This window comes from Mesorhizobium sp. WSM4837 (assembly GCF_055811435.1).
In genome coordinates this window covers 1-101475 of the sequence record NZ_JBVVQE010000023.1, presented here as the reverse complement: position 1 = coordinate 101475, position 101475 = coordinate 1, and the positions used below count along the sequence as shown (strand labels likewise).

Below are 101475 nucleotides of genomic sequence, written 5' to 3'. Positions count from 1 at the left end.
GCTGGGCGGGGGCTGGTTGGGCGGGCGCGGTGTCCTGCGCCATCGCTGGCGACAGCGACAGCGCCGTCAGCCCGAATGCCAGGCCAAGGCTGGCGAGCGACGCGCGGCGGAACAATAAGGACATACAATTAACTCCAATGGGGGATAGCTAGGGCGGGATGGCTTCCAGACCAGCCGGATTGTGGCGGAATTTGGCACGGTCGTCAGGGCCAGCGCGCCGTTGACATCGATTGAGCCCCCTCTTATCTGTCCAACGACTTTGCGTCCAGAACCGTTTTCCGGGCGCTTTTTGCGTTTGTCCGCGTCTCACGTGGATTTGATGGGGCCGGCCGGCACCCGTCGCAACGACTTGGAATGCTATCGAAAGGACCATTGAATGGTCAGTTTTGGCGGTCTCGCCCGTAAGGTTTTCGGCTCCTCCAACGATCGCCGGGTCAAGTCGACCCGACCGCGCGTTGAAGCGATCAACGCCATGGAAAACGAGATGCGGGCGCTCTCCGACGCCGAACTGACGGCCCGCACGGAAAAATTCCGCCAGGACGTCGCCAACGGCGCCAGTCTCGACGATCTCCTGGTGCCGGCCTTCGCCACCGTGCGCGAAGCGGCGCGCCGCGTGCTCGGCATGCGCCCGTTCGACGTGCAGCTGATCGGCGGCATGGTGCTGCACAATGGCGGCATCGCCGAGATGCGCACCGGCGAGGGCAAGACGCTGGTCGCCACCCTGCCCGTCTATCTCAACGCGCTCGCCGGCAAAGGCGTCCATGTCGTCACCGTCAATGACTATCTTGCCACACGCGACTCCGAATGGATGGGCCGCGTCTACAAATTCCTCGGCCTTACGGTCGGCGTCATCGTCCATGGCCTGTCCGACGAGGAACGCCATGCCGCCTACGCCGCCGACGTCACCTACGCCACCAACAACGAGCTCGGCTTCGACTATCTGCGCGACAACATGAAATACGAGCGCGCCCAGATGGTGCAGCGCGGCCACAGCTACGCGATCGTCGACGAGGTCGATTCCATCCTCGTCGACGAGGCGCGCACGCCGCTGATCATTTCCGGTCCGCTCGAGGACCGCTCGGAAATGTACAATACCATCGACGCCTTCATGCTGAAGCTCGAGCCGGCCGACTATGAGATCGACGAGAAGCAGAAGACCTCGATCTTTACCGAGGATGGCACCGAGAAGCTGGAAAACCTTTTGCGCGACGCCGGCCTGCTCAAGGGTGAGTCGCTCTACGACGTCGAGAACGTCGCCATCGTCCACCACGTCAACAATGCGCTCAAGGCGCACCAGCTGTTCCAGAAGGACAAGGACTACATCGTGCGCAACGGCGAGATCGTCATCATCGACGAATTCACCGGCCGCATGATGCCGGGCCGCCGCTATTCGGAAGGCCTGCACCAGGCGCTCGAGGCCAAGGAGCATGTGGCGATCCAGCCGGAGAACCAGACGCTCGCCTCCGTCACCTTCCAGAACTATTTCCGCCTCTACAAGAAGCTCGCCGGCATGACCGGCACGGCGCTGACCGAGGCCGAGGAATTCGCCAACATCTACAATCTCGACGTCACCGAGATCCCGACCAATCTGCCGGTCATCCGTATTGACGAGGACGACGAGGTCTACCGGACCGTCGAGGAGAAGTACAAGGCGATCGTCAGGGAGATCAAGGAAGCCCGCGAAAAAGGCCAGCCTACCTTGGTCGGCACCACCTCGATCGAGAAATCCGAGCTGCTGGCCGCACGCCTGCGCAAGGAAGGTTTTGCCGATTTCGAGGTGCTGAACGCCCGCCACCATGAGCGTGAGGCGGCGATCGTCGCCCAGGCGGGTAAACCCGGCGCCATTACCATTGCCACCAACATGGCCGGCCGCGGCACCGACATCCAGCTCGGCGGCAATGCCGACATGCGCATCGCCGAGGAGCTTGGCGACATGCCGGCCGGCCCCGAGCGCGACGCCAGGGAAAAGGCAATCCGCGACGACGTCGCCCGGCTGAAGGAGAAGGCGCTCGCCGCCGGCGGCCTCTACGTGCTCGCCACCGAACGCCATGAATCGCGCCGCATCGACAACCAGTTGCGCGGCCGCTCGGGCCGCCAGGGCGATCCCGGGCGCTCAAAATTCTTCCTGTCGCTGCAGGACGATCTGATGCGCATCTTCGGCTCCGAGCGCATGGACGGCATGCTGCAGAAGCTTGGCCTCAAGGAAGACGAGGCGATCATCCACCCCTGGATCAACAAGGCGCTGGAAAAGGCGCAGAAGAAGGTCGAGGCGCGCAATTTCGACATCCGCAAGAACCTGCTGAAATATGACGACGTCTCGAACGACCAGCGCAAGGTGGTGTTCGAGCAGCGCCTCGAACTGATGGACGGCGAAGGCCTGTCCGAAACCATCGCCGAGATGCGCGAGGGCGTCATCGAGGAGATCGTCGCCAAGGCCATTCCCGAAAACGCCTATGCCGAGCAGTGGAACGTCGCCGGCCTCAAGGCCGAGGTCGCCGAATTCCTCAATCTCGACCTGCCCATCGAGGACTGGGTCAAAGAAGAGGGCATTGCCGAGGACGACATCCGCGAGCGCATCAGCCAGGACGCCGAGACCGCTGCCAAGGAGCGTGCAGAGCGCTTCGGCCCCGACGTGATGGCCTATGTCGAGCGCTCCGTGGTGCTGCAGACGCTCGACCATCTGTGGCGCGAGCACATCGTCAACCTCGACCACCTGCGCTCGGTCGTCGGCTTCCGCGGCTACGCCCAGCGCGATCCGCTGCAGGAATACAAGGGCGAGGCGTTCGAGCTGTTCCAGGCGATGCTGGGCAATCTGCGCCAGGCCGTCACCGCGCAATTGATGCGCGTCGAGCTGGTCCGCCAAGCCGCCGAAGCGCCGCCGCCCGAGGCGCCCGACATGTTCGGCAGTCATCTCGACGGCACTACCGGCGAGGACGATTTTGATGGCGGCGAGACCGGCCTTCTGGTTCGCCAGGAGACCCACGCCACCGTCGCCCCCGAGAACCGCGACCCGCAAAACCCCGCCACCTGGGGCAAGGTCGGCCGCAACGAGGCCTGCCCGTGCGGGTCAGGGAAAAAGTACAAGCATTGCCACGGGGCGTTCGCGTAAGCACCCACTTCCCTTCTCCCCGTTCACGGGGAGAAGGTGCCCGAAGGGCGGATGAGGGGCGACGCCAACGCCCACGATTAGCCAATCTCCCCACCCGTGGGGGGATGGCCGGCTGGCGAGAGGGGGGCGCTGTCCCGTCGACACCGGAAATGGGCCTTCAGCTCTTATTTCTTTCCATCAGCTGGCCTGTCGTTTCGTCGCGTTCTGCCGCGAACGGTGAACATGTCACAAAGCCGGCGCCCCTCATCCGCCTGCCGGCACCTTCTCCCCGTGAACGGGGAGAAGGGAACACTCCTACCTCCCACCCAACCGTTTCTTAATGTGTTTTGACTACACCCAGACCCGAAAAGAAGCCGAGAACGGAGTGTGATCAGGGTGCGCTTTTCCGCGGCGACGACAGCCGGGCGGTTCCTGCCGCAGCGCCTTGCGCTGCGCGCAAAGCCGCTGCTTGGCCGCATCGATGCCGTGCTGTTCACCGCCGACGAGCGCGGCGAAGCCAGCCGCATGTCGCTGATCGCCTTTTCCATCCGCATCGTCAGCGCCGTCATCGCTTTCGTCAGTCAGGTGCAGATGGCGCGCTGGATGGGCTCGTTCGAGTATGGCATTTTTGTCCTTGTCTGGGTGACGATGGTGATCGTCGGCAATCTCGCCTGCCTCGGCTTCCACACCTCGATCATCCGCTTCATTCCCGAATATCGCGAGCGCAACATGCTGGCCGAACTGCGCGGCATCGTGCTGACCAGCCGCCTGTTCGTGCTGGTCGCCTCGACGGCGATCGCCGGACTGGGCGCGCTCGGCGTCTGGCTGCTCTCGCCGTTTATCGAGAACTACTATGTCGTGCCGTTCATCCTCGGCCTCATCTGCATGCCGATGATCGCCATGTCCGATCTGCTGCAGGGGCTGGCGCGGGCCAACTCGTGGGCGCTGTTTGCGCTGGCGCCGACTTATCTGGTGCGGCCGGTGCTGATCCTGGCGCTGATGGCGCTGATGCTTCTGGTCGGCTTTGCGCCCGATGCCAGGACGGCGATCTTCGCCTCGATCGCCGCCACCTATGCCACCACGCTCGGCCAGCTCATCGGCATCACTGCGCGCCTCGGCAAAAAAATCCCGGCCGGGCCGAGGAAGCTGCATTTCGCGCAATGGTTCCTCGTGTCGCTGCCGATCTTCCTGGTCGAAGGCTTCTTCTTCCTGCTCACCAATGCCGACGTGCTGATGGTCGGCGCCTATATGAATCCCAACGACGTCGCCGTCTATTTCGCCACGGTCAAGACGCTGGCGCTGGTGCATTTCGTCTATTTTGCGGTCAAGGCGGGCGTTGCCCAGCGCTACGCGCAATTCACCCATGGCGAGCCCGAAAAGCTCGCCGCCTTCGCCCGCGAAACCGTGTCGTGGACGTTCTGGCCATCGCTGTTGATGGCGCTGCTGGTGCTGGTGCTGGGCGAGCCGATGCTGAGCTTGTTCGGGCCTGAATTCGTTGCCGGCTACCCGCTGTTGTTCCTGCTGGTCTTCGGCGTCGTCGCCCGCGCCGCCGTCGGCCCCTGCGAAAGCCTGCTCACCATGAGCGGCAACCAGAATATCTGCGCCGCCGTCTACGCCATGACGCTGGCCTTCAACATCGGCCTCAATCTGGTGCTGATCCCGCTTTTCGGCCTGTGGGGCGCGGCGATGGCCACCGCCTTCGCGATGATCTTCGAAGCCGGCGCGCTGTCCTTCACGGTCTGGCGCAGGCTCGGCATCGTCATGGTCATTTTCGTAGCCGCCAAAGGAGCCGCGTGATGGCTGCCATCCCGTTGCTCGAGGAAACCAGCGGCGGCCCGGCCGGCGCCCTGGTGTCGGGCCTCGCCGGGCTCGCCCGCGAAGCCGATCCCGCCCATATCGAATTGTTGGCCAACGGCCGGCCCCAGCGCAAACTGGCAATTTACGCCGCCTCCGCCGGCTTCGACCTGGTCGAGGAACTCGACTATCTCTGCGCCCGCACGATCGAGCCCAACGTGTTCTTCAACCCGCGCTTCCTGGCACCCGCCATGCCGCGACTGGAAGACCGCGAGGTGCGGCTGGCGGTCATCCGCGACGGCGACGAATACCGCAACCGGCTGCGCTTGCTGGTGCCGTTCTCGGTGGAGCGGCCGGCGACGCCGCTCGGCGTGCGGGTGATGCGCACATGGTCGAGCCCGTTCGGGCCGATCGGCACGCCGCTGGTCGACCGCGACGATCCCGTCGGCGTCATCGAGGATTTCTTCGCGATGCTGTCGCGGCCGCATCTCAAACTGCCAAAAGTCTTCGTGCTGCCCGACATCCGGCTCGACGGCCCGGTGGCCAGCCTGCTGGCCACCGTCGCCGAGACGCGTGGCCTGACGCTGGTCACCACCGGCAAGGCCGAACGGCCGATGCTCGAAAGCGAGATCGACGGCGATGAGTATTTGAAGGCCTCGCTGCGCTCGCACCATTATCGCGAGTTCCGCCGCCTAAAACGCCGCCTCGCCGACCTGGGCAGGCTGGAGCATCAGGTGGCGCGCGGACCGGAAAACATCCGCCATGCCATCGAGCGTTTTTTGACGCTTGAGGCCGCCGGCTGGAAAGGCCGCGAGCGCACCGCCATGGCCATCGACCGCTACCGCGCCGCCTTTGCCCGCGAGGCCGTGCACCGGCTGGCCGAACGCGACCTGTGCCGCATCCATTCACTGACGCTCGATGACCGCACCATCGCTTGCCTGGTCGTCTTCGTCGAGGCCGGCGTCGCCTACACCTGGAAGACGGCCTATGACGAGACGCTCGCCGCCTATTCGCCGGGCACGCTGCTGATGATCGAGGTGACCAGGCAGCATCTCGACGATCCCAACATCATGATGACCGATTCCTGCGCCGTGCCCGACCATCCGGTGATGAGCCGGCTATGGACGGAGCGCCGGCCGATCGGCACGCTGGTCCTCGGCCTGACGCCGGACGCCGACCGCCTCGCCCGCCAGGCGGCGTCGCAGATCCACCTCTACCGCGAAACCCGCAACATGGCGCGCCTGCTGCGCAACCGGGTGAAGAGCTTGCTGGGACGGCGGTAGGGCAAAGTGCGGCTCTCCCTTCTCCACTTGTGGGAGAAGGTGGCCGCCCACGGGTCTTGCCTCCGGCAAGCCCGAGGACAGGCTCCGCGGCCGGACGAGGGGTGCTCCAGCTTGGCACGGCCGCGCTCCGTCCAGCACCCGTCTTGGCGCTGGTGGTCGGCGGCGCATCATCCAGGACCATCGCCTGGTCTACCGCGCCGCCGCGTCGCTTCGCTCCTTGCTCCGGCCTGGGAATGACGAAGGCGCAGGGGGCTTACGCTAATCACCAGCGCTGGAAATTGGCAGCTGCAGGCCGGCGGCAGCGACCGTCCACAGTCCCTTTCAGACTCAGTGGAAGAACTGTGTCGAAGGCCTAGGTCATCAGGGTTAATTCTCCCAACCAGCGGAAAGGATTAGCATCGGCGACAATCTCGGCCGCGCAACCAGCATCATTGCCGCCTCGGTCCTGCACGGCCAGAACAAAAATCTGGGAGGAATGCATGACGAAAACAATTCACTTCAGGCGTGGCAGTATTCTCGCTTTGACCGGCCTCATCGGCGCCTGCCTGACTGCGGCCGCGGGTCAGGCCGCCGAGCCCGGCAAGGTCGAGATCGATGCCCTGAAACAATCGCTTTCGAAGTACGAAGACTACAAGGCCGCCATTCGCGACCTCTACCTGTCGACGGTCGGATGCGTTTATTACAGCGGCGAAAAAGTGGCTGGAGCTATGGATTACCCGAAGGGCGCGATGGGCATTCATTTCGTCAACGTCGCGAGCGTCAGCCCGACACCAGATCCGGCGCGCCCCAATGTCCTTATCTATGAGCCGGTCGACGGCGGCTTGCGCCTGGTGGCCGTGGAATGGCTTGTTCCGCTGACGCCCGACACCAAGGAACCGCCGAAACTGTTTGGACAGACGTTCCAGGGGCCGATGGAGGGGCATTATCCGCTTATTCCGGTGGAGTTCTACCATTACGATCTTCACGTCTGGCTGTTCAAAGACAACCCACTTGGAATGTTCAGCCCGACGAACCCCGACGTGAAATGCGACAATTACGCGTTTCCGATGCCGGAGCAGCCGACCAAGATGGTGCCGGGGCCGATGTAATGGCGACTTAGTCTACGCAATGGCCCGGCCTCAATTGGGGTATCCCAGGTGCGCCTGGGATAACCTCCCACCGAGCTTTCAAGGTGTCTCGGGTAGAAAATGGTGCCCCTAGCCGGGATCGAACCAGCACTCCTTGCGGAACTCGATTTTGAGTCGAGCGCGTCTACCAATTCCGCCATAGGGGCTCAGGCCGGGCGGCCTGGATGGGCGCGGACTATACGGTTGGAGGCCTGTTCGTCAACTGGCCAATTCGGGGTGGCCAATTCCGGGCATTCGGCTTTCGCTCGGCCGCAGCCTTTCGATTTCGTGAAGCTACGGCCATTGTGCGGCGCGAAAAATCTTTCTAGACAGGCAGCGCAGCATTGAAGCGCGCCGCGTCTGGAGAGATTCATCTGGCGTGCTTTTGGGCTTGGTTTTTATGCATATTGTTGTCCCAAAGGTGCTGCGTTTTTTGGGCGACGTGCATCAGGAGTGCCGATGCTTCGCGGACTTTACGACTGGACCTTGTCGCTGGCGGCGAAGAAATCCGCCGAATGGTGGCTGGCCTTCATCGCTTTCGTCGAAAGCTCGGTATTTCTCGTGCCGGCCGACGTGCTCTATCTGCCGATGGCGCTGTCACGGCCGGATCGCGCCTATCGCTACGCGCTGGTCGCCACGCTGGCCTCCGTTCTGGGTGGCATAGCCGGCTGGTACATCGGCCACTACGCCTATGACACGGTGGCGCGGCCGATCCTTGAATTCTACGGCAAGTATGACGACTTCGAGACACTGCGCGTCTCGGCGGGCACCGGATTCATCGTCCTGATGCTGATCACCTCCGGCCTCGCCCATCTGCCGCCGATCAAGGTGGTGACGATCCTGTCCGGCGTCATCGGCACGCCTTTGCTGCTGTTCATCGTGCTGGCGATCGTGGCGCGCGGCGCCCGTTTCCTGTTCCTCGCCTGGCTGCTGCGCCGCTATGGCGAACCGATCCGCGAGTTCATCGAAAAGCGCCTCGGCATGATCGCCGGCGCTGGCGCAGCTGCCCTGATTTCGCTCTATATCGTCGTCAAATACGCGTTTTAGAGCATGATCCCGAACCGAAGGTCAGCGTAGCAAAAAAGTGGGCGCCAGCTTTCGGAAAAGATCATGCTCAACAAGAAGGCGAACGGCAGATCGATGACAGCGACCGTGAATGCCGACCCTGGACGCCAGCGCATGCGGACGGCGTTGTTCCTCGCCGCCGCCATGGCCGCCACCGTCGGCTCAGCGCTGGCCTTCCAGCATCTCGGCGGCTACATCCCCTGCAAGCTCTGCCTGGAGCAACGCACCCCCTATTACATCGGCGTGCCGCTGATGCTGCTGGCGGCGGCTGCGTCGACATTGCGCGCCCCCGCGTGGCTGACACGCGGCCTGCTGGCCGTCGGCGGCCTGCTGATGGTCTACGGCGTCTATCTCGGCGTCTATCACTCCGGTGTCGAATGGGCGTGGTGGCCGGGGCCGACCGACTGTGCAGCGGCTGCCGGTCCGGTCGATACCGGCGGCAAGGGCGTGCTCGATGCGCTCGACAGATTCGTCCCGCCCTCCTGCGACAAAGCGGCCGTGCGCATCCTTGGCCTGTCGCTGGCCGGCTGGAACGCCATCGCCAGTTTTGTCCTGGCCGTCATCGCCTTCCGCGGCGCCTTTGCCCGCGACTGAGCTGCACAGCGCAGAGTTCGTCCAGAAATTCGTCAGGCCGAAGCGCATGACGTGGGTTTCGAGAACCGAAGCGGAGCGTACTTACAGTACGTGAGCACCGGAAGCGCAGAAAGCTGCGTCAGGCGACCGGCATGGCGGATTTCTGCCGAACTCTATGGCTCCAGTTCGACATCCCAGTAGAGATAATCCATCCAGCTTTCATGCAGATGGTTGGGCGGGAACAAGCGGCCATTGTTGTGCAGGTCGTGCACCGTCGGCTGAAAAGGTTTCTGCAGCGGCCACATCTTGGCGTGCGCCGGCATCATGCCGCCCTTCCTCAGATTGCAGGGCGAGCAGGCGGCGACGACATTCTCCCACGTCGTCGCGCCGCCGCGATGGCGGGGAACGACATGGTCGAAGGTCAGATCCTCCGGCGTGCCGCAATACTGGCACTGGAAACGGTCGCGCAGGAAGACGTTGAAGCGGGTGAAGGCCGGATGCCGCGATGGCTTCACATAAGCTTTCAGGCTGACGACGCTCGGCAGCTTCATCGAGAAGGTCGGCGACGACACCGCGTGCTCGTATTCGGCGACGATGTTGACCCGCTCGAGGAACACCGCCTTGATGGCGTCCTGCCACGACCAGAGCGACAGGGGGTAATAGCTGAGCGGACGGTAATCCGCGTTCAGCACCAGTGCTGGAAGCCCATCCGGAGATACGGCAACCGTCACGTCATTGACCTCCTTGGTTCAGCGCATGACCCCGAAATCGGTTCGATTTTCGGAAGGGATCATGCGCAGCTTCAAAAAGTCCTACAGCGTCCTTTGCGCATCCAACTGGATGCGCGGCGCTGTAGCCTGTCGGCGCGGATACTGTAAGCCCGACATGACAGGGATGTGAAGCGGCTTGTCGATCAATCGCAGCGCTAAAAATGCATGATTTTCATGCTTTTTTACGGATTCAGCCAGGCGGCGCGGCGTCCCTGCCCCGGGTTTCACGATAATACGCCCAAAAAAGCCGTGATGCGACACCGCGCCACGGGCTCCATGATTCGGCGAGCTTGATCAGCGTTTTCTCGGGCGGGCGCGGGTCGATGCCGAGCGCGTGGCCGACCGCGCTCTGTAGAGCAACGTCGCGTGCCGGGAAGACGTCGGGGTGACCGGCGGCGAACAGAAGATAGACTTCCGCCGTCCACGGACCGATGCCTGACACCTTGGTCATCGCCGCGATCGCCTCCGCGGCGTCGAGCAAACAGAGATGATCGAGGTCGAGCCCATCGACCACCGCCTGGGCGACGGCGATCAGCCCGCGCTGTTTCGGCCGCGACAGTCCGGCTTCGCGAAAGATGGCTTCGTCAGCGGCAAGGATGGCTTGCGGCGTCAGCGGATCGACGAGTTTTGTCAGCCGCCCGAACATCGCGTCGGCGCTGGCGCGGGATACCTGCTGCGAGACGATGATCGAGGCAAGGCTTCTGAACCCCGGCTCGGACAGCCGAAGCGGCACCTCGCCGGCCATGCCGCGCACCTTTTCCAGGCGCGGGTCGAGCAGGCAGAGCGCGTCGAGCCCTTGCGAGACGTCGTCGAGCGTGGCGATGCGTTGCATGTCTGCTTGTTCCCGGCGCAAAGTGGCAGATGTAATCAGGCGCAAAATAGCAACTGGCGAAAGCGCCGCACAACCCGATTGCCGCCGAACGATGACACTCCTGACATTCCGCTTCGCGCCGAGCCCGAATGGCGAACTGCATCTCGGCCATGCCTATTCGGCGCTGCTCAATCAAAAGTTGGTCAGCACAACCGGCGGGCGGCTGTTGCTGCGCATCGAGGACATCGACACGACGCGCTGCACGCCGGAATTCGAGGCCGGCATTTTTCGCGACCTGGAATGGCTCGGGCTTGGCTGGGAACAACCGGTGCGCCGTCAGTCCGAACATTTTTCGGACTATCAGACGGTGCTCGATCGGCTGATCAGCGAGGAACTCGTCTACCCGGCCTTCATGAGCCGTGGCGAAATCCGCGCCTTCATTGCCGACCGCGAAAGGCGCGGCCGCGACTGGCAGCGCGACCCGGACGGGGTGCCGCTCTATCCCGCCGTCGACAAGGCGTTGACTATGAGGGAACGCCAGCGACGGATGGCCGAGAATGCGCCTTTCGCCTGGCGGCTCGACGTCGATGCTGCGATGGCGCGCGTCGGCACGGGTCTGTCATGGCTGGAATTTTCCGATGAAAGCCTTTGCACGACACGCACGATAGAAGCCCGCCCGCAGGACTGGGGCGACGTGATCGTGGCGCGCCGTGAAATCCCGACAAGCTATCATCTCGCCGTCGTCGTCGACGACGCGCTGCAGGGCATCAGCCACGTCGTGCGCGGCCAGGACCTCTATTCCGCCACCGGCGTGCAGCGCCTGCTCCAGGAGATCCTCGGCCTGCCGCAACCAAGCTACTTCCACCATCGTCTGGTCCTGGGCCCGGACGGACGAAAGCTGTCGAAGAGTTTTGCCGATACCGGCCTTGCCGCCTTGCGCGAGGCCGGCGCATCACCGGAAGACGTCCGGCGGTTGGTTGGGATTTAGTCCCAGACACGGTCGTTTTTGACAGGGCAGCGACCGGCAGCGAACGGCTCAAAATAAAAGCGCTCTGTAGCGATCCTTCGCGCCCCCCTCTGTCCTGCCGGACATCTCCCCCACTTGGGGGGAGATCGGACTTCATCACTGATTTCGCCAACCACCAACCGTGCAAAAAAGGACGCTGTCCGCGAAGCTGCCGATCTCCCCCCTTGTGGGGGAGATGTCCGGCAGGACAGAGGGGGGCGCTGTCCCTCCGCTATCAAAGGTTCTGCACCGCAGCAGCGTTTTTGATCCTCCCTGATCCAGAGCGCATCCTTCATTCGAGCCTATGGATCAACCGTTTGGTTTTGCTAGCCGGGTTGAACCGCATTACAGCAGTCCCGTACAAAACCCCTCACCGAGCACGCGGCAGCCTTTCAAAAATGCGCAGCATCAAGCGGTTCATCCCCGCCTCCTTTGTCGTCCTGTGGGCGACCGGCTTCATCGGCGCGCGTTATGCCATGCCGTGGGCCGAGCCTTTCACCTTCCTGGCCGCTCGTTTCGTGCTGGCCGCCGTGCTGTTGGCCGCCTTGATGGCAGCACTCGGCTCCAGGCGAGCGACGCGCAAGGAGGCGTTTCACGCGACCGGCGCCGGCATCCTGATGCATGGCGTCTATCTCGGCGGCGTGTTCTGGGCCATCCACAGGGGCATGCCAGCCGGGTTATCGGCCTTGATCGTCGGGCTGCAGCCGCTGATCACCGCAGTGATGGCCGGCCGATTTCTCGGCGAGGCGATCCTGCCGCGCCATTGGGCCGGCCTCACTGTCGGACTTGCCGGCGTGGTCATCGTGCTTTGGCCGAAGCTCGGAACGCTCGGCGGCGGCGTGACGGCCGAGACGCTGGCCGCCTCGCTTGTCTCGGTGCTTGGCATGAGCGCCGGCACGATCTGGCAGAAGCGCTTCGCCTCCGGCGGCGATCTCGTGGCGGCCACCACTTGGCAATATGTCGGCGGTGCATCGGTGATGGCTTTGGCCTCGCTCGCTTTCGAGACGCGAACCGTCATCGTCAATGGCGAGTTGATCTTCGCCATGGCATGGCTGGTGCTGGTGCTGTCGATCGGCGCCATCTTCCTGTTGATGGTGATGATCCGCGACGGCGAGATGTCGAAAGTCGCTTCGCTGTTCTATCTGGTCCCGGCCGTCACCGCGGTCATCGCCTGGCTGTTGTTCGGCGAACAGTTGAACTTGGTCCAGATCGTCGGCATGGCGATCGCGACGCTCGGCGTCGGGTTGGCAACCGCTCAGCCGACCAAAGCATGATCCCGAAAAGTGGGACCGGGTTTCGAAAAGATCATGCTCAAAACAAGAATCAGCCAACTCGCGCGCGTGCCTCCAGATAGCGGCTGATCGCGGCATTGAGTTCACCGCCGAGAATGAAGATCGCCGAGACCATATAGAGGAAGACGACCGCGACCATGATCGAGGCAAGGCCGGCATAGGTCGTCACATAGGACGAGAAACGGTCGAGATAGGCGGCGAAGATGGTCGACCCGATAAGCCAGGCAATCAGCGTGAAGATGATGCCCGGTATGATCGAGACGAAGCGGCGCTTGCCCGCAGGCAGCCAGTAATGCACCGCGAACAGCCCGCCGACGATGACGACCGAGGCGATGATGTAACGCCACAGCGTGATCGTTCCCATATAGGGTTTTACCCATTCGAAATTGGCCTCGGCCAGCCGCGCCAGCAACGGCGCAAACACCAGAAGCACGCTGATCGCCAGAAAACCTGCCGTGGCGATCAGCACGAAGGCGATACTCTGTACCCGGCGGTAGATGATGCCGCGCGTTTCGGAAACGCGGTAGGCGCGGTTGAGCGAGGTGCGCAGCGCCTCGATGCCGTTCGAGGCGAAGAAGGCGGCAAGCAGCACGCCATAGGTCAACAGGTCGGTGCGCTGCACGGTGAGCACGTTGAGCACCTCGCGCGCGATCGGCTCGGCGATCTGCTCGGGCCAGGTGTCGAAGACGATATGCACGGCGGTGTCGGCAAAAGCCTGTGCGCCGAGGAAGCTGGCCAGCGTCGTGGCGAAAATCAGAAAAGGGAACAGCGCCATCAGCGCCGTGATCGCCAGATGACTGGCCATCGCCCAGCCATCGTCTGCATCGAAATGGCCGAACGCGTCATAGAGCACGCGCTTGAGGGCTACGATCTTCCGCAACAAGAACCGCGTTCCCTTCGATTGTCTCGACGCCGCGAATATGGGAAGGGATTGCGGCAAATGGCAAGCCTAGGTCAAAACACGCTTCCTCCTGGAGAAGAGTTGCGCACCATCATCATCACCGGAGCTTCTTCCGGGATAGGCGCCTATTGCACCCGGGCGCTGAAGGCGGAAGGCTGGCGGGTGTTCGCGACGGCACGCAAGCCGGAGGACATCGCCGCCCTCGAGGCCGACGGCATCGAGGCTTTCTATCTGGATTATTGCGAACCGGGATCCATCGAGACGCTGGTGGCGTCGGTGCTGGAGCGGACCGGCGGACGGCTCGATGCCCTGTTCAACAACGGCGCCTACGCCCAGCCCGGCGCCGTCGAGGACCTGCCGGTCGCGGCGCTCAGGGAGCAATTCGAGGCGAATGTCTTCGGCTGGCATGATCTCACCCGCCGTGTCGTGCCGGTGATGCGGCGCCAGGGCCATGGCCGTCTTGTCCACTGCTCCTCGATCCTCGGCCTGGCGCCGCTGCCCTTTCGCGGCGCCTATTCGGCGTCGAAGCACGCGATCGAAGGGCTGATGCTGTGCATGCATCAGGAACTCCAGGGCAGCGGCATCCATGTCTCGCTGATCGAGCCGGGGCCAGTGACATCGAAGATCGCCACCAACGGCCTTGTGTGGTTTCTCAGGAATATCGACCGTGAGAATTCCGTGCACCGCCTCGCTTACGAGGCGCAGCTGCAACGGCTGCAGGCCGGCGGCAGCACGTCACGGCTGAAGCCCGGGCCGGCGGTGGTTCATGCGGCCTTGCGCCATGCGCTTCTGTCGCGGCGCCCGCGTCCGCATTATGTGGTAACGGTGCCGGCCAGGATCGGCGTTGTCCTCAAACGCATCCTGCCGGCATCAATGCTCTACCGCCTGCTTGCCAAACGCGCCTGAACGCAATCGACTGGAAACACTCTATGGCAACCGTCTTCAACATCCTCGCTGTTCTCGTCATGGTCGCCGTGGTGATCGTGCTGATCCGCGGCCTCATCAATATGATGCGCGGCGGCTCCGGCATGACCTCCAACAAGCTGATGCAGACGCGCGTGCTGCTGCAGTTCGTGGCATTGGTGCTGATCATGCTGGCGGTGTATTTCACCCGCAAGTGACGAGGTGGCGATTTCGGGAGGCAGAGCGTGGTCAAGCTCAACAAGATCTACACCCGTACCGGCGACGACGGCACCACCGGCCTTGGCACCGGTGAGCGGCGGCTGAAATCCGATCTGCGCATCGACGCCTATGGCACGGTCGACGAAGCCAATGCCTGCATCGGCATGGCCCGCATCCACACCGCGGCAACACACCCGGCGATCGACGCGATGCTCGGCCGCATCCAGAACGACCTTTTCGACCTCGGCGCCGATCTGGCGGTGCCGGATGACGGCAAGCCGCTCGGTTATGAGCCGCTGCGCATCACCGCTGTGCAGACCGACCGCGTCGAAAAGGACATCGACCTGCTCAACAAGGACCTGCAGCCGCTCAAATCCTTCGTGCTCAACGGCGGCACGCCGGCGGCGGCGGCCCTTCACCTCGCCCGCACGGTGGCGCGGCGGGCCGAGCGCATCATGGTGGCTTTGATGCAGGCCCCGGGCGAGCACGTCAGCCGCGAGGCGATAAGATACATCAACCGCGTATCGGACTTTCTGTTCGTCGCCGCACGCGTGGTCAATGACAATGGAAACGCCGACGTGCTATGGGTTCCCGGCAAGAACCGCTGAATCTGCCGAGGCGGAGGGGTCCGATGTTCATCCCGCTTTATGACACCAACCGGCTGCGCCACATCAAGCAGCAATATGTCACGATCGGCCTGATCGCGTTCAACACGCTCATCTACTTCGCCACCGCGCTTGGCGGCGAGCAATTCACCAACGCCGCTGTGCTGGGGCTCGGCTTCATCCCGTCGGTCGTCCACGACAGCGTCGAACTGGCTCCGCAGTTTGTCGTCATCCCGGAGAGCCTGAGCTACGTCACCTATTCCTTCCTGCATGCCGATATTTTCCATCTCGGCGGCAACATGCTGTTCCTGTGGGTGTTCGGCGACAATGTCGAGGACGCGCTCGGTCATATCCGCTTTCTCGCCTTCTATCTGCTCTGCGCCATCGCCGGCGCCTTCTTCCAGGGCCTGATCGCGTGGGACTCGCAGGTTCCGCTGATCGGCGCCTCAGGCGCCATTGCCGGCGTGGTCGCCGCCTATCTGATCCTCTATCCCAGGGTGAAGGTATGGGTGCTGGCCTTCGCCCGCATTCCGCTGCGTATCCCGGCCTTCATCCCGCTCATCCTGTGGATCCTGTTCCAGATCGTGATGTTCGCCGCCGGTGGCGAGGATCAGATTTCCTGGGCCTGCCATGTCGGCGGCATCATCGCCGGGGCCGTTCTGGTGCTCGTCTTGCGCAACCGCGCCGTAGCGCTGCTTGCCGGTGCGGACGAAGAGGCAGTGGTGGTCGCCGGCCAAATGCCTGTTGCCGCAGAGCCGGCGCCAGGCGAGCCGCTGCCGGCGCAGCCGGCGCCGCGCTGGGGACGGGCAAGCGCCTCCAGTCCGGACTGACCCGATTTTCCGGACTGAACCGATTTGAGTGCGGCGCGGATGATTTGGGCGCGCCCCGGATATTGACGTGCGGGGTCGCCGCAACTACGGAAGCGTTCCCACACCAATGCATGTCGCGCAAAACTGTGCAGCGGTTTTGCGATAACGGCATGCATGGAACACACATCCTGAAGCGCGTCGCGTGAGGTCGGCCAAATACGACGCGCTTTAGACGGTCGGAGACCAGAATTCCGTCCGGAATGTCGGCTTTCGACAACTCTGAAGAGGCGCACACTGCTATAGCGCGCCCGACTATCTTGAAAGAGGTGGCTATCGTGAAAGAGGTGACAGGCAAATGAAGATCCTTGTGCCCGTGAAGCGGGTTGTGGATGCGAATGTCAAGGTTCGTGTGAAGGCTGACGGTTCGGCGGTGGAACTCGCCAACGTCAAGATGGCGATGAACCCGTTCGACGAGATCGCGGTCGAAGAGGCGATCCGGCTGAAGGAGGCCGGCAAGGCGGAGGAGATCATCGTTGTCTCGATCGGGCCGCAGCAGGCGCAGGAGACCTTGCGCACCGCGCTCGCCATGGGCGCCGACCGCGCCATCCTGGTCAAGACCGACGAGCAGACCGAGCCGCTGGGTGTCGCCAAGGTGCTGAAGGGCGTGGTCGAGGCGGAAAAGCCCGGTCTCGTCATTCTCGGCAAGCAGGCGATCGACGACGATTCGAACCAGACCGGCCAGATGCTGGCCGCACTTCTGGGCTGGGCGCAAGGCACTTTTGCCTCCAAGGTCGTTATCGATGGCGACAAGGCCAAGGTGACGCGCGAGGTCGATGGCGGCCTGCAGACGGTGGAGCTGAAGATGCCGGCGATTGTCACCGCGGATCTTCGCCTCAACCAGCCGCGCTATGCCTCGCTGCCCAACATCATGAAGGCCAAGAAGAAGCCGCTCGACGAGAAATCTCCCGCCGATTACGGCGCCGACGTCAAGCCGCGGCTGAAGGTGATCAAGACCGAGGAGCCGGGCGGCCGCAAGGCGGGCGTCAAGGTCAAGAGCGTCGCCGAACTGGTCGACAAGCTCAAGAACGAAGCTGGCGTGCTGTAGGGCTGGGAAGGGACAAAAAGATGACAATTCTTCTGATTGCCGAACACGACAATGCGACGCTTTCCGACCAGACCGCCAAGGCGCTTTCGGCGGCACTGCAGATCGGCTCCGACGTGCATGTGCTGGTCGCCGGCAACGGCGCCAAACCGGCAGCGGACGCCGCCGCCAAGCTCAAGGGCGTGAGCAAGGTGCTGCTTGCCGAAGCCGACGAGCTCACCGAGCGTCTCGCCGAACCGCTGGCGGCGCTCGTCGTCGGCATGGCCGATGCCTATGACACGATCGTCGCGCCGGCGACCTCCTCGGGCAAGAATGTCGCGCCGCGCGTGGCAGCCCTGCTCGATGTCGCGCAGGTGTCGGAGATCATCGAGATTGTCTCGCCCGACACCTTCAAGCGGCCGATCTATGCCGGCAACGCCATCCAGACGGTGCAGTCGAGCGACGCCAGGAAGGTGATCACCGTGCGCACCGCCTCCTTCCAGGCTGCACCCGAGGGCGGTTCAGCCCCGGTCGAGACGGTTCAGGCAGCAGTCAATCCCGGCCTGTCGAGCTTCGTCGAGAACAGGCTTTCCGAGACCGACCGTCCGGAGCTGACTTCGGCCAGGATCATCATCTCGGGCGGCCGCGCGCTGGGCTCCTCGGAGAAGTTCCAGGAAGTCATCCTGCCGATCGCCGACAAGCTCGGCGCCGCCGTCGGCGCCTCTCGTGCCGCAGTCGATGCCGGCTATGCGCCGAACGACTGGCAGGTCGGCCAGACCGGCAAGGTGGTCGCACCCGATCTCTACATCGCCGTCGGCATCTCCGGCGCCATCCAGCATCTTGCCGGCATGAAGGATTCGAAGGTCATCGTCGCCATCAACAAGGACGAGGAGGCGCCGATCTTCCAGGTCGCCGACTACGGCCTCGTCGGCGACCTTTTCGTCATTCTGCCGGAACTGCAAAAGGCGCTTTGACGCCTTCTGCCAAAGCGTATTAAATTGTGAAGGGCGGGGTAGACGAAGTCGCCCCGCCCTTTTAGTTTGCACCGCACAAAAAGCAGGCCGCAAAGGCCATTTGACGGGATCGGTGTAATGAACAAGATCGAGACGATCGGCATCATCGGGGCGGGCCAGATGGGCGGCGGCATCGCCCATGTATCCGCGCTGGCGGGCTACAAGGTGCTGGTTTACGACATCTCGCCCGAGCGCATCGAAAAGGGCATCGCCACGATCAGCGGCAACATGGCCCGCCAGGTCGGCTCCGGCAAGCTCGAGGAAAAGCTGCGCAACGAGGCGATGGCGCGCATTTCGTCAGCACCGACCATGGCCGACCTTGCCGGTGCCGATCTGGTGATCGAGGCAGCGACCGAGGACGAGACGGTCAAGCGCAAGATCTACGCCCAGCTCTGCCCGCAGCTCAATCCGGAAGCCATCCTGGCGACGAACACCTCGTCGATCTCGATCACACGTCTCGCCGCGCAGACCGACAGGCCGGAGCGTTTCATCGGCATCCATTTCATGAATCCGGTTCCAGTGATGAAGCTGGTCGAACTGGTGCGCGGCATTGCCACCGAGGACCAAACCTTCGAAGCGGCAAAGGCCTATGTGAACCATCTCGAGAAGACGATCACCGTCTCGGAGGATTTTCCAGCCTTCATCGTCAACCGCATCCTGCTGCCGATGATCAACGAGGCGATCTACACGCTCTATGAAGGGGTCGGCTCGGTCGACGCGATCGACACCGCCATGCGGCTCGGCGCCAACCATCCGATGGGACCGCTGCAGCTTGCCGATTTCATCGGCCTCGACACCTGCCTGTCGATCATGCAGGTGTTGCATGACGGCCTGTCGGATTCGAAATACCGGCCCTGCCCGCTGCTGGTGAAATATGTCGAGGCCGGCTGGCTCGGCCGCAAGACCGGACGCGGCTTCTACGACTATCGCGGCGAGCACCCCGTTCCGACGCGCTGACCGGCGATACGAGCCAGCGCGCGCGGTCGCGCTGAGTGAAGACCATGCGGCTGTTCCGTCGACAGCTTCGTGGCCGCGGTTAGAAGACCGCATCGGGGCCGATCCTTGCCCGTTTGCTCGCCGACCGCCGAAGCTCGATTGATTTGGCTCAGACCAGCCCGGCAGAGCGTTTCACGTAGAGCATTCTGCAGCCAAGTGGAACCACTTGGCGTCGCACAAATGCGGCTAAAACTGCGCTGGCTGGGTCGCAACCAGCCGCGTGCCGGGCCGGCAACATCACGCGGAGGCGCAACGAAAGCGGCCTGTCCACGTGCTGCGGTCGACGAGGAGAGCGAAGGACTCCCCGCCATCGAACTTGCGGCTGATTATGCACGAAACAGTGCGTCAATAGTCGGCGATTCCGCTGCGTCTGGAAAAAGAATGGCTGTCCTAAGATCAGAAAAGCCAAGGTGTTTCGCCAGCACGGCTTTTATGATCGACCGCACGTCCGTTGTCGCAGCCAAGTCCGTCCCGCCATGAAGCCGATCAGACGCGAGCCCGGGCCAACGGTTGCCGATCCAACTGCCCGTGATGGCGCCGCCCATCAACAATGTCACACTGGCTGTGCCGTGGTCCGTGCCACCCTCCTGGTTGGGTAGCACCGAGCGTCCGAACTCGGTGACCGCCAGGATCACCGTTTCTCGCCAGGCTGAACCCGATGCTCGGGCAAATGAGACGAGGCCGCGCGCAAGAGCATCCAAACTGCGCGCCAGCCTTCCGGACTCCCCGCCTTGCGCAACATGCGTATCGAAGCCGGCCAATTCGAGCATCGCTACCCGCGGGCCGCCCGGTGCAGAAAGAGCCAGGGCCGCGTTGCTCGCCGCATCGATGAATTGGGCCGCATCGGAGGCCGCGCGGTACTCAAGCAACCCTTCGCTACCCTGTTCGCCAGGTGGGCATGTGCCCTCCGAGCAACGACGAGCGATGTCGAGCCGAGGATTGGCCAATGCGAGATCGCACAGAAGGTCGATTGACCGGTCAACAGATCGGGGCCGCCACACCGAACACTGCCGGCGCGACAACGCGGACGCAGCCCGGCCAAGCCATGCGGACCCGCCGTCATCGATCTCGCCATCGAACAGCGCCTTCTGGGCGGACGCGTGGGACCGGCCGACGCCCGGAACTGCCGTCGCGGGCACGATCGCGAGTTCACCGGCTGCAAAGTAAGGCATGAGTGGTGCGAGCGCGGGATGAAGCGCAAAAAGGCCGTCGAGCTTGAGCGCCTCCGCAACGCCGGAGCCTCCCAAGGGCACAGGTGTGCCGCGCACAGTTGCGAAATGCGGGTCGCCATATGGCGGCACGGCGGCAAGCGCATCAAGCCCGCCGCGAAGATAGACGAGCAACAGGCGGGGATCGGCAGAGATGCCCGAGGCGCCCGCCGCTCCTACACCGCCGAACGCGGACGCTAAGACGAGACCTTGCAGGGCTGCTCTTCGAGTCAGTTGCATCGTGGACGCTCTGAACGAGGGTCAACCGGCGTTCCCCTGGCCTTGAACCCCAGACGGTCTGCGTCGGGAATGAGTTCGTTTTGCAGCTGATAACGGTATATCGTCTGACCAGGGGGAACAAGCAGGCCGGCCAGTGCGGGGGCTGCGAAGGAAGTACCCGAACAGACGTTCTGCCTTAGGTTTCCCCCTTTGCTCTTCCACAATGAAAGCACATTGACGCTCGGTTCCGAATAAGACGCGCCGAAAGCCCCTTCACGCCACAGCTTTTCGCACCAGCCGGTATTGCCGCCGCATTTCTCTTGATCAGCATTGACAATATATTCGCTATCAGAAGCCGACACGCTGTATATCGCTCCCGTCTTGCTTCCCACCGTGACTGGTGATGTGTATGGCGCAGTATTCGCAGGGAAGTATGACTGGACCCAAGGCCCTTCATCGTCGTCCTGAGCATTGCCCGCCGCTACCACGATGCGGACCTGGCGGTCGGCAATCTGGTAAATCAACGCATCGAGCTCTTTGAGATTCTCCATCTGGCTTCCACGTTTGGTACTCTCCAGAAACTTCGCGCCCCAACTCAGGTTCAAAATGTCTCCAGCGACCGCATGGTCAAGAACATATCTGAGCGCGAGATTTGGCCCTCCGAGAATTTTCGTCTTCCTGTTTCTGAAAGCCTTCACAATTTTAAGTGGAGCGTTGGGGCTAACGCCCATCAGGCCGCGTTGATTCGAGCGCTTTCCTCCGATGATCCCTGCGACCATCGTTCCGTGCCCGACCTTATCGGTGGCTCTTCTCACCGCAGCCTGGTCCGGAGTGTTCGGGTAAACGTACACCGGCTGACACGGACTACTCGTACAATCCGCAATTTCTCTGACATTAAGAAGTCCCGCGAGAAACACATTAGCATCAACGCCGCTATCGACTATCCATACGGTTGCTGCATCGCTTGGAGCGGCCTGAGGTGGTCCAACCACCCTGCAGACGTTCTCAGGAACGACATCATAGCTGACCTGATTCATGACATCCGGCCCATCGCACGTCGCACCGTCGAATAGATCGACCTCAAAGGGGTCAGCTTCGCGGTACCCCTTTGAAATGAGCTTTTTAATTTCAGCTTCCGAGAAGGTTCCCGTGACCATGCTGATGCCCATATCAGGCATGTCGACCGCCTGCAGCTTGGCCCCACCTGAAATCGTTCTGTCTAGCGCACTGACATCGCGGTGGAACTCGTCGTTTCGAGTGATGTCAACGATGAAGGTCTTCTCGACCGCATCAATCTCGCTGAAATCCTCCTGGCCCGACGCTTCCTGTCCGATGATGCCCAGAACGACCAAGAGACTACCGAGCACGAATGCGCGAAATGGGCAAAGTATCATACCGCCCTCAAGTTATGTTACTACGCTGGGAATAACAGAATGCTCCTAACGCGGCTGCCTGTCCATTAAAACATACGACTGCATGTTGGGCTCTACTTGTGAGCCACACGAAATGCGTCTAGGCTATTTATACAGGCGACGGGAGTGGGCTATGCCCAAGGTAGCACTGAAGGACGGCCGGCAAGCGCAAGAGATCGGCGCGGCGATCATTGGGGCTTGGCTCAAGCTTTTGCCTGCTTCAGCAACCATCCTGACCATGGACGATCGAAACCCGCTAACGATCACTATTGATCGGGCGGCTTTTGCCGTTGGTAGCAATGTCAGGCTTCGGCAAGGATCCAACGCCGTTGTCGAGGGAATCCGAGTGCGCTCCACAACGGTAACGGTGCAACACTCACAAAAGTTGGTCCTAGAAGATTACGGCGGGCAGGACGTAAATTATACAGGCGACAGCCTGGAAAACGGTGAAGCCATCCCCGATGCCGCAGCTTATGCAGACTTGAAACGTGACCTCAAGATCGTGTTGGAAGATATTGTGGAGGACGGCGTGACGGTCGAAGTCCATCTGGACGGGCCTAAGTTGATCAACGTTGCGGTCCCCCGCCTTCCGGAAGACGTTCTGACTCGGGGCGACCTTATCGAGTATCTCCGCGAATATCACCGCTACGGCCAAGGCAGGCATTATCACGACGAGCTTGCCACCGCCGTTCTATTCGGCTGCCGCTAAGCCTACCTACTCCGGCAACCCTGCTTTCCGCATGCCCTTGAGCAGCAGGTTACGGTCCTCCTCCAGCCGGTAAGGTTCCTTGCTGGCGAACCGGACCGCCGAGAAGGACGGCGCGTCTTTCAGCACGACGGACACAAATGAGCCCGCCTCCGCGCTTCGCCCGAGCAGGGCATTCGCGGCAGCCAGATAGACGTTCACCCAGATCGGCATGGTCGACGAGCGGCTCAGCGCCACGACAGCCGGTTCGAAACGGTGGGTGACAAAGAGGGCAAGGCCGCGGAACGGCCAGAACCACGAAGGCTCGTAGAGAGGGTCGAGCACCTTAGCCCGTTTGAACCACTGCAATGCAGAGTCGGGCTCGCCGGAAAATGTGTAGTATGTCCCAAGATATGAGACCTGCTCGGGGTCATTCGGATTGAGTTCGAGAGTACGCGCGTAGAGCTGAGCTGCCACGTCGAAATCGCGGAGGTGGATGAGGATCCAACCCAGGATGTTGAGGCAGACAGGATCGTTGGGAGAAAGCAGGACGGCCTTCTTCGCCATCGCGTGGGCTTCATTGAGAACGGCGTCCGAAGGTCCCACGTCGCGAAACCACTCCAGTTGCTTGCAGTGGGCAAGCTTGGCGTAGGCACGTCCGTAGGTCGGATCGAGCTCAATGGCCCGCTCATACCACTGCCGGGCCTCCGCTTCCGCCGCAATATCGCCCAAGGGCAAGGCGTTGCCTTGAAGCACGCACTCGTAAGCCGCAAGGTTCGCCGGCGGTTTGCGGCGCGCTCTCTCGGCGCCTGCTGCCTTGAGGCGGCCGATGACAGTTCCGACGATCTTTCTGACCAGTCCATCCTGCACGTCGAAGATGTCCTGCTCCTCGCCGTCGTAATGCTCGGCCCACAGACAGTCCCCGGAGGCCGGGTCTACAAGCTCGCAGGACATGCGAATTCGCCGCCCCATTCGGCGGATCGCCCCTTCGATGACGAAATCCACGTCGAAATCCGCAACAAGGGTGGCGAGGGGCACATCCTTGAGCCGCTCCGACGCGTGGTGGGACGCCACCCTCAGCTGCGTAAACCGTGTCAGCTCAGTGGCGACGTCCTCGGTGAATCCATCGCTGAGATAGGGCTGCACGTCGCCTGCGCTCGTGAATGGGCGGATGAGTATCAAGGGCTTGTTCTGGCTTGCCGGCTGACCAGCCGATCTCTGCGGTAGCCCTTTCGGCTTCTGAAACAGCGAATAGACAGGTACCGGGCGCGGAATATTCTTGAGGGACTGTTCGCCTGCGTATTCATACGGCAGCCGAAGCGCGTCGCGAACTTCTTCATGGACCTTGCCGGAAAGACATATGCCGCCAGGGCCGGCGATCTGTTCCAGGCGCGAGGCTATGTTGACCCCGTCCCCAAATACGTCGCCCTCAGCATCGACTATGATATTGCCGAAATTGATGCCGATCCGGAGCAGGATTTCCCGGGCGGCCTCCCCGGATGCCTGGCTGGCAAGCTGCTCCTGGACCTCCACTGCGGACCGGACTGCCCCGACAGCGCTCGGAAATTCGGCGAGGATGCCATCGCCGGCCGTCCTCACAACCCGTCCGTCATGTCGCTTGATCGTGGGGGCGATTTCGTCGCGCAACAGGCGCCTGACTAGCGCAAAGGTGCCTTCTTCGTCGCGGGCCATGAGCGACGAATAGCCGACCACGTCCGCGGCAAGGATGGCCGCCGCACGTCGCTGCAGATTGTTGTCACCCGCTTCCATCGGTACCTTGACAGGTAAGCTTCGTTGACGTGGAGGTCCCATTAGCTGAAGCTTATCTTGCAGCAGTTTGCATCATTCTGTGATGCGTGTCAGCCTGTGCATGAGCGCCTGTACCGCAGTCAGAGGCATGAAATGGCGGGCCGAATGGAAAGTCGATAGTGCCGGACCACAATGCGCTGGAGGCAGGAGGCGGGACCTCCAGTCTGATCTACGGCCCAATTATGATCACCGATCCCACGCTCGGGTGTCCGGTCACTGTTGCGGCGGGCCGCGCCCGAGCGATACGCGAGGATGACCCAACTCCTCGGTTTGTGACGGGATGGGGCACGACCTTTGAAGAGGCGGCAGCCAGATGTCGGCACGAGGCCGACGAGACCTACTTCGCGCAGATGGCTCCAGAGGGACGCATCGTCCGGGGCCCCGCCAGCGAAATGCCCGGGCGCGTCGTCGAGCCGCCAAGGCTCATGCTTTTCAGCGAGGCGCAGTATCAGGGCCGGCTGCGCTGGAACCGGCATGCCGAGGATCACACTATGATCCCGGTCCGGTGGAAGAGATCGCGGCCGCTCGACTGGATTCAAAGCGATCCGCGCTTCAGCACCAGCGTGGCATGGCTGCCAGCCGGATTGTGCTTTCTCGGCTACCCGAACACTGGAGCGGCCGGACTTGCACTGGCCGACTCGAATGGTGTAGCCGCTGGATCGAGCCTCCAGGACGCGGCCGTGCGCGGCTTCTGCGAAGTCGTCGAGCGCGACGCAACTGCAATATGGTGGTATAATCGCTTAGCTTTGCCGCGGATCGACCTGCCGTCGCTCGGCGATGGACTGGTGTCGCAATACGCGCGTTGGCTGCAGTCACAGGATCGCAAATTGCATCTGCTGCACCTCACGCTCGACGTGCCGGTCCCCATTGTCGCTGCCATTTCTCATGACTTCAAAGGAGGTGAAGTCGCGCTCGGCTTCGCCGCCGGCCGATCTACGCTGGAGGCGGCTCGACGTGCAGTGGGCGAGCTAGCAGAGTGCGAGGCAAATCTCGCTCTGCTGAGGGCCGCCGTCTTCTCTGGGACAGCGAAATTCAGCTCGCGGGCGCTACGACTCTACCGTTGGCATCTGAAGGCCACTATTCACCAGCCGCACTTGTCTGGCGGTCCCCCAGTTCAGGCATCGTCAAACGCGTTGCAACTTGATTGGCAATCCTGTGTCGAAATGGCCTGCGTGCGGCAACTCGAGATCTTCGCGATCGACCTGACGGTTGACACCCCTCCGGTTATACGAGTGTTCGTGCCGGGACTTCGCCATACCAAGCCAAGATTCGACGGCGGAAGGCTCTATGATGTCCCTCTGCAACTGGATCTGAAGCCCGAGATAACCGTGGACCTGTCTGACGAGCCCTTTCCCTTCTGATCCACGTCGCCGGGCAGCTTCAACGGAAAGAGCTTGGAGGTTCGGCGGGGGCAGTACGGTCGGTCAGGGAACGTCAGCAACGGTCCGACTCGCTTTGACGATTGCTCTTGGCGCAGCGTGGACCTACAGGGTACGTCTGCCGTTGGGCAGTGGCGGCGGCTCGAAGGGCCGAGATTAGGCGCAATGCCGTCATGCACGGCTCCGTCTGCGAGTCGGCTTCGGGTCGAGGTTGCCGTAGAAGTTCTCCGAACGAAAGGCCGCGACGGGTCGAACTAGATCGTTCAGAATGAACGGGTTCTGACGTTAGAGCATCACGGTCTCCGATCGCAGGCTGTCGCTACCAGCGCACGAAAAGGCGCCCGCCGAGCGCGCCGAGAGCGGCGAGGATGGCAATCGCGATCGTGTACCAGGTGGCGACGAAAAGCGGCGAGTCGTCGAAGCAGTGTGCGGCATAGAAGGTTGCCGCCAGCCCGCCGGCGAGCAGGCCCGCAACGGCTCCGGCAAGCACCGGCCGCGTCGGCGCGCCATAGCGCAGCACCGCCAGGAAGACGGCAAGCGGACCGATGCCGATCAGCGGAATGAAGGTCAGGCAGATAAGCATGTTGCTGCCGACCAGCCGCCTGCCCCAGTCGGCCGCAGGCACCGAAAGGAGTTCCAGACCCACGGCTACGGCCACCAGCAGCGGTGCGGCAATCATCCAGGTCGCCGCCCTGCTCGTTGCTGCACCGGGTGTCGACAGGGCGCGGATCAAGGCGAAGGCGCTGACCGCCAGAGCCGTCGTGAACACAAACTTGGCAACGAAACGCGTCGTATACATGGCGGTGGCGATGTCGGTGCGTGGGCCGATCGCCAGCCAGAAAACCACCGCCGCGATCAGCGTAGCCGCACCTGCGCCTATCCACCAGGCCGAGCCAAGCGGCATCGCCGTGCTGCGGACATCGGCGTCGAGCGCCTTGATGAGATCGTCGGTCCTCATGTCATTCCCGCCTGAACTGTTTGGCCCGCCCGAATTGTTTGGCCCCGAACCGTTTGGCAATGGCGGCGAGACCGCGATGCAGCGACACGCGCACCGCCGTCTCGCTGATGCCGAACCTCGCTGCCGTCTCGCCGATGGAACGGCCTTCGACCGACACCGACGAAACCACCGAACGCTGCGCCGGCGGCAGGCCGTCCAGGGCCCGGGTGATGTCGCGCCCGCTGACCGTTTCGGCCTCCGGTTCGGCGAAGGTCTCTGCGATCTCGTCGATCTCGATCTCGATGCGCCGGCCGCGCCGTCGAAAGGCGTCGATCAGCTTGAAGCGCGCTATGGCGTAGACCCAGGGCAGCACAGGCAGATCCTGGCGCCAGGTATGCCGCTTCACGTGAATGGCCAGCAAGGTTTCCTGCACGACATCCTCGGGATCGACCCCGCCCTGAACGATCTTGCGCCTGATGAAGCCGCGAACCAGAGCAGCCGTCCGGCGCAGAAAGTCGGCGTAGGCCCTTTCATCTCCCGCGATCGCGGCCCGCATCAGCCGGGAAAGCTCGGCCTCGTCCTTGCCGGTCACAAGAGTTCACTCCCCGATAATTCGCGCCTCGGCGCTGATTTGTTACGTGGCCGGCGAAATAATGTCCAAGCCAAAGTAAGGAATATCACGAAGGTTTCACCTCCAGCGCCCGATTACTCAGCTCACCAATGTTGACTGCACCGATCAGGAATTGATAGTGCAGCCATGCTAAATCAAAGACCATCGAGATCGAGCGGGATGACGTCCATGAAACATGCTCTTTCCGTCCTTGCCGGAGCCACAGCACTTGCAATCAGCCTGGTCGCCAGCCCGGTTATGGCCCAGGACAGCGGCATCGTCGTCTACAATGCCCAGCATGAGAGCCTGACCAATGCCTGGGTGGAAGGTTTCACCAAGGAAACCGGCATCAAGGTAACCGTTCGCCACGGCGGCGATAGCGATTTTTCCAACCAGATCGTTGCCGAAGGCGCCGCCTCGCCGGCCGACGTGTTCCTGACGGAAAACTCACCCGCCATGGTGCTGGTCGAGTCATCAGGCCTGTTCGCGCCGGTCGACGCCGACACGCTGGCGCAGATTCCCAACGAGTACCAGCCGGCCAGCGGCAAGTGGGTGGGCATCGCCGCGCGCAGCACCGTCTTTGCTTACAACAAGACCAAGCTGACTGCCGAGCAGTTGCCCAAGTCGCTGCTTGAACTCGCCGATCCGAGCTGGAAGGGACGCTGGGCCGCTTCCCCGTCCGGCGCCGATTTCCAGGCGATCGTCAGCGCGCTTTTGCAGCTCAAGGGTGAGGCCGCAACGGCCGACTGGCTGAAGGCGATGAAGGCGAACTTCACCGCCTACAAAGGCAACAGCACGGTGATGAAGGCGGTCAATGCCGGCGAGGTCGATGGCGGCGTGATCTATCACTATTATTACTACGGCGACCAGGCCAAGACCGGCGAGAACAGCAAGAACGTCGGGCTGCACTATTTCAAGAACCAGGATCCGGGCGCCTTCGTCTCGGTTTCCGGCGGTGGCGTGCTGGCCTCCAGCAAGCACCCGAAGGAAGCCCAGGCCTTCCTGAAATGGGTGACCGGCAAGGGTGGTCAGGACGTGCTGAAGACCGGCAATTCCTTCGAATACGCGGTCGGCAAGGGCGCGCAGTCCAATCCGGCGCTGGTGCCGCTGGCCGATCTGCAGGCGCCGAAGGTCGACGCGACGACGCTGAACTCCAGGAAGGTGACCGACCTGATGACGGCAGCCGGCTTGCTTTAGTTCGCGTTCGTCCTAAAACGGCAGCCGACTGCGCTCCCGCGGGAATTCGCTTCCGCAGGAGCGCTCTGTTTTTCGAGGTGGCATTCGTCCATGACGACAAGCTGCATTTTTGGCCGTGTTTGCGGCTCTGCGAACGTTTCCGCCACCGGGCGGCAACGGCTCGGCGTCTGAGCTGATGCAGCCTGCGGCCGACCTTGCACGTTCAGGCTTGCCGACCGGCATGGAGGCTGTGCATTGGAGGCGCCGGCGGTCGATATCCTGGATTTCGCTCGCCGCCATCCTGGTCTCACTGTTCTCGCTGCTGCCGCTCGCCTTCATCATCTGGATTGCCGTGCAGACCGGCTGGGAAACCGTATCGGCATTGGTCTTCCGGCCACGTGTCGGCGAGCTCCTGGTCAACACCCTGCTTTTGGTGGTGCTGGCGGTGCCGATCTGCATTGTGCTCTCGGTGGCGCTGGCCTGGCTGACCGAACGCAGCAGCCTTCCCGGTGCCCGGCTGTGGGCCTGGCTGTCGGTGGCGCCGCTCGCCATCCCCGCCTTCGTCCACAGTTATGCCTGGATCACCCTGGTGCCGGGACTGCACGGGCTGTGGGCCGGCGTACTGGTTTCCGTCGTCGCCTATTTCCCGTTCCTCTATCTGCCGGTGGCGGCAGCCTTGCGCCGGCTCGATCCTGCTCTCGAAGATGCCGCGGCAGCCGTCGGCCTCGGGCCATGGCGCGTGTTCCGGCGGGTCGTGCTGCCGCAGCTCAGGCTCGCCGTTTGCGGCGGCTCGCTGCTGGTCGGCCTGCATCTCCTGGCCGAGTACGGCCTCTACGTGTTCATCCGCTTCGATACCTTCACCACGGCAATCGTCGACCAGTTCCAGTCGACCTTCAACGGCCCCGCCGCCAACATGCTGGCTGCGGTGCTGGTGACATGCTGTTTCGTGCTGCTCGGGATCGAAGTGCTGGTGCGCGGCGAGGAGCGCTATGCCCGCGTCGGCTCGGGCGCCGCGCGGCAGCAGCAACGCACAAGGCTCGGCCGCGCCACCATCCCCTGCCTGCTGCTGCCGGTCGTCACCACGCTGCTGGCACTCGGCGTGCCGTTCGTCACCATCGGCCGCTGGCTTGTGGCCGGCGGCGCCGATGTCTGGCGCCTCGATGAGATCGGCCTGGCGCTCGGCCAGACCCTGTTCCTGGCGCTCGCCGGCGCCCTGCTTGCCACTATCGCCGCCATGCCGATGGCGTGGATCTCGATCCGCGCGCCGGGGCCGCTGCAGCGCCTTCTGGAGGGCTGCAACTACATCGTCGGCTCGCTGCCAGGCGTCGTCGTGGCGCTGGCACTGGTCACCATCACGGTTCGCATCGCTCTGCCGCTCTATCAGACCCTGTTCACGATCCTCGTTGCCTATGCGCTGATGTTCCTGCCGCGCGCCCTGATCAGCCTGCGGGCGTCGATCGCGCAGGCGCCGGTCGAGCTCGAACGCGCCGCCGCCAGTCTCGGCCGGCCACCGCTCAGGGCGCTGTGGTCGACGACGATCCGCCTGTCGGCGCCGGGTGCCGCGGCGGGCATGGCGCTGGTGGCGCTCGGCATCATGAACGAATTGACCGCCACGCAGATGCTGGCGCCCAACGGCACCCGCACGCTGGCGATGGCGTTCTGGGCCCACAGCGGCGAGATCGACTATGCGTCCGCCGCACCTTACGCGCTCATCATGGTGGCGATGTCGCTGCCGCTGACCTGGCTGCTCTACGTTCAGTCGAAGCGGATGGCCGGGCGATGAGCTTCCTCGAACTCACCGATGTGCACAAGCACTACGGCCCGGTGGCCGCACTGGCCGGCGTCGACCTCAGTGTGGCCAGCGGCAGCCGCACGGCGATCGTCGGACCGTCCGGCTGCGGCAAGACGACCCTGCTGCGGTTGATCGCCGGCTTCGAAGCGCCGGACCAGGGTCGCATCGTGCTCGACGGCGAGGTGCTGGCCAATGGCGACGCCGCGGTGCCGGCATATCGGCGCGGCATCGGCGTGGTGGCGCAGGACGGCGCCCTGTTCCCGCATCTGAGCATCGCCGCCAATATCGGTTTCGGCATGCGGCATCACCAGGACAAGCGCAGCGAGCGTATCGCCGAGCTCGCCTATATCGTCGGGCTCGATAAGGCGATCCTGAAACGGCGGCCGCACGAGCTCTCAGGCGGCCAGCAGCAGCGTGTGGCGTTGGCCCGCGCCATGGCCATGAAGCCGCGGCTGATGCTGCTCGACGAGCCGTTCTCGGCGCTCGACACCGGCCTGCGCGCCTCGATGCGCAAGGCGGTGGCCGAGCTTCTGGAGACCGCCGGCATCACCACGATCCTGGTCACGCACGACCAGGCCGAGGCGCTGTCCTTTGCCAGCCAGGTCGCGGTGATGCGCGACGGCAAATTCTCGCAGGTCGGCACGCCGCGCGAGCTTTATCTCAAGCCGAAGGACCGGATGGTCGCCGAATTCCTCGGCGACGCCATCATCCTGCCGGCCAGGATCGCGGACGGCTTCGCCAGCTCGCCGCTCGGCCGCATCGCCGTCGACAGCACCGAGCGGCGCGATCTCGTCCGCATCATGCTGCGGCCGGAACAGGTGCTTTTGAAACGGACATCGCGCGAAGGCATGTCGGGCACGGCGGACATGCTGTTCGGCGAGGTGACGGAATCCGAATTCGCCGGCTCGATGTGCACCATCGCGGTGCGGCTCTTGAACAGTCCCGATCCGCCGGACGCAGCCGCGATCGGCAACACGCCACTGGTCCTGCGCAAGCCGGGCATGGACACACCGACGGTTGGCGAGATCGTCCGACTGACGGTGTCGGGCAAGGCGCATGTGTTTGCCTGAACGCTCGGGTAGCGCGCCGATCAGGCCGACAGGCCGGCTTCAATCGACCCGCTTGCCGGCCTGATCGAACCAGTGCAGCTTTTCGGCAATGGCCACGACACGCAACTGGTCGCCGGGCTTTGCGGTGGCGCGCCCTGAGACGCGCACGATGATACGGCTGCCGGCTGCGGCGCAGTGAAGAAAGCTTTCGGCCCCGACCGGCTCGACCGCTTCGACTGTCGCCGGCAGGACGAGCGCACCGGACAGCGCCTCCGCATTGAAGGTGACGTCGGCATCTTCAGGGCGAAACCCCAGCGTCACGGCTTGTGTTCCGGGAGCCGCAAAGCCGATCGCGGTTCCGTCAGCCAGCATCGGGCCTGAGGAACTTCCGGTCAGCGCCAGAAGATTCATCGGCGGCGCGCCGATGAAGGAAGCGACGAAGATCGACGCCGGCTTTTCGTAGATGTCGAGCGGCGCGCCCGTTTGCTCGACCCGCCCGGCGTTCATGACAACAAGGATGTCGGCCAGCGTCATCGCCTCGAGCTGGTCGTGAGTGACATAGACCGAGGTGACGCCGAGCGTGCGCTGCAGGTTCTTGATCTCGACCCGCATCTGCCCGCGCAATTTGGCATCGAGATTGCTGAGCGGCTCGTCGAACAGGAAGACTTTCGGATTGCGCACGATGGCGCGGCCCATGGCGACACGCTGGCGTTGACCGCCGGAAAGCTCGCGCGGCCGCCGGTCGAGCAGCGCCGAAAGCTCCAGCACCTTGGCGGTCGAACGCACCCTGCTGTCGATCTCGTCCTTCGGCGTGCCGCGATTGCGCAGGCCATAGGCCATGTTGTCATAGACTTTCATATGCGGGTAAAGCGCGTAGTTCTGGAACACCATGGCGATGTCGCGCTCGGTCGGGCCGATGGCGTTGACCACCTTGCCGTCGATGGCGACTGTGCCGGCGGAAATGGTCTCCAAACCGGCGATCATCCTCAGCAGCGTGGACTTGCCGCAACCGGAGGGGCCGACCAGCACGCAAAGCTCCTTGTCGGGAATGGCGATGGAAACCCCCTTCACGGCTTCGACGCCGCTCGGATAGACCTTCTTCACGTCCTTCAGATCGACGGTCGCCATCAGCTTCTCACTTTTCGGATTCGACCAGGCCGCGCACGAACCAGCGTTGCATCAGCACCACCACCAGGATCGGCGGCACGATGGCCAGCATCGCGGTGACCATGACCAGGTGCCATTCGGTATCGGCATCGGCAAAGGAAACCATCTTTCTCAACGCGATGACGATGGTGTTCATGTCGTTGCTGTTGGTGACCAACAGCGGCCAAAGATACTGCGTCCAGCCGTAGATGAAGAGGATCACGAACAGCGCCGCGATGTTGGTGCGCGACAATGGCAACAGGATATCGAAGAAGAAGCGCCATGGCCCGGCGCCGTCGACGCGCGCCGCCTCGAGCAATTCCCCCGGTATGGTCATGAAGAACTGGCGGAACAGCAGCGTCGCGGTGGCCGAGGCGATCAGCGGGATGATCAGGCCGGCATAGGTGTCGATCATGCCGAGATCGACCATCACCTTGTAGGTCGGCAGGATGCGCACCTCGACGGGAAGCATCAAGGTGATGAAGATCAGCCAGAAGAAGGTCATGCGCAGGGGAAAGCGGAAGAAAACGATCGCATAGGCCGACAAGATCGAAATGCAGATCTTTCCCACCGCAACACCGAGCGCCATGATCGTGGTGTTGAGGAGCAGTTGGCCGACGCTGACACCGCCGATGCGGCCAATGCCGCCGAACAGCGCCTCGCTGTAGTTGTTCCACAGCTGGCCGCCGGGCAAGAGCGGCAGCGGCGGCCTGAGGATGGTTTGCAGCGTGTGTGTCGAGGCAACGAACGTGTAGTAGATCGGGAAAGCCACGATCAATATGCCGAGGATAAGCACGGCATGGGCGATGAAAGTGCGGAGCGGGGACTGGCCGATCATCGCTGCCCTCAGCCGTAATGGACTTTGCGTTCCACGTAGCGGAACTGGATAGCGGTGAGCGCAATGACGATTGCCATCAGGATGACCGACTGCGCCGCCGAGTCGCCCAGGATCAGATTGACGAAGCCGTCATTGTAGACCTTGTAGACCAGCGTCTCGGTCGCCTTGCCCGGCCCGCCGCCGGTGACGGCATGAACGATGCCGAACGTATCGAACAGGGCATAGACGGTGTTGACGACCAGCAGGAAAAAGGTGGTCGGCGCGAGCAGCGGGAAGACGATGGTCCAGAAGCGCTTGGTCTCGCCGGCGCCGTCCATGGCCGCCGCCTCGATCAGCGTTTTCGGCACTGCCTGCAGACCGGCGACGAAGAACAGGAAATTGTAGCTGATCTGCTTCCAGGCAGCCGCCGACACCAGCAGGATCATGGCGTGGGTGCCGTTGAGCAGCGGGTCCCAGGCGATGCCGAGGCTTCGCAGCAAATAGGCCAACGAGCCGATTGAAGGATTGAACAGAAAAAGCCACAGCATGCCGGCAATCGCCGGCGCCACGGCATAGGGCCAAATCAACAGGGTGCGGTAGAGGCCTTTGCCGCGCACCGCCTTCTCGGCCATGACCGCAAGCAGCAGGGCCACGCACATCGCGACGATCGCGGTCGCAAGCGAGAACACCACGGTGACCTTGATCGAATTGAGGTAGGCCGGATCGGCCAGCACCTTGCGGAAATTGGCAAACCAGACAAACCTGGTCCTCAGCCCGAACGGATCCTGTCTGAGCATCGACTGGTAAAGCGCCTGACCGGCCGGCCAGTAGAAGAAAACCAGTGTTATGGCGAGTTGTGGCGCCACCAGAAGATAGGGCAGGATCTTGTTGGGAAAGACGACGCGGGGAGACAGGCTGATTTCCTTCGCTATCTCGGGGACGCCCACGCGAACTCGCGTGGGCGAATATTCAAACAGACACCAACCGAGATAAACTCGTCAGTTCTCCAGCGCTTCCTTGATTGCGGCGTTGCCGCGCGTAACCGCGTTGTCAAGCGCCTGCTGAGCGGTTTGCTGGCCGGCCAGCATCTTCTCGAACTCCTCGTTCTGGATATCGCGCACCTGCGGCAGGTTCGGCAGGCGCACGCCCTTCGAGTTGTCGGTCGGCGCCTTGCCAGTCATTTGCAGGATGGGTGTCTCACGGCCGGGGTTCTCGTCATAGAAGCCCGATTTCTTGGTCGCCTCGTAGGCAGCAAGCGTCACCGGCAGGTATCCCGACTTCTGGTGCAGATATTCCTGCACATCGGTCTTGGACAGGTAGGCGAAGAACGCCGCGACACCCTTGTATTGCTCGTCCGACTTGGCACCGAACACCCACAGGCTGGCGCCGCCCGGCGTGGTGTTCTGCGGTGCGCCCTTGGCGTCGCTGTCGTAGGGAAGCTGGCCGATGCCGTAGTTCATGCCGGACTTGACGATGTCGCCAAGGCCGCCCGACGATTCGGTGAAGATGCCGCATTCGCCGGCGAGGAATATCTGCTTGGCTTCGGAGGTGCGCCCGCCATATTTGAAGGTGCCATCCTTGGCGAGATCCGCGAGCGCCTGGAAGTGGTTGACAAAAATCGGCGCGTTGATCTTGAGTTCGACATCGCCGCCGGCCAGGCCGTTCTGCTGGGTCGCCCACGACACATCATTCCACGCCGCGAAATTCTCCAGATGGATCCAGGTCAGCCAGGTCGAGGTATAGCCACAAGGGGCGGCGCCGCTCGTCTTGATCTTCTTGGCGGCTTCCCACACCTCGTTCCAGGTCTTGGGCGGGTTGTTCACGTCGAGGCCGGCCTTCTGGAAGATGTCCTTATTGTAGTAGAGGATCGGCGAGGAGGAGTTGTAGGGGAAGGACAGCATGGTGCCGTCCGGCTTCGAATAATAGCCGACGATACCGGGCAGGTACTGGCTCTTGTCGAAGGTCATCCCGGCACCGGTCATCACCTCGGCCACCGGCTTGATCGCACCCTCGGCCGCCATCATCACGCCGGTGCCGACGTCGAACACCTGGAGGATGTCGGGCGCCTGGCCGGCGCGGAAAGCGGCGATGCCGGCGTTCAGCGTCTCCGGATAGGTGCCCTTGAACACCGGAACCAGTTCATAGTCGCTCTGGCTGGCGTTGAAATCCTTGGAGATCTTGCCGACGACCTCGGCGTTGGCGCCGGTCATGGCGTGCCACCAGCTGATCTGCGTGACGGCGAAGGCGGAGGTGGTGGAAAGCAGGGTCAAGGTGGCGGCGACACCGGCCGCGAAGCCGAAGAACTTCATGTTTCATCTCCCGTTTGTCATTGGCGAAAGGGGCACTCTCGCAAAGCCAATATGTGCCGCCCGTGACAATTGGACAACGGTTTTGTTGCGGACCGATGAACTTGATTTCCACTTAAAGTAGCGCACGCTTCCGAATAGGAGCCGGTGGAAAGGAATTGCCAAGCCGGCTTACGAACAAACCGGCAATAATCGCCGGCGCCTAAAAGCGCGTCGCACTTTGCGCGACATGCATTAGTCCGACTTGCCGAGCGCCGTCTCGACCAGCCGCTTGGCGTCCGGGCTCGACCATTCTGCCGGGCCGTTCATGTGGGCAATCAGGCAGCCTTCACCGTCGATCAGCATGGTGACCGGCAGGCCGAGCGCCAGGCCGCGTGTCTTGAGATCGTTGAACAGCGCCATCGTCGAATCGCGGTAGTAGCCGAGCGCCTTGACGCCGGTCTCCTCGAGGAACTTCTTCGGCTTGCTGTCGTCGCCGGCATCGACATTGACCGCGACGACCTCGAAGGCATCGCTGCCCATTTCGTTCTGCAGCGCGTCGAGCGCCGGCATTTCGGCGCGGCAGGGCGCGCACCATGTCGCCCACAGATTGAGCAGCACCGTCTTGCCGGCATGGTCGGCGAGCGTCATCGGCTTGCCGTCGGGGCTGTTGAAGGCAAGGCCCTTCAGCGATTGCGGCGGATCGGCCGGCAAAAGTGCTGCAACCTGGCCGGTGGCAGCCGCCGCGACCGTCTTGGCGCGGTCGGACTTGGCGGCGCAGGCGACATCGTCCTTGCTGTCGCCGACCGCGACTTGAGCGGGGGCGTTGTTGCCAGAACCGCTTTCGCTGACATATACCGCGACCGCGCCGGCCAGCACGCCTGCCACCAAAGCGGCGAGGATGAGGCGCGGGGCCGGGAAAAATCGATTGCCGTCTGCCATTTTTTAAAACTGCTCCGGAGCACGGGTTATAGCGATGAGCGACAAGAAGGCCAGCAACCAGATGTGGGGCGGACGTTTTGCCTCGGGTCCGGCCGCGATTATGGAAGCGATCAACGCGTCGATCTCGTTCGACCGCAAACTCTACGCGCAGGATATCAGAGGCTCGATCGCCCACAGCGAGATGCTGGCGCAAACCGGCATTATTTCGGCGGCCGATCAAGAAAAAATCGCTCACGGGCTGAACACGATCCTGGCAGAGATCGAAGCCGGCACGTTCGAGTTCTCGACCAGGCTGGAAGACATCCACATGAATGTCGAGGCCCGCCTTGCCGAGCTGATCGGCCCGGCTGCCGGCCGCCTGCATACCGCCCGTTCGCGCAACGACCAGGTGGCGGTCGATCTCAGGCTATGGGTCAAGGACGAGTACTTTCGCGTCGCCGAGGCGCTGAAGGGCCTGATCACGGCGTTCCTGGAGCGGGCCGAGGAGCATGCGGCAACGGTGATGCCGGGCTTCACCCACATGCAGGCGGCTCAGCCGGTAACCTTCGGCCATCACTGCATGGCCTATGTCGAGATGTTCTCGCGCGACCTGTCGCGTGTTCGCGACGCTATCGAACGGATGGACGAAAGCCCGCTCGGTGCGGCCGCGCTTGCCGGCACCAGCTTTCCGATCGACCGGCACCAGACGGCCAAGGCGCTCGGCTTCCGTGAGCCGATGCGCAATTCCCTGGACAGCGTTTCGGACCGCGATTTCGCGCTCGAGTTTTTGGGGCTGGCGGCGATCTGCGCGACGCATCTGTCGCGACTGGCCGAAGAAATCATCATCTGGTCGACGCCGCAATTCGGCTTCGTCAGGCTGTCGGACTCATTCTCCACCGGCTCCTCGATCATGCCGCAGAAAAAGAACCCCGACGCCGCCGAGCTGGTGCGCGGCAAGACCGGCCGCGTCACCGGCCATCTGGTTGGCCTGCTGACTGTCATGAAGGGCATGCCGCTGACCTACGGCAAGGACATGCAGGAAGACAAGGAATCCGTGTTCGACGCCGCCGAGACGCTCGACCTGATGCTGGCGGCGATGACCGGCATGGTGCGCGACATGACGGTGAATGCCGCCGCCATGAAGAAGGCCGCCGGGTCAGGCTATGCGACCGCGACCGATCTTGCCGACTGGCTGGTGCGTAGCCTCGGTCTGCCGTTCCGCGAAGCGCACCACTTCACCGGCCGCGCCGTAGCGCTGGCCGAAGAAAGGAAGATCGGGCTCGACAGGCTGCCGCTGGAAGACTTGCAGTCCATTCACCCCGGCATCACGACGGACGTGTTTTCGGTGCTTGCCGTGCAGAACTCGGTGAAGAGCCGCACGAGCTTCGGCGGCACCGCGCCGTCGGAAGTGAGGAAGCAGATCCGCTACTGGAAAAAGCGCATTGCCAGGGCGTGATGCCGGGGTGCAATGCCGGAAAAACTCGGCTAAAAGCGGCGGGCAAAAGTTTCGGACGGATGGATCGATGACCGCAAGCAGGATTTTGGTGACGCTGACGCTGCTGGCGGCGCTGGCAACCGTAACGGCCTGCGGTAGGAAAGCCGGGCTCGATACGCCCTATGAGGCGGCCGTGCAGGCGCGCAAGGATGCCCAAAAGGCAGAGCAGCCCGTGCCGCCGGAGCCGGAAAAACCGGTCGAGGACAAAAAGTTCATTCTCGATCCGTTGATCTAGAGCCGATGAGATCGGCCGATCTCGTCGTGCTCCAACTTCCGGAACCACTCTCGTGAACCATTTCGACTACCGCGACGGCGTGCTGCATGCCGAGGACGTGGCGATATCAGAGATCGCCGCAAGCATCGGCACGCCGTTCTATTGCTATTCGACGGCGACGCTGACCAGGCATTTCCGCGTGTTTGCGCAGGCCTTTGCCGGGCTCGACGCGCTGGTCTGCTATGCCATGAAGGCGAATTCCAACCAGGCTGTGCTAAAAATCCTGGCAAAACTCGGTGCCGGCGCCGACGTGGTCTCGGAAGGCGAACTGCGCCGCGCGCTGGCCGCCGGCATTCCGGCCAACAAGATCCTGTTTTCCGGCGTCGGCAAGACCGCGCGCGAAATGGATCTTGCACTCTCGGCCAGCATTTTGTGCTTCAACGTCGAATCCGAGCCTGAACTGGAATTGCTGTCGGCCCAAGCCGCGGCGCTGGGCAAGGTGGCGCCGATCTCGCTGCGCATCAACCCGGATGTCGATGCCAAGACCCACAAGAAGATCTCCACCGGCAGGGCCGAGAACAAGTTCGGAATTCCCTGGCAGAAGGCGCGAAAGGTCTATGCCCGCGCAGCTGAGCTGCCTGGCATCAAGGTCACCGGCATCGACACTCATATCGGCAGCCAGATCACCGAGTTGCAGCCCTTCGACGACGCCTTTGCGCTGCTGGTGGAACTGGTCGGCGTGCTGCGCGCCGACGGGCACGCCATCGAGCATATCGACCTCGGCGGCGGCCTCGGCATTCCCTACCGCGTCGACAACAGCCCGCCTCCCCTGCCGGACGCTTATGCTCAGATTGTCAAGAAGCACGTCGCCAAGCTCGGGCTGAAGGTGATGTTCGAGCCGGGCCGGCTGATATCAGGCAATGCCGGCATCCTGGTCTCGCAGGTGATCTTCGTGAAGGAGGGCGACGCCAGGAATTTCCTGGTCGTCGACGCCGCGATGAACGATCTGATCCGGCCGACGCTCTATGACGCCTTCCATGACATCAAGCCGGTGGTGCAGCAGCCGGCCGCGGCGCCGCGCATGACGGTCGACGTGGTCGGCCCGGTCTGCGAGACCGGCGATTATCTCGGCCTCGACCGCGACCTGCCGCGGCTGAAGGCCGGCGACCTGATCGCCGTCGCCACCGCCGGCGCCTATGGCGCGGTGCAGGCCGGCACCTACAACACCAGGCCGCTGGTGCCTGAAGTGCTGGTCGACGGCGACCGTTTCCATGTCGTGCGCCGGCGCCAGACCTATGACGAGCTGATCGGCCTGGATTCGCTGCCCGATTGGCTTGAATAGACCCATGATCCCGAAAAAGTGAGAACCGGTTTTCGGAAAGGATCATGGTCAAACAAGAATAGATCGTCTGCGGCGCTACAGCCGGTGCTGGAGGAGCGCCCTGGTCTCGGCGATCCTGCCTTCGTCGCGGCGATAGAACGTCCACTGCTTGATACGCTTGCTGCGCAGAAGGCCGGCCTGGGTCAGCACCCGCATATGCTCGCTGAGCGTCGCCTGGGTGATGCCAAGCTTTTCCGCAATCAGCAGCGCGCAGACGCCGTCCTCGACCAGATCGCCATCGGTCTGCGGCGGAAAATGCTCGCGCGGATCCTTCAGCCAATCGAGGATTTGCAGCCTGCGCTCGTTGGCGATCGCCTTGAAGACATCAATCTCTTGCATTTAGCCATTTTGCTAAGTTACTAAGTGATGTCAACCCTTGGGAGCAGACCATGCTGAACGGCAATAGCATCACCCGCGAACGCATCGCCGCAATGGAACCGCGCATCCGGCCCTTCGTGCGCCACACGCCGGTGCTGCGCGTCGACATGGCCGATTTCGGCCGTCCGCCTCTTGGCGTCGACCTGAAGCTCGAATGCCTGCAGCATTCCGGCTCGTTCAAGGCGCGCGGCGCGTTCACCAATCTTTTCGAGCGGCCGGTTCCCAAGGCTGGCGTCGTCGCCGCATCGGGCGGCAATCATGGTGCCGCGGTCGCCTACGCTGCCATGCGGCTCGGCCACAAGGCGACCATCTTCGTTCCCGAAGTCAGCCCGCCGGCCAAGCTCGAACGCATCCGCGGCTATGGCGCCGAGTTGGTCGTCGGTGGCGCGCGCTATGCCGAAGCGCTGGCCGCCAGCGAAGACTTTGCCGAAAGGTCCGGCGCGCTGCAGATCCATGCGTTCAACCAGGAGGAAACGCTGATCGGGCAAGGCACGCTCGGCCTTGAGATCGAGACCGACCTGCCTGAACTCGACACGCTGCTGGTCGCCGTAGGCGGCGGCGGCCTGATCGGCGGCATCGCCGCCTGGTTTGCCGGCCGCATCACGACCATCGCCGTCGAGCCGGAGGGCGCGCCGACGCTTCATCGCGCCTTCGAGGCCGGCCGGCCCGTCGATGCGCCGACTGAGGGCATCGCCGCCGATTCGCTGGCGCCGAAGCGCGTCGGCGAAATGATGTTTCCGATCGCCGAGGCCTTCGTCGAGCGTTCCATACTGGTCAGCGACGACGAGATCATCGCCGCGCAGGCGGCGCTTTGGGACCGGGTGCGAATCATCTCCGAGCCGGGCGGCGCAGCGGCCTTCGCGGCGCTCCTGTCCGGCCGCTACGTGCCGGCTGCGGGCGAGCGTGTCGCCGTGCTGGTCTGCGGCGCAAACGCCAATCCGGCTAAATTCTGACGATAGCGGGGGCAGTCCTGTTCACGTTTTAGGGAACTGCCTCGCCTTCGCCGTGTTTCTTGGTATGTTTGGAGCGACGTGCATCTAAGACTTTGAGTCCTTCGCATCCGATTTTCGGGCCGGTGCGATAGATTTGTGAGGTTCGGGTTATCCCGCCCGAACAGGAAGGGCCGATGACGCAACGACCCACCTTCACCAGCGATCGCAGCCTGGCCGGGCGCCTTGCCCTGAGCCGGCTGGCGACGCGGGTCTCGATGACGGTCGAGCGTGGTTGGCCGTTGCTGCTTCCGCTCGTCATCGTCGCCAGCCTGTTCCTCAGCGTCTCGTGGCTCGGCCTCTTCCTTTTACTGCCCGACATGGCGCGCATCGGTCTTGTGGCTGTGTTCGCCATCGCAGCCCTTGTCGCGCTCTATCCCCTGCGTTTCTTCCGGGTGCCGTCCAGTGCCGAGATCGATCGGCGCATCGAGGCGGCCAACCTATTGCTGCACAGCCCGGTGCTGGTGCAGACGGACCGGCCAAGCGGCAGGGAAAGCATTTTTTCGCAAGCGCTGTGGCGCGAGCACCAGAAACGCATGGCCGAAAAACTCGGCAACCTCGGTGGCGACCTGCCACGCACCCGGGTGCCGGAGCGCGACCCGTGGGGGCTGCGCGCCGTGGCGGCGCTTGTGTTGGTCACCGCTTTCGCCTTCTCGTTCGGGCCGTCGGGCGGCCGCATAGCAGACGGGTTCAGTGCCCACGCGGCGCGCGATGCCGTGCCGCCGCGCATCGACGCCTGGGTGACGCCGCCGGCCTACACCGGCAGGGCGCCGGTCTTCCTCACTTCACCAGCCCTCGCCAACCCGGCCCTCGCCAGCAATGGCAATCAGGCGCCGTCCACCTTCACCGTTCCGGAAGGCAGCGATGTGTCGCTGCGCGTCACCGGCGGCTCGGGCGAGGAAACGCTGAGCTATGCCGACGCCGACGGCAACGCCCGCACCATCGAGCCGGCCGGGCAGCAGGCCGACGCGGCCAAGCCGGCGGCGGCAACGCCCTCCACGGCAACGCCCTCCACGGTGCGCCAGTTCACCGGCAAGCTGACGGCCAACGGCACGCTGACACTGAACTCGGGCGGCGACGAACTCGGCAGCTGGGCCTTCGCGGTGATCCCGGACAAGCCGCCACAAATCCGCTTCGTCGGCGAGCCGAAACGCGCCGTCAACGGCTCCTTCGAACTCAACTACCAGATCGACGACGACTATGGCGCGGCCTCCGCCAAGGCGGATTTCGTATTGGCCGACCCACCGGCGCCGAATGCGCATCCGCTCTATGGCCCGCCCGAAATGCCGCTGACGCTGCCGCGCCGCGGCGTCAACGGGAATGCCGCCAAGACCACGAAGGACCTGACCGAGCATGTCTGGGCCGGCGGCGACATCAAGCTCAGGCTTGTCGCCACCGACGATGCCGGCCATACGGCAACCAGCGAAACCAGGACCCTGGTGATGCCGGAGCGGCCATTCTCCAATCCGCTGGCCAGGGCCGTGATCGAGCAGCGCCGCGCGCTGGCGCTCGACGCCAACGCCAAGAGCCGCGTGCTCGACCTGATGGATGCGATCACGCTCAGGCCCGAAGACACGTTCGACAATATGGCGCACTACCTCGCCATCATGAGCGCCCGCACCCGGCTGAAGATGGCCGAGAACGACGACAAATTGCGCGACGAAGTCGCCTATCTCTGGGAGATCGCGCTCGGCATCGAGGAAGGCAATCTTTCGGACGCCGAGCGGCGGCTGCGCCAGGCGCAGCAGGCGTTGCAGGACGCGATCAAGAACGGCGCCAGCGACGAGGAAATCGACAAGGCGATGAAGGAACTGCGCGAGGCGATGAACCAATTCTTGCAGGAATTCGCCCAGCGTGCGCAGCAGAATCCAAACGCGCCGCAGATGCAGCAGAACGGCCAGGAGCTGCGCCAGAGTGATATCGAACGGATGATGGACCAGATCGAGAATCTGGCGAAGTCCGGCGATCGCGACAGCGCGCAGCAATTGCTTTCGCAACTGCAGGACATGATGAACAACCTGCAGGCCGGACGTCAGCAGCAGGGCGGCCAGCAGAACAGCGAAATGCGCCAGCAGATGGACAAGCTCGGCGAGATCATGCGGCGCCAGCAGGAGATGATGAACGAAACCTTCCGCATGGACCAGATGCAGCGCGGCCAGCAACAGCGTGGGCAGAACCGAGACGAGCAGCTCGGCGAGAACGGCGAGCAGGGCCAAATGGGCGAACAGGGCGAGCAGCCCGGCCCAGGCGAAGACCGCGATCCGCTCGGCCGGCCGAAGCCGATGACGCCGGAGGAATTCGCCGACGCGCTGAAGCAGTTGCAGGAAGGCCAGGGCAAACTGCAAAGCGAGCTCGACCAGTTGAGAAAGGGTCTCGAAGGTATGGGGCTCGAGCCCAATGAGGGATTTGGCGAGGCCGGCAAATCCATGGGCGATGCCGAACAGGCGCTTGGCGACAGCGATGGCGATCAGGCGGTCGGCCACCAGGGCCGCGCGCTGGAGGCGTTGCGCAAGGGCGCCAAGGACATGATGAAGCAATTGCAGGCCATGCAGGGCGACGAGGGCGACGGCCAGCGCGGCGGCCGCCAGCAGAATGCCGACCGCGATCCGCTCGGCCGGCCACGCGCCACCGAGGGTCCAGATTTCGGCGATTCGGTGAAGGTGCCGGACGAGATCGACGTGCAGCGCGCCCGCCAGATCCTCGACGCGATCCGCAAGCGGCTCGGCAACGCGCTCAGCCCCGATATCGAGCGCAGCTATCTGGAGCGGCTGCTGGAGCTGAAGTAAAGCCGGCCTGCTCTAACGGTTGGTGAACGCCTCGCGGATCGCCTCTTCCATGCTGACGATGGCCTCGCCGGAAGCGTTCGGATTGCGCCGCAGCACCACGTTCGAGGAATCGATGTCGCCGAATCCATCGGCGGCGGTAAGCTCGCGGCAGCCGGCCGGGATGTTGCTGCGCGAGATCGGCGCAATCGCCAGCCCGGAGGTGACGGCAAGTCGCAGGCCGCCATTGGTATCGCTTGTATAGGCGACGCGATAGGCGAGACCACGCTGTTCCAGCGACTTTATCGCGAAATCCTTGCACCAGCCGGCGCGGTTGTAGAGCGCGATCGGCACCGGCCGCTCCTCATGCATGTGATGCAGCTCCGACGTCACCCACACGGTCGGGTCATGCATCAGCACCTCACCGCCGGAGAGGTCCTGCCATTCGAACACCACTGCCAGATCGAGCTCGCCGGCGGCGAGCGCCGCGATCTGCGCACCGGAATGCGCGTAGCGGACGGTGATGTCGACCTGAGGATGACGCTTGGCAAAGGCGCCGAGCGCGCGCGACAGGATCGCGTGGCCATATTCCTCCGGAATGCCGATGCGCACCGGTCCGCCAAGCGGCGCCGCGACCATCGATGCCGCCGTCTCGTCCAGCAGCGACACGATGCGGCGGGCGTTGACGATGAGTTCGCCGCCGCGGCGCGTCAGCGCCACACCCCGCGAGCCGCGCTCGAACAGGCTGTCGCCGACCATATCCTCGAGCTTCTTCATCTGCATCGAAACCGCCGACTGGGTACGGCCGGCCTGCACCGCAGCCTTGGTGAAATTGCCGGCGTCGGCGACCGCGACGAAGGTGCGCAGCAGATCGCTGTCGAGCGTGGGCTTCATTTGTCCGCCATAAGAAAATCTGATCGCTGGCATCATTCCAATTCGTTTGCAACATGTCAAACGGCGGATAATAGTTGCTTCACCCATTGGATATGCGGCTGCGAAATCGGCTGCGGACCAAAAAAGTCCTCACTCGTACCCGCTGCCCGAAATGGTGGCGGGTTCTTTTTGATGCAGGTCGCCCAAAAGCATGTCCTCGGGCCCGACCCTGGGCCTGACCCGAGGGTGCGAAGCGGTTTTGGGCGATGTGCATAAAACAAAGTTACGCGGGCCCGGCTCTCGGGCCGCGCACGCAAGGAGCCGTCGAACGCCATGCAGAACCGGATCGTCCTCGGCATGGCAAGCCTTTGCCTCGGCGTTCTGGTGTTCTCGCTCCAGGATCCGCTGATCAAGGCCGTATCGGGAACCTATCCGGTGACCGAGGTGATGGCGATCCGCTCGATCGTTGCCCTGCCCATTCTTCTCGTGCTGGTTCATGCCGATGTCGGGCTCAGGGCGATCTTTTCAAAGCGGTTTCGCATGTTGACGATGCGCGCCTTGATCCTGTTCACCTCCTACACGCTCTACTACCTGGCGATCGCCGCCCTGCCGCTCGCCGACGCGGTGGCGCTCTATTTCATGGCACCGCTGTTCATCATGGCGCTTGCCGGCCCCTATCTCGGCGAACGGGTAGCGGGGCAGACGCTGGTCACCGTCATGGTCGGCATGCTCGGCGTGCTGGTGATGCTGCGACCCGGCGCCGGGCTGTTCGACTGGGCGGCGCTGCTGTCGCTGGCCTCGGCGGTGCTGTACGGTTTTTCGCAGTTGATGGCCCGCAAGATCGGCGACACCGAATCATCCACGGTCATGGCGTTCTATCAAAACGGCGTCTATCTCCTGGGCGCTGCAGCGGTCGCCGGGCTGTTCTGGCTGGCAGGAATAGCTCATGCCACGCATCCGAGCCTCGAATTCCTGGTCAGGCCATGGATCTGGCCGACGTCAATCGACTTCCTGACGATGGCCGCCTGCGGCGTCGTGGCTTCGGCCGGGATGATCCTGTTGTCGCAGGCCTACCGGCTGGCGCCGGCCAACGGCGTCGCCACCTTCGAATACACCGGCATCATCTGGTCGCCGCTGTGGGGCTTCCTGTTCTTTGCCGAAGTGCCGCGATCGACCACCGTCATCGGCGCCGCCCTCATCATCGGCGCCGGTCTGTTCGCGCTCAACGCCAGCCGGCGCCGGAGCAGCGCGCCGGCAATCGCAGCGACCTGCGATCCGGCCTGACCGCGCGGAATCTTAAGCGAAACAGGCGAGCGCCTGTTCGACGCGCGCGCGGATTTCGGCCAGCGTGAACGGCTTCTGCACGACGTCCACAATGACGCCGTTCAATTCCTCGGCGCGCTCGCGCTGGTCGGCATAGCCAGTCATCAGCAAGATCTTCATCGCCGGGAAAAGCGATGCAGCCGCCTTGGCCATTTGGATGCCGTCCATCTCCGGCATCCGGATATCCGAGACGACAAGGTCGTAGCCGCCACGTGCAGCGCGGATCAGGGCAAGCCCCTGCGCGCCGTCAGCGGCGATGTCGATCATATGCCCGGCGCGTTCGAGCGCGCGAGCGGCGAGGGTGCGGACGGATTCATCGTCCTCAACGATCAGGAGCTTTGCCATAGCCGAATGTTGGCGTGGAAAAGTTGACTTTTCCTGAACCGCAACCGCATCGAAGATAAATCTAGGCGTCGCCCTTTACGACGCCGACAAACGGCAGTTCGCGAAAGGCGTGGGCCACATCCATGCCGTAGCCGACGACGAAATAGTCGGGGCAGTCGAAGCCGACATAGTCGGCGTTGAGCGTGGTCTGGCGGCGCATGCGCTTGTCGAGCAGCACGGCGATGGCGCAGCTTTTGGCGCCGCGCGACAGCATCAGGTCGCGGGTGAAGGACAGCGTCTTGCCGGATTCGAGGATGTCGTCGATCAACAGCACGTCTCGGCCGGCGACCTCATTGTCGATGTCGCGCAGCACCCTCACCTCGCCGCTGGTGGTGCCGGCGCCGTAGCTGGAGATGAAGATGAACTCGACCTCCGGCGACAGGCCGACATCGTGCATGGCGCGGATGAGGTCGGCGGCGAAGATGAACGATCCCTTCAGCACCGAAATCACCAGAAGGTCGTGATAATCGTGCCCGGCGATCTCCTTGGCGAGCTCCAGATTGCGGCGGGCGATCGCCGACGCCGAAAACAGGACCTCGATATCCTTGCCGCGCACGATTGGCATTGGCTGCCCTTCCAGAAATGATCGCCGCTAATTGGCGAAGGTGACCGAGACGGTCTTGACCCCGTTTCTAGGCATGTCGAGCCGGCTGGAAAAGCCAAATCTTTCGCCGGGCGCCAGCGAACGGTTAAATGTCGCCAGCCTATAACGGGTTGTGCGCCTGTCATTGCCGGTGACCCGGACTTCCAGCGGTGGCAATGGCGACGGGCTGGCGCCGTCATTCGCGGCCTCGCCACCGACGAACAGGACAGGTTGCGGCCCGGACGCATCGATACGCGACGTAACGCCTGAAATGGTCAGGGCAGCGCCCGCTTGTCGCGCCGCCAGAAGAAGCGGCGTCTGGCGCACCAGCGCGTGCCCGCCCGAGATCCAGAAGGCTGCAAACGCGGCACTGAGGCCGGCGATCCAGAAGATCGGCCCGCCGCGCGACGCCCGCAGCCGTTCCATCGCCGCTACCGGCTTGCGCAGCATGTCCATGCCTTTGATCGATGGCGTGGTGATCACGCGCAAAAGCGGCGGTGAAACGCCCGTGCTGGCGGTTAAACGCGGCAGCACCTCGTAGTCGGCGTCGACGATGTCACCAGGCGGATCACGCATGATGCGTTCCGGCGCAGGATTTGCGGCCGTATCGGTCATGATTTCGCCGGAAACCGGGCGCGCGGTTCGATCGTCAGCCATCGCGGCCTCAGCACTTCGCACTTGTTCGCTCTTCGTTTCTTATGCGTAAACGGAAATGGTTAACGTTTCCCCCGGAAACCCCTTGTGACGCGCCCAAAAAACCCCAAAATTAACCGCCGGTTAACCATGCCGGCCGATGGTCTTTTCTCAGAGAAGGCTGCCTCGTCGCCGCCGCAAGTTTCAGGTCGTCGAACGTGATCCGCTTCGAAAATGTCGGCCTCCGCTATGGCATGGGTCCGGAAATCCTCCGCGACATTTCCTTGCACATACCGGAGCGCTCCTTCCAGTTCCTGAGCGGCCCTTCGGGCGCCGGCAAGACGACGCTGCTGCGGCTTTTGTTCATGTCGCTCAAGCCGACGCGTGGGCTGATCACCATCTTCGGCAAAGACCGCTCGCGCATCTCGCGCGCCGAGCTGCCGCATCTGCGGCGGCGCATCGGCGTGGTGTTCCAGGACTTTCGCCTGCTCGACCACATGACGACCTATGAGAATGTGGCCTTGCCGCTGCGCGTGCGCGGGCGCGAGGAGGCCAGCTACCGCACCGATGTGACCGAGCTCTTGAAATGGGTCGGCCTTGGCGAGCGCATGCATGTGCTGCCGCCGGTGCTGTCGGGTGGCGAGAAGCAGCGCGCCGCAATCGCCAGGGCGCTGATCGAGCAGCCCGAAATCCTGCTTGCCGATGAGCCAACCGGGAATGTCGACCCGCCGCTGGCGCGACGCCTGTTGCGGCTGTTCATCGAACTCAACCGGCTGGGCACCGCCGTGGTGATCGCAACGCACGACCTCGGCCTGATGGAACAGGTCGACGCACGCCGCATGATCCTGTCCGGCGGAAGGCTGGATATCTATGACTGACCTTTCCGCTCGCCATGTCGAAGACCAACACGCTGACAGGGCTGGGACGCAGCGCGTTCAGCGCAAGATGGCGCCGATCGTGCCCGCCCAGAACATCGCCGGCCGGGCGCTGGTCCTGGTGATCGCCATCATGACATTCCTCTCCTGCCTGACCTTCGGCGCGGTGACGCTGGTGCGCGACACCGCCTCGGTCTGGGAGAACCAGATCTCACGCGAGGCGACGATCCAGATCAAGCCGATGGACGGCCTCGACATCGAGGCAGCACTTGCCCAGGCCTCGCAGATCGCCGGCGAATTCCCTGGCGTGAAGAGCGCCAGGATCGTCGACCGCGATGCCACGGCGCGGCTTTTGGAACCCTGGCTGGGTTCGGGTCTCAACATCGACGAGCTGCCGGTGCCGCGTCTGATCATCGTCACCATAGACGAGACCAACCCTCCCGATTTCGCCGCAATGCGCGCCGCGATCACGTCGAAACTGCCCAGTGCCTCGCTTGACGACCATCGCACCTGGGTCGACCGGCTGGTCGCCATGGCCCGCACCACGGTGACCATCGGCATCGCCGTGTTGGCGCTGATGCTGGCTGCAACCGTGCTGACCGTGGTGTTCGCGACGCGCGGCGCCATGGCCGGCAACGGCCACATCATCGAGGTGCTGCATTTCGTCGGCGCCGAAGCGCGCTTTATCGCGCGCGAATTCCGCCACCACTTTCTCGTCACCGGCATGAAGGGCGCCGCCGCCGGGGGTGCGGCGGCGGTGTTCGTCTTCATCGTCTTCTCGTGGTGGTCGTCGCGAAACATGGCGACGCCGCAGGCCGATCAGGCGACCGCCCTGTTCGGCAATTTCGCCATCGGTTCGGCGGGCTATCTCGGCGTTGTTCTCATGGTGCTGGTCATCGGTGCGCTGACGGCGGCAACCTCCCATGTCACCGTCGTCACCTATCTCAGCGACATCGATGTCCGCCAGCCGGACGCAGGGTGATCACGTATAGAGAATTAGCGTAACGAAATTTGTGCTTTCCGACCTACTAAACGCCGTATTTCGGAGTTATCGATAAGGACGATGGACGCGCGCGACTCGACCGGAATGGCTGGACAGTTGCCCTTGGTGATCACGCGTTCTAGCGAGCGCGTCAAGCCCCGCCGATTGGCGAGCGCGCTACGCATCTCAGCTTTCTTTCTGCTCGTGCTGGCAACGTTGTTTGCCGGCGGCTTTGGCTGGTTCGCCAGCACCGTCAGCCGTCTCGCGACGCCCGCCAATCCGGCAAGGGCCGATGCCATCATCGTGCTGACCGGCGGCCATTCGCGTCTCGACGCGGCCATGGGCCTGCTGGCGTCCGGCAAGGGCGAGCGGCTGCTGATCAGTGGCGTGCATCCTTCCGCCAGCCGCCGCCAGCTTCAGGTCGCGACCCGCGGCGACAAGGAATTGTTTTCCTGCTGCGTCGACATCGACCGTGCCGCGCTCGACACGATCGGCAATGCCGAGGAAAGTGCCAAGTGGGTGGAAGACCACGCCTATGGCACCGTGATTCTCGTCACCAACAACTATCACATGCCGCGCAGCCTGCTGGAAATGGGCCGGCTGCTGCACAAGGCCAAGCTCGAGCCCTATCCGGTGGTCAACAGCAATCTTGGCAATGGCGGCTGGCTGACCAAGCCGAGAGCCTTGCGCGTGCTGTTCACCGAATACAACAAATATCTGCTGGCGCTGGCGCGCGGCATCGTGCCGGTCAAGCCAACGCCAACCGGCATCGCGCTGGCCGAGGCTGTTGCGCCGAACTGAGCCGATCTGGAACCGGCAGCGCTATCATTCCTTGAGCGTGGCGCTTGAGACGCTGCGCAGCCGCGCGATCTCGTGTTCGAGACGTTCGATACGCTTGTCCCGCTCGGCCAGCGCCGCCGCCACATCGGCCGCTTCGAAACGCTGTGGAATGTGCTGCGGACAATTGGAATCCCAGGCCGAAACCGTGAACAGGATGATCTGCTCCGGGCGCGCCTTGTAGCCTTCCGGCATCAGCTTCGCCATCAGTTCGGCGTCCTGTTCGACGACCCGTGCGCTGCCCCAGATCTTGATGCGCTGCCGATGCGCATAGTCGATCAGGAACAGGAAAGCCCGCGGGTTGTCGTCCAGATTGCCTTGGGTGATGAATTGCTTGTTGCCGGAAAAATCGGCGAAGCCGATCGTCCGCTCGTCGAGCACCTTGAGGAAGCCGGCCGGCCCGCCGCGATGCTGGATGTAGGGCTGGCCCTCACCATTGGCCGTCGACAGGAAGACGCTGGTCTGCGCCTCGATGAAGGCGGCGAGATCGGGCGTGATATCAGCTGGCCAGCTGCCGCGCTGTTCGACGCGGGCATAGGCCTCGCGTGAGCCTTTGCGGGCCTGGATCGCCTTGACGGTTGGCGTAAAGGCGACATCGCTGGTGAAGAGGTGAGCATTCATGGAAAGCCTCCTTCAAAGGCCGAGTTCCGATAGAGAGGGATGACCGTCCGGCCGGCGGCCAAGCGGCCAATGATATTTGCGGTCGGCCTCGAGGATCGGCAGGTCGTTGATGCTGGCGATGCGCAGGCGCATCAATCCAAGCTCATCGAACTCCCAGTTCTCATTGCCGTAGCTGCGAAACCACGAGCCGCTGTGGTCGTGCCATTCATAAGCGAAACGCACGGCGATACGGTTGTCGCGGAAGGCCCAGACCTCCTTGATGAGCCGGTAGTCGCGTTCGCGACCCCATTTGCGTGTGAGGAATGTCTGGATAGCCTCGCGCCCTTGCAGGAACTCGGCCCGGTTGCGCCAGCGGCTGTCGATTGTGTAGGCAAGCGCGACCCGTGCCGGATCACGGGAGTTCCAGGCATCCTCAGCCATGCGTGCCTTCTGTGCGGCGGTCTCGGCGGTGAATGGCGGGAGCGGCGGGCGGCTTTCAGACATGGGAACTCCTTGCGACTGACTCAGGCTGCCCTGCGGGCAGAAACGACCGGAAAGTCGATTTCCGTCCTGGCGACCTCATTGACATAGTTGGTCCAGACATTGAGAGCGACATGCTGGACGATCTCGATGATCTGCGCATCGTCGTAGCCTGCGAGCCTGACGGCGCTGAGATCCTCGTCACCGATATGGCCGCGGTCGCGCGCAATCTTGGTGGCGAAACGCACGGCTGCGGCGGCCTTGGGATCGTTGGAACTGCCCGCGCGATTGGCGACCATTTCGGCATCATCAAGCTTGGCGAGATTCTTGCCGAGATAGGTGTGAGCGGAAAGGCAGTAGTTGCAGCCATTGACCTCGGCAACCGCCAGAGCAATGCGCTCGCGCGTCGGCGCGGGCAGTCGGCCTTTGGCAAGCGCTCCAGACAGGCTGAGATAGCCTTCAAGCGCAGCCGGGCTATTGGAAACAAGCCTGAAGAGGTTAGGCACGACGCCGAGTTGCTTCTCGACGGCATGTAACATCGGCTGCGACGCAGCAGGCGCGGCCTCTATGGACGCTGGTGTAGGGATACGGGGCATCGGCATTCCTTCTCGTTGATCAGCTCGCCGCCAAAACATGGCCCCTTCCATCGCTCGGATGTAGATGCCATATTTGCAACCTATCCTTCCATTTTCCGGGAGAAATATGGATCGCATCGAGGCCATGTCGCTTTTTGTCGCCGCGGCGGAGGCCGGCAGCCTTTCGGCCGCCGGACGCCGTTTCGGCATCCCGCTTGCAACGGTCAGCCGCAAGGTCTCCGACCTGGAGCGGCATCTGAAGACGCGTCTTCTGAATCGCTCGACGCGGCAGCTGACGCTGACCGACACAGGTCACGCCTACCTCGCTGCCTGCCGTCGCATTCTCGACGAGGTCGGCGAGGCCGAGCGGACTGCCGCCGGCGAATACAGCGCCCCGACAGGCGAACTGATCATCACCGCACCGATCGTCTTTGGCCGCCTGCATGTGCTGCCGGTCGTCACCGGCTTCCTCGCTGCCTACCCCGACGTGACTATTCGGCTGATGCTTGCGGACCGGATAACCCAGTTGACCGAGGAGCACATCGATCTCGCCGTCCGCATCGGCCAGCTTCCCGACTCCAGCCTTGTGGCCACCCGCATCGGCTCGATCCGGCGCGTTGTTTGCGCGAGCCCGGCCTATCTGGCCGAGCACGGCACGCCGGAGGCGCCGAAAGACCTCGCGGCACACAACTGCGTCACCTTCGAGGGGCTCACCGCTCCCGCCGCATGGACTTTTGCCACGGGCAAGACTGACCTCACCGTTCCGATCCGCTCACGACTTCGGGTCAACACCGCGGAAGCGGCGATCGATGCCGCGATTGCCGGCATCGGGTTAACAAGGGTGCTTTCCTACCAGATCGCAGCTGCAGTGCGGTCGGGCACCCTCCGCACCGTGCTGGAGGCATTCGAGCCGCAGCCATGGCCGGTCAGCCTGGTGCATGCCGGCAATGGCCTGCTGCCGGTGAAACTGCGTGCGTTTCTCGATTTCGCCGCCCCACGCCTGAAGAAACGGCTGGTGCAAGAGACGTGGCAGGCCTGACGAACGGGCCGCGGCTTCATCAAGGCGGATCGATCTCCGGCCATCGCACGGTTTCCTTTTTGCCCGCGCTTGGTGTAACCAACGCACACCTCCTCACCGGGCTCTTCCTGCATGCTTTATGTCCGCTCGCTGGCGTTCAACTTCGTCTTCTACGTCAATCTGATCGTCCAGATGATCCTCTGGACCCCGTACTATTTCCTGTCTCCGCGCCCCCGTGCCTGGTTCGTGCCGAAATTCTGGTCACACACCAGCATGTGGCTCTATGACAAGATCGCCGGCACCAAAAGCGAGATCACCGGCCAGGAAAACCTGCCCGAGGGTTCCTTCATCCTGGCGCCGAAGCACCAGTCCTTCTGGGACGCGATCGCCTTTTTCCCGTTCCTGCAGGATCCGATCTACATCCTCAAGCGGGAACTGACCTGGATCCCGTTCTTCGGCTGGTACATCCTGAAAATGCGGATGATCCCGGTCGACCGCGGCAGCCGCTCGAAGGCGCTGAAAGCGGTGGTCGCCGCGACCAGGCAGGAGCTGGCGCGCAATCCCCGCCAGCTGATCATCTACCCCGAGGGCACGCGCCGGGCGCCGGGCGACGAGCCGGCCTATAAATACGGCATCGTCGAGCTCTATACCCAGCTTGGCATTCCGGTGGTGCCGGTCGCCCATGTCGCCGGCCTCTACTGGCCGCGGCGAAAATTCCTGCGCTATCCCGGCACGATCAAGGCCCGCTTCCTGCCGCCGATCCCGGCGGGTTTGGGCAAGCAAGAATTCATGGAACGGCTGATCGGCGAGACGGAAGCCGCCTGCGACCAGCTGCTCATCGAGGCGTCCCAGGCGCCAAACCCGCCGCCAATGCCGCCAACGGCGGTAAAGCGGCTGAGGGAACTTGGCTCCGATATCCCGACCTGAACCATCTTGCTTGGTCGGCAGTATCCCCTAGGGAATCACAGCCAGCGCCGTGGTCAAAACCAGTGTTGCCGCGAACATCAGATTGATGATCCGCGACGCCAGCGGATTGCGCAGGAAGCGCGCAAACGCTGCCCCGGCGAGAAGCCACAGGACATAGATGGCGATGATCATCGAAGCGAGGACCGCCAGCTTGAGACCTGCATCGAGCTCACCAGCGGACGACGTGCCGGCAAATACGGCGGCAATCGCCACATAGGCTTTTGGGTTGGCGACGGCCAGAAGAAACCCGCCGAGGAATGTGGGACGCGCCGCGCCGCCAGTACGCGCTGCCAGAGGCGGGGCCGTTGCTATCTTGAAGGCGAGGTAGAGGATGTAGGCTGCGGATGCCACCGCCAGGAGGGGTGTGAGCGTCGGCACAGAGGCGAGCGTGGCCGTAATGCCCGTCGCCACGACCAAAAGCACGGCGACCGTACCAAGAATGATGCCCGAGGCGTAGCGGAGTGAATCGCGCGGGCCGAAGGCGGCGCCAACGGCGGTGACGCTTATCGTCGCCGGCCCCGGACTGCCCATCACGACCGCCGATGCCAGCACAAGCGCGAGCAATTTCTGCCATAGTTCCGGATGGGAAAAGACCTGTTCGGACATCTGTATACCAGTATCCAGGCGCGATGCCGGCAATGGTATGGCAGGGCACAGCAGGCGTCTTGAACGATCGTGCAGGGAGCGTTCCGGCGCAGGCCGCGCCCGGTTCTTGGCTGCTGTTTGATCAAGCCATCGCTTCGCGCTGGCGTCTAAGCACTCGCGCTGTCGAGCTCGACGATATCGTCCGGACCGAACTCCAATGATGCGGCGCGGACGAGGCTGTCTACCTGATCCAATGTCGTGGTGCTGGCGATCGGCGCGGTGACGCCGGCCCGCGCAATCACCCAGGCGAGCGCCACTTCCGCCGGCTTGGCCGCGTGACGTCCCGATACGGCGTCGAGTGCCGCCAGGATGCGCATGCCGCGCGCGTTGAGATAGTTCTTCACGTCGTCGCCACGCGCGCTTTTGCCGAGATCGGCTTGGCTGCGGTACTTGCCGCTCAAAAACCCCTTGGCGAGGCTGAAATAGGTGATGACGCCGATATCCTCGGCCATGCACAGATCGCGCAGCGGCCCATCGAAAGAGGCGCGATCGTAGAGATTATACTCCGGCTGCAGCACCGCATAGCGCGGCAGGCCCCGCAGGCTTGCCACGTCCAGCGCGGCGCGCAACTGGCCAGCATCGAGATTGGACGCGCCGACGTGGCGGATCTTGCCCTTGTCGAGCAGCTTCTGATAGGCGCCAAGCGTTTCCTCGTAAGGGGTGGCCGGGTCCGGCCAGTGCGACAGATAGAGATCGACGACATCGGTCTGCAGCCGCTTCAGCGACGCATCGATGGCCTTTTCGATATAGGCCGCGGAGAGGTCTTTCCTGCCCTGCCCCATGTCCGACCCGACCTTGGTGATCACCACAACCTTGTCGCGATTGCCGCGGCTTTTCATCCATTTGCCGATGATCGTTTCGGATTCACCGCCCTTGTTGCCGGGAACCCAGCGCGAATAGGCATCGGCGGTGTCGATGGCGTTGAGGCCGGCGCCGACGAACCGGTCGAGCAGGTCGAAAGAGGTTTTCTCGTCGGCGGTCCAGCCGAAGACGTTGCCACCCAGAACCAGCGGCGCGATGGACAGGTCGGTTTGACCGAGACGACGTTTCTGCAAGACTGATCTCCGTGGGGAATGGAAAGAAGCGGGCGAAAAGCCCCGTGACCGGCTTAACCTATGGCGGGCCGCACCAACGTCAAAGGGCCGGCCGACTTTTCCACCGACCAGCGCTTCACAAAGGCGCGATCCGTTTCGCCACCTCTTCCAGCCAATGGTCGCGGATCCCCAGCGCCTCGAGGTGCTCCAGCGTGCTGGACACGTAGTCCTCATTCTTTCCCGACTGGCCGACGGCGCCGCGAACGACGCTCGCCGCATCGGCCGCGTCGAGCGCACCGGCATATTGCTCGTGGGTACGGTCGACGACATAGGCGACAGCCTCGACCGTCTCGCCTCCGTCTGTGTCGCCCCCACCCTTGTCGGCCTCACGCGTGTCCCCCTTGTCGAGGCGAATGCTAACCATGCGCTCGAGATAGACATTGGTGACCAGTTCGCGCTCGCGCAGATAGGTGATGACCTCGTTGCGCAGATCGCCGGGGACGCGGAAAGCCAGCCCGATGCAGGAGCCGCCACGGTCGAGGCCGAGCACCAGGCCGGGCCGTTCGCGCGTTCCGCGATGCACGAAGGAGTAGACGCACAGCGAGCGGCGGTAGCCATGGAGGCGGGCCCGCCGCGTCTCGACATGCGCAAATCCCGGCCGCCAGATCAGCGAGCCGTAGCCAAAAACCCAAAAATCGCCCATATCGCCAAGCCTGGTTGCAGCACCGCACTGAAATCGGTGTTTTTTCAATCCGTCTCCGTCTACCCGATCTTGCCGGAAACGACAGTCCCCTCTGCAACACGCGCCAACGAGAGCCGCAGCATGACGTCAAATGACGAACGCCCGCCGAATTTTCTCCGCCGGCTGTTCTGGCTCGGCGTTTTCATCGTCGTGCTGTTCGGCCTCTACAGTGCCGGCTGGTTCTACCTGGCAGACAAGGTCAAGAGCGAAGCCGACATAGCGGTGGCCGAACTCAACGGCAGTGGCATCGCGGCGGACTGCGCCAATCTCACGGTCAGCGGCTACCCCTCAAGCTTCGCCGTTTCCTGCGACAGTCTGGCTTATCAGGACGACAGCAGGAACGTCGCCGCCTCGCTCGGCAGCCTCAAAGCAGTCACCCACATCACCCAGATCCTGTCGCCTGGCGCCGACCTGCGCGGGCCGCTCAGGACCTCCGTGCCGGGGATGGCGCCGCTGTGGATCGACTGGGACGATCTGCGAGCGAACGTCCAACTGTCCTGGCCCCTGCCCCGGCGCGTTTCACTGGAGGCAGAGGCTCTGTCAGCCCAGACCGATCCGGCCGATGGCACAGACCCGGTCGAGCTGTTCAGCGCTGGGACAGCGGCCGGAGAATTGCGTCCGAACGGCCAGGACATCGACTATACCGGGAGTTTTACCGACCTCGAAATCGATCCGGGCGCGATCGATGGCCGCGTGCTGCCGCCGCTCGACGGCGGCGGCGACGTGACGCTGAAGAACGGCGTGGCGCTGATCAAGACACAAACAGAGAGCCTGCGCGGCCAGGCGGTGGATATTGGCAAGCTCGATCTGTCGTCGGGGAGCGCGCACGTCACCGTTTCCGGACCGGTTTCGGTCGATGCCAACGGGCTGATCGACGCCGATTTGATGATCAAGCTCAGCGATCCGAAGGCGGTGGCGGAAATCCTCGGCAAGGCCATTCCCGAGCAGAAGAGCCAGATCAAAACCGGCTTTGCCGGGCTGGCGCTGCTTGGCAATGAACCGTCGATGCCGCTCAAGATCGTCAAGGGCAAGGTCTCGCTCGGTTTTATCCCGCTGGGCAGCATCGAGCCGGTCGATTAGGCGATGATTGCGAACCTCCAGTTCGGAAAGACCATGGCCAAACAGGAAGACCGCCCGGTGAAGCTCCTGAGTGTTGGCGCGCTGACGCTCGATACGATCCTTCGCGTCGACACGCTTCCGGCGCGTCAGGGCAAGTTCATCGCGTCCGACGGCGTCCAGATCGCCTCGGGCATGGCTTCGAGCGCGGCCTGCGCCGCACGCCGCCTCGGCGCGGAGGTATCGCTGTGGGCGAGCGCGGGAGACGACCTCGTCGGCGATCAGCTGGTCGCCGGCATTGAGGCCGAAGGCATCGATTGCAGCTTTGTCCGGCGCGTCGCCGGCGCGCGGTCGGCACTGTCGGCCATCCTGGTCGACACGCATGGCGAGCGCATTATCGTTCCGTTCTATGACAAGCTCGCCCAGGCCGACCCCGAAGCGCTCCCCAGTCAGGATCTCACCGCATTCGACGCCGTCCTGGTCGACGTGCGCTGGCCGGGCGCGGCAACTCTGGCCCTGACGGCGGCGCGCGCAATCGGCCGTCCAGCCATACTCGACGCCGACACCGCGCCACGGGCCGTGCTGGAACGACTGTTTCCGCTCGCCACGCATATCGTCGCGTCGGAGCCGGCGGCGTTCATCCTCTGCGGCGAGGAGCAAGGCACGCAAAAGGCCTGTGAAGCGCTGGCCAGGCGCACCGATGCTTTCGTAGCGGTGACCGGCGGCGCAGCGGGAAGCTGGTGGTTCGACCGCTCGGTGGCGTCGGTGCGCCATGTCGCGGCGCCAAAGATCAAGGCAGTGGATACACTTGCCGCCGGCGACGTGTTTCACGGCGCCTTTGCCGTCGGGCTGGCCGAGGCGATGCCGATCGAACGGACATTGCGGTTTGCCAGCGCCGCCGCCGCGCTCAAATGCCTGCGCTTCGGCGGCAGGCTGGGAGCGCCCGACAGGGCCGAGACACTGGCGATGATGGCGGCTCACTGGCCGGATTGAGCGCGCGGCGGCCTTCAAATCGGATGGTACCGCCGCTCTATCTTTTGCTTGAGCATCGGATTTCACCTAAAACCTGTACGGGTCCGATGCTCTATCCCTTGGCCGGATGCTCGACTGCCTGCCGGCCAAAGTCCGGCACGTCGATGTCCTGGCCGGCCTCGATGATCGAGCGGCGCACGGCGCGGGTGCGGGTGAACAGGTCGAACAGCTTTTCGCCGTCGCCCCAGCGGATCGCCCGCTGCAGCGAGGCCAGATCCTCCGAGAACCGCGCCAGCATTTCGAGGATGGCATCCTTGTTGTGCAGGCAGACGTCCCGCCACATCGTCGGGTCGGACGCGGCAAGGCGCGTGAAGTCGCGAAAGCCGGAGGCCGAATATTTTATGACCTCGGACTTGGTCACCGACTCCAGATCGTCGGCGGTGCCGACGATGTTATAGGCGATGATGTGCGGCAGGTGCGAGACGATGGCCAATGTCATGTCGTGATGCTGGGGATCCATCGTGTCGATGTTGGAGCCGCAGCGGCGCCAGAATTCCGAGAGCCTTTCCAGCGCCTCGGGATCGGTGCCGGGTAGCGGCGTGAAGATGCACCAGCGGTTTTCGAACAATTCGGCAAAGCCGGCGTCCGGACCCGATTTTTCAGTGCCGGCCAGTGGATGGCCGGGAATGAAATGCACGCCGGCAGGCACATGCGGCTGCATCTGCGCGATGACCGACGCCTTGGTCGAGCCGACATCGGTGAGAATTGCGCCCTGCTTCAGCGCCGGTGCGATTTCCTCGGCGACCTCGCCCGAAGAACCGACCGGCACCGAAACGATGACCAGGTCGGCATCGCCGACCGCCTTTTTCGCATCCGACGTGTAGAAGGAGCCGAGGCCGAGTTGTTTCGCCCGCGCCAGCGTCGTTTCGCTGCGCGTCGAGATGGCGACATGACCGGCAAGGCCTTCGCGATGGATTACGCGGGCCAGCGACGAGCCGATCAGGCCGATGCCGACCAGCGCGATCTTTTCGAACATCGGTGATGTCATGGTGTTCTAGCTTTTCAGAAATGTCGCGAGGGCGGCGACAACGCCGCGATTGGCCTCTTCGGTGCCGATGCTCATGCGCAGCGCATTCGGGAAGCCGTAGCCGGAAACGCGCCGCAATATGTAGCCGCGCGCACAGAGGTAATCGTCCGCAGCTGCCGCCGAATGTTTTTTGTCTTCGGGAAAGTGGATGAGGACGAAATTGCCGACGCTCGGCGTCACCCGCAGTCCGAGCCTGGTCAACTCCTCGCTCACCCAGGTCAGCCAGGTCTCGTTATGCGCCACGCTTCGCTCGACATGGGCACGGTCGCGGATCGCGGCAATGCCGGCCTCGATCGCCGTCGCGTTGACGTTGAAGGGACCCCGCACCCGGTTGATCGCATCGATGACATGCATCGGCGCGTACATCCAGCCGATCCGCGCGCCGCCGAGGCCGAGCTTGGAGAAGGTGCGGGTCATAACCACGTTTTCCGCACCAGCCACCAGTTCGACGCCGGCTTCATAATCGTTGCGGCGGACATATTCGGCATAGGCTGCATCAAGCACCAGAAGCACGTTTCGAGGCAGGCCGGCATGCAGGCGGCGCACCTCCTGGAACGGCAAATAGGTACCGGTCGGGTTGTTGGGATTGGCGAGGAAAATGATCCTGGTACGCGGCGTCACCGCAGCGAGGATCGCATCGACGTCGGCACGCTCATTGGTTTCCTTGACCGAGACCGGGACAGCACCTGCCGACTGGATGTAGATCTTGTAGACCATGAAGCCGTGTTCGGTGATCACAGCCTCGTCGCCGGGCGCGAGATAGGTCTGCGCAAGCAGGCCCAGAATCTCGTCGGAACCATTGGAACAGACGATGTTCGCCGGATTGAGGCCATGCACCTCGGCGATCGCCTCCCGCAGGCGCCTGGCGGTGCCGTCGGGATATATGTCGAGCTTGGCCGCAACGTCGCGCGCGGCTTCTATCGCCTTCGGCGAGGGGCCGAGCGGGTTCTCGTTCGACGACAATTTGTGGACCTTGGCAACGCCGGCCGGCGCCGTGCTTTTGCCCGGCACATAGGCTTCGATGTCCATGATCCCCGCGCGGGGCGTTGGACGTGCCTGATCCGATGCCTGGTTCATATTGCAAAAATCCGTCGAGAACGCTTCCGCTGCTCCAACGCGATGCGAATTTCAGATCCGCCACACTGGAAGCCGCCGCGGAAATACAAGCCGTGGCCTGGAATGTCGAGAGGCGGCAATGATCGGTGCGTGACTGGACGTTGACGCCGAGGCGCGCCGGTCCTAAAGAAAGGCGAAATCCCGTGGTGATTTGGCCGGTCGGCTTGCAGCCACGTTAAACAACTCGCTAAAGGGCCGTTTGCATCCTGTAACCGGCTTTGCGAAGGCAATGCCGGTTTTTTTGTTGTCCGCAGCCGGCCGGACAGTCGCATCGAGCCGAAAATCGCAATCGACTTTCGGAAAACACGATGGGTTAATGTAAGAGGATGCGATGGTCGCGCTGCGCACGAAAAGAACCAACAACGAGGCCGACGAGCCGTCGAGCCCGGTGTTGCGTTTCGGCGCCGACAAGCCGCTCAAGCTCGATGCCGGCACACTGCTGTCGCCGTTCCAGATCGCCTACAAGACCTACGGCACGCTCAACGACGCCCGCTCCAACGCCATCCTCGTCTGCCATGCGCTGACTGGCGACCAGCATGTCGCCAGCACCAATCCGGTGACCGGCAAGCCGGGCTGGTGGGAAGTGCTCATCGGCCCCGGCAAGATCATCGACACCAGCCGCTTCTTCGTCATCTGCTCGAACGTCATCGGCGGCTGCCTCGGCTCGACCGGCCCCGCCTCGACCAATCCCGCCACCGGCAAGCCGTACGGGCTCGACCTGCCGATCATCACCATCCGCGACATGGTGCGGGCGCAGTTGATGCTGGTCGACCATTTCGGCATCGAAAAACTGTTCTCGGTGCTCGGCGGCTCGATGGGCGGCATGCAGGTGCTGCAATGGGCGTCGAGCTATCCGGAGCGCGTTTTCTCGGCGCTGCCGATCGCCACCGGCGCGCGCCATTCCTCGCAGAACATCGCCTTCCATGAGGTCGGCCGGCAAGCGGTGATGGCCGATCCCGACTGGCATGGCGGCAAATATTTCGAGCAGGGCAAGCGCCCGGAAAAGGGACTGGCCGTGGCGCGCATGGCCGCTCACATCACCTATCTGTCGGAGGCGGCCCTGCACCGAAAATTTGGCCGCAACCTGCAGGACCGTGAAGCGCTCACCTTCGGTTTCGACGCCGACTTCCAGATTGAGAGCTATCTGCGCCATCAGGGCATGACCTTCGTAGACCGCTTCGACGCCAACTCCTATCTCTACATGACCCGAGCGATGGACTATTTCGACCTCGCCGCCGATCATGGCGGCCGGCTGGCCGACGCCTTTGCCGGCACCAGGACCCGTTTCTGCCTGGTCTCCTTCACCAGCGACTGGCTGTTCCCGACCGAGGAGAGCCGCTCGGTCGTTCACGCGCTGAACGCGGCCGGCGCCTCGGTGTCCTTCGTCGAGATCGAGACTGATCGCGGCCACGACGCCTTCCTGCTCGACGAGCCGGAGCTGTTCGCCGCCATCAACGGCTTCATCGCGTCGGCGGCCCGCGCCAGGGGGCTCAGCGCATGACCCCCAAAGATTACAGCCTTTTCGAACCGGCATCTTGCGCCAGGCAGCAGCGCATGACGCCTGAAGTTTGCAGGCTTTTCGGATCAAGGTCATGCGCCAGTCAAGAGGCACGATCATGAGTGTCAACCACGCCCAGCGCGTCGACCTCGAAGTCGTCGCCGATCTCATCCCGCCGCAGTCGCGGGTGCTGGACGTCGGCTCCGGCGATGGCCTGCTGCTCGAATTGCTGCAGGCGACGAAGCAGGTCGACGGCCGCGGGATGGAACTGTCGCAGCGCGGCGTCAACGAATGCGTGGCGCGCGGCCTGTCCGTCATCCAGGGCGACGCCGACAAGGACCTCAAATTCTATCCCGACAAGGGTTTTGATTTCGTCGTCCTGTCGCAGACCTTGCAGGCGACCCGCAACCCGAAGCTGGTGCTCGACGAGTTGCTCAGGATCGGCAAGCACGCCATCGTCTCCTTCCCCAATTTCGGCCACTGGCGGGTACGCCTTTCGCTGTTCGTCGAAGGGCGGATGCCGGTGACCAAGGACCTGCCCTATTCCTGGTACGACACGCCCAACATCCATTTCTGCACCATCCGCGACTTCGTCAATCTCTGCGAAGAGCTCGGCGCAACGGTGGAAAAGGCAACCGCGCTCGACGCCAATGGCCAGAAAATCGGCCTGTCGATGCCATGGTGGTTCTGGAATTTCTTTGGCCAGCAGGCGGTGTTCCTGCTGAAGCGATAACGGCGACCCGTCGCTTCGGCCAGCCGGCCCGAGTCCGGAGACATCTGGGACTGATCGCCATTCGTCGAGGTCTAGCGATCAAGTTCCGGAAAATACGGATCGGAGAAAAACCGCCGACCGCGCTCGCCTTGCAAACAGTCGACCGGTGCTGCCGCATCGACCGGGACGGATCCGGGATCGGCCCCGGGACCGGCATTAGGATCGGCAACACCGCTGACCTCGAGGACCAGCTTGCGGCGTATGGCGGTCACGAATTCCGAAGCGGCATAGACCGGCAGCACGAAGGAGCCTGGCCCGCCTGTGACGCACTCGGCATAGTATTGGTCGAGATGGCTGAAGCTGGGCGACGGGCTGAGCAGGATCGGCAGGCCATTGATGACGATGCCCTTTGCTATCGCGGCGTCGCGTGTCGTGGCGACGGGCATCCCGATATTGTTGGGGCCATCGCCTGAGATGTCGATGACGCTGCGCGTCGCGTCGAAGGCGGCTCCATCCAAAAGCTTGGCGCCGAAGGCGAGCGCACTGGAAATCGAGGTGCCGCGAAAGCTCCTGAACGGGCGCGCCTCGATCTTGCCGGCGAATACCTCGGCGCTCTCGGCATCGTCGATGACCTGCCAGGCAATGACGGCGTCGTCGCGGACGGTGCCTGCCCATTCGAAATAGGCCAGCGCAATGCGGCCGTTCACGCCCGAACGCACCGCATTGATGAAGTCGGGGTGGCGCAGCGCCTTGACATAGCCGGCGCGCTGCAGGGCGAATTCCTTTTCGTCCATCGAGTGCGAGATGTCGACCGCCAGCACCAGTTCGACGTCCACGGCAATGGTGTCGGCAGGCGCGGCCAATGGTGCTGCCTGGGCACGGGCAAGGCAGGCAAGCAGGCTGACGCAGGTCGCCCAAAAGCGCGCACCGGTTTTGGGGTAACGACAAGCATCGAAGCAAAGACTCAAAGCGTGTCGCATGAATCCAACGCCGCAGGCTTCCGAACGATGCCGGCAATCTTTCGCCGCGATCACGGCAAAATAAAGCTTACGGCCGGCTATGCCTGTTGGTGGGCTTTGGCGACGGCCGGGGGCGGTTCGATCGCGCCGGCCCTGACGCGGACTGGCTTGAGAGCCGGTCGCTCGACGTCTTTCACGATCGCCAATGAGCGCGGGAAGAATTCAATATTCTGCTGGCCACGGCCGATATTGAGGATCGCGGCGTCGGCAAGACGCGCCTCCAGCATCGACAGCACCCGCCGCAGCGTCGCGCCGTCGAACGTGTCCAAAGCCTCATCGATGATCACCCATTTCGGCTGCCGCAAGACCAGCCGGGCAAAGGCAAGCAGGCGCTGCTCGTCATCGCTCAATTCGCGCTCCCAGCGCGCCGACCGGTCGAGCGAGGATGACAGCCGCCCGAGACCGACCTCGGCAAGCACCGCCGAGATCTCGGCGTCGCTGACCGCGGCATCGGCGTGGTCGAGCACCTCGCGCAGCGTGCCGAGCGGGAAATAGGGTTTTCGGGGAACGAAGGCCGGCACCTCTCCGGCCGGCATGCCGATCCGCCCGCTTCCCCACGGCCACAGACCGGCAATGGCGCGGAAGAACAGCGTCTTGCCGGCGCGCGGATCTCCGGTGATCATGACGCGCTCGCCGGCGCGGATCTCGACATGGGGCTCGGCGAGCTTGGTGCATCCATCCCGCGACGCAATTTCGAGCTTGTCGAATGTCAGCCTGCCGTCCGGATTTTCGCCGAACTCGATGCGCCTCTCGCTGTGGTGGAGCACATCCGTTTCAGCAAGCGCGATGCGGAAATCGGCGACGCGCATCAGCGTGGCGCGCCAATCGGCGATGCCGCCGATATTGTTGATGAACCAGCGCAACGAGGAATGCACCTGGTTGAAGGCGCCGACAGCCATCATCAGCCCGCCGAAGCTGATGTCACCGGCAAAATAGACCGGCGCGGCGACGAGGATCGGCGCGACGACAGTGATCCAGCCATAGGTGTCGGTCACCCAGGAAAGATTGATCTGGGCGCTGTAGATGCGCCGCATCGCGCCCAGCACCGTGCCGAGGTCGAGCTCAAGCCGCCGTCGCGCGTCGGCCTCGCCGTGCGCAAGCGCGATGGCATCGACATTCTCGTTGACGCGGACCACCGAGGAGCGCAGCTCCGCCTCGCGCGTATAGCGGTCGCTGTTGAAGCGGATGAGCGGCCGTCCGACCAGCCAGCTCAGCCAGGAGGCGGTGCCGGCATAGAGGATTGCGGCCCACACCATGTAGCCCGGAATCGCAAGCGAATAGCCGCCGACATGGAAGACGAAGCCGGAAGACAGCGACCAAAGGACGCCGACGAACGAAACAAGCAGAATCAACGACTGCAATAGCCCTATGCCGAGACCTGACGAAAGATCGGAGAGATGCCCGGCATCCTGCTGCAGGCGCTGGTCGGGGTTGACGCCGATGGCGCCGGCGTTGGCGAGCCGGAAAGCCCGCGCCGGCCGCATCCATTCACCGATCAGATCGACGGTCAACGCCTCACGCAGCTTCAGCCGGATCGTCTGGTCGAGCCAGGTCTGGCCGACATTGAGCACCACAAGCCCGCCGGCAATGGCGGAAAACACCAGAAGCTGGTGCAGGAAACCCTGCATGTCGCGCCGAGCCAGCGCGTCGTAAAAGGGCTCGTTCCAGCGATTGAGCAGAACCTGCCCGATCGAGGTTGCCACAATGACGGCGACGATGCCGAGGCAGGCCCAGAGCAGTTGTTTGCGGATCGGCGACTTCGCCAGCGCCAGCCTGATTGTCGCCAGCTGGTCGCGCAGGCTGCTAGCTTCGACCGACGCGGCAATCGGCTTGGCGCTGGCCTCGAAATCCGGATGATCAGCCATTGATGAAGACCCTTCGCAAGCGGTGCTGAAACCGGTGAGCAAGTCGACTCAATCGGGTAGCAAACCCGCCCACGACAGATAGGTGGGAAAAAGCGTGATTCCGATCACGAAAACGTCATCGGCGGCCCGGCGACGGCGCCTTCCCGCTCGGCGATATCCGGCCGAGCCTTGTGGCGCCATGCGGCGAGAAAACCGGCACGAAGACGCGGCGAGAGGCGCGCTGGACGACCGGCACACCCTGATAGAGCCGCTTCTGCGCCTCGACGACGATGACGCCGGAAAAGATCGGCCAGAACCTGCGGCCGGCGCGCTCCAGCACATTGTGGAACCGCATCATGAAGCGTCGCCGCGATGGCGGGAAGAACAGGGCGTCGGACCAGGCCGCCGGCGTGAAATTCGCTTCGCGCAGCAATTCGGTGAGCTGGCCGCGCGAGAAAGGCCGGCCGCTGCCGAACGGCGTATGCTCGAAACGGGCCCAGACACCGCGCCGGTTGGGCACGACGATGACGACGCGGCCGGCGGGCGACAGCACCCGCCAGATTTCGTTCAGCGTCTCGCGCGGGTTCTCGGCATGTTCGAGTGAATGGACGAGCAGCATGCGGTCGATGGAGGCATCGACCAGCGGCAATTCCTCATCGAAGACCAGCGCGGTCGCGGTCGGCCCGGTGGCCGGCCAGACCACCGCGCCTTGCGTCGCCGGCATGAAGGCAAAGACACGTTCGGCATCGGTGCCGAACCGCTCCAGCCATGGCAAGGTGTAGCCGAGGCCGACCAGCCGCTCATTGGGCACGACAGCCCATATCGAGGACAACGCCATGGTGATCGAGCGTTCGGCCAATCGCCCGAGCGTGGTCGAATAAAACGAGCGAAGGTCGACGATATCGGAATGCATGCGCGGCACGCTATCTTCGATGCTGTCCAAGTTCAACAAAGGCGCCCAGTTCTACAAAGACGGATGACATCCGCGGGCAAGCGCCCTATGTCTGCGGCGACTGCTGCATCGGCCAGAAATCGGTTTCGATTTCGGAAGACACGATGCAGCAGGTAAAAAGTGTCAGAAGCGTCCTTTGTGCGTCCAACTGGACGCGCGGCGCTCTCGTGGAGAGATGCGATGCCGGTTGAAATCGAACAATTCATGTGCCGCAGCGACAATTTCGGTGTGCTGGTGCATGACCCGAAAAGCGGCCAGGCCGCGATCATCGACGCGCCCGAGGAGGCGTCGATTCTGGCCGCGATCGAGCGTACCGGCTGGACGCCGACGATGATCCTGACCACCCATCACCATGTCGACCATGTCGAGGCCAACCTGGCGCTGAAGGAGCGCTTCAAGCTGCGCATCGTCGGACCGGAAGCGGAAAAGGCAAAAATCCCCGGCATCGACGAAACCGTCGAGCAGGGTTCGGTCATCCACCTCGGCGAGGAGAGGATCGACGTGATCGCCACGCCCGGCCACACGGCGGGCCATGTCTCCTATCATCTGCCGGCGTCGAAAGTGGCGTTCACCGCCGACACGCTGTTCGCACTCGGCTGCGGCCGGCTGTTCGAATGCAAGCCGCCGGTGATGTACGATTCGTTGAAGAAGCTCGCGGCGCTTCCGGCCGAGACGGTCGTCTATTGCGGCCATGAATACACGCTTTCCAACGCCCGCTTCGCGCTGACCGTCGACCCGACCAATTCGGCATTGAAGGAGCGCGCCGCGAAAATCGAAGCGTTGCGCGCCGACGGCAAGCCGACGCTGCCGACCACGATCGGTGAGGAACTGTCGACCAATCCGTTCCTGCGCTGGCACGATCCGGCAATCCGCAAGCATCTCGGCATGGAGAACGCCTCCGACGCCGAAGTGTTCGCCGAAATACGCAAGCGCAAGGACAATTTCTGAGCACCGTTGATGGTCTGGCATCCATGAAGGTCTGAGGAAAATGACCAGTCCCGCCGAAATCATCGCGGCGCTCGGCCTGAAACCGCATCCGGAAGGCGGCTGGTATGCCGAGACCTTTCGCGATGGCGCGGATGGCGCTCGCGGCCATTCGACCGCGATCTATTTCCTTTTGGAGCAGGAGCAAGTGTCGGCCTGGCACCGCGTCAAGGACGCCGCCGAGGTCTGGCATTTCTATGCCGGCGCCCCGCTGGCACTGTCGATGCATCGGGAAAACGGGCCGGTGATCGAGCAGGTGCTCGGCACGGCATTGGCGGCGGGCGAGCGGCCGCAGATCGTTGTGCCGGCAGGCTGGTGGCAGTCGGCGCGCAGCCTGGGCGAGTGGACGCTGGCCGGCTGCACCGTGGCGCCGGGCTTCGATTTCGCCGCCTTCGAGCTGGCCGAACCAGGCTGGAGTCCTAGCCCAGCAGGAAACCCATCGTGATCGCCAGCTGGGCGGCATAATACAGCACCCAGACCGCGCGGCGCGTCCAGATACGGTGCGGCGAGATGGCGCTCAGCAGGAACTTTTCCGCGGCGACCAGCGCGTCGGACGCCATGAACAGCACGGCGCCGACGACGACCCAGAAATTGCTCAGGGTCAGCGCCGAAATGCCCATGGCAAAAATTGTCGCGATATAGACGCTGATGGGAAGGCGCAGGGCGGGGCCGACACGGCGCCAGAGCGCAAAAAGCATAGCGAGCGCCAACACGGTCATTGCCACGGCAATCGCCGCGCGCCACGGCTCGGCCGAGAGCAGCCCGACCCCCTCGCCGGAGCGCAGGAACAGCGCGCTGTAAAGCCCATGCGCCACGAGAAAACTGGCCAGCCCGCCGACAAAAGCCTTTTCACCGTCGCGCGACAGCAATGCGTCGCCGATGGCGCTGAGCGCCAGCGCCGCGATGAGCAGCCACGGACCGCCCTGCAGCGATGCCAGCACGGTGAGCATTGCCACGGCCAGCGTCTTGACCGCGGAACGCGCAAGCTTCGGCGGCATGTCGATGGTGAAGGCGTAGATCACCGCGGCGGCCAGCGAAAACAGCAGCGTCGCATTGGCGTCGGCGTCGATGCCGCCGGGAAACGGCATCACGCCCCTGCCTCGCTCGCAGCCCTCTTGCGCAAGAACAGCGATTTCGCCGCAAGCGCTGCGCCGCCGGTGATCAGCACGCAGGCGGCGAGGATGCGCAGGGACGGCTCGGCGAAGCCGGCTGATATCAGCACCAGCGTCGACAGCAGCGGCGCGGCATAGCTTGCCGCGCCCAGCACCTGGATGTTGCCGCGCTTGACGCCGATATCCCAGGCGTAGAAGGCCGCGCCCACCGGCATCAGGCCGAGGCCGAGCACGGCCAGCCACTGGCCGGCGCCGACAGGCAGCACCGTCTCTTCCAGCAGCAGATGGCAGACAAGCGCAAGCGCTGCCGTGGCCGCACAGAACCAGGTGACGATGCTGGTCGGCACCGACGGAAAGCGGCGCGACAACAGCGAATAGGACGACCACAGCACGGCGCAGACGCCGGCCATCGCATAGCCGAAGGCATAGCGCGCGTCGAAGGCAATCCCGCCGCCCTTGGTGACGATCAGAAAAGTGCCGGCAAGGCCGAGCAGTGCGCCGACGACATGGTTCCAGGCCAGCCGCTCGCCCGGCATCAGCGCCGATCCGAGCACGATGAGCAGCGGCCACAGATAGGCGATGAGGCTCGCCTCCACCGCCGGCGCGTTGCGTAGCGCAGTGAAATAGAAGAAGTGATAGCCGAACAGGCCGGCAATGCCGATCAGCCACACTTGCGGCGGTATTTTCTCGCTCCCGGCGGTGGCCGGCATGAACAGCCGCGCGACGAGCCCGACGCCAGTGCCGATCGTGAAGGTGATCGCCGAGAGCAGGAATGGCGGCACCGCGCCGGAAGCGTCCGTAAGCAGTGCCAGCAGCGCCCACATGGCGACCGCCGAGAAGCCGATCAGTGTTGCGCGCCCCATGTCCGTCTCCGGCGGCGCGCGATCGCGCCTATTCTGTCGCTTCGAACCGCTCCGCGCTGACGGTGAGGGTGCCGATTTTCGTGCCGACCGTGGCGTGGATCGGCGCATATACGCCGGTTTGGCCGACCGGTGCAAACGTCACCATGATGCGGCTGCGCTTTCTCAGGTAATCCAGGGATTTGCGGTTCTTGCGATAACCCGCCACCGGCTCAAAATCCAGCCGGCAAGTGACGGTATCGCCCTCGTAGCCGCGCACCGAGGTCGAGCCTTTCGACTCGTAGGTCAGCGTCAGATCAGCACGCATCTCGCCGTCATAGAGCTTCACCGTGCGCCCGCAGACCTTGTCGAGACTATCGGCATGGAGGACGGTGGCGGCCATCGGATCGAGCACCGAGGCGAGATGGCTGGCGGCCAGCGGTATCCATTTCTTGGAATTGCGCTTCTTCGGCGCAGGCACGACCTTGGTCGCGGTAACACTGCCGTTGGCGAACTGGATATCGATCATCGATGCCTTGTCGCCCGATTTGTAGTCGGCGCGGAACGCCTGCGGCTGCAATTGCTTGCCCAAAATCTTGCCCTTCGACGAGACCGTGCCACGCGTGTCGTCGAATATTGTGGCGAGGCCGGCGCTGGAGACGCTGCCTTCGATCGAATAGGTATCGCCTTCGTAACTGCTGGAAAAGCTTGCCTTGGCCACCGAGAAGCCGTGGACCGAAACCGTATACTCGCCCTTGAAGGATTGTTGCGTGGCGGCAGAAATTGCCGTCGGCAGCGCCACGGCGAGCGATGCAAGGAGAGCATGAGACGAACGAAGCATGGCGGGATCGATCCTCGATTTTCACAGAAGCGCGCAACTCCAGCCTGGCATCTCCTTGTGCGACCGCTTATAGACTGAATTTCGGCCTTTATGTGAAAGACGTCGTCACACCCGGGCGCAAGCCGGAGCTTGACGCATCGCCGAAATGCAACTATGGAACGCCAACTTTTTCCATAAGGCCGCCTGACCGAAACCGCGCGCCACCCGGCGCGGGTTGAATGTTTGGCCAGACCGAGAACTGAAGGTTTAGAACCATGTCCCGCACCTGCGAACTCACTGCCAAGGCAGTCATGTCCGGCAACAATGTGAGCCACGCCAATAACAAGAGCAAGCGTCGCTTCCTGCCCAATCTCGTCAATGTGACGCTGATCTCGGAAGCGCTGAACCAGAATGTGCGCCTGCGCATTTCGGCCAACGCGCTGCGTTCGGTCGAGCATCGCGGCGGCCTTGATGCGTTCCTGGCCAAGGCCGACGCCAAGGAGCTGTCGCAGCGCGCGCGGCTGCTGAAGAAGCAGATCGCCAAGAAGCTCGCCGAACAGCCGGCTGCTTAATTTTTCAGGCACCGCCTTCCAAGGAGTGTCGTCCGAACTCGGCATGACACCCCGCTGGTTCCATTACCCAGGATAAAAAAATGAGCTTTTTCTCCCGATATCTGCCCTTTGTTGCGGCCATGGCGCTTGTCGTGGTGGCGTCGAACGTCCTCGTGCAGTTCCCGCTGCAGGGTGCAGTCGGCGGCCTGTCGCTGGCCGACATTCTGACCTGGGGCGCCTTCACCTACCCGTTCTCCTTCCTGGTCACCGACCTTGCCAATCGCCGCTACGGCCCGGCTGTGGCGCGCCGGATCGTGTTTGTCGGCTTCACGGCGGCAGTGATCTGCTCGGTCGTCATCCCGCCCTTGCTGTTCCGCTACGGCCTGATCGAATTCGAAACGGCCGCCGACCGGCTGGTGCGCATTGCGGCGGCTTCCGGCACCGCGTTCCTGATCGCGCAGCTGCTCGACGTGACCGTGTTCAACCGGTTGCGCCGGCAGAGCTGGTGGCGGGCGCCGATCGTCGGCACGCTGGTCGGCTCGGTGTTCGACACCGCGGTGTTCTTCACGATCGCCTTTTCGGCGGCTTTCGCCTTCGCTGGCCCGAACGATGGCTTTGCGCTCGAAACGGCGCCGCTGATGGGCGTGCTGCCGGTCGAGGCCATGCGCTGGGTTTCATGGGCGCTCGGCGACCTCGGCGTGAAGCTAATCATAGCCGTGGTGGCGCTGATCCCCTACCGGCTGCTTGCCGCCCGCTGGAGCCAGCCGGCACTGGCGGCATAGAGCATGATCCCTAAAAGTGGGAACCGGTTTTCGGAAAAGATCATGCTCACAGGTTCTCAAGCATGATCCCATGGGTCCAACTCGATACCGCGAAAACGCCTGACGGCGGACATGAGCTGCGCCTGAAACAACGCGGCGCCGAATTCTCGATCATGCTCGGCTCGAACGAGCTGATGAACAGTCGCCTCAGCGGTTCTGAGGAAGCGCTGGCGAGGCTGTCCTGCCACAGGATTGCCGGCCGCAGGCAGCCGAAAATCCTGATCGGCGGGCTGGGCATGGGTTTCACGCTGCGCGCCGCGCTCGCCGAGCTTGGCGCCGATGCCGGCATCGTTGTCGCCGAGTTGGTGCCCACCGTGGTGGCGTGGGGGCACGGCCCGATGGCCTCGCTGTTCGGCGGCTGTCTCGACGATCCGCGCGTGACCATTCGCGAGGCGGATGTCGGGCAGATCATACGATCGGAAGCCTCGGCTTGGGATGCCATCCTGCTCGACGTCGACAATGGGCCGGAAGGGATCGTCCACAGGGCCAACGATGCTCTTTACAGTATAGCCGGGCTGATCAGCGCGAGAGCAGCGCTCAAGCCCGGCGGCGTGCTGGCGGTCTGGTCGCAGGGACCCGACAGCGGTTTTACCCGTCGGCTCAAGCAGGCGGGCTTCGCGGTCGAGGAGGCCAAGGTGCGAGCCAATGGCAAGCGCGGCGCACGCCAAATCATCTGGATCGCGACCAACGGACCCCGGCCTGCTGCAACCGGCGCCAAGCTGTAGCTTGTTATCGGCCGTCCTTTGCCGACCGCCTCTCAATCCTCGTGCAGCACAAATTCCAGATACAGATTACGCTGTAGCATCGAGTGGTTGTCGTCCGAAACCAGCGACACCATCAGCGCGCCGTCGTCGCGGGTCCAGACGTCGAGCCCTTCCATATTGTCGATCTGGTAGCCCATGTCGGCTTCCATCAGCATCGGCCCGTCGGCAACCGCGCCCTTCTCGACGCTTTCGCCATAGATGCGCCGCAGCCGCATCTTGACGCCGCCGGCCATCGAAAAGCTGCGCTCCAAAAGCAAGAGGTCGCCGTCCGGCAGGAAGGCGCCGTCGGCAATGTCGAAATTGCCGTTGCGCTTGACGGTGAAGACGCCCTTGTGCGGCCCTTCGATAACGGCCGCATAGATGTTGCCTGACTTGTCGAGGCTCTTTTCCGAGACCACGACCAGCCCGCCTTGGTGCTGGCCGTCGGGATTGGCGTGGGTGACGGTCTCAAAGCCGCGATTGCGGCGAAGCTCCCAGGCTGGAATCAGGAAGTCGAGTTGCCTGAACGGCGGCTTCATGTCGCCCGGTTCGATCTTGAACTGTGCAATGCGGTGATCGCGCTCGAAGCCGACTGTGGCAATGCCGTCCTTGAGCGCAAGGCCTTCGGCGTCGACCTCCCATTTCTCGGCGATCAGCTGGCCTGCCTCGTCGGCCATCTGCTGCATACGGAAATTCCGGATGCCGGATGGGCGCTTGTCGGCATCATGGGTGACGGTGCCGAAGAACCAGAAACCGGTGTCGGCGACGCCGATGAAATCACTGCCGGGCTTGCGGAAGCGAAACGCCGACAGCGCGCCTAAATCGCGTGACGGCGAGGTCATTTCCAGCCCGCCGACGAATTCGAGCGGGCCGAACCGCTTTTCATCACCGCCGATATGAAACCTGTTTATCAGCCGTGCCGAGATTTCGATCGGCTCGACCGCAACGGTGCCGGCAGCGATGGGAGGCGACAAGGCGATGCCGGCAACGAACAGGGCTGTGGCGGCGAAAAGCGTCTGCCGAAAGCCGCCCCGCGAAAAAATCATCCGGCGCGCCGCATGCCGCCGCGTCGCGTGTCGCGCGTACTTTCCTCGCCAAACAGCGAGGCCAGTTGCTCGGTCATGGCGCCGGCCAGTTCCTCGGCATCGACGATGGTGACGGCGCGGCGATAGTAGCGGGTCACGTCGTGGCCGATGCCGATGGCCAGGAGCTCGACCGGCGAGCGCGTCTCGATCAATTCGATCACCGCGCGCAGATGCCGTTCGAGATAGTTGCCCGGATTGACCGACAGCGTCGAATCGTCGACCGGCGCACCGTCCGAGATCATCATCAGGATCTTGCGCTGCTCCGGCCGGGCGATCAGGCGGTTGTGCGCCCACAGCAGCGCCTCACCGTCGATGTTTTCCTTGAGCAGGCCCTCGCGCATCATCAGGCCGAGATTGCGCCGCGCCCGCCGCCATGGATGGTCGGCGGATTTGTAGATGATGTGGCGCAGATCGTTGAGCCGCCCAGGATTTGGCGGCTTGCCTTCCTTCAGCCATTTCTCGCGTGCCTGCCCGCCCTTCCAGGCGCGGGTGGTGAAGCCGAGGATCTCGACCGAGACGCCGCAGCGTTCCAGCGTGCGCGCCAGAATGTCGGCGCAGGTGGCGGCGACGGTGATCGGCCGGCCGCGCATCGAGCCCGAATTGTCGAGCACCAGCGTCACCACCGTGTCGCGGAATTTGGTGTCGCGCTCCTGCTTGAAGGACAGCGGCTGCATCGGGTCGATGACGACGCGCACCAGCCGCGCCGGATCGAGATAACCCTCTTCGAGATCGAAATCCCAGGACCGGTTCTGCTGCGCCATCAGGCGGCGCTGCAGCCGGTTGGCCAGCCGGCCGACGACGCCGGACAGGTTGGCAAGCTGCTTGTCGAGGAAGGCGCGCAGCCGATCCAGCTCTTCCTCTTCGCACAGATCCTCCGCACCCACCGTCTCGTCGAAGGCGGTGGTGAAGACCTTGTAATCGATCTCCTTCGACAGATTGGAGAAGGGATTGTCGTTGCGGCGCGCCTCGCCGGGCGTCTCGGCATCGGCATCTTCATCGTCGGACAGCTCATCGGCGGTAGCATCGGATGCCTCCGTCTCGGCCGATTGCTCGTCGTCGGACGACGCCTCGGTATCGTCCGACTGCGACTGCTCGGAGCCGGAAGCGTCCTCGCCGCCCTCCTCGCTCTGCTCCTCGCCTTGCGGCTGGTTTTCATCGTTGTCTTCGGAGTCTTCGGTCTCCTGGTCGTCGCCGAGTTCCTCGGCCATTTCCATGGAAGCCAGCATCTCGCGCACGACACGGGCGAAGGCCTGCTGGTCGTCGAGCTTTGCCGACAGTCCGTCGAGATCGGCACTTGCCTTCTCCTCGACCCAAGGGCGCCAGAGGTCGACCAGCCGCTCGCCGCTCTTCGGCACGGCGCGGCCGGTCAGCTTTTCGCGCACCATCAGGGCCAGCGCCTCCTCGATCGGCGCATCGGCCTTGTCCTTGACGTCGATGAGGTTGGCCCTGGCGTATTTGTCCTCGAGCATCGAGCCGATATTGTCGGCCACACCCTGCATGGCGCGGGAGCCGATCGCCTCGACGCGGGCCTGCTCGACCGCATCATAGATGGCGCGGGCCTGCTTGCCCTCCGGCGCCAGCCTGGTGTGGATGCGCGTGTCGTGGCAGGCGCGCTTCAGCGCCATGGAATCGCCGAGCCCGCGGGTGATGGCGATGTCAGCCTTCGAGGCTTTCTTCGGCAGTTCAGGCAACCGGGCGCGGCTGCCGGCGAGCGCCGGCCGATCCTTGGCGAAACCGACTTCGAGGTCCTTGTCGCCGGCAATCGCGCGCATGCAGACGGTGACGGCGCGCTTGAAGCTGTCGGCTTCAGACCCCGTCTTCGACTTGTTGCGCGTGTTGTCGCCCGGACCCGCCACTTACAGTACCTCTTCTCCTGCCGCTAGTATCAGCTTCTTCACCGCAGCCTGCTGAATATCTTTGAGCCGCGCTGGATCGCCCGCACAGTCTTCCTGATCTAGCGCTCCTGGACTAGCGCCTTTCGGCGTCGAGATGGTCCCGGTCCGGATATCGATCTGCCAGGCACTCGACCACGCACCGCCATTGTGACAAATTGAGTAGACGCAAACCACTCGAACCGTTTTACCGCTGTTACGTGCATCCCCGCAGGACGCGCCGCGCTCGGTCATCTCGCGGGTGAAGAAACTCTGCGATTGGCTTAGCTGTTTAAGACGCGCGCTCCCGTCAGCAGCGTCAAGGTTCCGAAAAAAATCTCGATCAGTACCGGGTCGGATCGTCTCAATCGAACAACCAACCAGGGTTGCGAGAAAGATGCCTGCAATCAGGGACGATCGAGCACGCCCGTCCAAATCGTTAGCCCAGAACCACGTTGGCGGCGCTCTCCGGCAAATCCTGGCCGAAGGCGCGCTGGTAGAACTCGGCCACGAGCGAGCGCTCCAGCTCGTCGCACTTGTTGAGGAAGGTCAGCCTGAACGCCATGCCGATATCGCCGAAGATCTCGGCATTCTCGGCCCAGGTGATGACCGTGCGCGGGCTCATGACGGTCGAAAGGTCGCCATTGATAAAGGCCGAACGCGTCATGTCGGCGACACGCACCATCTTGTTGACGATCTCCTTGCCCTTGGCATCGCGATAGTGCTTGGCCTTGGCCAGCACGATGTTCACCTCATTGTCGTGCGGCAGATAGTTCAGCGTGGTGACGATCGACCAGCGATCCATCTGCGCCTGATTGATCTGCTGGGTGCCGTGATAGAGGCCGGTGGTATCGCCAAGACCGACGGTGTTGGCGGTCGAGAACAGCCGGAACGCCGGATGCGGGCGGATGACCCGGCTCTGGTCGAGCAGCGTCAGCCGGCCGGACGATTCCAGCACGCGCTGGATGACGAACATCACGTCCGGGCGGCCGGCATCGTACTCGTCGAAGCACAGCGCGACATTGTGCTGGTAGGCCCAGGGCAGGATGCCGTCGCGGAATTCGGTGATCTGCAGCCCTTCCTTGACGACGATGGCGTCCTTGCCGACGAGGTCGATGCGGCTGACATGACTGTCGAGATTGACGCGCACCATTGGCCAGTTGAGGCGGGCGGCGACCTGCTCGATATGCGTCGACTTGCCGGTGCCGTGATAGCCCGACACCATGACGCGGCGGTTGTAGGCAAAGCCGGCGAGGATCGCCATCGTCGTGTTCTTGTCGAACAGATAGTCGGGATCGATGTCGGGCACATGCTCGCTCGTCACGGAATAGGCAGGCACCACCATTTTGGACTCGAAGCCGAATTTCTCCTTCACCGGCACGGTGGTGTCGGGCAGGTTGGCGATGTCGCGATCGACCTTGTTCATCTTTATCAACGTCTCCACGGGCGAAGCGCCTGATTTCGCCGGCAATCGATTTTGTCCGGGGGCGGTCTTAGAGCCTTTTCCAACCTTATGAAAGTTGGAAAACGACACGGAGGTCGCTCAGCACAATCCTGCCTGCTTGAGCACGCGATAGGCCTGGAGCACATCGCGGAACCGGTCTTCCGAACCTCTGTCGCCGCCATTCGCATCCGGATGGTGGCGTTTCACCAGTTCCTTATAACGCGCCTTGATATCCTTGCCAGTCGCCTTTGTATCAAGGCCAAGCGTTTCCAGCGCCTTGGCCTCAAGCGGCTTGGCCTTGCGCTCACGCGCCTCGCGCGGATCCTTCGGGCCTTTGAACAGGTCGAACGGATCGCGCATGCGGTTGTAGTAGCCGGCGCGGCCGGAGCGCTGCTGGGCGAAATCGGGCGAGGAGCGCGTCGAAGCGCCGTTGACGCCCATCTTCCATGTCGGCCGGTGGCCGGTCATCGCTTCCTTTTGGAAGCGGGCGATCTCGGTATCGGGGACACCGGAGAAATAATTGAAGCCCTTGTTGTACTCACGCACATGATCGAAGCAGAACTGAAAATACTCGCCCTCCTTCATGCGCCCGACCGGCGCCCGATGGGTGCCGGCCTCCTTGCAACCGTCCCACTGGCAGATCGGCGAACGAGACTTCAGCTCCGCATCCTTCTCCGGGCGGATGCGAATTTTCTCGAAATATTTGGGGTACGGTTTCATCTCACCCATTTATGGGCTGTTCGCCGGTGCGAAACAAGAATTGACATTTTCGCGATGATCGCCCTAACCGCTGAATCGCGGCATAAAGCGGGCGATCGGCGAATTTTGTCGCGACGGCGGCGCCGCGCGTCCTTCCAGACGCGCAAAGGCCGCCGATTTTCGGGGGTTGCACCCGCCATATGTGGTGAAGGGAAGTAAGAATGTCCATACAGTCGACGATTGAAGGCAAGTTGAAGAAGGCGTTCTCGCCGGAGCGGCTGGTCATCGTCAACGAAAGCCATCTCCATGCCGGCCATCACCATCAGGACTCCGACCATCACGGCACCTATGACGGCACCGGTGAGACGCATTTCCGCGTCCGCATCGTCTCCTCGGCCTTTGCCGGCATGAGCCGCATCGAGCGCCATCGCGCGGTCAACGCATTGCTGGCCGACGAATTGAAGGCTGGTGTCCATGCGCTGGCGATCGAGCCGGCCGCGCCGGACGAAAAGACCAGATGGTAGCCACTAGAGCAATTCCAGGAAAAGTGTGAAACGGTTTTCCCGGGAAAAGCGCATAGCGCTTTCCCTAGGGAATTGCGCAAAAACAAAGAGATAGAGCGGTTCGGCGTTTTCGTGAAACGATGAACCGCTCTATCCGAGCGCTGCCTTCAGGAAAATCATCACCGCACCGGTCAACGCGTCGCCTTCGTCGCCGAAATCGCGATTGATCGACATGTGCGAATAGGCGCTGCCATCGAACGGTGTCACCTCCGTTCCGGTCGCCTGCAGGCGACCGGCGAAGGCCCGTGAGGCTGCCGCACGACCCGTTGCACGCGAATAGGCGATGAAGGTCGGCGGATGTTTGCGGCTCCCGACATGAGCGGCAGGCGACAGCGCTCGCCACTGCGCCGGGTCGGGAAAGGCCTTTGCATAGGCCCGTGTCATGCCGCCGCTCCTCGCAAGCGCCTCCAGGTCATAAGCCCTGGTATCGTTCAGAACCAGCGCCGCGACGCCGGGCAGACCGCCGCGCAGCCCGGTCAGTGCGGCGAGCTGGCTGCCGGCCGAATGGCCCATCACCGCAATCCGGTTCGGATCGCCGCCATATCTGGCGATGCTGGCGCGCACGTAGCGATAGGCCTGCTCGACATCGTTGGCCTGGGTGGCGACATCAGCCTCAGGCAGCATCCGGTAGTCGATCGAGACGAAGCAGAAGCCATTGTCGAGCAGGAACTCCGGCTTGACGTCGACGTTGGTGCGATTGCCGGCTCGCCAGGCACCGCCATGGATGAAAACGATCACAGGCAGGGAGCTGGCGCCGGCGCGCGCGTAGATGTCGAGCCTGGCCGGTCCGTAGTCGATGGTTTGCGGAGATGGCGAAAGCCGGCGCGATGCCGCCGCAGCGCTGGCCGTCGACAAAGCCATCGACATCAAAAGCAGGGTTCGCCGATCGATCACCGTCACCTCCAGACAGCCCGGTCGAAAGTGCACGCCGGCGCGGCGAGCGTCCAGGATTGATTAGCCGCGAAAGAACCTATCAGAACTAAATCTCGCCGGCCGGCCTGATCCTCAGCCTTGCAATCCGGTTCTTGTCGCGCTTCATGACGACGAAGCGCTTGCCGTGAAAGGTGAAAGCCTGCTTCTCGTCCGGGATCAATTGCGTCTCGTGGATGACGAGACCGGCAATGGTGGTGGCTTCTTCGTCCGGCAGGTCCCAGTCGAGCGCGCGGTTCAGGTCGCGGATCGACACAGTGCCGTCGACGACGACGGAGCCGTCGGCTTCCTGCTTGACGCCCTGTATGTCGATATCGTGCTCGTCGGCGATCTCGCCGACGATCTCCTCGATGATGTCCTCCAGCGTCACCAGCCCCTCGACCTCGCCATACTCGTCGACGACGATAGCGAAATGCGCCTTGCGCCGCAGGAAGGCGTTGAGCTGTTCCTGCAGCGTCGTGGTATCGGGCACGAACCACGGTTTTGAAGCGATCTTCATCACATCGATCTTGGAAAAGTCGTTGCCGACATCGTTCAACGCGCGCAGCAGGTCCTTGGCGTGCAGCACGCCGACGATGTTGTCGAGCGAGCCCTTCCACAAGGGCATGCGGGTATGCGGGCTCTGCAGGATCTCGCGCACCACCGCCTCCGGCCCATTGTCAGCATTGACCGAGCGCATGTTGGTGCGATGGACCATGACATCGGACACTTCGAGCTCATCGAGATCGGACAGGCGACCGATGCGGGCGCGATCCTCGCGCACCACCTGTCCGTCGCGACGAAAATCGTCGATGGCGCTGCGCGATTCGTCATGCTTCGAATGCTGCGGCTCGATGCGCTGCAATTCATAGCCGAAGGCGGCGAGCAGACGCGCGCGAAAGGCAAAGGCGAGCAGGCCGAGCCCGGCAAGGACAGCAGCGACAATCCAGCCGGCCTCGCTCATCCCGGTCGGCCTCTCGGCTGACCCGGTCGGCCTCTCGGCTGACCCGGTCGGCCTCCCGGCCGACCCGGGCGGCTGTTCTGCTGACCCGGATGGTTCTCCCTCAGAAACGACAGCACTTCCGACGCCGGCACATCCTTGGCGATGAAGGCCTGGCCGATGCCGCGCGTCAGGATGAAGGTCAGCGCGCCGCGCGACACCTTCTTGTCCTGGGTGATAAAGGCAAGCAGCGCTTCTGGATTAGGCAATTCACCCGGAATATCGGCCATGCGCCAGGGCAGGCCAACGGCGCGAAGATGCGCCTCGACGCGCGCCGCATCGTCGGGACTTGCCAGGTTGAGGCGTGACGAAAAGCGATATGCCAGCGCCATGCCGATGGCGACGCCCTCGCCGTGGACGAGACGGGCGCTGTCATATTGGGTGGCGCCCTCGAGCGCGTGGCCGAACGTGTGGCCGAGATTGAGCAGCGCGCGGTCGCCGGTCTCGAACTCGTCGCGGCCGACGACATCGGCCTTGGCGCGGCAAGCCTCGGCGATGGCCTCGGTCCGCTGCGGGCCGCCGGCGAACACCTTGCCCCAGTTTTCCTCCAGCCAGGCGAAGAAGTCGGGGCGATCGATGAGCCCGTACTTGGCGAGTTCGGCGTAACCCGCCCGGAATTCCCGGATCGGCAGCGTGTCGAGCACTTCGGTGTCGGCCAGCACCAGTTTCGGCTGATGGAAGACGCCGACGAGGTTCTTGCCGCGCGCACTGTTGATGCCGGTCTTGCCGCCGACGGAAGAGTCGACCTGCGCCAGCAGCGACGTCGGGATCTGCACGAAATTCATGCCGCGGCGCACGATGCCGGCGGCAAATCCGGCCAGATCGCCGATGACGCCGCCACCGAGCGCGACGACGACATCGCCGCGTTCCAGTCTTGCGGCGAGCACGCCGTCCACCACCTCTTCGAGATGCGCGAAACTCTTGGTCTTTTCCCCCGCCGGCAGCGTGATGACCGCAGGCTGGATGCCGCCCTTTTCAAGGCCGGCCTTCAACGTCTCGAGGTGGGCGGCGGCGACATTGATGTCGGTGACCACCGCGGCGCGCGTGCCGGGCAGGCGGCGCGAAATCTCGGTGCCGGCGCGCAACAGCAGGCCGGAGCCGATCAATATGTCATAGGCGCGATCGCCGAGCCCGACTTCGACGGTGACTGTCGCATTGCTGCTCACGAGCCCACCTCGCCTGTCGCGGCTGCCACGCCGAAATACCCGCAAAGCGCGTTCACCACCTCGGCGGCGATGACCTCCTTGCGATCGTCGCGGGTCGGCACGGTAACATCGGCGCTTGCGTAGACCGGATAACGCTCGGCCATCAACCGCTCGATCACTGCACGGGGATCGGCGCTTTTCAAGAGCGGCCGGTTCTGCTTCTTGGAAACGCGGTCCATCAACAGGTCGATCTCGGCCTTCAGCCATACCGACACGCCATGGCCGGCAATGGCCTCCCGCGTCGGCGCGCTCATGAAGGCGCCGCCGCCCGTCGACAGCACCTGCGGGCCGTGTTCCAATATGCGCAGGATGACGCGCTGCTCCAGCGCCCGGAACTCGGGCTCGCCATAGCGTTCGAACAGTTCCGGGACGCTCATCCGCGACACGCTTTCAATTTCCTGATCACTGTCCATGAAAGGCAGTCCCAGCATCCCCGCCACCTTGCGGCCGATCGCCGTCTTGCCGGCGCCCATAAGACCGACAAAGACGATGGAACGGCTGCCCAGCCGGCCGAGCAGCACGGCATGGCTCTCATCGGGAGGATTGGCTGGCAACGCGTTCATGACACCATGATGTTTCTAAGCAGGTTCAGCAAAGCTATCCCAGGTTTTGCGGCAGAACCTGCGACAAGGCAAAGAATCCAGGCAGGCATTTTCGGGCTAGCCCACGAATGCCTGCTTAGACCCTCTTTGCCGGCGTATCGACATCAAAAGCCTGATTGCGTCAAGCGTGGCGCCGCCGCACGTCGTCCGCGCTTCGCCCTTGAATTGGCCGGATTGGCGTCTCATAAGGGCACTGGGTTTGGAAACGCAGAACAACAAGACGGGCGAGAATTGATGCCGACACTGTTCCGCTTTGTCGTGACGCTCACGATTCTGGCCGGCATTGTCTATGGCGCGATGTTCGCTCTGGCGATGTTCGTCGAGCCGAGAAAGGCCGAAATGAGCGTGCGCATCCCTCCCGAAAAGCTCATTCCCAAGAAAAACTGAGAGACATGAACAGCGCGGCCCGCATCGAAGCCTTTCTGGAAATGATGAGCGCCGAGCGCGGCGCTGCCGAAAACACGCTTTCCAGCTATCGCCGCGACCTCGAAGACGCATCAGCGGAGATCGACGGCGGGCTCGCTGGTGCCGCCGCCACCGATATCCGCAACTATCTCGACGATATAGCCGCACGCGGTTTTGCCGCCACCTCGCAGGCACGCAAGCTGTCGGCGATGCGCCAGTTCTTCAAGTTCCTCTACGCCGAGGGTCTGCGCGGCGACGACCCGACCGGAACCCTCGACGGTCCGAAGAAGGGCCGGCCGCTGCCGAAGACGATGAGCGAGGCCGACACCGGCCGGCTGATCGACCGTGCGGCGCAGGAGGCAGCTGGCGCCTCGCTGAACGATGGCGACGGCCTGGCGGCGCTGCGTCTGCATGCGCTGGTCGAGGTGCTCTACGCCACCGGCCTGCGGGTTTCCGAACTGGTCGGCCTGCCGGTGACGGTGGCGTTGCGCGACGATCGTTTCTTCATGGTGCGCGGCAAGGGTGACAAGGAACGCATGGTGCCGCTGTCGGCAAAGGCGCGCATCGCCATGCGGGCCTGGCTCGCTGCCCGGGCAACGGTGCCGGCTTTGGCGGACAGCCCGTTCCTGTTTCCGGCGGCAAGCGACAGCGGCTATCTCTCCAGGCAGGTCTTCGCCCGCGACCTGAAGGGCCTTGCCGCGCGGGCCGGCATCGCCTCAGCGAAAATATCGCCGCATGTGCTGCGCCATGCTTTTGCCAGCCATCTCCTGCAGAACGGCGCCGATCTCAGGGCCGTGCAGCAGTTGCTTGGCCATGCCGATATTTCAACGACGCAGATTTACACACATGTTCTGGAGGAGCGGCTGGTGCGGCTGGTCAACGATCATCATCCGCTTGCCGACTAGGCGTCATATCGCTATGTGAGGACGACGTTCCACCGCCCGGAGCCTCTATTTCCTAGGTTCCGTCAGTCATTGCCTCCCGGCTTATCGGTCCGCTCAAGAATGTACAATTACCTCGATTTCGAAAAGCCGGTCGCCGATCTCGAAGGCAAGATCCTCGAGCTGAAGAAGCTCGCCGAGAATGGCGAGGCGGTCGATGTCGGCGATGAGATCAGCCGTCTCGAGAAACGCGTGCGCGACGCATTGCGCGACACTTATAAGGCACTGACCCCGTGGCAGAAGGTGCAGGTGGCGCGCCATCCGGACAGGCCGCATTGCGTCGACTACATCAAGGGGCTGTTCAACGATTTCACGCCGCTTGCCGGCGACCGCAATTTCGGCGAGGACCAGGCGATCGTCGGCGGCTTCGCCCGCTTCCGCGGCGAGCCGGTGGCGATCATCGGCCAGGAAAAGGGCTCGGACACGGCCAGCCGGCTGAGGCATAATTTCGGCTCGGTGCGGCCGGAGGGCTATCGCAAGGCGGTGCGGCTGATGGAACTCGCCGACCGCTTCAATATCCCGTTGCTGACGCTGGTCGACACGGCCGGCGCCTATCCGGGCGTCAACGCCGAGGAGCGCGGCCAGGCCGAAGCCATCGCCCGCTCGACCTCGGCCTGTCTTCGCCTGAAGGTGCCGTCGATCTCGGTGGTCATCGGCGAAGGCGGCTCGGGCGGTGCCATCGCGATCGCCACCGCCAACCGCGTCTACATGCTCGAGCACGCCATCTATTCGGTGATCTCGCCGGAGGGCGCCGCCTCGATCCTGTGGCGCGACACCACCCGCTCGAAGGATGCGGCGACCAACATGAAGATCACCGCTCAGGATCTGCTGGAGCTCAAGATCATCGACGCCATCGTTCCCGAACCGCTCGGCGGCGCCCATCGTGGCCCGGATACGGTGATTGCCGCCACCGGCGATCTCATCGCCAAAACGATGAAGGAATTCTCCGGCGCCAACACCGATTTTCGTGAGCAGCGCCGCGAGAAATATCTGACTATGGGGCGAAACCTCTAGACTATGATCCCGAACCGAGGCTCAGCGCAGCAAAAAGTGGGTACCGGTTTTCGCAAAAGGCGTGGTCGAACAAGAGGATTCAGGCCGGCCGATTTCAGTCGGACGGACCGCCGGACGGTTTCGACGCCGCAATGTGGCGAGATTAAGCACCTTCGCCACAAAAATGCCGCTGCGCTCGTTTCAATCGGATTGCCGTAAGGCCCGGCGCTGCGGTAAGGAATTTTCAAGGTTAACGGGCTTAGGGTTGGGCCTGTCGGCCCTGATGCCTGCGGTCCGAAAGAAAAGACATAGCCATGTTTGCCAAGCTTGCCCGCACCGCACTTGTGATTGCCGCGATAGGCGTCGCTGGCTGCAATGATTCTTCGATGAAGGATTTTGCCCCCCACGCCAACAAGCCGTTGCCCGAAAAAATCCTGGCCAGCATGAAGGCCAAGGGCATGACCCGCACCTCGCCGGTGATGGCCCGCATCTTCAAGGAAGAGGGCAAGCTCGAAATCTGGAAGGCCAAGACCAACGATCGCTATGACTTGGTCGCCAGCTACGACATCTGCAAATGGTCGGGCAAGCTGGGCCCCAAATACACCGAAGGCGACCGCCAGGCGCCGGAGGGCTTCTATACGGTCCGTCCGGCGCAGATGAATCCGCGGTCGAGCTACCACCTTGCCTTCAACATCGGCTATCCCAACGTCTACGACCGCGCCAATGGCCGCACCGGTTCCCATCTGATGGTCCATGGCGCCTGCTCGTCGTCGGGCTGTTATTCGATGACCGACGCGCAGATCGAGCAGATCTACGCCTTCGGCCGCGACGCTTTCCAGGGCGGGCAGACCGAGTTCCAGATCCAGGCCTTTCCGTTCCGCATGACCGCCGCCAACATGGCGCGCTATCGCAAAGATCCGAACTACGAATTCTGGAAGATGCTGAAGGTCGGCTACGACAATTTCGAGATCACGAAAGTGCCGCCGAAGGTCGATGTCTGCGAGAAGCGCTATGTCTTCAACCAGGTCGCGCCTGACGGCGAGACCTTCGATCCGACCGGCGCCTGCCCTGCGACGACGCAGCCGGATTCGCTGAAGAGCGCCTTCAATGCCTACCAGAGCACCTACGAGGCGGCTTTCAGCGGCGCGGTCAAGGCCAGCGTGCCGGCGCCCAAGCCGACCATCGGCGGGATCAAGGAAGCCAGCATCGTTTCCGAGTGGTCGAAGAAACGCGCCCGTGGCGAACGCGTGCCGATCGATCCGCCGTCGTTCAACGCCGACGGCTCGGTGACCGAGACGGCGCGCATGGGCCGCATCGATTCGCCGGCGGGCCGCAAGATGGCCGCGCTCGACGCGGAGAAGGCCGCCAAGCAGAAGGCCGAGGAGCAAAGGCTTGCCGCTATAGAAGCGGCCAAGGCCGCGAAAGAGGCGGCCAGGGCTCAGGCTCTGGCCGAAAAGCAAACCGCCAGGATCAATTCGCTGGCCGAAGAGGAGGAGGCCAGGGCCGCAGCCGAAGCGCCTGTCGCTACCGCGACAATCGCGTCTTCCCCCGATGCCGCCCCGGCCGCAACGCAGGCGGCGAATGCCGGTGAAAGCAGGACGACAAGGCTGAAGAAGAAGCTGCTCGGCATGTTCGGCGGCTGAGCTTCATGCCTGAACACGGAGATGGGGGCCAGGAAGACAGGCCCTCAACCAGCCCCGCCCCCGCCCCTGTCTACGACCTCAAAGGCCTGAACTGCCCGTTGCCCGTGCTCAAGGCAAAAAAGCGGTTGGCCACAATGCGGCCGGGCAGCCGCCTATGGCTCGAAACCACTGACCCCCTCGCCGTCATCGACATTCCCGCCTTCTGCGCCGAGAGCGGCCATCGATTGATCGAAACGGCAGCGGTTTCCGGCGGCCATCGCTTTCTGGTCGAGCGCGGCGGCTGAGAGCAATCTCCCCCCTCGAGGGGGAGATGGCCGGCAGGCCAGAGGGGGTTGCCTCGCGTGAAGCGCCAACCTTGATCTGCCGCAGGAGGCCGCGTCCGGTCGCGCCGACCCCCTCTGTCGCCTTCGGCGAATCTCCCCCTCGAGGGGGGAGATCAGCCGCTTCACCGCCCGGCGATGGCCAGCGGGTTGTTTTCCAGCGCTGCGCGGTCCGGTGAGTCGATCGACGGCCGGTTGGTGAAGGCGGCAAACAGCCGGCGGACGTAATCTTCCGGCATGTCGAGCGTGATCAGCACCAGCCTTGTGCCGCGTTGGCCGTCCGGCCAGGACGGCAGCCGCGCCGGCGGATGCAGGATCTTCTGGACGCCGTGGACGACCAGTGGCCGCGACGGGTCTTCCAGCAATTCGATGACGCCCTTCATGCGCAACAGGCGCTCGCCATGTGCTGATCGCAACAGGTCGAGGAACATCTCGATCGCCGAAAACGGCACCGGCCCGTCATGAACGAGCGAGTAGGAGCGCACCCGGGAATCGTGCCGATGGTCATGATCGTGGTCATGGTCGCCGTGGTCACCATGGTGGGGGTAGTGACTATGGGCGGCTTCCTCGCCCAGCCAGCGCCGCACGTCGGCGGACTTGGTGGTTGGGTTGTAGAGGCCGCAATCGAACAGCGCCGCTGCATCGGTCCTTCTATCACCCGCATCGAGCAGCTCGGCACCCGGATTGATCTGCCGCAGCCGCGCCCGCAAGGCCTCGACGTCGCGCGGATCGGTGGCCAGATCGGCTTTCGTCAGCACGATGCGGTCGGCGACCGCCGCCTGCTTCACTGCCTCGACATGGGCGTCAAGCGTGGCATCGCCGTTGACCGCGTCGACCAGCGTGATGACGCCGTCGAGCCGGAAGGCCTCGACCAGCGCCGGATGGGCCATGATCGACTGCAGCACCGGCGCCGGATCGGCGAGGCCGGTGGTTTCGATGACGACGCGGGCAAGCCGGGCGATGCGGCCGGTCTGCAGCCGGTCGACGAGATCGGCCAGCGTGTCGACCAGTTCGCCGCGCACCGTGCAGCAGAGACAGCCGTCGGAAAGCTGGATGATCCCGTCGGAGGCCTGTTCGACCAGGAGATGGTCGATCGCCACCTCGCCGAACTCGTTGATGATGACCGCGGTGTCGGCGAGCGCGGGATCCCTGAGCAGCCGGTTGAGCAGCGTCGTCTTGCCGACGCCGAGAAAACCGGTCAGCACCGAGACGGCGATGGGAAAGCCGCTGCTCATCAGACTAGTTCACGGCCTTGGCGGGCTCCTGGGCCGCCGTGGCGGACCCGATCACTGCCGGCTCGGCGCCGGGCGGCGGCGGCAGGTCGGGCCGCCAGCTCGGCAGCGGCACGTCGGCATATTCCTGGCCCGATGCATCGAGCATGGCTTTCGGTATCGGCCCGGTGGCGCCGCCAAGGCCGACTGCGACCAATGTCGGCGCGTGATCGAGTTTTGTTCGATAGGGAGATTTTGCCGCATTCTTATCGCCGACGGGGGGAGCTTCCGACTGCTCCTTAGCCGGCTTCTTCCTGCAAATCTCGTCATTCAGGTTGTTGATCGATGTGGTGTCGCCATAGGAAGGCAGCGCGGCCACCGTCAGCCAGCCCGGTGTCGGCGTGGCAAAGCCGTGGTCGAGCAGCCTGGCGACGGTCTCGGCGCGGGTGATGGCCGACTTCTCGCCAAGCACCACCGCCACCAGCGTGCGCCCGTCGCGTGTTGCCGAGCCGATCATGTTGAAGCCCGAGGGACAGACGAAACCGGTCTTCATGCCGTCGGCGCCGGGATAGCGGCCGATCAGGAGATTGTAATTCGAGATCTGCTTCTTGCCGACGGCCAGGCCCTCGATCGAGAACCATGGGGCATATTGTGGAAATTCCGTGCGGATCGCCATCACCAGCAAGCCGAGATCACGCGCAGTCGTATACTGGTCCGGCGAAAACAGCCCGTTCGGGTTGACGAAATGCGTTCCGGTCATGCCGAGCCGGCGCGCCTCGGCGTTCATGCGTTCGGCGAAAGCGGCCTGCGAACCGCCGATGTTCTCGCCGACGGCCATGGCGACGTCATTGGCCGATTTGACCAGCATCATCTTCAGCGCGTTATCGAGTCGCATGACCGAGCCCGGCTTGAAGCCCATCTTGCTCGGCGGCTCGCTGGCGGAACGCTTGGTGACCTTGATCGGCGAATCGAGCCGGACCTCGCCCGTGACGATCGCGCGGAACGTCACATAGGCGGTCATCAGCTTGGTCAGCGAGGCAGGATACCAGCGCTTGAATGCCTCTTGGTGCTGGAGGATCTTGCCATTCTCCAGGTCGAATACGATCGTCGGATTGGCGAGAGCCGGACCGGCCAGCGCCGCAAGCGCCACGGCGCCCGCCAGCAATGCATGTCGCGCAAAAGCGTGCAGCGGTTTTGCGATAACGACACGCATAGAAACGACAACGCTAAAGCGCATCGCCCGGTCATACGCGACGCGCTTTAGTTTGAGGAAATGCCTGTACCGCATGGTGGAATCCGAAATCGCCTCTTGCCGCAGTCGCCTCTGGCTCCGTAAGATTTGTTACGCGATCGCCAGCATGGTGATCCGGTCCCTCTATCCGGATCACTGTCTTGCGGTGCTATTTAGCCTATGTGACGTCAAGATGGCAAAGTGCCTGAATGACAATTCTAATACAGCAGGCACAATTGCAAAGCAGCAGGCAGAGCCCGTCTGCTCCAACAGCGAGATGGAACATCATGCCGATCCTGAACCGCGCCGCCGAAATGCAAGACGAGGTCGCCGGCTGGCGCCGCCATCTGCACCAGACGCCAGAGCTGAATTTCGACGTCTTCGAGACCGCCGCCTTCGTCACCGAGAAGCTGCAGGCCTTCGGTTGCGACGACGTGGTGACCGGGCTCGGCAAGACCGGTGTCGTCGGCATCATCCGCGGCCGCCTGGGCGAAGGCACGAGCATCGGCCTGCGCGCCGACATGGATGCGCTGCCGCTCAACGAGATCACCGGGAAACCCTACGCCTCGACCATTCCGGGCAAGATGCACGCCTGCGGCCATGACGGCCACACCGCGATGCTGCTCGGTGCCGCCAAATATCTTGCCGAGACGCGCAATTTCGCCGGCTCCGTCGCAGTGATCTTCCAGCCGGCCGAAGAAGGCGGCGGCGGCGGCAACGAGATGGTCAAGGACGGCATGATGGAGCGCTTCGGCATCTCCAAGGTGTTCGGCATGCACAACATGCCGGGCCTGCCAGTCGGACAATTCGCCATCAAGCCGGGCCCGATCATGGCGGCGACAGCCGAATTCACCATCACCGTCAAGGGCAAGGGCGGGCATGCGGCGATGCCGCACGGCACCATCGACCCGATCGTCATCAGCAGCCAGCTCGTCGGCGCTCTGCAGACGATCGCCTCGCGCAGCACCGATCCGGTCGAGGCTGTCGTGGTGTCGGTGACGAAATTCCACGCCGGCGACGCCTACAATGTCATTCCCGAAAGCGCCGAGATCGCAGGCACCGTGCGCACGCTGAAGAAGGAGGTCGCCAGGAAGGCTGAGCAGCGTGTGCGCGCCATCTGCGAGGGCGTGGGCGCGGCCTTCGGCGCAACGATCGAGGTCGATTACAAAGCCAATTATCCCGTCACCTTCAACCATCCGGAGGAGACGGTCTTTGCCAGCGATGTCGCCGCTGAAATCGCCGGCGAGGCACAGGTGCAACGCGCCATCCAGCCGGTGATGGGCGGCGAGGATTTCTCCTACATGCTGGAAGCGCGGCCGGGCGCCTTCATCTTCATCGGCAATGGCGACACCGCCGGTCTTCACAACCCTGCCTACGACTTCAACGACGAGGTCATCCCGCACGGCATGAGCTATTGGGTGAAGCTCGCGGAGACGGCGCTGGCCGCATAAAACCGCCCTGCGGCTTGATCCGAGAGGTGCGCCGTGATTTGGGATGGCTACAAGGCGGTCGGGCCCGGGACGTGGCGATGCTCCGATCGTCACTTCCGACCGGACCGCCTCCGCGCAAGACCCAGGGCAATGCCCAGGGCGATACCGATTCCGATACCCGCAATAATATTGTCCAATGCGACGCCGATAGCCACGCCGATCACGACGCCGAGTGTGATGGTGTTTGGCATCTATCATGCCGGGTCATGTAGAGTGGAAGGGGAGAGCCGCAACCGCTGGTCGGCTGCCATCCGATGTTGCCTGGGACCGCTACGGCCCGCTCTTCGGGTCGTCGACCTCCAGCGCCTCCATGACGGGCGCCAGATCACTCTCTTCGGCCGGATCGGCAGCCGGCGGCTGTTCGCCTGTCCTGGCCTTGCTCAGAGCTTTCTCAATGGCCTCTTCGATGTCGCCGATCTCGTCTTGGCGCACCTCGTGACCATAGCCGGCCGCGTCGGCATCCTGCTCGAATTGCTGAACCAGGACGGCCACGCTCACTTCGCTTTCCGCGGGCAGGTTACCGACGTTCTCCTGCAGCCAGGTTTCAAAGAACTCTTTCGTAGCACTCATGCGGCATCTCCTTCGGCACACTAAAGCGCGGCGGTGGTCCGAAGTTCCGCTGTTTTCGGCTCATCTTTGCGGTCCACACTCGTGGTTCAATCGTAGGCTGACGAGGATGCAATTTCGAATTGTGAGCAGAAGCCTCTCGACGGCTATGCTTCATCGGCCATTGTCGAAACCGATTGATTGGGTACAGAGCGCCTCTTGGCGAAACGATCCGAAGCGGTTATGTGTCGGCCGCGTGGTCCCGTAGCTCAGTAGGATAGAGCGGCAGATTCCTAATCTGTAGGTCACAGGTTCGATTCCTGTCGGGATCACCAACAAAATCAGATACTTACGTTTGATTTTCTCGGTGCTCATGTCGCGCCATGTTGCAATCTGCTACCCTTGATTTACAATGGTTTGCGCAAGGTGACGGCAACTCCACGCGACATGAACGCGACACGGGGAGAACATCATGGAACGGGTTTTCGACGATCTGATTGATTCTCTCGGCCCGCGGCCGGAACGGCATTGGCGCTCCCTTGCGAAGTCCTGGGCGCTTCGCTTGGCGGGAAATCTCATGACCGGCATCGCGATCGGTGTGGGGGTTGCGGTGGGGATGATGGCTATCGCAGGCTGAGCCCGCCGCGCCGCCCTCGCGACGGCGGGGCTGCCCGTCATGACCAGGTATCGGTGATGGTGCCGTCCTCGGATTTTCGCCGATGCATGGTTTTTGCTGATTGCCCGAAGTACCTTGTTATGGCGACAAACTCTGCCTGGTGATCGAGATTAGTTCCCCATTTTCCCCCGTGCAGGGCCTGCATCGCGGCCGCCAGTTCAGCGATCGCCAGCTCTACACGTTCGTGAGGGTCCGGATCGCGAGCGGTGGCCACCAGCGCGCGCGGAAGGTCCGCGCTGATGTCCGGAGCCTGCGTAGCCGACAACGCGTGTCCTGGGCCCGCGCTGGCTGGCAGAGCTGCCATCGCGGCGATGAGGGTACGTCGGTTGATGTTCATGATGCTGCTGCTCCCACAATGGCCTTGATGTCGTCGACGATGCTTTTCAGGATTTCAATCTCCAGGTCCTCGGCATCGGTGTAGTCGCGGTCACGAACCCTCGCCTTCACTGCCAGACCCTCCAAGCTCTCTGCCCGGGTCCTCATGACACGATCGCGGGCGCGGACAGTCGCCGCGGCCTCTTTCGCCTCCTTCTTCTCCGCCTTTACACGGCGGGCCGTGGCGGCATCCCATCGATCGGCCGCTGCGTTGAATTCTGCCTCGAGCCGCAAGAGCTTCGAGTCGGGCCCGCCTTTGGGCTGGCCCATCTTGGGGATTTTCATATCCGGCTCTCCTCGAATTGGGCGCCTGGAAAGAGCAGGATCAGTTCAGTCCAGCGCATGGAGATCCGCCAGCGGACAGAGACGCCGGCATAGCGGCGTCTGCTTCGGTTCGGCGGGTCGACGGGCACGGCTTCTCCAGCCGCCGGAACACGGGGGTTCGGCATGGAAATTACTCCGTTGATGCATTCGTATTGACATGATACGAATAGCTCACCTTAATCCGAACGTCAACACTTTTAGCTAAAGTTGATCCTAATGGACAAGCCGACAGGCCGACAGATTGCCGCCGCCCGCACTCTCCTCGGTATGACGCAACCTGAACTGGCCGAGCGATCGAGGGTTTCGGTCCCCACCGTTAAGCGCATGGAAGGCAGCGATGGGCCGGCTGTCGGAATGGCAAACAACGTGGACGCGGTATGTCGCGCCCTCGAATCCGCCGGCGTCGAGTTCATCCCGGAGAACGGCGGCGGCGCCGGCGTGAGGCTTCGCAAGGCTTGACGCGCGCCGTACGGCCGATCTATCTTGCCCGCTCCAGGCGCCTTACACCCCTCCGCGACCACCGACCTAAGCGGAGCACTTGACGCCCTTCCGCGCAACTCTGCGCTGCGCATCGCATCGGGTCGCTTCAACAATGGAGCGTATGATGCAATTCGAGAAAATCCCCGCATGGTTTGGCAAGCCTCTAACAGCTGCCGAACAAGAGTTCTTGCGCCGGCAGGCGGAGAACGCCAATCGAGGCATGGTCGGGAAGAACTGATCCTGAAAAGGCGGGGCGCGCGGCGGCTTTCTATCGGCCGTCGCGCCCCCACTCGATCGCCGACGGCCCTGGTGGCGGAAAACTTTTCCGTTGCCTCGCCTTTCACCACCGCGGGCAATAATAGGGAAAGGAAAGCCGGAATTTCGAAATCGCAAAAACGCACGACAAATGCCCTCAGCCGTCCCGCATACACTGTTGGCCTATCCGAAGAACCTAGAGCCGGGGGTGGGGGTGCGGTGCGCTCAAGCCGCGGCCCGCGCGGCCCTCATGTAACGATGCGCCGTGTTCTCACTGATGCCCGACTGCTCCCTTAGCCAGGGCCCGAAGTGGCCCCATGGGAGCTCGCCTTTCTTGGCGAGCAGCTCCCGGCCGAGGGCGATCTTCTCCGTGGCGGTCAGGCGGGCGCCGCGCTTGAAAAGTTGCCGGCCCTTCTCAACCTCGCTCTCATTCGCCCGGCGTACCGCCACTGGCCCGGCCTGGCGGCCTGTGAGGCTCTCCCGCATCCGACGAGCCTGCAGATAGAGCATGCCGGCCAGGGCATGGCGCTGCGGGACGATCGAGCGGAGCTCGTTGGCGATCGCCATTAGCGGCCCGAGCGGCATCTTGTCGAACATCTCCAGAAAGCCCGTCGCATCAGCCTCTACGAGGTCGGCGCAAGCGAGCACCAGATCGCTGATCGCCCACAGCGAAACTTCGTCGATCAGAGCCTGGTTGCCCCGACCCTCGGCCAAGATGCACAACACCATGCGGGCGTGCGCCTCGCCATGCTTGTCAATGATGCGCCGGATCGTGACCACAGCCCGAGTTTGACCGGGTTCCGGATACGTGTGCCGGTCAACGATCTCGACGCCGAACTCGTCGCACAAAGCTTTGACGCAAGGATCGATCAATCTAGAGACCTGCGAATGAAACGAGCGCCAGCGAGCCGCCTGTCGTCTGGCTGGTCTCCGCGGTGACGCTCACCGTCGATGCGCTGTCGATCACGCTGCCGGCGGTCGAATGCCTTTCGTTGGCGAATCCGTTCGGATCGAGATCGGTGATCTCCGCAAGGTTTGTCCAGGCGACCGTGGCGTTCTTGTTGTTTCCGCAAAATGCAGCCAGCACGATCCCCGCCGCGTCGGCATCGACTGACTTGTTGAACGTTGTGCCGAAACCGCCGGTGTCGACCAGGGTGTCGCTGTCGAACACGCTTGCCGCGACACCGCGCAGCGCCAGGATGGCGGTACGTACGAAAATGTTGGTGGTCGAGACCGTGAGCACGACATCGCCGCTGGCGCCGGTCGGCAGCGCAAAGAAATAGATCGCGGCCGAGCGGCCCGTATTGGTCCTGGCGCCAAGTGTGGCTGCGTTGCCGGCGATGGTCACGCCAGTGACCTGGTGATCGGCACCGGCCCCGGTGGCCAGCACGGCGATGATCCGCGTCGCGTCTTCGGCGCCGAAATTGACCGCTACAAGCGTCTTGGTCGTTGATCCGACAGCCGGGTCCTGCCGCTGGTCGACTAGCTCGATCGACCCAGGAGGCTCCGGGGCCGGCGGCCGTCTTCTCTGACTCGCGATGGTGCCGAGCATCATGGTGTGACCTCTATCCGTTTGCATAAAACCCATAGAAGATGCGGCGTTGCCGTCTCGCCGGACTCGCCGGGTCCGACCAAGACTATGCCGACCGAAACGCCGGCTGGAGTAAACGGCACCGCCCTCGCGCCGAAAACCTCATAGTCGGCGCTGCCATAGGTGACCGTCACCCCGGAGACGATCGCGAATTCGCTGTGGACTGCGGGAGCCTCATACGGCGCGAGATACGTGTAGAGGCCGCTTCCCGGCTGCAGCTCATAGCCGGCCGGCGCGCCAAATGTCGGGCCGAAGATGGAGGCGGCCGGCGCGCCTTGCTTGAAATTCAGACTTGGAAATCCGGGCACCGCGATCGGCAGGTCATCGCCTCCCGGATCGACCCATCGGCCATAGCTCGATTCGGTCAGACCGTGTTGGATCGAGGCAGCCTGCCACGGCGCGTAGGTCTGATGGCCGGCGCTGCCGTCCTCAAGATCGGGAAGCCCGTTGACCACGAAATCGTGTATCGGCCCGACCCATTGCTCCTCGTCATCCAAATAAACGCTTTCCGCCGATGGTGGCACGCCGGGGAAAACGACAGAGCCGCTGCGGTAGCGATATCGCGATTCCAGCAGCCATTGCGAATCGTAGCCGGTGGTCGGGGAAAGCAAAGGGCCAGACGGAGCGCTTTCAGGACCGCCCAGGCTGACCTCGACAGCCTCAAGCCTCAACGCGAAAGCGACATAGGTCTGCCGTTTCTTCCAGTGCACCCTGATGATCCGCTGAAAGGGATCTAGCTGGACCGGATTGGCCAGCGAACCATAAGCCTCAGCCACCGGACGGCTCCTTTGACCAATCGATGTGAATGCGGACGTATTCGCCGGTGGTGCGTTTCTGCAGCATGAGAACGGTGATGCGCTCCGTTTCGACCCAATTTTCCGGCTCGCCTTCCTGTTCGATACGGATGACCTCGACGGCGCGGTCGATGTAGTCGTAGTCGATGACGACAATGCCGTCTCCCGGGTCCTCGACCGGCTTCTCCGCTGGCCAGGTCACCGTTGTCCGCGGATTGGTCCGCTGCTCCGGTTCGGTCAGTGTGAACCGTGAGGCCTTGCCCCAACGAAAATCGGCTTCGCCGGAATTGTCCTCGGCCGGCACTTTTGCAAGCGCCCGCTTCAGCACCCGCTCGCCTGCGCCGGTGCGGCTGATGAGCTCCATCGTCGCGCCGCTGCCGTTGCTGCCGGCCCGCCAAGGGTTGTGAAATCCGCGAATGCTGACCATTAGGCGGCCTCGAGGTCGATGGTCTTCGGCACCATCAGTTGCGACACGGTGACCGGATAGAGCGTCTTGAACGGCGGATCGTCGCGGCCGATGGTGAGTTTCTTCAGGTCGAGATCGACCTCGGTAAACACCTGGTTCAGCGCCTCGATCGCCGCCGCCAGATCCGGCTTGAACGCGCTGAGCACCGCAGCTTGCGTCGGCAGCGGGTTGATGATGGTGATCTGCGTCACAAGGTCGGCGGCGCGCATGTCGAAGAAGTCGATGCCGTCGTCGACCGGCGGGATGGCGGAAAAATCCTCGTATGTGACCTGGCCGGCGATCGGCATCAGCGTGGCGCCGGCATCGTGCTGGTAGTCGGTATCGACATAGCCGTCGTCGACATAGACCGGATCGCCGGGCACCGTCGACACCGTGTTGCCCTTGCCGACCGTACAGCCGATGGTGACCGAGGCCAGCATGCTGCCGTTTTCGACTGTCAGCGAATAGCCAATCACCTTGCCCATTGCCTCGCCGCCCGGCAGCCTGGGATCAGCGATGCGGGCATTCTTGCGGCAGGACAGATCGACGCCTTGCGCGAACGGAACCGTGAACGACACGGCGACGGCTCTGCTGCGCTCCAGAATGTTGCCGCGGGCCAGCGCGATCAGATAGTCGAGGCTGCGCAAACCGCGCTCGGTCGGGAAATAGGCGCGGCGCCTGACATCGCCGATCGGTGCGGTGCCGGCGGGATGGTCGGTGTCGGCCGGATCGACCAGCTCGTCGGCATTGCCCGAAACCTTGATCGCGATCACTTCCTCGTCGCCAGGCTCGGTCAGCAGCGCCTGGACGTCTGCTTCAAGCGTGAAGGACAAAACCTCCTCGCGCGGCCGCGACACGTCGTAGGCGGCGTTGAGCACCGGCTTGATCGTCCAGATCGGGAACTGGCCGTTGCCGTTGGTCATGATCACAGTGGCGTAATCCTGCGTCACCGCCTTGCCGTCGGTTCGCAGGGCAGAACATGGTCCCCACGACCAGCCGCCGCCGATCGTCTTCTCCTCCTCCGGCCAGTCCAGCATCAGCCCGTCGCCGGTCAGCGTCTTGATCGCATGGTTGGAGCCGCTGCCGGCGGCCGCGAACGCGGCGAGGAGCTGCGGCGTGATGTCGACGACGCCGGCGGCGACCTGGTCCCATGTCACCGAAGCCTCGACGCTGACGGTGCGCACCGGCGGGCTGCCGAAGGCAATGTCGAGCGAATCGATACGGTCGCCGCCGCCGAAATCGACTAACCCGTCCTCGCCCGACAGCATGTCGGACACCGTCACCACGAGGCTGGTGCGGTCGACATGATAGAGCACGGTGCGCGCCTCGATCACCGCGTCGGGATCGTCGCGCATGTCTTCGCGCACCCAGATCGGGTCCCACCAGGGCGCCACCTTCATCGTCTCGGCCAGCGCCAGTTTTTGCGCATCGTAGTCGGCCGGCCGGGCGATGAAGTTCAGCGTCACCGCATTGCCCTGCGGCTGCTCGGGGACGCCGACCAGGCGACCGCGAAACAAAAGCTGCGCGCCTGCGGTCGGGTTCGATTGATCGAGCCAGGACAGCATCGCCCACTGCTGGCGGCCCGGCGCCAGCAGGCCGACGCGCGGATTCCTGACCGTGATGTCGAGAGTGGCGAAAGACCCTTCCTTGTGGGTCAGGCTGATGCCGATGACTTCCTCATCCTCGACCTGGTGTTCAAGGCCGAATGTGGTCTCGGTCTCATCGACCCATGCGAAGTAGAACATTCAAACTTCCTCCTCGAGATAGGCGGCGATCATGCGTCTGCCTTCCCGCCGGTCAGCACGGTCAGTGTCGGCCGAACCTCGCCGCCGGGGAATATGGCAATGACTTCGCGATCGATCAGACCTTGAATGAAGGGGCGGACCTGCTCGAGGATATCGCCCATGATCTGCTCGCCGTCGCCGCGCTTCATGGCGTCGGAAAATGCGCAGCAGATGAAGCCTTGGAAGTGCGCGATTGCCGCATGGGCTGGGTCGCAACCAGGTGCGGCAAGCATTTCAGAGGTGACGCCAGCCACGAAGGTCGCGGCGACATGCCGAGCCCACTCCTTGTTCTCGTCTTCGAACGGGCCTTTGTCGGGGTTCGGAAAGCTCATCCGCGCCTCGGCTTTCTGCCGGTGGTCAGCAGACCGCTCTTGACCGCAAAATTCTGCAACTTTCGCGCAACATGCGCTTCGCCGATCAGATCGAACACGTCGCCAGGGCCGAGACCGAAGTCGAGCCGCACAGTTGTAATGCCGGTCGCTCCACCGATTCCGGCCGGCGCGAGTTTGCTGACCATGCCGCCGTCCGCAAGCCTCGGGATCGACATCGATTGGTTGAACCCGTCGACAAAGCCGCCGAGCTTGAAGCCGCGCAGGCCTTTCAGGTTCGGGACGATGCCCTGATTGAGCAGGTTGAGGAAATCAACACCCAGCCTCTGCACGGCGCGCGCCTGGATGACGAACTCGCCGTTGCTGAGACGTGCCAGAATGCTGTCGGTCCTTGGTCCACCGGGCCCTCGGACAAAGCCGCCGCCGGCGAAGCCGCCCTGGGAACCGCCGGAAGACGATGCAGACGAGGATCCGGCGGCCTGCGCCCGTAGTGCAGATGCCGCCGCGGCTGCCGCGCGAAGCGAGGCAAGGATGCGAGCGATCGCCGACTGGATCTGAGCGGCCAGGCTAGTGACGATCGAGTTCAGATTGGCAAAGCCTCCCTGCAGCAATGCACGAATGCCGTTCAGGATTGCGGAGAACTTGCCCGGCAGCGTCTCGAAGGGCGCCACGATGGCCTCGGCGGCTTGCTGGGCGGCACCAGCGTCCAGACCGCCCAGCGCGCTATTGAAGCCCGCAGCGGCCTCCTGCGCGGCCGGCGCGATCTGCTTGATGCTGTTGGTGATGGTTTTGTCGATCGACGCGCTGGCGTCCTGCGTGGCCGCGCCGAGATCATCGACAGCTTTCTTGCCATCGTCGGCCGCCCGAGCAACGCCGTCGACGACATCGAAAACTTGCTTCGACAGTTCCCCGCCGCCGCCACGAACAACCGTGATCTGGTGGCCTAGATTCTCCACCTTGCCGGCAGTGTCGGCAGCAGCCGCGCCAACGTCCTTGATAGCAGCCGCGCCGGCCGCGGCGTCGGTGCGAAGGTCGATGATGTTGCCGACAGCCTTGCCGTCGATCGTGTTCTGGATGTCCTGGAGTTCGCGCATCCGCTGCGCAAGTTGGATGTTTGCTCTGACCAGCGCTTCCATCGCCGGATCGATGTCAACGCCAAGGCGCTTTTCCATCGGGCCAAGTGCGCTTTGGTCGGCGCTTAGTTTGACGGCGTCCAGCACCGCCTGCTGGTGCGCGACCTGTGCTTGTGCGTCGGCGATTGCTGCCTTGGCAGCATCGAGGTGCGCTTGTCCAAGCCGCTTCAGCGCACCCTCTGCGCCGGGTACACCGTTCTTGACGCCGGCAATGGCCGCGTTCAGATCGGCCAGTGCTCTCTGGTGCGCTGACGTTGCGGCAGCAGCGTCAAACTGCTTGTTCTTGATCAGCCCAAGCGCAACCTGGAAGACTTCGAACGCTGCCGCGAGCGCGAGAATGATCCGGGCCCATGGCGTCAGGAACAGCAGCGCGCCGCCGAGCAGCCTGAAGCCTCCGACCAGCGCAGCAACGCCCTGTAGCATCACGCCGAACGCCCGCGTCATCAGGCCAAGACCGAGAAGCAGCGGGCCGATAGCCGCCGCCAATCCGCCGATGATCGTGCCGAGCTTCAGCATCTCCGGGCTTACTTTGGCGAGATGCTCGGTCCACTCGGTCAGTTTGATGACGATGTTCGTCGCGAAATCGAGAAAGCCGGAATCGCCGATAGCGATGCCCAGGTTGTTAAACGCCTCGATCAGCTTACCAAGTTCCCCGTTGAAGCCCTTGACGCGTGTTGCGGCGATCTCGGCGGAATCCGTGTTCTTCAGCTTGGCCATCATATCGTCGATGCCCTTGCCGCCCTGCCTCATGAGAGCGATCGCCGTTCGAAGGGCATCTGTGCCGAAGATGGTGCTTACCGCGTCGTTCAGGTCTTCCTGCGACAGCTTGCCGAGCTTGGTCTGAAGCTCCTGGGCGATCTGCGACATCGACTTCATCTTGCCGGACGCATCGAAGAACTTCAGGCCCAATTTTTCCATCATTGCCGCGGCCTGTTTGGATTGCGGAACGAGACGGGTCAGGAAGGTCTTGAAGGACGTGCCAGCATCAGAGCCCGAGGCGAAGGAAGATGCCGTGGCGGCAATTACGGCGTTGAACTCTTCGAACTGAACGCCAAGCGCACCGGCCGCACCGCCGGCCTGGCCAATGGCGAGGCGGTAGTCGTCAAAACTCAACTTGGATTCGATGGTGGCGCCGGTGATCTGGTCGACGATGGCCGGAAGCTGCGAAGCGCTTAGCTTGAACTGGTTGATGACATCGCCGACGACCGACGCGGAGGATGCGAGGCCGGTATCGTTCGCAGCCGCGAGGTCGACCATCGCCCTGGCGGCACCGCCCATGATCGTCTGAAAGTCGAGACCGACCTTAGCCAGCTCAGTCATGCCTTCGGCGGCCTCGGTGGTCGAGAAGACCGAGGCAACGCCAAGTTCCTTCGCCTTGGCCCTGGCATCTTCCAGCGCAGTGCCAGCGACACCGGCATTGACGGCAAAGCTGTTCATCGCCTTCTGGAAATCGCCGGACACCTTGAGAATTCCAGCGCCAACGCCAACGATAGGGAGCGTCAGCGAGGTCGACAACGTCCTGCCGACGTTCTGGATAGCCTTGCCGGCTTCGTTGAACGACTGGGCAAGCGATTTGATCTGAGCCTCGGCCTGCTTCAGCGAATTGAAGAAACCCGGCGACAAGCCCTTCGTCTGGGCTGCCGCATCCTGCAGTTCCTTGAACGCCTTGCGGCCAGCGGCGCCGAATTCCTCAAGCTCGCGCTTGAGTTCCTTGCCGCCGTCCAGCTCTATGCGTTGTTTGATGGTTGTCTTGGCCATCTGTGCTTATCCTCTCGAAGCGGAAGTTGGAACTGGTCAGGCGTCGTCCTCTCGTTCGGCGCTACCAACAGGCTTGCCCGCTCGAACAGCCTCCATGACTTCGGCGAAGCGTTTGCTGAGACGTCGGCGAACAGCATCGCAGATGCCTTCGATGCGTGTTCTTTCGCCATGCTCTCTTGTGATCTGTGCCGGCAATCCAGATATCGCCGCGAGGAATAAGCCGCAGATCGTCTCCAGCGCGGCGAGCGCCTCGTCGAAATTGATCAGTGTCCGATCGCGAATGGCGATGCGCTGGGCGATCTCCTGCTCTCGGCGCTCCCGGAGCGTGTCTTTCAATGCCGGGCCAGCTTTCTCGACTTCCGCTCTTGCCTTCCAGCCTACAAACGCCTGGACGCATTCGCAGGGATCATACTGGCCGCGAGCCTTTCGCTTCAGAACACCTTGCTTTTCAAGGTCGCGGACCCAGCGATCGGTGATCCCGAGCAGCTTTCCGAGATCCTTCGCGCTGATCGTATCGGGGAGTTTGGCCATGGAAGCGGAAGTCCAATTCTGGAATCTTGAAATATGCTTATGAATCGCCCTCAGCCGTCCCGCATACAGTTTGGGCCCCCTGGAAGGACCCGATGCCGGGGGTGGGGTGGGGTGGGGGGGGGGGGGCGCCCCGCAGCGCCCCCCCCCCCCCCGGGCGGGGGGATGCCCGGCCCCCCCCCCCGGGAAA

General features: G+C 63.3%; 103 protein-coding genes, 2 tRNA genes and 1 riboswitch. Of the genes, 49 read left to right on the top strand and 56 right to left on the bottom strand.

Annotation, left to right across the window (positions count from 1 at the left end; genetic code table 11):
* Positions 1-376: 376 nt before the first annotated feature.
* The 4 genes from secA (at position 377) to AC0L3D_RS16000 (ending at position 7253) form a co-directional block, all read left to right on the top strand.
* Positions 377-3109 carry a preprotein translocase subunit SecA gene (secA, locus tag AC0L3D_RS16015; protein WP_473645000.1) on the top strand — a complete coding sequence of 911 codons (2733 nt, stop codon included), beginning with the start codon at positions 377-379 and terminating at the stop codon, positions 3107-3109.
* A 375-nt stretch (positions 3110-3484) separates the two neighbouring features.
* The gene (locus AC0L3D_RS16010) at positions 3485-4885 is read left to right on the top strand and encodes a lipopolysaccharide biosynthesis protein (protein WP_473645004.1); all 1401 of its coding nucleotides are present in this window, start codon (positions 3485-3487) and stop codon (positions 4883-4885) included.
* Entirely contained in the window at positions 4885-6165 is a 1281-nt protein-coding gene (locus tag AC0L3D_RS16005) for a GNAT family N-acetyltransferase (protein WP_023797281.1), read from the top strand. Before AC0L3D_RS16010 ends, AC0L3D_RS16005 begins: the two co-directional genes overlap by 1 nt.
* 479 nt (positions 6166-6644) lie before the next feature.
* The gene (locus AC0L3D_RS16000) at positions 6645-7253 is read left to right on the top strand and encodes a hypothetical protein (protein WP_473630407.1); all 609 of its coding nucleotides are present in this window, start codon (positions 6645-6647) and stop codon (positions 7251-7253) included.
* Positions 7254-7353: 100 nt separating this feature from the next.
* Here AC0L3D_RS16000 and AC0L3D_RS15995 read toward each other — a convergent pair.
* Positions 7354-7438 (bottom strand) — tRNA-Leu (locus AC0L3D_RS15995).
* 292 nt (positions 7439-7730) lie between these two features.
* Between AC0L3D_RS15995 and AC0L3D_RS15990 the strand changes: the two genes are divergently transcribed.
* Complete coding sequence (locus tag AC0L3D_RS15990; RefSeq protein ID WP_027153359.1) at positions 7731-8318, top strand: YqaA family protein; 588 nt, start codon at positions 7731-7733, stop codon at positions 8316-8318.
* 93 nt (positions 8319-8411) lie between these two features.
* Positions 8412-8930 (top strand): disulfide bond formation protein B, encoded by a 519-nt coding sequence (locus AC0L3D_RS15985; RefSeq protein WP_419697156.1) that lies wholly within the window; start codon positions 8412-8414, stop codon positions 8928-8930.
* Positions 8931-9082: 152 nt separating this feature from the next.
* Here AC0L3D_RS15985 and AC0L3D_RS15980 read toward each other — a convergent pair whose 3' ends face one another.
* Both AC0L3D_RS15980 and AC0L3D_RS15975 read right to left on the bottom strand, forming a co-directional pair.
* Positions 9083-9640, bottom strand: coding sequence for an HNH endonuclease (locus tag AC0L3D_RS15980; RefSeq protein WP_023797250.1), 558 nt, complete (start codon positions 9638-9640; stop codon positions 9083-9085).
* A gap of 229 nt (positions 9641-9869) precedes the next feature.
* Complete coding sequence (locus AC0L3D_RS15975; protein WP_128246124.1) at positions 9870-10511, bottom strand: DNA-3-methyladenine glycosylase family protein; 642 nt, start codon at positions 10509-10511, stop codon at positions 9870-9872.
* A 91-nt stretch (positions 10512-10602) separates the two neighbouring features.
* Here AC0L3D_RS15975 and gluQRS point away from each other — a divergent pair, with 91 nt between their 5' ends.
* Together gluQRS and AC0L3D_RS15965 are read left to right on the top strand one after the other, a co-directional pair.
* On the top strand, positions 10603-11478 hold the full coding sequence (gene gluQRS / locus AC0L3D_RS15970) for a tRNA glutamyl-Q(34) synthetase GluQRS (protein ID WP_473630524.1): 876 nt from the start codon (positions 10603-10605) through the stop codon (positions 11476-11478).
* Positions 11479-11894: 416 nt separating this feature from the next.
* Entirely contained in the window at positions 11895-12770 is an 876-nt protein-coding gene (locus AC0L3D_RS15965; protein ID WP_128181671.1) for a DMT family transporter, read from the top strand.
* A 49-nt stretch (positions 12771-12819) separates the two neighbouring features.
* On the opposite strand, the gene AC0L3D_RS15960 is transcribed toward AC0L3D_RS15965, so the two are convergent.
* Positions 12820-13671 carry a YihY/virulence factor BrkB family protein gene (locus AC0L3D_RS15960; RefSeq protein ID WP_031254136.1) on the bottom strand — a complete coding sequence of 284 codons (852 nt, stop codon included), beginning with the start codon at positions 13669-13671 and terminating at the stop codon, positions 12820-12822.
* 57 nt (positions 13672-13728) lie between these two features.
* On the opposite strand from AC0L3D_RS15960, the gene AC0L3D_RS15955 reads away from it, so the two are divergent.
* From AC0L3D_RS15955 to AC0L3D_RS15925, 7 genes are all read left to right on the top strand, one after another.
* Complete coding sequence (locus AC0L3D_RS15955) at positions 13729-14595, top strand: SDR family oxidoreductase (protein WP_473629645.1); 867 nt, start codon at positions 13729-13731, stop codon at positions 14593-14595.
* Positions 14596-14618: 23 nt separating this feature from the next.
* Positions 14619-14810, top strand: a complete 192-nt coding sequence (locus AC0L3D_RS15950) for a twin transmembrane helix small protein (RefSeq protein WP_023797244.1) — start codon at positions 14619-14621, stop codon at positions 14808-14810.
* 27 nt (positions 14811-14837) lie between these two features.
* Positions 14838-15419, top strand: coding sequence for a cob(I)yrinic acid a,c-diamide adenosyltransferase (locus tag AC0L3D_RS15945; protein ID WP_473629646.1), 582 nt, complete (start codon positions 14838-14840; stop codon positions 15417-15419).
* A 23-nt stretch (positions 15420-15442) separates the two neighbouring features.
* On the top strand, positions 15443-16246 hold the full coding sequence (locus AC0L3D_RS15940; protein ID WP_473629647.1) for a rhomboid family intramembrane serine protease: 804 nt from the start codon (positions 15443-15445) through the stop codon (positions 16244-16246).
* Between the two features lie 334 nt (positions 16247-16580).
* Positions 16581-17330, top strand: coding sequence for an electron transfer flavoprotein subunit beta/FixA family protein (locus tag AC0L3D_RS15935; protein ID WP_023797241.1), 750 nt, complete (start codon positions 16581-16583; stop codon positions 17328-17330).
* A gap of 20 nt (positions 17331-17350) precedes the next feature.
* Positions 17351-18280, top strand: coding sequence for an electron transfer flavoprotein subunit alpha/FixB family protein (locus AC0L3D_RS15930; protein ID WP_473629648.1), 930 nt, complete (start codon positions 17351-17353; stop codon positions 18278-18280).
* A gap of 117 nt (positions 18281-18397) precedes the next feature.
* Positions 18398-19276 (top strand): 3-hydroxybutyryl-CoA dehydrogenase, encoded by an 879-nt coding sequence (locus AC0L3D_RS15925; RefSeq protein WP_023797239.1) that lies wholly within the window; start codon positions 18398-18400, stop codon positions 19274-19276.
* Between the two features lie 365 nt (positions 19277-19641).
* On the opposite strand, the gene AC0L3D_RS15920 is transcribed toward AC0L3D_RS15925, so the two are convergent.
* On the bottom strand, positions 19642-20763 hold the full coding sequence (locus tag AC0L3D_RS15920) for a DUF1501 domain-containing protein (RefSeq protein ID WP_473644997.1): 1122 nt from the start codon (positions 20761-20763) through the stop codon (positions 19642-19644).
* Entirely contained in the window at positions 20754-22094 is a 1341-nt protein-coding gene (locus AC0L3D_RS15915) for a S8 family peptidase (protein ID WP_473629650.1), read from the bottom strand. Before AC0L3D_RS15915 ends, AC0L3D_RS15920 begins: the two co-directional genes overlap by 10 nt.
* A 193-nt stretch (positions 22095-22287) precedes the next feature.
* Here AC0L3D_RS15915 and AC0L3D_RS15910 point away from each other — a divergent pair, with 193 nt between their 5' ends.
* Positions 22288-22863, top strand: coding sequence for a hypothetical protein (locus tag AC0L3D_RS15910; protein WP_473629651.1), 576 nt, complete (start codon positions 22288-22290; stop codon positions 22861-22863).
* Between the two features lie 6 nt (positions 22864-22869).
* On the opposite strand, the gene AC0L3D_RS15905 is transcribed toward AC0L3D_RS15910, so the two are convergent.
* Complete coding sequence (locus AC0L3D_RS15905; RefSeq protein WP_473644995.1) at positions 22870-24609, bottom strand: adenylate/guanylate cyclase domain-containing protein; 1740 nt, start codon at positions 24607-24609, stop codon at positions 22870-22872.
* A gap of 158 nt (positions 24610-24767) precedes the next feature.
* Here AC0L3D_RS15905 and AC0L3D_RS15900 point away from each other — a divergent pair, with 158 nt between their 5' ends.
* Positions 24768-26009: a YcaO-like family protein gene (locus AC0L3D_RS15900; RefSeq protein WP_473644993.1), complete on the top strand. Its 1242-nt coding sequence runs from the start codon at positions 24768-24770 to the stop codon at positions 26007-26009.
* 337 nt (positions 26010-26346) lie between these two features.
* Here the strand turns inward: AC0L3D_RS15900 and AC0L3D_RS15895 are convergent, their stop codons facing one another.
* Both AC0L3D_RS15895 and AC0L3D_RS15890 read right to left on the bottom strand, forming a co-directional pair.
* Positions 26347-26985, bottom strand: coding sequence for an NrsF family protein (locus AC0L3D_RS15895; RefSeq protein ID WP_091593044.1), 639 nt, complete (start codon positions 26983-26985; stop codon positions 26347-26349).
* Between the two features lies 1 nt (position 26986).
* The gene (locus AC0L3D_RS15890) at positions 26987-27556 is read right to left on the bottom strand and encodes a sigma-70 family RNA polymerase sigma factor (RefSeq protein ID WP_128246109.1); all 570 of its coding nucleotides are present in this window, start codon (positions 27554-27556) and stop codon (positions 26987-26989) included.
* A gap of 207 nt (positions 27557-27763) precedes the next feature.
* Here AC0L3D_RS15890 and AC0L3D_RS15885 point away from each other — a divergent pair, with 207 nt between their 5' ends.
* The 3 genes from AC0L3D_RS15885 to AC0L3D_RS15875 all read left to right on the top strand — a co-directional run bounded on the left by AC0L3D_RS15885 (position 27764) and on the right by AC0L3D_RS15875 (position 31612).
* Positions 27764-28771: an iron ABC transporter substrate-binding protein gene (locus tag AC0L3D_RS15885; RefSeq protein WP_473629655.1), complete on the top strand. Its 1008-nt coding sequence runs from the start codon at positions 27764-27766 to the stop codon at positions 28769-28771.
* 175 nt (positions 28772-28946) lie between these two features.
* The gene (locus tag AC0L3D_RS15880; RefSeq protein WP_473629656.1) at positions 28947-30533 is read left to right on the top strand and encodes an ABC transporter permease; all 1587 of its coding nucleotides are present in this window, start codon (positions 28947-28949) and stop codon (positions 30531-30533) included.
* The gene (locus AC0L3D_RS15875) at positions 30530-31612 is read left to right on the top strand and encodes an ABC transporter ATP-binding protein (protein WP_473644991.1); all 1083 of its coding nucleotides are present in this window, start codon (positions 30530-30532) and stop codon (positions 31610-31612) included. The genes AC0L3D_RS15880 and AC0L3D_RS15875 overlap by 4 nt, the downstream gene beginning before the upstream one ends.
* 39 nt (positions 31613-31651) lie before the next feature.
* On the opposite strand, the gene AC0L3D_RS15870 is transcribed toward AC0L3D_RS15875, so the two are convergent.
* From AC0L3D_RS15870 to tlpA, 5 genes are all read right to left on the bottom strand, one after another.
* On the bottom strand, positions 31652-32719 hold the full coding sequence (locus AC0L3D_RS15870; RefSeq protein WP_473644989.1) for a sn-glycerol-3-phosphate import ATP-binding protein UgpC: 1068 nt from the start codon (positions 32717-32719) through the stop codon (positions 31652-31654).
* Between the two features lie 7 nt (positions 32720-32726).
* The gene (gene ugpE / locus AC0L3D_RS15865) at positions 32727-33575 is read right to left on the bottom strand and encodes a sn-glycerol-3-phosphate ABC transporter permease UgpE (protein ID WP_287212881.1); all 849 of its coding nucleotides are present in this window, start codon (positions 33573-33575) and stop codon (positions 32727-32729) included.
* A gap of 8 nt (positions 33576-33583) precedes the next feature.
* Positions 33584-34468, bottom strand: a complete 885-nt coding sequence (gene ugpA / locus AC0L3D_RS15860; RefSeq protein WP_128176137.1) for a sn-glycerol-3-phosphate ABC transporter permease UgpA — start codon at positions 34466-34468, stop codon at positions 33584-33586.
* An 84-nt stretch (positions 34469-34552) separates the two neighbouring features.
* Positions 34553-35863: a sn-glycerol-3-phosphate ABC transporter substrate-binding protein UgpB gene (gene ugpB, locus AC0L3D_RS15855; protein ID WP_473644987.1), complete on the bottom strand. Its 1311-nt coding sequence runs from the start codon at positions 35861-35863 to the stop codon at positions 34553-34555.
* A 231-nt stretch (positions 35864-36094) separates the two neighbouring features.
* On the bottom strand, positions 36095-36781 hold the full coding sequence (gene tlpA, locus AC0L3D_RS15850) for a thiol:disulfide interchange protein TlpA (protein WP_473644985.1): 687 nt from the start codon (positions 36779-36781) through the stop codon (positions 36095-36097).
* A gap of 34 nt (positions 36782-36815) precedes the next feature.
* Here tlpA and argH point away from each other — a divergent pair, with 34 nt between their 5' ends.
* The 3 genes from argH (at position 36816) to lysA (ending at position 39811) form a co-directional block, all read left to right on the top strand.
* Positions 36816-38216: an argininosuccinate lyase gene (gene argH / locus AC0L3D_RS15845; protein WP_473644983.1), complete on the top strand. Its 1401-nt coding sequence runs from the start codon at positions 36816-36818 to the stop codon at positions 38214-38216.
* Positions 38217-38283: 67 nt separating this feature from the next.
* Positions 38284-38490 (top strand): hypothetical protein, encoded by a 207-nt coding sequence (locus tag AC0L3D_RS15840; RefSeq protein ID WP_023797221.1) that lies wholly within the window; start codon positions 38284-38286, stop codon positions 38488-38490.
* A gap of 52 nt (positions 38491-38542) precedes the next feature.
* Positions 38543-39811, top strand: a complete 1269-nt coding sequence (gene lysA, locus AC0L3D_RS15835) for a diaminopimelate decarboxylase (protein ID WP_473644981.1) — start codon at positions 38543-38545, stop codon at positions 39809-39811.
* A 75-nt stretch (positions 39812-39886) separates the two neighbouring features.
* Here lysA and AC0L3D_RS15830 read toward each other — a convergent pair whose 3' ends face one another.
* On the bottom strand, positions 39887-40189 hold the full coding sequence (locus tag AC0L3D_RS15830) for an ArsR/SmtB family transcription factor (RefSeq protein WP_419694870.1): 303 nt from the start codon (positions 40187-40189) through the stop codon (positions 39887-39889).
* Between the two features lie 50 nt (positions 40190-40239).
* Between AC0L3D_RS15830 and AC0L3D_RS15825 the strand changes: the two genes are divergently transcribed.
* Both AC0L3D_RS15825 and AC0L3D_RS15820 read left to right on the top strand, forming a co-directional pair.
* Positions 40240-41181: a threonine/serine dehydratase gene (locus tag AC0L3D_RS15825; RefSeq protein ID WP_473644979.1), complete on the top strand. Its 942-nt coding sequence runs from the start codon at positions 40240-40242 to the stop codon at positions 41179-41181.
* A gap of 173 nt (positions 41182-41354) precedes the next feature.
* A complete protein-coding gene (locus tag AC0L3D_RS15820) occupies positions 41355-44003 on the top strand; it encodes a TIGR02302 family protein (protein ID WP_473644978.1) in 2649 nt (882 codons plus the stop codon).
* A gap of 12 nt (positions 44004-44015) precedes the next feature.
* On the opposite strand, the gene AC0L3D_RS15815 is transcribed toward AC0L3D_RS15820, so the two are convergent.
* Positions 44016-44873: a LysR family transcriptional regulator gene (locus AC0L3D_RS15815; protein WP_027153384.1), complete on the bottom strand. Its 858-nt coding sequence runs from the start codon at positions 44871-44873 to the stop codon at positions 44016-44018.
* 312 nt (positions 44874-45185) lie between these two features.
* On the opposite strand from AC0L3D_RS15815, the gene AC0L3D_RS15810 reads away from it, so the two are divergent.
* Positions 45186-46136 carry a DMT family transporter gene (locus tag AC0L3D_RS15810; protein WP_023797216.1) on the top strand — a complete coding sequence of 317 codons (951 nt, stop codon included), beginning with the start codon at positions 45186-45188 and terminating at the stop codon, positions 46134-46136.
* A 12-nt stretch (positions 46137-46148) separates the two neighbouring features.
* On the opposite strand, the gene AC0L3D_RS15805 is transcribed toward AC0L3D_RS15810, so the two are convergent.
* The 3 genes from AC0L3D_RS15805 to AC0L3D_RS15795 form a co-directional block, all read right to left on the bottom strand.
* Positions 46149-46520: a response regulator gene (locus AC0L3D_RS15805; protein ID WP_027153386.1), complete on the bottom strand. Its 372-nt coding sequence runs from the start codon at positions 46518-46520 to the stop codon at positions 46149-46151.
* A gap of 61 nt (positions 46521-46581) precedes the next feature.
* Positions 46582-47124, bottom strand: a complete 543-nt coding sequence (gene hpt, locus AC0L3D_RS15800) for a hypoxanthine phosphoribosyltransferase (RefSeq protein WP_023797214.1) — start codon at positions 47122-47124, stop codon at positions 46582-46584.
* Positions 47125-47151: 27 nt separating this feature from the next.
* Positions 47152-47799: a hypothetical protein gene (locus tag AC0L3D_RS15795; protein WP_473644976.1), complete on the bottom strand. Its 648-nt coding sequence runs from the start codon at positions 47797-47799 to the stop codon at positions 47152-47154.
* 194 nt (positions 47800-47993) lie between these two features.
* On the opposite strand from AC0L3D_RS15795, the gene ftsE reads away from it, so the two are divergent.
* From ftsE to AC0L3D_RS15780, 3 genes are all read left to right on the top strand, one after another.
* Positions 47994-48653, top strand: coding sequence for a cell division ATP-binding protein FtsE (gene ftsE, locus AC0L3D_RS15790; protein ID WP_023797212.1), 660 nt, complete (start codon positions 47994-47996; stop codon positions 48651-48653).
* The gene (locus AC0L3D_RS15785; protein ID WP_473644974.1) at positions 48646-49632 is read left to right on the top strand and encodes a cell division protein FtsX; all 987 of its coding nucleotides are present in this window, start codon (positions 48646-48648) and stop codon (positions 49630-49632) included. Before ftsE ends, AC0L3D_RS15785 begins: the two co-directional genes overlap by 8 nt.
* An 81-nt stretch (positions 49633-49713) precedes the next feature.
* Positions 49714-50433: a YdcF family protein gene (locus AC0L3D_RS15780; protein WP_128246093.1), complete on the top strand. Its 720-nt coding sequence runs from the start codon at positions 49714-49716 to the stop codon at positions 50431-50433.
* A gap of 24 nt (positions 50434-50457) precedes the next feature.
* Here AC0L3D_RS15780 and AC0L3D_RS15775 read toward each other — a convergent pair whose 3' ends face one another.
* The 3 genes from AC0L3D_RS15775 to AC0L3D_RS15765 are packed head-to-tail and all read right to left on the bottom strand — an operon-like array spanning position 50458 to position 52145.
* A complete protein-coding gene (locus tag AC0L3D_RS15775; RefSeq protein WP_473644972.1) occupies positions 50458-51090 on the bottom strand; it encodes a pyridoxamine 5'-phosphate oxidase family protein in 633 nt (210 codons plus the stop codon).
* A 12-nt stretch (positions 51091-51102) separates the two neighbouring features.
* Positions 51103-51573, bottom strand: coding sequence for a nuclear transport factor 2 family protein (locus tag AC0L3D_RS15770; RefSeq protein WP_023797208.1), 471 nt, complete (start codon positions 51571-51573; stop codon positions 51103-51105).
* Positions 51574-51593: 20 nt separating this feature from the next.
* Positions 51594-52145 (bottom strand): carboxymuconolactone decarboxylase family protein, encoded by a 552-nt coding sequence (locus AC0L3D_RS15765; RefSeq protein ID WP_023797207.1) that lies wholly within the window; start codon positions 52143-52145, stop codon positions 51594-51596.
* Between the two features lie 106 nt (positions 52146-52251).
* Between AC0L3D_RS15765 and AC0L3D_RS15760 the strand changes: the two genes are divergently transcribed.
* Together AC0L3D_RS15760 and AC0L3D_RS15755 are read left to right on the top strand one after the other, a co-directional pair.
* Positions 52252-53163, top strand: a complete 912-nt coding sequence (locus AC0L3D_RS15760; protein WP_473644971.1) for a LysR family transcriptional regulator — start codon at positions 52252-52254, stop codon at positions 53161-53163.
* A gap of 111 nt (positions 53164-53274) precedes the next feature.
* Positions 53275-54069: a lysophospholipid acyltransferase family protein gene (locus AC0L3D_RS15755; protein WP_473644969.1), complete on the top strand. Its 795-nt coding sequence runs from the start codon at positions 53275-53277 to the stop codon at positions 54067-54069.
* A 27-nt stretch (positions 54070-54096) separates the two neighbouring features.
* Here AC0L3D_RS15755 and AC0L3D_RS15750 read toward each other — a convergent pair whose 3' ends face one another.
* The 3 genes from AC0L3D_RS15750 to AC0L3D_RS15740 all read right to left on the bottom strand — a co-directional run bounded on the left by AC0L3D_RS15750 (position 54097) and on the right by AC0L3D_RS15740 (position 56490).
* Complete coding sequence (locus tag AC0L3D_RS15750; RefSeq protein WP_473644967.1) at positions 54097-54714, bottom strand: LysE family translocator; 618 nt, start codon at positions 54712-54714, stop codon at positions 54097-54099.
* A 146-nt stretch (positions 54715-54860) separates the two neighbouring features.
* A complete protein-coding gene (locus AC0L3D_RS15745; protein WP_473644965.1) occupies positions 54861-55808 on the bottom strand; it encodes an aldo/keto reductase in 948 nt (315 codons plus the stop codon).
* Between the two features lie 115 nt (positions 55809-55923).
* Positions 55924-56490, bottom strand: a complete 567-nt coding sequence (locus tag AC0L3D_RS15740) for a gamma-glutamylcyclotransferase (RefSeq protein WP_473645002.1) — start codon at positions 56488-56490, stop codon at positions 55924-55926.
* 120 nt (positions 56491-56610) lie between these two features.
* Between AC0L3D_RS15740 and AC0L3D_RS15735 the strand changes: the two genes are divergently transcribed.
* Together AC0L3D_RS15735 and AC0L3D_RS15730 are read left to right on the top strand one after the other, a co-directional pair.
* Entirely contained in the window at positions 56611-57609 is a 999-nt protein-coding gene (locus AC0L3D_RS15735; RefSeq protein WP_473644963.1) for a DUF2125 domain-containing protein, read from the top strand.
* Positions 57610-57642: 33 nt separating this feature from the next.
* The gene (locus tag AC0L3D_RS15730; RefSeq protein ID WP_473644961.1) at positions 57643-58578 is read left to right on the top strand and encodes a sugar kinase; all 936 of its coding nucleotides are present in this window, start codon (positions 57643-57645) and stop codon (positions 58576-58578) included.
* A gap of 91 nt (positions 58579-58669) precedes the next feature.
* Here AC0L3D_RS15730 and AC0L3D_RS15725 read toward each other — a convergent pair whose 3' ends face one another.
* Positions 58670-59605, bottom strand: a complete 936-nt coding sequence (locus AC0L3D_RS15725) for a prephenate/arogenate dehydrogenase family protein (protein ID WP_473644959.1) — start codon at positions 59603-59605, stop codon at positions 58670-58672.
* Between the two features lie 6 nt (positions 59606-59611).
* On the bottom strand, positions 59612-60721 hold the full coding sequence (hisC, locus tag AC0L3D_RS15720) for a histidinol-phosphate transaminase (protein ID WP_473644957.1): 1110 nt from the start codon (positions 60719-60721) through the stop codon (positions 59612-59614).
* A gap of 172 nt (positions 60722-60893) precedes the next feature.
* A riboswitch (SAM riboswitch) is annotated at positions 60894-60971 on the top strand.
* A gap of 120 nt (positions 60972-61091) precedes the next feature.
* Here hisC and metX point away from each other — a divergent pair.
* Both metX and metW read left to right on the top strand, forming a co-directional pair.
* Complete coding sequence (gene metX, locus AC0L3D_RS15715) at positions 61092-62261, top strand: homoserine O-acetyltransferase MetX (RefSeq protein ID WP_095493438.1); 1170 nt, start codon at positions 61092-61094, stop codon at positions 62259-62261.
* A gap of 115 nt (positions 62262-62376) precedes the next feature.
* Positions 62377-62991 carry a methionine biosynthesis protein MetW gene (gene metW, locus AC0L3D_RS15710; protein WP_023797197.1) on the top strand — a complete coding sequence of 205 codons (615 nt, stop codon included), beginning with the start codon at positions 62377-62379 and terminating at the stop codon, positions 62989-62991.
* 71 nt (positions 62992-63062) lie between these two features.
* On the opposite strand, the gene AC0L3D_RS15705 is transcribed toward metW, so the two are convergent.
* From AC0L3D_RS15705 to AC0L3D_RS15695, 3 genes are all read right to left on the bottom strand, one after another.
* Positions 63063-63833 carry a DUF1194 domain-containing protein gene (locus tag AC0L3D_RS15705; RefSeq protein ID WP_473644955.1) on the bottom strand — a complete coding sequence of 257 codons (771 nt, stop codon included), beginning with the start codon at positions 63831-63833 and terminating at the stop codon, positions 63063-63065.
* A gap of 194 nt (positions 63834-64027) precedes the next feature.
* Positions 64028-65854 carry an ABC transporter ATP-binding protein/permease gene (locus AC0L3D_RS15700; protein WP_473644953.1) on the bottom strand — a complete coding sequence of 609 codons (1827 nt, stop codon included), beginning with the start codon at positions 65852-65854 and terminating at the stop codon, positions 64028-64030.
* Positions 65855-65969: 115 nt separating this feature from the next.
* Entirely contained in the window at positions 65970-66746 is a 777-nt protein-coding gene (locus AC0L3D_RS15695; protein ID WP_091593108.1) for a class I SAM-dependent methyltransferase, read from the bottom strand.
* Positions 66747-66965: 219 nt separating this feature from the next.
* Between AC0L3D_RS15695 and gloB the strand changes: the two genes are divergently transcribed.
* Positions 66966-67733, top strand: a complete 768-nt coding sequence (gloB, locus tag AC0L3D_RS15690) for a hydroxyacylglutathione hydrolase (protein ID WP_473644951.1) — start codon at positions 66966-66968, stop codon at positions 67731-67733.
* Between the two features lie 40 nt (positions 67734-67773).
* Complete coding sequence (locus tag AC0L3D_RS15685) at positions 67774-68214, top strand: cupin domain-containing protein (protein WP_473644949.1); 441 nt, start codon at positions 67774-67776, stop codon at positions 68212-68214.
* Here AC0L3D_RS15685 and AC0L3D_RS15680 read toward each other — a convergent pair.
* The 3 genes from AC0L3D_RS15680 to AC0L3D_RS15670 are packed head-to-tail and all read right to left on the bottom strand — an operon-like array spanning position 68189 to position 70561.
* Positions 68189-68857 carry a lysoplasmalogenase family protein gene (locus AC0L3D_RS15680; protein WP_473644947.1) on the bottom strand — a complete coding sequence of 223 codons (669 nt, stop codon included), beginning with the start codon at positions 68855-68857 and terminating at the stop codon, positions 68189-68191. The genes AC0L3D_RS15685 and AC0L3D_RS15680 overlap by 26 nt on opposite strands.
* Positions 68857-69744, bottom strand: coding sequence for an aromatic amino acid exporter YddG (yddG, locus tag AC0L3D_RS15675; RefSeq protein ID WP_473644945.1), 888 nt, complete (start codon positions 69742-69744; stop codon positions 68857-68859). Before yddG ends, AC0L3D_RS15680 begins: the two co-directional genes overlap by 1 nt.
* A 28-nt stretch (positions 69745-69772) precedes the next feature.
* Positions 69773-70561, bottom strand: coding sequence for a DUF3108 domain-containing protein (locus AC0L3D_RS15670; protein ID WP_473644943.1), 789 nt, complete (start codon positions 70559-70561; stop codon positions 69773-69775).
* Positions 70562-70815: 254 nt separating this feature from the next.
* Here AC0L3D_RS15670 and rpmB point away from each other — a divergent pair, with 254 nt between their 5' ends.
* From rpmB to AC0L3D_RS15655, 3 genes are all read left to right on the top strand, one after another.
* A complete protein-coding gene (rpmB, locus tag AC0L3D_RS15665) occupies positions 70816-71112 on the top strand; it encodes a 50S ribosomal protein L28 (protein WP_023797188.1) in 297 nt (98 codons plus the stop codon).
* 80 nt (positions 71113-71192) lie between these two features.
* A complete protein-coding gene (locus tag AC0L3D_RS15660; RefSeq protein ID WP_128168744.1) occupies positions 71193-71873 on the top strand; it encodes a queuosine precursor transporter in 681 nt (226 codons plus the stop codon).
* A gap of 62 nt (positions 71874-71935) precedes the next feature.
* Positions 71936-72637: a spermidine synthase gene (locus AC0L3D_RS15655; RefSeq protein WP_473644941.1), complete on the top strand. Its 702-nt coding sequence runs from the start codon at positions 71936-71938 to the stop codon at positions 72635-72637.
* 32 nt (positions 72638-72669) lie between these two features.
* On the opposite strand, the gene AC0L3D_RS15650 is transcribed toward AC0L3D_RS15655, so the two are convergent.
* From AC0L3D_RS15650 to AC0L3D_RS15635, 4 genes are all read right to left on the bottom strand, one after another.
* Positions 72670-73701, bottom strand: coding sequence for an esterase-like activity of phytase family protein (locus tag AC0L3D_RS15650; protein WP_473644939.1), 1032 nt, complete (start codon positions 73699-73701; stop codon positions 72670-72672).
* Complete coding sequence (gene cobT, locus AC0L3D_RS15645; protein WP_473644937.1) at positions 73698-75596, bottom strand: cobaltochelatase subunit CobT; 1899 nt, start codon at positions 75594-75596, stop codon at positions 73698-73700. The genes AC0L3D_RS15650 and cobT overlap by 4 nt, the downstream gene beginning before the upstream one ends.
* 454 nt (positions 75597-76050) lie before the next feature.
* Entirely contained in the window at positions 76051-77037 is a 987-nt protein-coding gene (gene cobS / locus AC0L3D_RS15640; RefSeq protein WP_091593508.1) for a cobaltochelatase subunit CobS, read from the bottom strand.
* Positions 77038-77154: 117 nt separating this feature from the next.
* Positions 77155-77784 (bottom strand): J domain-containing protein, encoded by a 630-nt coding sequence (locus AC0L3D_RS15635; RefSeq protein ID WP_036262308.1) that lies wholly within the window; start codon positions 77782-77784, stop codon positions 77155-77157.
* Between the two features lie 191 nt (positions 77785-77975).
* On the opposite strand from AC0L3D_RS15635, the gene AC0L3D_RS15630 reads away from it, so the two are divergent.
* Positions 77976-78278 (top strand): BolA family protein, encoded by a 303-nt coding sequence (locus AC0L3D_RS15630; protein WP_473644935.1) that lies wholly within the window; start codon positions 77976-77978, stop codon positions 78276-78278.
* Positions 78279-78407: 129 nt separating this feature from the next.
* Here AC0L3D_RS15630 and AC0L3D_RS15625 read toward each other — a convergent pair whose 3' ends face one another.
* The 4 genes from AC0L3D_RS15625 to AC0L3D_RS15610 form a co-directional block, all read right to left on the bottom strand.
* Entirely contained in the window at positions 78408-79211 is an 804-nt protein-coding gene (locus tag AC0L3D_RS15625; protein WP_473644933.1) for an alpha/beta hydrolase, read from the bottom strand.
* Positions 79212-79296: 85 nt separating this feature from the next.
* Positions 79297-80190, bottom strand: coding sequence for an HlyC/CorC family transporter (locus tag AC0L3D_RS15620; protein WP_128246073.1), 894 nt, complete (start codon positions 80188-80190; stop codon positions 79297-79299).
* A complete protein-coding gene (gene aroB / locus AC0L3D_RS15615) occupies positions 80187-81392 on the bottom strand; it encodes a 3-dehydroquinate synthase (RefSeq protein WP_287238211.1) in 1206 nt (401 codons plus the stop codon). Before aroB ends, AC0L3D_RS15620 begins: the two co-directional genes overlap by 4 nt.
* Positions 81389-81994, bottom strand: coding sequence for a shikimate kinase (locus AC0L3D_RS15610; protein WP_473644930.1), 606 nt, complete (start codon positions 81992-81994; stop codon positions 81389-81391). The genes aroB and AC0L3D_RS15610 overlap by 4 nt, the downstream gene beginning before the upstream one ends.
* A 273-nt stretch (positions 81995-82267) precedes the next feature.
* On the opposite strand from AC0L3D_RS15610, the gene AC0L3D_RS15605 reads away from it, so the two are divergent.
* From AC0L3D_RS15605 to AC0L3D_RS15585, 5 genes are all read left to right on the top strand, one after another.
* On the top strand, positions 82268-82420 hold the full coding sequence (locus AC0L3D_RS15605) for a histidine kinase (RefSeq protein WP_091593135.1): 153 nt from the start codon (positions 82268-82270) through the stop codon (positions 82418-82420).
* A 5-nt stretch (positions 82421-82425) separates the two neighbouring features.
* Entirely contained in the window at positions 82426-83343 is a 918-nt protein-coding gene (locus tag AC0L3D_RS15600) for a site-specific tyrosine recombinase XerD (RefSeq protein WP_473644928.1), read from the top strand.
* Between the two features lie 99 nt (positions 83344-83442).
* Positions 83443-84393 carry an acetyl-CoA carboxylase carboxyltransferase subunit alpha gene (locus AC0L3D_RS15595; protein ID WP_128246070.1) on the top strand — a complete coding sequence of 317 codons (951 nt, stop codon included), beginning with the start codon at positions 83443-83445 and terminating at the stop codon, positions 84391-84393.
* Between the two features lie 293 nt (positions 84394-84686).
* A complete protein-coding gene (locus tag AC0L3D_RS15590) occupies positions 84687-86015 on the top strand; it encodes a L,D-transpeptidase family protein (protein ID WP_473644926.1) in 1329 nt (442 codons plus the stop codon).
* Positions 86016-86020: 5 nt separating this feature from the next.
* The gene (locus AC0L3D_RS15585; RefSeq protein WP_023797173.1) at positions 86021-86299 is read left to right on the top strand and encodes a sulfurtransferase TusA family protein; all 279 of its coding nucleotides are present in this window, start codon (positions 86021-86023) and stop codon (positions 86297-86299) included.
* Positions 86300-86460: 161 nt separating this feature from the next.
* Here the strand turns inward: AC0L3D_RS15585 and AC0L3D_RS15580 are convergent, their stop codons facing one another.
* Together AC0L3D_RS15580 and AC0L3D_RS15575 are read right to left on the bottom strand one after the other, a co-directional pair.
* Complete coding sequence (locus AC0L3D_RS15580; RefSeq protein ID WP_473644925.1) at positions 86461-87570, bottom strand: CobW family GTP-binding protein; 1110 nt, start codon at positions 87568-87570, stop codon at positions 86461-86463.
* Between the two features lie 4 nt (positions 87571-87574).
* Positions 87575-88834: a D-alanyl-D-alanine carboxypeptidase family protein gene (locus tag AC0L3D_RS15575; protein ID WP_473644923.1), complete on the bottom strand. Its 1260-nt coding sequence runs from the start codon at positions 88832-88834 to the stop codon at positions 87575-87577.
* A 230-nt stretch (positions 88835-89064) separates the two neighbouring features.
* On the opposite strand from AC0L3D_RS15575, the gene AC0L3D_RS15570 reads away from it, so the two are divergent.
* Positions 89065-90228 (top strand): M20 aminoacylase family protein, encoded by a 1164-nt coding sequence (locus tag AC0L3D_RS15570; protein ID WP_128246067.1) that lies wholly within the window; start codon positions 89065-89067, stop codon positions 90226-90228.
* An 89-nt stretch (positions 90229-90317) separates the two neighbouring features.
* Here AC0L3D_RS15570 and AC0L3D_RS15565 read toward each other — a convergent pair whose 3' ends face one another.
* Positions 90318-90458, bottom strand: coding sequence for a glycine zipper domain-containing protein (locus AC0L3D_RS15565; RefSeq protein WP_287238213.1), 141 nt, complete (start codon positions 90456-90458; stop codon positions 90318-90320).
* A 79-nt stretch (positions 90459-90537) separates the two neighbouring features.
* Positions 90538-90837, bottom strand: coding sequence for a DUF768 domain-containing protein (locus AC0L3D_RS15560; RefSeq protein WP_023797167.1), 300 nt, complete (start codon positions 90835-90837; stop codon positions 90538-90540).
* Positions 90838-91071: 234 nt separating this feature from the next.
* On the opposite strand from AC0L3D_RS15560, the gene AC0L3D_RS15555 reads away from it, so the two are divergent.
* Together AC0L3D_RS15555 and AC0L3D_RS15550 are read left to right on the top strand one after the other, a co-directional pair.
* Positions 91072-91148, top strand: a tRNA-Arg gene (locus AC0L3D_RS15555).
* Positions 91149-91285: 137 nt separating this feature from the next.
* The gene (locus AC0L3D_RS15550) at positions 91286-91450 is read left to right on the top strand and encodes a hypothetical protein (protein WP_473644921.1); all 165 of its coding nucleotides are present in this window, start codon (positions 91286-91288) and stop codon (positions 91448-91450) included.
* Positions 91451-91487: 37 nt separating this feature from the next.
* On the opposite strand, the gene AC0L3D_RS15545 is transcribed toward AC0L3D_RS15550, so the two are convergent.
* The 11 genes from AC0L3D_RS15545 to AC0L3D_RS15495 form a co-directional block, all read right to left on the bottom strand.
* A complete protein-coding gene (locus AC0L3D_RS15545; RefSeq protein ID WP_473644919.1) occupies positions 91488-91826 on the bottom strand; it encodes a hypothetical protein in 339 nt (112 codons plus the stop codon).
* Positions 91823-92149, bottom strand: coding sequence for a hypothetical protein (locus tag AC0L3D_RS15540; protein ID WP_473644918.1), 327 nt, complete (start codon positions 92147-92149; stop codon positions 91823-91825). The genes AC0L3D_RS15545 and AC0L3D_RS15540 overlap by 4 nt, the downstream gene beginning before the upstream one ends.
* The gene (locus AC0L3D_RS15535; protein WP_473644916.1) at positions 92146-92313 is read right to left on the bottom strand and encodes a hypothetical protein; all 168 of its coding nucleotides are present in this window, start codon (positions 92311-92313) and stop codon (positions 92146-92148) included. Before AC0L3D_RS15535 ends, AC0L3D_RS15540 begins: the two co-directional genes overlap by 4 nt.
* A gap of 835 nt (positions 92314-93148) precedes the next feature.
* Positions 93149-93796 carry a hypothetical protein gene (locus AC0L3D_RS15530; RefSeq protein WP_473644914.1) on the bottom strand — a complete coding sequence of 216 codons (648 nt, stop codon included), beginning with the start codon at positions 93794-93796 and terminating at the stop codon, positions 93149-93151.
* Position 93797: 1 nt separating this feature from the next.
* Positions 93798-94478 (bottom strand): hypothetical protein, encoded by a 681-nt coding sequence (locus tag AC0L3D_RS15525; RefSeq protein ID WP_473644912.1) that lies wholly within the window; start codon positions 94476-94478, stop codon positions 93798-93800.
* On the bottom strand, positions 94475-95290 hold the full coding sequence (locus AC0L3D_RS15520; protein WP_473644910.1) for a hypothetical protein: 816 nt from the start codon (positions 95288-95290) through the stop codon (positions 94475-94477). Before AC0L3D_RS15520 ends, AC0L3D_RS15525 begins: the two co-directional genes overlap by 4 nt.
* On the bottom strand, positions 95283-95735 hold the full coding sequence (locus AC0L3D_RS15515; protein WP_473644908.1) for a hypothetical protein: 453 nt from the start codon (positions 95733-95735) through the stop codon (positions 95283-95285). Before AC0L3D_RS15515 ends, AC0L3D_RS15520 begins: the two co-directional genes overlap by 8 nt.
* Positions 95735-97498 carry a hypothetical protein gene (locus AC0L3D_RS15510; RefSeq protein WP_473644906.1) on the bottom strand — a complete coding sequence of 588 codons (1764 nt, stop codon included), beginning with the start codon at positions 97496-97498 and terminating at the stop codon, positions 95735-95737. The genes AC0L3D_RS15515 and AC0L3D_RS15510 overlap by 1 nt, the downstream gene beginning before the upstream one ends.
* A 29-nt stretch (positions 97499-97527) precedes the next feature.
* Positions 97528-97869, bottom strand: a complete 342-nt coding sequence (locus AC0L3D_RS15505; protein WP_287306040.1) for a hypothetical protein — start codon at positions 97867-97869, stop codon at positions 97528-97530.
* On the bottom strand, positions 97866-100757 hold the full coding sequence (locus AC0L3D_RS15500) for a phage tail tape measure protein (protein WP_473644904.1): 2892 nt from the start codon (positions 100755-100757) through the stop codon (positions 97866-97868). The genes AC0L3D_RS15505 and AC0L3D_RS15500 overlap by 4 nt, the downstream gene beginning before the upstream one ends.
* Before the next feature lie 36 nt (positions 100758-100793).
* Entirely contained in the window at positions 100794-101288 is a 495-nt protein-coding gene (locus AC0L3D_RS15495; protein ID WP_473644903.1) for a hypothetical protein, read from the bottom strand.
* Between the last annotated feature and the right edge of the window lie 187 nt (positions 101289-101475).

Bases quoted from the DNA above. Each gene is read 5' to 3' on its own strand.
- secA (WP_473645000.1), top strand. From the start codon at position 377: ATGGTCAGTTTTGGCGGTCTCGCCCGTAAGGTTTTCGGCTCCTCCAAC.
- AC0L3D_RS16005 (WP_023797281.1), top strand. From the start codon at position 4,885: ATGGCTGCCATCCCGTTGCTCGAGGAAACCAGCGGCGGCCCGGCCGGC.
- AC0L3D_RS16000 (WP_473630407.1), top strand. From the start codon at position 6,645: ATGACGAAAACAATTCACTTCAGGCGTGGCAGTATTCTCGCTTTGACC.
- AC0L3D_RS15990 (WP_027153359.1), top strand. From the start codon at position 7,731: ATGCTTCGCGGACTTTACGACTGGACCTTGTCGCTGGCGGCGAAGAAA.
- AC0L3D_RS15985 (WP_419697156.1), top strand. From the start codon at position 8,412: ATGACAGCGACCGTGAATGCCGACCCTGGACGCCAGCGCATGCGGACG.
- AC0L3D_RS15975 (WP_128246124.1), bottom strand. From the start codon at position 10,511: ATGCAACGCATCGCCACGCTCGACGACGTCTCGCAAGGGCTCGACGCG.
- gluQRS (WP_473630524.1), top strand. From the start codon at position 10,603: ATGACACTCCTGACATTCCGCTTCGCGCCGAGCCCGAATGGCGAACTG.
- AC0L3D_RS15965 (WP_128181671.1), top strand. From the start codon at position 11,895: ATGCGCAGCATCAAGCGGTTCATCCCCGCCTCCTTTGTCGTCCTGTGG.
- AC0L3D_RS15955 (WP_473629645.1), top strand. From the start codon at position 13,729: ATGGCAAGCCTAGGTCAAAACACGCTTCCTCCTGGAGAAGAGTTGCGC.
- AC0L3D_RS15950 (WP_023797244.1), top strand. From the start codon at position 14,619: ATGGCAACCGTCTTCAACATCCTCGCTGTTCTCGTCATGGTCGCCGTG.
- AC0L3D_RS15940 (WP_473629647.1), top strand. From the start codon at position 15,443: ATGTTCATCCCGCTTTATGACACCAACCGGCTGCGCCACATCAAGCAG.
- AC0L3D_RS15935 (WP_023797241.1), top strand. From the start codon at position 16,581: ATGAAGATCCTTGTGCCCGTGAAGCGGGTTGTGGATGCGAATGTCAAG.
- AC0L3D_RS15930 (WP_473629648.1), top strand. From the start codon at position 17,351: ATGACAATTCTTCTGATTGCCGAACACGACAATGCGACGCTTTCCGAC.
- AC0L3D_RS15925 (WP_023797239.1), top strand. From the start codon at position 18,398: ATGAACAAGATCGAGACGATCGGCATCATCGGGGCGGGCCAGATGGGC.
- AC0L3D_RS15920 (WP_473644997.1), bottom strand. From the start codon at position 20,763: ATGCAACTGACTCGAAGAGCAGCCCTGCAAGGTCTCGTCTTAGCGTCC.
- AC0L3D_RS15910 (WP_473629651.1), top strand. From the start codon at position 22,288: ATGCCCAAGGTAGCACTGAAGGACGGCCGGCAAGCGCAAGAGATCGGC.
- AC0L3D_RS15905 (WP_473644995.1), bottom strand. From the start codon at position 24,609: ATGGAAGCGGGTGACAACAATCTGCAGCGACGTGCGGCGGCCATCCTT.
- AC0L3D_RS15895 (WP_091593044.1), bottom strand. From the start codon at position 26,985: ATGAGGACCGACGATCTCATCAAGGCGCTCGACGCCGATGTCCGCAGC.
- AC0L3D_RS15885 (WP_473629655.1), top strand. From the start codon at position 27,764: ATGAAACATGCTCTTTCCGTCCTTGCCGGAGCCACAGCACTTGCAATC.
- AC0L3D_RS15880 (WP_473629656.1), top strand. From the start codon at position 28,947: ATGCAGCCTGCGGCCGACCTTGCACGTTCAGGCTTGCCGACCGGCATG.
- AC0L3D_RS15875 (WP_473644991.1), top strand. From the start codon at position 30,530: ATGAGCTTCCTCGAACTCACCGATGTGCACAAGCACTACGGCCCGGTG.
- AC0L3D_RS15870 (WP_473644989.1), bottom strand. From the start codon at position 32,719: ATGGCGACCGTCGATCTGAAGGACGTGAAGAAGGTCTATCCGAGCGGC.
- ugpE (WP_287212881.1), bottom strand. From the start codon at position 33,575: ATGATCGGCCAGTCCCCGCTCCGCACTTTCATCGCCCATGCCGTGCTT.
- ugpB (WP_473644987.1), bottom strand. From the start codon at position 35,863: ATGAAGTTCTTCGGCTTCGCGGCCGGTGTCGCCGCCACCTTGACCCTG.
- tlpA (WP_473644985.1), bottom strand. From the start codon at position 36,781: ATGGCAGACGGCAATCGATTTTTCCCGGCCCCGCGCCTCATCCTCGCC.
- argH (WP_473644983.1), top strand. From the start codon at position 36,816: ATGAGCGACAAGAAGGCCAGCAACCAGATGTGGGGCGGACGTTTTGCC.
- AC0L3D_RS15840 (WP_023797221.1), top strand. From the start codon at position 38,284: ATGACCGCAAGCAGGATTTTGGTGACGCTGACGCTGCTGGCGGCGCTG.
- AC0L3D_RS15830 (WP_419694870.1), bottom strand. From the start codon at position 40,189: ATGCAAGAGATTGATGTCTTCAAGGCGATCGCCAACGAGCGCAGGCTG.
- AC0L3D_RS15825 (WP_473644979.1), top strand. From the start codon at position 40,240: ATGCTGAACGGCAATAGCATCACCCGCGAACGCATCGCCGCAATGGAA.
- AC0L3D_RS15820 (WP_473644978.1), top strand. From the start codon at position 41,355: ATGACGCAACGACCCACCTTCACCAGCGATCGCAGCCTGGCCGGGCGC.
- AC0L3D_RS15815 (WP_027153384.1), bottom strand. From the start codon at position 44,873: ATGAAGCCCACGCTCGACAGCGATCTGCTGCGCACCTTCGTCGCGGTC.
- AC0L3D_RS15810 (WP_023797216.1), top strand. From the start codon at position 45,186: ATGCAGAACCGGATCGTCCTCGGCATGGCAAGCCTTTGCCTCGGCGTT.
- AC0L3D_RS15805 (WP_027153386.1), bottom strand. From the start codon at position 46,520: ATGGCAAAGCTCCTGATCGTTGAGGACGATGAATCCGTCCGCACCCTC.
- hpt (WP_023797214.1), bottom strand. From the start codon at position 47,124: ATGCCAATCGTGCGCGGCAAGGATATCGAGGTCCTGTTTTCGGCGTCG.
- AC0L3D_RS15795 (WP_473644976.1), bottom strand. From the start codon at position 47,799: ATGGCTGACGATCGAACCGCGCGCCCGGTTTCCGGCGAAATCATGACC.
- AC0L3D_RS15785 (WP_473644974.1), top strand. From the start codon at position 48,646: ATGACTGACCTTTCCGCTCGCCATGTCGAAGACCAACACGCTGACAGG.
- AC0L3D_RS15780 (WP_128246093.1), top strand. From the start codon at position 49,714: ATGGACGCGCGCGACTCGACCGGAATGGCTGGACAGTTGCCCTTGGTG.
- AC0L3D_RS15775 (WP_473644972.1), bottom strand. From the start codon at position 51,090: ATGAATGCTCACCTCTTCACCAGCGATGTCGCCTTTACGCCAACCGTC.
- AC0L3D_RS15770 (WP_023797208.1), bottom strand. From the start codon at position 51,573: ATGTCTGAAAGCCGCCCGCCGCTCCCGCCATTCACCGCCGAGACCGCC.
- AC0L3D_RS15765 (WP_023797207.1), bottom strand. From the start codon at position 52,145: ATGCCCCGTATCCCTACACCAGCGTCCATAGAGGCCGCGCCTGCTGCG.
- AC0L3D_RS15760 (WP_473644971.1), top strand. From the start codon at position 52,252: ATGGATCGCATCGAGGCCATGTCGCTTTTTGTCGCCGCGGCGGAGGCC.
- AC0L3D_RS15755 (WP_473644969.1), top strand. From the start codon at position 53,275: ATGCTTTATGTCCGCTCGCTGGCGTTCAACTTCGTCTTCTACGTCAAT.
- AC0L3D_RS15750 (WP_473644967.1), bottom strand. From the start codon at position 54,714: ATGTCCGAACAGGTCTTTTCCCATCCGGAACTATGGCAGAAATTGCTC.
- AC0L3D_RS15740 (WP_473645002.1), bottom strand. From the start codon at position 56,490: ATGGGCGATTTTTGGGTTTTTGGCTACGGCTCGCTGATCTGGCGGCCG.
- AC0L3D_RS15735 (WP_473644963.1), top strand. From the start codon at position 56,611: ATGACGTCAAATGACGAACGCCCGCCGAATTTTCTCCGCCGGCTGTTC.
- AC0L3D_RS15730 (WP_473644961.1), top strand. From the start codon at position 57,643: ATGGCCAAACAGGAAGACCGCCCGGTGAAGCTCCTGAGTGTTGGCGCG.
- AC0L3D_RS15725 (WP_473644959.1), bottom strand. From the start codon at position 59,605: ATGACATCACCGATGTTCGAAAAGATCGCGCTGGTCGGCATCGGCCTG.
- hisC (WP_473644957.1), bottom strand. From the start codon at position 60,721: ATGAACCAGGCATCGGATCAGGCACGTCCAACGCCCCGCGCGGGGATC.
- metX (WP_095493438.1), top strand. From the start codon at position 61,092: ATGGTCGCGCTGCGCACGAAAAGAACCAACAACGAGGCCGACGAGCCG.
- metW (WP_023797197.1), top strand. From the start codon at position 62,377: ATGAGTGTCAACCACGCCCAGCGCGTCGACCTCGAAGTCGTCGCCGAT.
- AC0L3D_RS15700 (WP_473644953.1), bottom strand. From the start codon at position 65,854: ATGGCTGATCATCCGGATTTCGAGGCCAGCGCCAAGCCGATTGCCGCG.
- AC0L3D_RS15695 (WP_091593108.1), bottom strand. From the start codon at position 66,746: ATGCATTCCGATATCGTCGACCTTCGCTCGTTTTATTCGACCACGCTC.
- gloB (WP_473644951.1), top strand. From the start codon at position 66,966: ATGCCGGTTGAAATCGAACAATTCATGTGCCGCAGCGACAATTTCGGT.
- AC0L3D_RS15685 (WP_473644949.1), top strand. From the start codon at position 67,774: ATGACCAGTCCCGCCGAAATCATCGCGGCGCTCGGCCTGAAACCGCAT.
- AC0L3D_RS15680 (WP_473644947.1), bottom strand. From the start codon at position 68,857: ATGCCGTTTCCCGGCGGCATCGACGCCGACGCCAATGCGACGCTGCTG.
- yddG (WP_473644945.1), bottom strand. From the start codon at position 69,744: ATGGGGCGCGCAACACTGATCGGCTTCTCGGCGGTCGCCATGTGGGCG.
- AC0L3D_RS15670 (WP_473644943.1), bottom strand. From the start codon at position 70,561: ATGCTTCGTTCGTCTCATGCTCTCCTTGCATCGCTCGCCGTGGCGCTG.
- rpmB (WP_023797188.1), top strand. From the start codon at position 70,816: ATGTCCCGCACCTGCGAACTCACTGCCAAGGCAGTCATGTCCGGCAAC.
- AC0L3D_RS15660 (WP_128168744.1), top strand. From the start codon at position 71,193: ATGAGCTTTTTCTCCCGATATCTGCCCTTTGTTGCGGCCATGGCGCTT.
- AC0L3D_RS15655 (WP_473644941.1), top strand. From the start codon at position 71,936: ATGATCCCATGGGTCCAACTCGATACCGCGAAAACGCCTGACGGCGGA.
- AC0L3D_RS15650 (WP_473644939.1), bottom strand. From the start codon at position 73,701: ATGATTTTTTCGCGGGGCGGCTTTCGGCAGACGCTTTTCGCCGCCACA.
- cobS (WP_091593508.1), bottom strand. From the start codon at position 77,037: ATGAACAAGGTCGATCGCGACATCGCCAACCTGCCCGACACCACCGTG.
- AC0L3D_RS15635 (WP_036262308.1), bottom strand. From the start codon at position 77,784: ATGGGTGAGATGAAACCGTACCCCAAATATTTCGAGAAAATTCGCATC.
- AC0L3D_RS15630 (WP_473644935.1), top strand. From the start codon at position 77,976: ATGTCCATACAGTCGACGATTGAAGGCAAGTTGAAGAAGGCGTTCTCG.
- AC0L3D_RS15620 (WP_128246073.1), bottom strand. From the start codon at position 80,190: ATGAGCGAGGCCGGCTGGATTGTCGCTGCTGTCCTTGCCGGGCTCGGC.
- AC0L3D_RS15610 (WP_473644930.1), bottom strand. From the start codon at position 81,994: ATGAACGCGTTGCCAGCCAATCCTCCCGATGAGAGCCATGCCGTGCTG.
- AC0L3D_RS15605 (WP_091593135.1), top strand. From the start codon at position 82,268: ATGCCGACACTGTTCCGCTTTGTCGTGACGCTCACGATTCTGGCCGGC.
- AC0L3D_RS15600 (WP_473644928.1), top strand. From the start codon at position 82,426: ATGAACAGCGCGGCCCGCATCGAAGCCTTTCTGGAAATGATGAGCGCC.
- AC0L3D_RS15595 (WP_128246070.1), top strand. From the start codon at position 83,443: ATGTACAATTACCTCGATTTCGAAAAGCCGGTCGCCGATCTCGAAGGC.
- AC0L3D_RS15590 (WP_473644926.1), top strand. From the start codon at position 84,687: ATGTTTGCCAAGCTTGCCCGCACCGCACTTGTGATTGCCGCGATAGGC.
- AC0L3D_RS15585 (WP_023797173.1), top strand. From the start codon at position 86,021: ATGCCTGAACACGGAGATGGGGGCCAGGAAGACAGGCCCTCAACCAGC.
- AC0L3D_RS15580 (WP_473644925.1), bottom strand. From the start codon at position 87,570: ATGAGCAGCGGCTTTCCCATCGCCGTCTCGGTGCTGACCGGTTTTCTC.
- AC0L3D_RS15575 (WP_473644923.1), bottom strand. From the start codon at position 88,834: ATGCGGTACAGGCATTTCCTCAAACTAAAGCGCGTCGCGTATGACCGG.
- AC0L3D_RS15570 (WP_128246067.1), top strand. From the start codon at position 89,065: ATGCCGATCCTGAACCGCGCCGCCGAAATGCAAGACGAGGTCGCCGGC.
- AC0L3D_RS15565 (WP_287238213.1), bottom strand. From the start codon at position 90,458: ATGCCAAACACCATCACACTCGGCGTCGTGATCGGCGTGGCTATCGGC.
- AC0L3D_RS15560 (WP_023797167.1), bottom strand. From the start codon at position 90,837: ATGAGTGCTACGAAAGAGTTCTTTGAAACCTGGCTGCAGGAGAACGTC.
- AC0L3D_RS15550 (WP_473644921.1), top strand. From the start codon at position 91,286: ATGGAACGGGTTTTCGACGATCTGATTGATTCTCTCGGCCCGCGGCCG.
- AC0L3D_RS15545 (WP_473644919.1), bottom strand. From the start codon at position 91,826: ATGAACATCAACCGACGTACCCTCATCGCCGCGATGGCAGCTCTGCCA.
- AC0L3D_RS15540 (WP_473644918.1), bottom strand. From the start codon at position 92,149: ATGAAAATCCCCAAGATGGGCCAGCCCAAAGGCGGGCCCGACTCGAAG.
- AC0L3D_RS15535 (WP_473644916.1), bottom strand. From the start codon at position 92,313: ATGCCGAACCCCCGTGTTCCGGCGGCTGGAGAAGCCGTGCCCGTCGAC.
- AC0L3D_RS15525 (WP_473644912.1), bottom strand. From the start codon at position 94,478: ATGATGCTCGGCACCATCGCGAGTCAGAGAAGACGGCCGCCGGCCCCG.
- AC0L3D_RS15515 (WP_473644908.1), bottom strand. From the start codon at position 95,735: ATGGTCAGCATTCGCGGATTTCACAACCCTTGGCGGGCCGGCAGCAAC.
- AC0L3D_RS15510 (WP_473644906.1), bottom strand. From the start codon at position 97,498: ATGTTCTACTTCGCATGGGTCGATGAGACCGAGACCACATTCGGCCTT.
- AC0L3D_RS15505 (WP_287306040.1), bottom strand. From the start codon at position 97,869: ATGAGCTTTCCGAACCCCGACAAAGGCCCGTTCGAAGACGAGAACAAG.
- AC0L3D_RS15500 (WP_473644904.1), bottom strand. From the start codon at position 100,757: ATGGCCAAGACAACCATCAAACAACGCATAGAGCTGGACGGCGGCAAG.
- AC0L3D_RS15495 (WP_473644903.1), bottom strand. From the start codon at position 101,288: ATGGCCAAACTCCCCGATACGATCAGCGCGAAGGATCTCGGAAAGCTG.